General features: G+C 72.4%; 97 protein-coding genes and 3 pseudogenes (1 of these 100 cut by a window edge). 48 read left to right on the forward strand and 52 right to left on the reverse strand.

Annotation, left to right across the window (positions count from 1 at the left end):
* A protein-coding gene (locus IE252_RS05285) for an esterase-like activity of phytase family protein (RefSeq protein ID WP_190088103.1) crosses the window boundary here: on the forward strand, positions 1–875 show its 3' portion. It extends 106 nt beyond the left edge of the window; 875 of the gene's 981 nt are visible here — the last part of the coding sequence; the start codon falls outside the window, past its left edge; it ends in the stop codon at positions 873–875.
* A 182-nt stretch (positions 876–1057) separates the two neighbouring features.
* Here the strand turns inward: IE252_RS05285 and serC are convergent, their stop codons facing one another.
* Positions 1058–2176 (reverse strand): phosphoserine transaminase, encoded by a 1119-nt coding sequence (serC, locus tag IE252_RS05290; RefSeq protein ID WP_190088104.1) that lies wholly within the window; start codon positions 2174–2176, stop codon positions 1058–1060.
* A gap of 110 nt (positions 2177–2286) precedes the next feature.
* On the opposite strand from serC, the gene IE252_RS05295 reads away from it, so the two are divergent.
* Together IE252_RS05295 and IE252_RS05300 are read left to right on the forward strand one after the other, a co-directional pair.
* On the forward strand, positions 2287–5106 hold the full coding sequence (locus tag IE252_RS05295) for an FAD-binding and (Fe-S)-binding domain-containing protein (protein ID WP_190088105.1): 2820 nt from the start codon (positions 2287–2289) through the stop codon (positions 5104–5106).
* A gap of 150 nt (positions 5107–5256) precedes the next feature.
* Entirely contained in the window at positions 5257–6201 is a 945-nt protein-coding gene (locus tag IE252_RS05300; protein ID WP_190088106.1) for an EamA family transporter, read from the forward strand.
* On the opposite strand, the gene IE252_RS05305 is transcribed toward IE252_RS05300, so the two are convergent.
* The 4 genes from IE252_RS05305 to IE252_RS05320 all read right to left on the reverse strand — a co-directional run bounded on the left by IE252_RS05305 (position 6198) and on the right by IE252_RS05320 (position 8186).
* Entirely contained in the window at positions 6198–6503 is a 306-nt protein-coding gene (locus IE252_RS05305) for a hypothetical protein (RefSeq protein ID WP_190088107.1), read from the reverse strand. The two genes, IE252_RS05300 and IE252_RS05305, sit on opposite strands and share 4 nt — an antisense overlap.
* Positions 6504–6565: 62 nt before the next feature.
* On the reverse strand, positions 6566–7414 hold the full coding sequence (locus IE252_RS05310; RefSeq protein ID WP_190088108.1) for a helix-turn-helix domain-containing protein: 849 nt from the start codon (positions 7412–7414) through the stop codon (positions 6566–6568).
* Positions 7415–7441: 27 nt separating this feature from the next.
* Entirely contained in the window at positions 7442–7972 is a 531-nt protein-coding gene (locus tag IE252_RS05315; RefSeq protein WP_190088109.1) for a DUF6879 family protein, read from the reverse strand.
* Positions 7938–8186, reverse strand: coding sequence for a hypothetical protein (locus IE252_RS05320; RefSeq protein WP_190088110.1), 249 nt, complete (start codon positions 8184–8186; stop codon positions 7938–7940). The genes IE252_RS05315 and IE252_RS05320 overlap by 35 nt, the downstream gene beginning before the upstream one ends.
* A 221-nt stretch (positions 8187–8407) precedes the next feature.
* On the opposite strand from IE252_RS05320, the gene IE252_RS05325 reads away from it, so the two are divergent.
* Genes IE252_RS05325 through IE252_RS05360 form a run of 8 tightly spaced genes read left to right on the forward strand, consistent with a single transcriptional unit; the run spans position 8408 to position 18515 of the window.
* On the forward strand, positions 8408–9193 hold the full coding sequence (locus IE252_RS05325) for a TIGR03084 family metal-binding protein (RefSeq protein ID WP_190088111.1): 786 nt from the start codon (positions 8408–8410) through the stop codon (positions 9191–9193).
* Positions 9193–10890 (forward strand): acyclic terpene utilization AtuA family protein, encoded by a 1698-nt coding sequence (locus tag IE252_RS05330; RefSeq protein WP_190088112.1) that lies wholly within the window; start codon positions 9193–9195, stop codon positions 10888–10890. Before IE252_RS05325 ends, IE252_RS05330 begins: the two co-directional genes overlap by 1 nt.
* Positions 10887–12488: an acyl-CoA carboxylase subunit beta gene (locus tag IE252_RS05335; protein ID WP_190088113.1), complete on the forward strand. Its 1602-nt coding sequence runs from the start codon at positions 10887–10889 to the stop codon at positions 12486–12488. Before IE252_RS05330 ends, IE252_RS05335 begins: the two co-directional genes overlap by 4 nt.
* 7 nt (positions 12489–12495) lie before the next feature.
* Complete coding sequence (locus IE252_RS05340) at positions 12496–14406, forward strand: acetyl/propionyl/methylcrotonyl-CoA carboxylase subunit alpha (RefSeq protein ID WP_190088114.1); 1911 nt, start codon at positions 12496–12498, stop codon at positions 14404–14406.
* Entirely contained in the window at positions 14403–15554 is a 1152-nt protein-coding gene (locus IE252_RS05345) for an acyl-CoA dehydrogenase family protein (protein ID WP_190088115.1), read from the forward strand. The genes IE252_RS05340 and IE252_RS05345 overlap by 4 nt, the downstream gene beginning before the upstream one ends.
* 20 nt (positions 15555–15574) lie before the next feature.
* Positions 15575–17185: a 4-coumarate--CoA ligase family protein gene (locus IE252_RS05350; protein ID WP_190088116.1), complete on the forward strand. Its 1611-nt coding sequence runs from the start codon at positions 15575–15577 to the stop codon at positions 17183–17185.
* On the forward strand, positions 17182–17916 hold the full coding sequence (locus IE252_RS05355) for an enoyl-CoA hydratase family protein (protein ID WP_190088117.1): 735 nt from the start codon (positions 17182–17184) through the stop codon (positions 17914–17916). The genes IE252_RS05350 and IE252_RS05355 overlap by 4 nt, the downstream gene beginning before the upstream one ends.
* Complete coding sequence (locus IE252_RS05360) at positions 17904–18515, forward strand: TetR/AcrR family transcriptional regulator (protein ID WP_190088118.1); 612 nt, start codon at positions 17904–17906, stop codon at positions 18513–18515. Before IE252_RS05355 ends, IE252_RS05360 begins: the two co-directional genes overlap by 13 nt.
* Before the next feature lie 45 nt (positions 18516–18560).
* Here IE252_RS05360 and IE252_RS05365 read toward each other — a convergent pair whose 3' ends face one another.
* The gene (locus IE252_RS05365; protein ID WP_190088119.1) at positions 18561–18821 is read right to left on the reverse strand and encodes a hypothetical protein; all 261 of its coding nucleotides are present in this window, start codon (positions 18819–18821) and stop codon (positions 18561–18563) included.
* A gap of 183 nt (positions 18822–19004) precedes the next feature.
* Positions 19005–20105, reverse strand: a complete 1101-nt coding sequence (locus IE252_RS05370) for a citrate synthase 2 (RefSeq protein ID WP_067162695.1) — start codon at positions 20103–20105, stop codon at positions 19005–19007.
* A gap of 326 nt (positions 20106–20431) precedes the next feature.
* On the opposite strand from IE252_RS05370, the gene pdxH reads away from it, so the two are divergent.
* Positions 20432–21058: a pyridoxamine 5'-phosphate oxidase gene (gene pdxH / locus IE252_RS05375; RefSeq protein ID WP_190088406.1), complete on the forward strand. Its 627-nt coding sequence runs from the start codon at positions 20432–20434 to the stop codon at positions 21056–21058.
* A 247-nt stretch (positions 21059–21305) separates the two neighbouring features.
* Here the strand turns inward: pdxH and iscB are convergent, their stop codons facing one another.
* The 3 genes from iscB to IE252_RS05390 all read right to left on the reverse strand — a co-directional run bounded on the left by iscB (position 21306) and on the right by IE252_RS05390 (position 25457).
* Entirely contained in the window at positions 21306–22667 is a 1362-nt protein-coding gene (gene iscB, locus IE252_RS05380) for an RNA-guided endonuclease IscB (protein ID WP_268248390.1), read from the reverse strand.
* A gap of 703 nt (positions 22668–23370) precedes the next feature.
* Positions 23371–24759, reverse strand: coding sequence for a PAS domain-containing protein (locus tag IE252_RS05385; RefSeq protein WP_190088121.1), 1389 nt, complete (start codon positions 24757–24759; stop codon positions 23371–23373).
* A gap of 173 nt (positions 24760–24932) precedes the next feature.
* Positions 24933–25457 (reverse strand): GNAT family N-acetyltransferase, encoded by a 525-nt coding sequence (locus IE252_RS05390; protein ID WP_229848009.1) that lies wholly within the window; start codon positions 25455–25457, stop codon positions 24933–24935.
* Between IE252_RS05390 and IE252_RS05395 the strand changes: the two genes are divergently transcribed.
* Positions 25456–25833 carry a VOC family protein gene (locus tag IE252_RS05395; RefSeq protein ID WP_190088122.1) on the forward strand — a complete coding sequence of 126 codons (378 nt, stop codon included), beginning with the start codon at positions 25456–25458 and terminating at the stop codon, positions 25831–25833. The genes IE252_RS05390 and IE252_RS05395 overlap by 2 nt on opposite strands.
* 363 nt (positions 25834–26196) lie before the next feature.
* On the opposite strand, the gene IE252_RS05400 is transcribed toward IE252_RS05395, so the two are convergent.
* A complete protein-coding gene (locus IE252_RS05400; protein WP_190088123.1) occupies positions 26197–26952 on the reverse strand; it encodes an SIS domain-containing protein in 756 nt (251 codons plus the stop codon).
* Positions 26953–27190: 238 nt separating this feature from the next.
* Between IE252_RS05400 and IE252_RS05405 the strand changes: the two genes are divergently transcribed.
* Complete coding sequence (locus tag IE252_RS05405) at positions 27191–27883, forward strand: iron-dependent transcriptional repressor DtxR (protein WP_190088124.1); 693 nt, start codon at positions 27191–27193, stop codon at positions 27881–27883.
* 582 nt (positions 27884–28465) lie between these two features.
* Positions 28466–29347 (forward strand): alpha/beta fold hydrolase, encoded by an 882-nt coding sequence (locus tag IE252_RS05410; protein ID WP_190088125.1) that lies wholly within the window; start codon positions 28466–28468, stop codon positions 29345–29347.
* 2 nt (positions 29348–29349) lie between these two features.
* Here IE252_RS05410 and IE252_RS05415 read toward each other — a convergent pair whose 3' ends face one another.
* The 4 genes from IE252_RS05415 to IE252_RS05430 all read right to left on the reverse strand — a co-directional run bounded on the left by IE252_RS05415 (position 29350) and on the right by IE252_RS05430 (position 33648).
* The gene (locus tag IE252_RS05415) at positions 29350–30174 is read right to left on the reverse strand and encodes a polysaccharide deacetylase family protein (RefSeq protein ID WP_190088126.1); all 825 of its coding nucleotides are present in this window, start codon (positions 30172–30174) and stop codon (positions 29350–29352) included.
* 243 nt (positions 30175–30417) lie between these two features.
* The gene (locus IE252_RS05420) at positions 30418–32043 is read right to left on the reverse strand and encodes a transporter (protein WP_190088127.1); all 1626 of its coding nucleotides are present in this window, start codon (positions 32041–32043) and stop codon (positions 30418–30420) included.
* Positions 32040–32897 carry an ABC transporter ATP-binding protein gene (locus IE252_RS05425; RefSeq protein ID WP_190088128.1) on the reverse strand — a complete coding sequence of 286 codons (858 nt, stop codon included), beginning with the start codon at positions 32895–32897 and terminating at the stop codon, positions 32040–32042. The genes IE252_RS05420 and IE252_RS05425 overlap by 4 nt, the downstream gene beginning before the upstream one ends.
* A 52-nt stretch (positions 32898–32949) precedes the next feature.
* On the reverse strand, positions 32950–33648 hold the full coding sequence (locus IE252_RS05430) for a bifunctional DNA primase/polymerase (protein ID WP_190088129.1): 699 nt from the start codon (positions 33646–33648) through the stop codon (positions 32950–32952).
* A gap of 329 nt (positions 33649–33977) precedes the next feature.
* Between IE252_RS05430 and IE252_RS05435 the strand changes: the two genes are divergently transcribed.
* Positions 33978–35360, forward strand: coding sequence for an NsdA family TPR-like regulatory protein (locus tag IE252_RS05435; RefSeq protein WP_190088130.1), 1383 nt, complete (start codon positions 33978–33980; stop codon positions 35358–35360).
* A gap of 269 nt (positions 35361–35629) precedes the next feature.
* Here the strand turns inward: IE252_RS05435 and purU are convergent, their stop codons facing one another.
* The 3 genes from purU to IE252_RS43060 form a co-directional block, all read right to left on the reverse strand.
* A complete protein-coding gene (gene purU / locus IE252_RS05440; RefSeq protein WP_190088131.1) occupies positions 35630–36481 on the reverse strand; it encodes a formyltetrahydrofolate deformylase in 852 nt (283 codons plus the stop codon).
* A 57-nt stretch (positions 36482–36538) separates the two neighbouring features.
* Positions 36539–36985, reverse strand: coding sequence for an SCO4402 family protein (locus tag IE252_RS05445; protein ID WP_190088408.1), 447 nt, complete (start codon positions 36983–36985; stop codon positions 36539–36541).
* 148 nt (positions 36986–37133) lie between these two features.
* Complete coding sequence (locus tag IE252_RS43060) at positions 37134–37367, reverse strand: hypothetical protein (RefSeq protein ID WP_229848069.1); 234 nt, start codon at positions 37365–37367, stop codon at positions 37134–37136.
* On the opposite strand from IE252_RS43060, the gene IE252_RS05450 reads away from it, so the two are divergent.
* Complete coding sequence (locus IE252_RS05450; protein ID WP_373298505.1) at positions 37357–38496, forward strand: ABC transporter substrate-binding protein; 1140 nt, start codon at positions 37357–37359, stop codon at positions 38494–38496. The two genes, IE252_RS43060 and IE252_RS05450, sit on opposite strands and share 11 nt — an antisense overlap.
* A 27-nt stretch (positions 38497–38523) precedes the next feature.
* Here the strand turns inward: IE252_RS05450 and IE252_RS05455 are convergent, their stop codons facing one another.
* The 3 genes and pseudogenes from IE252_RS05455 to IE252_RS05465 all read right to left on the reverse strand — a co-directional run bounded on the left by IE252_RS05455 (position 38524) and on the right by IE252_RS05465 (position 41905).
* A complete protein-coding gene (locus IE252_RS05455) occupies positions 38524–39786 on the reverse strand; it encodes a hypothetical protein (protein WP_190088133.1) in 1263 nt (420 codons plus the stop codon).
* Between the two features lie 310 nt (positions 39787–40096).
* Positions 40097–41326, reverse strand: coding sequence for a zf-HC2 domain-containing protein (locus tag IE252_RS05460; RefSeq protein ID WP_190088134.1), 1230 nt, complete (start codon positions 41324–41326; stop codon positions 40097–40099).
* A pseudogene (locus IE252_RS05465) lies at positions 41323–41905 on the reverse strand (sigma-70 family RNA polymerase sigma factor). The gene IE252_RS05460 and the pseudogene IE252_RS05465 overlap by 4 nt, the downstream one beginning before the upstream one ends.
* Positions 41906–42145: 240 nt before the next feature.
* Here IE252_RS05465 and IE252_RS05470 point away from each other — a divergent pair.
* On the forward strand, positions 42146–42520 hold the full coding sequence (locus IE252_RS05470; RefSeq protein ID WP_190088135.1) for an STAS domain-containing protein: 375 nt from the start codon (positions 42146–42148) through the stop codon (positions 42518–42520).
* 157 nt (positions 42521–42677) lie between these two features.
* Here the strand turns inward: IE252_RS05470 and IE252_RS05475 are convergent, their stop codons facing one another.
* Complete coding sequence (locus tag IE252_RS05475; protein ID WP_190088136.1) at positions 42678–44186, reverse strand: class I adenylate-forming enzyme family protein; 1509 nt, start codon at positions 44184–44186, stop codon at positions 42678–42680.
* Positions 44187–44376: 190 nt separating this feature from the next.
* Here IE252_RS05475 and IE252_RS05480 point away from each other — a divergent pair, with 190 nt between their 5' ends.
* The 3 genes from IE252_RS05480 (at position 44377) to IE252_RS05490 (ending at position 47232) form a co-directional block, all read left to right on the forward strand.
* Positions 44377–45510: an acyl-CoA dehydrogenase family protein gene (locus IE252_RS05480; RefSeq protein WP_190088137.1), complete on the forward strand. Its 1134-nt coding sequence runs from the start codon at positions 44377–44379 to the stop codon at positions 45508–45510.
* Positions 45510–46382: an acyl-CoA dehydrogenase family protein gene (locus IE252_RS05485; RefSeq protein ID WP_190088138.1), complete on the forward strand. Its 873-nt coding sequence runs from the start codon at positions 45510–45512 to the stop codon at positions 46380–46382. The genes IE252_RS05480 and IE252_RS05485 overlap by 1 nt, the downstream gene beginning before the upstream one ends.
* Before the next feature lie 358 nt (positions 46383–46740).
* Positions 46741–47232: an ATP-binding protein gene (locus tag IE252_RS05490; protein WP_190088139.1), complete on the forward strand. Its 492-nt coding sequence runs from the start codon at positions 46741–46743 to the stop codon at positions 47230–47232.
* A gap of 288 nt (positions 47233–47520) precedes the next feature.
* On the opposite strand, the gene IE252_RS05495 is transcribed toward IE252_RS05490, so the two are convergent.
* Positions 47521–48459, reverse strand: coding sequence for a cyclase family protein (locus IE252_RS05495; RefSeq protein WP_190088140.1), 939 nt, complete (start codon positions 48457–48459; stop codon positions 47521–47523).
* An 86-nt stretch (positions 48460–48545) separates the two neighbouring features.
* Between IE252_RS05495 and IE252_RS05500 the strand changes: the two genes are divergently transcribed.
* The 4 genes from IE252_RS05500 (at position 48546) to IE252_RS05515 (ending at position 53243) form a co-directional block, all read left to right on the forward strand.
* Positions 48546–49478, forward strand: a complete 933-nt coding sequence (locus IE252_RS05500) for an SDR family oxidoreductase (protein ID WP_190088141.1) — start codon at positions 48546–48548, stop codon at positions 49476–49478.
* Between the two features lie 276 nt (positions 49479–49754).
* Positions 49755–50891: an acyl-CoA dehydrogenase family protein gene (locus IE252_RS05505; RefSeq protein WP_190088142.1), complete on the forward strand. Its 1137-nt coding sequence runs from the start codon at positions 49755–49757 to the stop codon at positions 50889–50891.
* Entirely contained in the window at positions 50888–51937 is a 1050-nt protein-coding gene (locus tag IE252_RS05510; protein ID WP_190088143.1) for a Zn-dependent alcohol dehydrogenase, read from the forward strand. Before IE252_RS05505 ends, IE252_RS05510 begins: the two co-directional genes overlap by 4 nt.
* Before the next feature lie 67 nt (positions 51938–52004).
* Positions 52005–53243 carry an MFS transporter gene (locus IE252_RS05515; RefSeq protein WP_190088144.1) on the forward strand — a complete coding sequence of 413 codons (1239 nt, stop codon included), beginning with the start codon at positions 52005–52007 and terminating at the stop codon, positions 53241–53243.
* Here the strand turns inward: IE252_RS05515 and IE252_RS05520 are convergent.
* On the reverse strand, positions 53163–54155 hold the full coding sequence (locus IE252_RS05520) for a GlxA family transcriptional regulator (protein ID WP_190088409.1): 993 nt from the start codon (positions 54153–54155) through the stop codon (positions 53163–53165). The genes IE252_RS05515 and IE252_RS05520 overlap by 81 nt on opposite strands.
* A 92-nt stretch (positions 54156–54247) precedes the next feature.
* On the opposite strand from IE252_RS05520, the gene IE252_RS05525 reads away from it, so the two are divergent.
* Both IE252_RS05525 and IE252_RS05530 read left to right on the forward strand, forming a co-directional pair.
* Complete coding sequence (locus IE252_RS05525; RefSeq protein ID WP_190088145.1) at positions 54248–55588, forward strand: MFS transporter; 1341 nt, start codon at positions 54248–54250, stop codon at positions 55586–55588.
* A gap of 27 nt (positions 55589–55615) precedes the next feature.
* Positions 55616–56290, forward strand: a complete 675-nt coding sequence (locus tag IE252_RS05530; RefSeq protein WP_190088146.1) for a hypothetical protein — start codon at positions 55616–55618, stop codon at positions 56288–56290.
* A 15-nt stretch (positions 56291–56305) separates the two neighbouring features.
* Here IE252_RS05530 and IE252_RS05535 read toward each other — a convergent pair whose 3' ends face one another.
* The 4 genes from IE252_RS05535 to IE252_RS05550 form a co-directional block, all read right to left on the reverse strand.
* Entirely contained in the window at positions 56306–56902 is a 597-nt protein-coding gene (locus tag IE252_RS05535; RefSeq protein ID WP_190088410.1) for a flavin reductase family protein, read from the reverse strand.
* Between the two features lie 111 nt (positions 56903–57013).
* Complete coding sequence (locus tag IE252_RS05540; RefSeq protein WP_190088147.1) at positions 57014–57835, reverse strand: enoyl-CoA hydratase/isomerase family protein; 822 nt, start codon at positions 57833–57835, stop codon at positions 57014–57016.
* Positions 57832–60057 carry an acetate--CoA ligase family protein gene (locus IE252_RS05545; RefSeq protein WP_190088148.1) on the reverse strand — a complete coding sequence of 742 codons (2226 nt, stop codon included), beginning with the start codon at positions 60055–60057 and terminating at the stop codon, positions 57832–57834. Before IE252_RS05545 ends, IE252_RS05540 begins: the two co-directional genes overlap by 4 nt.
* 340 nt (positions 60058–60397) lie before the next feature.
* Entirely contained in the window at positions 60398–61537 is a 1140-nt protein-coding gene (locus tag IE252_RS05550) for a flavin-containing monooxygenase (protein ID WP_190088149.1), read from the reverse strand.
* A 200-nt stretch (positions 61538–61737) separates the two neighbouring features.
* On the opposite strand from IE252_RS05550, the gene IE252_RS05555 reads away from it, so the two are divergent.
* Both IE252_RS05555 and IE252_RS05560 read left to right on the forward strand, forming a co-directional pair.
* Positions 61738–61881, forward strand: coding sequence for a hypothetical protein (locus IE252_RS05555; protein WP_190088150.1), 144 nt, complete (start codon positions 61738–61740; stop codon positions 61879–61881).
* On the forward strand, positions 61881–62300 hold the full coding sequence (locus IE252_RS05560; RefSeq protein WP_190088151.1) for a Zn-ribbon domain-containing OB-fold protein: 420 nt from the start codon (positions 61881–61883) through the stop codon (positions 62298–62300). The genes IE252_RS05555 and IE252_RS05560 overlap by 1 nt, the downstream gene beginning before the upstream one ends.
* 462 nt (positions 62301–62762) lie before the next feature.
* Here the strand turns inward: IE252_RS05560 and IE252_RS05565 are convergent, their stop codons facing one another.
* The 5 genes and pseudogenes from IE252_RS05565 to IE252_RS05585 all read right to left on the reverse strand — a co-directional run bounded on the left by IE252_RS05565 (position 62763) and on the right by IE252_RS05585 (position 67034).
* Positions 62763–63977 (reverse strand): helix-turn-helix domain-containing protein, encoded by a 1215-nt coding sequence (locus IE252_RS05565; RefSeq protein ID WP_190088152.1) that lies wholly within the window; start codon positions 63975–63977, stop codon positions 62763–62765.
* Between the two features lie 57 nt (positions 63978–64034).
* Positions 64035–64685: a pyridoxine/pyridoxamine 5'-phosphate oxidase gene (locus tag IE252_RS05570; protein ID WP_190088153.1), complete on the reverse strand. Its 651-nt coding sequence runs from the start codon at positions 64683–64685 to the stop codon at positions 64035–64037.
* 23 nt (positions 64686–64708) lie between these two features.
* On the reverse strand, positions 64709–65272 hold the full coding sequence (locus tag IE252_RS05575) for a GNAT family N-acetyltransferase (protein ID WP_190088154.1): 564 nt from the start codon (positions 65270–65272) through the stop codon (positions 64709–64711).
* Between the two features lie 76 nt (positions 65273–65348).
* The gene (locus IE252_RS05580) at positions 65349–66539 is read right to left on the reverse strand and encodes a thiolase C-terminal domain-containing protein (RefSeq protein WP_190088155.1); all 1191 of its coding nucleotides are present in this window, start codon (positions 66537–66539) and stop codon (positions 65349–65351) included.
* Between the two features lie 136 nt (positions 66540–66675).
* Positions 66676–67034 (reverse strand): annotated as a pseudogene (locus IE252_RS05585) (NUDIX domain-containing protein).
* Positions 67035–67218: 184 nt separating this feature from the next.
* Here IE252_RS05585 and IE252_RS05590 point away from each other — a divergent pair.
* Positions 67219–68382, forward strand: coding sequence for an acyl-CoA dehydrogenase family protein (locus tag IE252_RS05590; RefSeq protein WP_190088156.1), 1164 nt, complete (start codon positions 67219–67221; stop codon positions 68380–68382).
* Complete coding sequence (locus IE252_RS05595) at positions 68379–68921, forward strand: nitroreductase family deazaflavin-dependent oxidoreductase (protein ID WP_190088157.1); 543 nt, start codon at positions 68379–68381, stop codon at positions 68919–68921. Before IE252_RS05590 ends, IE252_RS05595 begins: the two co-directional genes overlap by 4 nt.
* Positions 68922–68998: 77 nt before the next feature.
* Here IE252_RS05595 and IE252_RS05600 read toward each other — a convergent pair whose 3' ends face one another.
* Complete coding sequence (locus IE252_RS05600; RefSeq protein WP_101388803.1) at positions 68999–69646, reverse strand: TetR family transcriptional regulator; 648 nt, start codon at positions 69644–69646, stop codon at positions 68999–69001.
* A 361-nt stretch (positions 69647–70007) separates the two neighbouring features.
* Here IE252_RS05600 and kbpA point away from each other — a divergent pair, with 361 nt between their 5' ends.
* From kbpA to IE252_RS05615, 3 genes are all read left to right on the forward strand, one after another.
* Complete coding sequence (kbpA, locus tag IE252_RS05605; protein WP_190088158.1) at positions 70008–70784, forward strand: AfsK-binding protein KbpA; 777 nt, start codon at positions 70008–70010, stop codon at positions 70782–70784.
* 180 nt (positions 70785–70964) lie between these two features.
* Entirely contained in the window at positions 70965–73298 is a 2334-nt protein-coding gene (locus tag IE252_RS05610) for an outer membrane protein assembly factor BamB family protein (protein ID WP_190088159.1), read from the forward strand.
* A 574-nt stretch (positions 73299–73872) separates the two neighbouring features.
* The gene (locus tag IE252_RS05615; protein WP_190088160.1) at positions 73873–74244 is read left to right on the forward strand and encodes a hypothetical protein; all 372 of its coding nucleotides are present in this window, start codon (positions 73873–73875) and stop codon (positions 74242–74244) included.
* A 16-nt stretch (positions 74245–74260) separates the two neighbouring features.
* Here the strand turns inward: IE252_RS05615 and IE252_RS05620 are convergent, their stop codons facing one another.
* On the reverse strand, positions 74261–74839 hold the full coding sequence (locus IE252_RS05620; protein WP_190088161.1) for an NADPH-dependent FMN reductase: 579 nt from the start codon (positions 74837–74839) through the stop codon (positions 74261–74263).
* Between the two features lie 179 nt (positions 74840–75018).
* Between IE252_RS05620 and IE252_RS05625 the strand changes: the two genes are divergently transcribed.
* On the forward strand, positions 75019–75684 hold the full coding sequence (locus IE252_RS05625) for a TetR/AcrR family transcriptional regulator (RefSeq protein WP_229848011.1): 666 nt from the start codon (positions 75019–75021) through the stop codon (positions 75682–75684).
* Between the two features lie 187 nt (positions 75685–75871).
* Here IE252_RS05625 and IE252_RS05630 read toward each other — a convergent pair whose 3' ends face one another.
* From IE252_RS05630 to IE252_RS05640, 3 genes are read right to left on the reverse strand one after another with little or no spacing between them, the layout of a single operon-like run.
* Positions 75872–76642, reverse strand: a complete 771-nt coding sequence (locus tag IE252_RS05630) for an enoyl-CoA hydratase/isomerase family protein (protein ID WP_190088163.1) — start codon at positions 76640–76642, stop codon at positions 75872–75874.
* Complete coding sequence (locus IE252_RS05635; RefSeq protein ID WP_190088164.1) at positions 76639–77070, reverse strand: Zn-ribbon domain-containing OB-fold protein; 432 nt, start codon at positions 77068–77070, stop codon at positions 76639–76641. The genes IE252_RS05630 and IE252_RS05635 overlap by 4 nt, the downstream gene beginning before the upstream one ends.
* 9 nt (positions 77071–77079) lie before the next feature.
* Positions 77080–78228 (reverse strand): lipid-transfer protein, encoded by a 1149-nt coding sequence (locus IE252_RS05640; RefSeq protein ID WP_190088165.1) that lies wholly within the window; start codon positions 78226–78228, stop codon positions 77080–77082.
* A 126-nt stretch (positions 78229–78354) separates the two neighbouring features.
* Here IE252_RS05640 and IE252_RS05645 point away from each other — a divergent pair, with 126 nt between their 5' ends.
* Entirely contained in the window at positions 78355–79968 is a 1614-nt protein-coding gene (locus IE252_RS05645; protein ID WP_190088166.1) for a FadD3 family acyl-CoA ligase, read from the forward strand.
* Between the two features lie 218 nt (positions 79969–80186).
* Here the strand turns inward: IE252_RS05645 and IE252_RS05650 are convergent, their stop codons facing one another.
* The 3 genes from IE252_RS05650 to IE252_RS05660 are packed head-to-tail and all read right to left on the reverse strand — an operon-like array spanning position 80187 to position 82626.
* A complete protein-coding gene (locus IE252_RS05650; protein WP_190088167.1) occupies positions 80187–80972 on the reverse strand; it encodes an ABC transporter permease in 786 nt (261 codons plus the stop codon).
* Complete coding sequence (locus tag IE252_RS05655) at positions 80969–81925, reverse strand: ATP-binding cassette domain-containing protein (RefSeq protein ID WP_190088168.1); 957 nt, start codon at positions 81923–81925, stop codon at positions 80969–80971. The genes IE252_RS05650 and IE252_RS05655 overlap by 4 nt, the downstream gene beginning before the upstream one ends.
* 35 nt (positions 81926–81960) lie before the next feature.
* Positions 81961–82626 (reverse strand): DUF4097 family beta strand repeat-containing protein, encoded by a 666-nt coding sequence (locus IE252_RS05660; RefSeq protein ID WP_190088169.1) that lies wholly within the window; start codon positions 82624–82626, stop codon positions 81961–81963.
* A 228-nt stretch (positions 82627–82854) separates the two neighbouring features.
* Here IE252_RS05660 and IE252_RS05665 point away from each other — a divergent pair, with 228 nt between their 5' ends.
* Positions 82855–83583: a GbsR/MarR family transcriptional regulator gene (locus IE252_RS05665; protein ID WP_190088170.1), complete on the forward strand. Its 729-nt coding sequence runs from the start codon at positions 82855–82857 to the stop codon at positions 83581–83583.
* Positions 83584–83915: 332 nt separating this feature from the next.
* On the opposite strand, the gene IE252_RS05670 is transcribed toward IE252_RS05665, so the two are convergent.
* Together IE252_RS05670 and afsR are read right to left on the reverse strand one after the other, a co-directional pair.
* Positions 83916–84233 carry a hypothetical protein gene (locus IE252_RS05670; protein WP_190088171.1) on the reverse strand — a complete coding sequence of 106 codons (318 nt, stop codon included), beginning with the start codon at positions 84231–84233 and terminating at the stop codon, positions 83916–83918.
* Positions 84234–84532: 299 nt separating this feature from the next.
* Positions 84533–87499 carry an SARP-family global regulator AfsR gene (afsR, locus tag IE252_RS05675; protein WP_190088172.1) on the reverse strand — a complete coding sequence of 989 codons (2967 nt, stop codon included), beginning with the start codon at positions 87497–87499 and terminating at the stop codon, positions 84533–84535.
* Positions 87500–87867: 368 nt separating this feature from the next.
* Here afsR and IE252_RS05680 point away from each other — a divergent pair, with 368 nt between their 5' ends.
* From IE252_RS05680 to IE252_RS05705, 6 genes are all read left to right on the forward strand, one after another.
* A complete protein-coding gene (locus IE252_RS05680) occupies positions 87868–89085 on the forward strand; it encodes an amidohydrolase family protein (RefSeq protein ID WP_190088411.1) in 1218 nt (405 codons plus the stop codon).
* A gap of 380 nt (positions 89086–89465) precedes the next feature.
* On the forward strand, positions 89466–90371 hold the full coding sequence (locus tag IE252_RS05685; protein WP_190088412.1) for an LLM class F420-dependent oxidoreductase: 906 nt from the start codon (positions 89466–89468) through the stop codon (positions 90369–90371).
* An 11-nt stretch (positions 90372–90382) separates the two neighbouring features.
* Positions 90383–91168, forward strand: coding sequence for an SDR family NAD(P)-dependent oxidoreductase (locus IE252_RS05690; protein WP_190088173.1), 786 nt, complete (start codon positions 90383–90385; stop codon positions 91166–91168).
* A gap of 135 nt (positions 91169–91303) precedes the next feature.
* Positions 91304–92431, forward strand: coding sequence for an LLM class flavin-dependent oxidoreductase (locus tag IE252_RS05695; RefSeq protein ID WP_190088174.1), 1128 nt, complete (start codon positions 91304–91306; stop codon positions 92429–92431).
* A 388-nt stretch (positions 92432–92819) separates the two neighbouring features.
* Entirely contained in the window at positions 92820–94562 is a 1743-nt protein-coding gene (locus IE252_RS05700) for an N-acyl-D-amino-acid deacylase family protein (RefSeq protein WP_190088175.1), read from the forward strand.
* A 2-nt stretch (positions 94563–94564) separates the two neighbouring features.
* Positions 94565–96019 (forward strand): aldehyde dehydrogenase family protein, encoded by a 1455-nt coding sequence (locus tag IE252_RS05705; protein WP_190088413.1) that lies wholly within the window; start codon positions 94565–94567, stop codon positions 96017–96019.
* 70 nt (positions 96020–96089) lie between these two features.
* Here IE252_RS05705 and IE252_RS05710 read toward each other — a convergent pair whose 3' ends face one another.
* Complete coding sequence (locus IE252_RS05710) at positions 96090–97628, reverse strand: CehA/McbA family metallohydrolase (RefSeq protein WP_190088176.1); 1539 nt, start codon at positions 97626–97628, stop codon at positions 96090–96092.
* A 170-nt stretch (positions 97629–97798) separates the two neighbouring features.
* Between IE252_RS05710 and IE252_RS05715 the strand changes: the two genes are divergently transcribed.
* Entirely contained in the window at positions 97799–98629 is an 831-nt protein-coding gene (locus tag IE252_RS05715; protein WP_190088177.1) for an LLM class F420-dependent oxidoreductase, read from the forward strand.
* A 63-nt stretch (positions 98630–98692) separates the two neighbouring features.
* On the opposite strand, the gene IE252_RS05720 is transcribed toward IE252_RS05715, so the two are convergent.
* On the reverse strand, positions 98693–100357 hold the full coding sequence (locus tag IE252_RS05720) for a CocE/NonD family hydrolase (RefSeq protein WP_190088178.1): 1665 nt from the start codon (positions 100355–100357) through the stop codon (positions 98693–98695).
* Positions 100358–100551: 194 nt separating this feature from the next.
* On the opposite strand from IE252_RS05720, the gene IE252_RS05725 reads away from it, so the two are divergent.
* From IE252_RS05725 to IE252_RS05735, 3 genes are all read left to right on the forward strand, one after another.
* Complete coding sequence (locus tag IE252_RS05725) at positions 100552–103146, forward strand: bifunctional FO biosynthesis protein CofGH (protein WP_190088179.1); 2595 nt, start codon at positions 100552–100554, stop codon at positions 103144–103146.
* Between the two features lie 37 nt (positions 103147–103183).
* The gene (locus IE252_RS05730) at positions 103184–106570 is read left to right on the forward strand and encodes an ATP-binding protein (RefSeq protein WP_190088180.1); all 3387 of its coding nucleotides are present in this window, start codon (positions 103184–103186) and stop codon (positions 106568–106570) included.
* A gap of 346 nt (positions 106571–106916) precedes the next feature.
* The gene (locus tag IE252_RS05735) at positions 106917–108065 is read left to right on the forward strand and encodes an ADP-ribosylglycohydrolase family protein (protein ID WP_190088181.1); all 1149 of its coding nucleotides are present in this window, start codon (positions 106917–106919) and stop codon (positions 108063–108065) included.
* Positions 108066–108084: 19 nt separating this feature from the next.
* Here the strand turns inward: IE252_RS05735 and IE252_RS43910 are convergent, their stop codons facing one another.
* The 5 genes and pseudogenes from IE252_RS43910 to IE252_RS05750 all read right to left on the reverse strand — a co-directional run bounded on the left by IE252_RS43910 (position 108085) and on the right by IE252_RS05750 (position 112235).
* A complete protein-coding gene (locus IE252_RS43910; RefSeq protein ID WP_268248391.1) occupies positions 108085–108216 on the reverse strand; it encodes a hypothetical protein in 132 nt (43 codons plus the stop codon).
* Positions 108217–108729: 513 nt separating this feature from the next.
* A pseudogene (locus IE252_RS43070) lies at positions 108730–108798 on the reverse strand (hypothetical protein); the annotation flags it as partial.
* A complete protein-coding gene (locus IE252_RS43075; RefSeq protein WP_229848012.1) occupies positions 108783–109067 on the reverse strand; it encodes an RRXRR domain-containing protein in 285 nt (94 codons plus the stop codon). The pseudogene IE252_RS43070 and the gene IE252_RS43075, both read right to left, overlap by 16 nt.
* 483 nt (positions 109068–109550) lie before the next feature.
* Complete coding sequence (locus IE252_RS05745; RefSeq protein ID WP_190088182.1) at positions 109551–111119, reverse strand: sodium:solute symporter family protein; 1569 nt, start codon at positions 111117–111119, stop codon at positions 109551–109553.
* A gap of 333 nt (positions 111120–111452) precedes the next feature.
* Positions 111453–112235: an SDR family oxidoreductase gene (locus tag IE252_RS05750; protein WP_190088183.1), complete on the reverse strand. Its 783-nt coding sequence runs from the start codon at positions 112233–112235 to the stop codon at positions 111453–111455.
* 81 nt (positions 112236–112316) lie between these two features.
* Between IE252_RS05750 and IE252_RS05755 the strand changes: the two genes are divergently transcribed.
* Positions 112317–113165, forward strand: coding sequence for a hypothetical protein (locus IE252_RS05755; RefSeq protein WP_190088184.1), 849 nt, complete (start codon positions 112317–112319; stop codon positions 113163–113165).
* 99 nt (positions 113166–113264) lie between these two features.
* Here IE252_RS05755 and IE252_RS05760 read toward each other — a convergent pair whose 3' ends face one another.
* Positions 113265–113474 carry a DUF397 domain-containing protein gene (locus tag IE252_RS05760; RefSeq protein WP_101388778.1) on the reverse strand — a complete coding sequence of 70 codons (210 nt, stop codon included), beginning with the start codon at positions 113472–113474 and terminating at the stop codon, positions 113265–113267.
* A gap of 213 nt (positions 113475–113687) precedes the next feature.
* The gene (locus IE252_RS05765; RefSeq protein ID WP_190088185.1) at positions 113688–114545 is read right to left on the reverse strand and encodes a helix-turn-helix domain-containing protein; all 858 of its coding nucleotides are present in this window, start codon (positions 114543–114545) and stop codon (positions 113688–113690) included.
* Positions 114546–114615: the final 70 nt, after the last annotated feature.

Genomic DNA, 114615 nt, shown 5'->3' on the forward strand with positions numbered 1-114615 from the left:
CCCGGATCAAGGAGTCCAGCGGCCTCGCCGCCAGCCGGGCGCACCCCGGGATCTACTGGACGCACAACGACAGCGACGACGGGCCGTACGTGTACGCGGTCGACTCCAAGACCGGTGAGACCGTCGCCACGATCACCCTGACCGGCGTCGGGAAGCCGCGCGACGTCGAGGCGATCTCGGTCGGCCCGGACGGGAACGTGTACGTCGGGGACATCGGGGACAACCTGGGCGGCACCTGGAAGAACGTCTGGATCTACAAGTTCCCCGAGCCCGCGCGGCTCAAGGACGCGACCGTCAAGGCGACGCAGTACGTCGTGAAGTACGCCGACGGGCCGCGCAACGCCGAGGCGCTGATGGTCCACCCCAAGACCGGCCGCCTCTACATCGCGTCGAAGAAGGAGGGCGGCGGGGGGCTGTACGAGGGCCCGTCGCGGCTCTCCACGTCCGGCACGAACGTGTTCCGGCGGGTCGACGACGTGCCGTGGGTCACCGACGGCGCGTTCTCCCCGGACGGGTCGAAGCTGGCGCTGCGGGGGTATTTCTGGGCGGCCGAGTACGACTGGAAGGACGGGAAGCTGGGGGCTCGGCACGGTGTCTCCGCCCCGCTGATGCGGCAGGCGGAGTCCGTCACGTACACGCTGGACGGGAAGGCGCTGCTGTTCGGGAGCGAGGGGGAGGGGAGCCCGGTGGTCCGGGTGCCGGTCGCCTCGGCCTCGAAATCCCCCTCCGACAAGGGGAGTTCGCCGTCGGGCGGGGGAGCGGGCGGTGGGGGCTCGGACTCCGGTGGGAACCGGAACTTTGTGTACGGGGCGATCGCGATCGTGGGCGCGGGGGCGGCCTGGGTGGGGCTTAAGCGGAGGTTCCGGCGGGGGTGAGGGCTAGCGGCGCCGCCGGGTGCCGCTGTGCCCACCCGTGCCGCCCTTAGCGGCACGATTGCCCACAGCGGCGGGGGAGGGGGAGCGGGCGGCCTGGCCCGCGCCCCGGGGATGGGCCCGGAGGGCCCTCCTAGGGGCGCGGGGAACTGCGCGATCAGTGGGGGACGGCCCGCAGGCGAGACTCAGAGCTGTTCGATCACGTAATCGATGCACGCCGTCAGGGCCTCGACGTCCGACGGGTCGATCGCCGGGAACATCGCCACGCGGAGCTGGTTGCGGCCGAGCTTGCGGTACGGTTCCGTGTCCACGATCCCGTTCGCCCGCAGCACCTTCGCGACCGCCGCCGCGTCGACGTCGTCCGCGAAGTCGATCGTGCCGATGACCTGCGAGCGCTTCGCCGGGTCGGCGACGAAGGGCGCGGCGTGCTTGGAGTCCTCGGCCCAGCCGTACAGACGGCTCGACGAGTCCTTCGTGCGGGCCGTCGACCAGGCGAGGCCGCCCTGGCCGTTGATCCACTTCAGCTGCTCGTTGAGGAGGAACAGCGTGGCGAGCGCCGGGGTGTTGTACGTCTGGTTCTTCAGCGAGTTGTCGATCGCCGTCGGGAGGCTGAAGAACTCCGGGATGTGGCGGCCGGACGCGTGGATCCGCGCGGCGCGCTCCAGCGCGGCCGGGGAGAACGCCGCGATCCACAGACCGCCGTCGGAGGCGAAGGACTTCTGCGGGGCGAAGTAGTAGACGTCGCTCTCGGCGATGTCGACCGGCAGACCGCCCGCGCCGGAGGTCGCGTCGACCAGGACGAGCGCGCCCTCGTCGGCGCCCGCGACCCGCTTGACGGGGGCGGCGACACCGGTGGAGGTCTCGTTGTGGGTGAAGGCGTAGACGTCGACGCCCGCCTCGGCGACCGGCTCGGGGTGCGTGCCGGGCTCGGAGGCGATCACCGACGGCTCGGCCAGCCACGGCGCGAGCTTCGCGGCCTTGGCGAACTTGGACGAGAACTCGCCGAAGTTCAGGTGCTGCGACTTGTTCTCGATCAGCCCGTGCGTCGCGACGTCCCAGAACGCGGTCGAGCCGCCGTTGCCCAGGATCACCTCGTACCCCTCGGGCAGCGAGAACAGGTCCCGTACGCCCTGGCGGACCTCGCCGACCAGGTTCTTGACCGGGGCCTGGCGGTGGGAGGTGCCGAGGAGCGAGGTACCGGTGGCGGCCAGGGCGTCCAGCGCCTCCGTACGCACCTTGGAGGGGCCCGCGCCGAAACGGCCGTCGGCGGGCTTCATGTCAGCGGGAATCTGGATCTCAGCCACGAGCGCAGGGTATCGGCACGCCGTGGAGCGCGCGGCTCCGGTCCACCCCGCGAGACGCGCCGGAGGCGGGGCCCGCCGTAGTCCGGCCTACGGCGGGCAGGCTGTTTCCCATGGGCGACACGGGTGATGCGGGTGGACGGGGGCGTACGGGGGCTTCCGGGGCATTGGAGCGGGAACTGCGGGCGGTCGTGCGCGGGGAGGTCGACTTCTCGGCGGGCGCGCGGGCGCTGACGACGATGGACGCGTCCAACTACCGGCGCGTGCCGTACGGAGTGGTCGCGCCCCGGGACGCCGAGGACGTGGCGGCGGCGCTCGCCGTCTGCCGGGAGCAGGGGGTGCCGGTGGTGCCGCGCGGCGGCGGGACCTCGATCGCGGGCCAGGCCACCGGCACCGGCGTCGTCCTGGACTTCACCCGGCACATGCGGGCGCTGCTCTCGGTGGACGTGGAGGCGCGGACTGCGGTGGTCCAGCCGGGCCTCGTCCTCGATGTGCTGCGGGAGGCGGTCCGGCCGTACGGGCTGACGTTCGGGCCCGATCCGTCGACGCACAGCCGGTGCACGCTCGGCGGGATGATCGGCAACAACGCGTGCGGGTCGCACTCGGTGGCGTACGGGACGACCGCCGACAACGTCCACGGGCTGACGGTGGTCAGCGGCGCGGGCGAGGAGCTCCGCCTCGGGCAGGGCTGGACGGGCGCTCCGGCGGGACTGCGCGAGTTCGTCGGACAGCACCTCGCCGCGCTGCGCACCGGCTATCCGCAGGAGCTGCCGCGCCGGATCTCCGGATACGCGATGGACGCGCTGCTGCCCGAGCGCGGGACGGACCTGGCGCGGGCGTTCTGCGGCAGCGAGGGCACGCTCGGCGTGCTGACCGAGGCGACCGTACGGCTGGTGGAGACGCCCGCCGCCCGGGCGCTCGCCGTGCTCGGCTACCCCGACGAGAGCGCGGCGGCCGAGGCGGCGCCCGCCCTGCTGCCGTACGGGCCGCTCACCGTCGAGGGCATGGCCGCCGACCTGGTGCGCGACGGCGCCGGGCTGCCGCGCGGCGGCGCCTGGCTCTTCGTCGAGACGGGCGGCGCCACCCCGGCCGAGGCGCTGGCCCGGGCCCGTGAGCTGGTGCGGACGGCCGTCCCGCTGGACGCGGCCGTGGTCACCGACCCGGCCGGGCAGCGGACGCTGTGGCGCGTACGCGAGGACGCGGCCGGGACGGCGACGCGGATGCCGGACGGGACCGAGGCGTGGCCCGGCTGGGAGGACTGCGCGGTGCCGCCCGCGCGGCTCGGCCCGTATCTGCGGGAGTTCCGGGCCCTGTTGAAGGAGCACGGCCTGCGCGGCACGCCGTACGGCCATTTCGGCGACGGCTGTGTCCACGTCCGCATCGACTTCGACCTCATGAGCGCGGCAGGTGTGGCGCGCTTCCGCCGCTTCTCGGAGGAGCTGGCCGACCTGGTGGCCGCGCACGGCGGCTCGCTCTCGGGCGAGCACGGCGACGGGCAGGCGCGGGCGGAGCTGCTGCCGAAGATGTACGGGGACGAACTGGTGCGGCTGTTCGGGCAGTTCAAGGACGTGTGGGACCCGGCGGGGCTGCTCAACCCGGGGATCCTGGCCCGTCCGGCCCGGCTGGACGAGAACCTGCGCTTCGCGGTGCTGCCGAGGCGGCCGGTGGAGGTGGAGTTCGGCTATCCGCAGGACGGCGGGGACTTCTCGGCGGCGGTACGGCGGTGTGTGGGGGTGGCCAAGTGCCGGACGACGGACGCCGGTTCGGGCGGCGGCGTGATGTGTCCGTCCTTCCGGGCCACCGGCGAGGAGGCGCACTCGACGCGGGGCCGGGCGCGGCTGCTGCACGAGATGCTGGCGGGCGAGGTCGTCACCGGCGGCTGGCGCTCGCCGGAGGTGCGCGACGCGCTGGACCTCTGCCTGTCCTGCAAGGGCTGCCGCAGCGACTGCCCGGTCGGGGTGGACATGGCCACGTACAAGGCGGAGTTCCTGCACCACCACTACCGGGGGCGGCTGCGCCCCGCGTCCCACTACGCGATGGGATGGCTCCCCCGCTGGCTGCGACTGGCGGCGCCCTGGGCGCGCGTCCTGAACGCGCTGGCCCGGGTGCGCCCGCTGGCGGCCCTGGCGAAGCGGCTGGCGGGGATCGCGCCGGAGCGGGGGCTGCCGGTGCTGGCGGGGGAGACGTTTGGGGGGTGGTGGCGGGGGCGTCGCCAGAGAGGCCTTCCCGTATCGGCCGTGCTCTGGCCGGACACGTTCACGAACCACCTCTCCCCGGAGGTCGGCCGGGCGGCGGTGCGGGTCCTGGAGGCGGCGGGGGTGGGGGTGGTGGTGCCCTCGGGCCGTGTCTGCTGCGGTCTGACGTACGTCTCGACCGGCCAGCTGAGCGGCGCCCGCGCGGTCCTGCGTCAAGCGCTCGACGTGATGGAGCCGCTGCTCGACCGCGGTCTCCTGGTCGTCGTCCTGGAGCCGAGCTGCGCGGCGGCGCTGCGCACGGACCTGCCGGAGCTGCTGCCCGACGACCCGAGGGCGGCGCGCCTGGCAGCGTCGGTACGTACGTTCGCGCAGGCGCTGGAGGAGTGCGCGCCGGACTGGACCCCGCCGTACGTGGGACGGGAGGTCGTCGGCCAGACCCACTGCCACCAGCACGCGGTCCTCGGGGACGCGGCCGAACGCCGACTGCGGGAGCGGGCCGGGCTGACGGGTGCGCTGAGCGGCGGCTGCTGCGGTCTGGCCGGGAACTTCGGGTTCGAGCGCGGCCACTGGGAGGTCTCGGTGGCCTGCGCGGAGGACGAGCTGCTGCCGGCGGTACGGGCGGCGGCCCCCGGCACGGAGGTCCTGGCGGACGGCTTCTCGTGCCGTACACAACTGGAGCAGCTGGCGGGGCGACGGGCGAGGCATCTGGCGGAGGTGCTGGCGGAGGGGCTGGGGTAGTAGGCGGCGGGTCTGAGCGCCGCTTACATTGATGGGAGGGCACGATTCCGCTTCGCGGGCAGAAATAGCTGGACCGAGCGGCCGGGCTGGTGCAATATTTTAACGAGACAGTTCAACGTACTGAACTAACGATTAGCTAGGGGAACCCCGGTGACCACTCCGCACGCCGCCGCAGAGCCGACGACCGCCACCGCGGCGGCGACCGTCGCGACCCCGGAGGCGGCGGGCGGGCTCGGCGGGAGCGGGGGCCGAAGGGCGGCGCTGGCGCCGGTCGCGCTGGTGGTGGCGGGCGGGATATCGGTCCAGTTCGGCTCGGCCGTCGCGGTCATGCTGATGCCGAGGGCGGGGGCGGCGGGAGTGGTGACGCTGCGCCTGCTGGCGGCCGCGCTGGTCCTCTTGTTGATCTGCCGTCCGAAGGTACGCGGCTACAAGCGAGCCGACTGGGGAACGGTGGTCGCCTTCGGCGTAGCGATGGCGGGGATGAACGGCCTCTTCTACCAGGCGGTCGACCGCATCCCGCTCGGCACGGCGGTGACCCTGGAGGTCCTGGGCCCGCTCGCCCTCTCGGTCCTGGCCTCCCGCCGCCTGGTCAACTTCGTCTGGGCCGGGCTGGCGCTCGCGGGCGTGGCCCTGCTCGGCAGCGGCGGGGGCGACGGGTTCGGGTCGCTGGACGCTGCCGGGGCGGCGTACGCGGTCGGGGCGGGAGCGTGCTGGGCGGTGTACATCCTGTTCAGCGCCCGTACGGGCCGCCGCTTCCCGCAGGCGGACGGCCTTGCCTTGGCGATGGCGGTGGCGGCGATCCTGTCGCTCCCCCTGGGCGCGATCCAGTCGGGCTCGAAGCTCCTGGTCCCGTCGACGATAGGCCTCGGCGCGGCGGTCGCGATCCTCTCCTCCGTACTCCCGTACACCCTCGAACTCCTCGCCCTCCGCCGCCTCCCCGCGTCCACCTTCGCGGTCCTGATGAGCCTGGAACCGGCCATCGCGGCAACGGCGGGTTTCCTGATCCTCCACCAGGCTCTGTCGGCCACGGACGCACTGGCGATCGCGCTGGTCATCGGGGCGAGCGTGGGGGCGGTGCGGTCGCAGGTGCGTTAGCCCCATGGCGGCCCGCAGTTCCAGACGGGTGGGCCGATGTGGGTCACCCCGGCCCGCCCGTCGAACAGCTTTCGGGTCTTGGCCCGGACCCCGCCGAGGGCTTCGGCGAGTCGCTCACCGAGCAGCTCGGCTTCTGAGGGCAGCAGCACCATCTCGGTGTCGGCCACGTGCCGCCCGTCGCGGGCCAGCCAGATCGGGACGCGGATGTTTCCCTCGCCGTCGCGGTAGGCGGGGCGGCTGGGGATGGGGTCGATGCGCCAGCCTCGGGGGGATGGTTGGGGGGTCTGGTTTTTTGTGGGCATGGGGACATGGTTGGGCTGGCGGGGTGTGCCGGGCCAGGTTGTTGCACCGGATTACATACGACTCACCCGAGTGAGGTAATCGCCTCCGTGATCAGGGCCCTGGCCTTGGTGCCGTAAACGGCCATGTCGGCCAATTCGGCGAACGCCCGGACGTACAGCTTCACTTCGGTCGGTGCGGTGACCGTCACGTCGGCTGACAGCAACTCGATCGCGGCCCGCTCGTCGTCGAACACCATGAACGTTTCGATGGGCCACATACGACGTGCCGCCGTCCGGGGAATGATCCCGAGCGACACCGACGGAAAAGCCATGACGGCCAGCAGATAGCCGAGCTGTCCCGCCATGACATGGGCGTCGCCGAAGCCGTAGTACAGCACGTCCTCTTCGATGATCAGGGCGAACCTGTGGTCACCCTCGCGGATCACATGGGACCGGGCCATACGCGCTTCGACGGCCTCGGCAACGTCGTTGGGGATCTGGCGGAACTCGGTGATGGCGGTCAGCAGCGCCCTCGCGTAGTCGTCGGTCTGAATCAGTCCGGGGACGACGTTCGAGCAGTACACGCGAAAGTGCCGGGTCCGCTCGAAGAGAGGGACGGCGGACTCCTGAAGCCTGCGCAGTCCCGTCCGCTGCTTGCGCCGCCACTCGACATACATCGAGTCGGCGGTACGGTTCGCGGCGATCAGGTCCGCCGCCTGCTCCTCGGCTCCGCAGGTGCGGCACCACGCGCGGACGTCGGCGTCAGACGGAGGCGTCCTGGCGTTCTCGATACGGGACGATTTGGCAACGCTCCAGCCCGCGCGCGCGGCGATATCCCGTCCGGTGAGCCCGGCGTCCAGGCGCAGCTCACGCAGGCGTGCTGCGAGGGCTTCGCGGGCGGCTTGGGCGCTGGATGACGGAGAGGGTGACATGGGCTGGTTACCCGGCGGTGCGCGAGGTCAGATCTTGAACTCCTCGTGCGGAATGGCTCGTTCCCAAACGGCGTCGAAGGCCGTTACGCACAACTTGGCCACTGCCGGCTGATCCGTCCACTCCTCGCCCGTGTACTGGCCATCGCCCGTGAAGTGACCGAACCGCACGATCGTCCCGTCGAAGACCCAGAAGTCGTTGCCTGGTAGCGCCAGATCGGATGCGTTGCGTCTGGGCAGCCAACGCACGAACTCACCGGCCGCCACGTTCATGAACGTGCCGTCGTATTCGAAGCGGATGTACTCGCTGACCGGCTCGGAGACGATACGAGCCCGGCGCACCGCGACGCCACGGCGTACGGTGCTCGCGATCAGGTCATGCCAGGGACGCCACCAAGAGGCCCGATCCGCGGGATCGTACCTGTGGCCCGATTTCCACTGCGCGAAACGGCCGGACTCGTTGTCCACCGCGTAGGAGTCCCGCATCTCCAGATGGACAGCGGAGCGAGTGCAACGGCCCAGAACCTCATCGAAGTCGTACACCGGCCCGCTCTGCTTCATCACACGCCTCCCTGATCGCGGTCACCATACGCATGGGGAGCCGCACCACTGCCTCGCTGTCGGGAATCGGACCCGCCGCCAAGCACTCGGCGCGCATGACTTCGTCGACCTGGAAGCCCTGGAACACGAGCTCCTCAGCCTCCATATCGACCCACACGGTGGGGCAGTTCCGCTCGTCGGTATCGGGGTCCTTCGCGATGATGCGCAGCGCCATGCCAACCTCCCAGGTCGACGGGGTTACATCGACTTGCACGCACGACCATCCCGCCGCCGCCCGCACACCGTCAAGGGCGCACTCCACCAACCGAGTTCACCCATCCCGCGCCCCCACACAACCCCTGGCAAAAAATAATGCAAGCACGCTTGCTTGTTTTGTAAACCGCTGCCATGCTCCGGGGCACACCGCCGTACTCCCCGCCCGAAGGGAAGCGCCCCGTGTCCGATCCGAACGTCGTGCTCGACGATCTGCGCGCCGAAGGGGAGGAGCTCGACCGGCTCGTCGGGGCGTTGGGGCCGGGTGAGTGGGGGCGGGGGACCGCCGCGTCGGGGTGGAGCGTCGCCCATCAGATCGCGCATCTGGCCTGGACCGACCGGGCCGCGCTGCTCGCCGTCACCGACGCGGACGCGTTCGCGGCGGAGGTGGAGAAGGCCGCCGCCTCGCCCGAGACCTTCGTCGACGAGGGGGCCGAGGCCGGGGCCCGGCTCGAACCCGGCGAGCTCCTCACCGCGTGGCGGCGCGGGCGGGAACGGCTCGCCGAGGCGCTGGAGGCCGCGCCCGCCGGGACCCGCTTCCCCTGGTACGGCCCGCCCATGTCCACCGCCTCCATGGCCACCGGCCGGCTGATGGAGACCTGGGCGCACGGCCAGGACGTCTGGGACGCCCTCGGCCGCACCCGCGAGCCCACCGACCGGCTGCGCCACGTCGCCCGGATCGGCGTGCGGGCGCGTGACTTCGCCTTCGCCGTACGGGGGCTGGCCGCGCCCGACGAGGAGTTCCGGGTCGAGTTGACGGGGCCCGGTGGGCTCTGGACGTACGGTCCCGAGGGCGCCGCCCAGCGCGTCACCGGGCCCGCCCTCGACTTCTGCCTCCTCGTCACCCAGCGCATCCACCGCTCCGACACCGCCGTCCGCGCCCACGGCCCCGACGCCGACCGCTGGCTCGACATCGCCCAGGCCTTCGCGGGTCCGGCCGGGCCCGGACGCGCGCCCAAGGGGGCCTGATGCGGCGGCCCCTGCGCATCGCCAACGCCTCCGGGTTCTACGGCGACCGCTTCGACGCCATGCGCGAGATGCTCGCCGGCGGGCCGCTCGACGTGCTCACCGGGGACTACCTCGCCGAGCTGACCATGCTCATCCTCGGCCGCGACCGCCTCAAGGACCCCCGCCTCGGCTACGCCAAGACGTTCCTGCGTCAGTTGGAGGAGTGCCTCGGGATCGCCCATGAACGTGGGGTGCGGATCGTCACCAATGCCGGGGGGCTCAATCCCGCCGGACTCGCCGCGGAGGTAAGGGGGTTGGCCGGCAAGCTCGGGATTCCCCTCCGCGTCGCCCACGTCGAAGGCGACTCTCTTCCCCCGCGCCCCGGCGGCCTCACCGCCCACGCCTACCTCGGCGGCACCGGCATCACCGCCTGCCTCACCGCCGGGGCCGATGTCGTCGTCACCGGGCGCGTGACGGACGCCGCCCTCGTCACCGGGCCCGCCGCCTGGTGGCACGGGTGGGGGCCCGAGGAGTACGACGCCCTCGCCGGAGCCGTCGTCGCCGGGCACGTCCTGGAGTGCGGCACCCAGGCCACCGGCGGCAACTACGCCTTCTTCAGAGACCTCCTCCGCGACCACGACCTCCGCCGCCCCGGCTTCCCCCTCGCCGAGATCCACTCCGACGGCACCAGCGTCATCGGCAAACACCCCGGCACGGGCGGTGTCGTCGACGTCGGCACCGTCACCGCGCAGCTCCTGTACGAGACCGGGGGCGCCCGGTACGCCGGGCCCGACGTCACCGCCCGGCTCGACACCGTACGGCTGGCGGCGGACGGGCCCGACCGGGTGCGGATCACCGGCGTACGCGGCGAGGAGCCCCCGCCGACCCTCAAGGTCGGCCTCTGCCGCATCGGCGGCTGGCGCAACGAGGTCGTCTTCGTGCTCAGCGGGCTCGACATCGAGGCCAAGGCCGAGCTCGTCCGGGCCCAGGTAGCGGAATCGTTCCGGCGCGCCAAGTCCCGGCCCGCCGACATCCGTTGGGAGCTCTCCCGCACCGACCACCCCGACGCCCCCACCGAGGAGACCTCCAGCGCCCTCCTCCGCCTCGTCGTCCGCGACCCCGACCCGGACGCCGTCGGCCGTACGGTGAGCGGTGCCGCCATCGAGCTCGCCCTCGGCAGCTACCCGGGGTTCCATGTGACCGCCCCGCCCGGGAAGGGCGCCCCTTACGGCGTCTTCGAGGCGGAGTACGTCGATGCGGGCGGCATTGAGCATGTCGCCGTGTTGCCCGATGGCGTACGGGAGGTGCTGCCCCATCCCGTACGGACTCGGGTCCTTGAGGATGTCGTCGAGCCCTCGCTCCCCGAACCGCTGTCCGCCGCGACCCCCACCCGCCGCGCCCCCCTCGGCCTCGTCGCCGGAGCCCGTAGTGGTGACAAAGGTGGGGATGCCAATGTCGGTGTGTGGGTGAGGTCCGACGACGCCTGGCGGTGGCTGGTCCGTGAGCTGACAGTTGAGCGTTTTCAGGAACTGATACCTGAAAGCCGTCAGTTGAAAGTCGTCCGGCATCAGCTCCCCCTTCTCCGCGCCCTCAACTTCACCGTCCACGGCCTCCTCGGCGAGGGCGTCGCCTCGCAGGCCCGCTTCGACCCCCAGGCCAAGGCGCTTGGCGAGTGGCTGCGCTCGCGCCACCTGGACATCCCGGAGGTGCTGCTGTGACCGTCCTGCCCACCGCCCTCGACACCGGCGGGGCCGAGTACGCCGCCCACCGCGACGCCATGCTCGCCAAGCTGGCCGAGCTCGACGCCGAGCACGCCAAGGCGCTCGCGGGCGGCGGCCCCAAGTACACCGAGCGCCACCGGGGGCGCGGCAAGCTGCTCGCCCGTGAACGCATCGAGCTGCTGATAGATCCCGACACCCCGTTCCTGGAGCTGTCGCCGCTCGCCGCCTGGGGGAGCGACTACCCCGTGGGCGCCTCGATGGTCACCGGGATCGGCGTCGTCGAGGGCGTGGAGTGCCTGATCACCGCCAACGACCCGACCGTACGCGGCGGCGCCTCCAACCCGTGGACCCTGAAGAAGGCGCTGCGGGCCAACGAGATCGCGTACGCCAACCGGCTGCCCTGTATCAGCCTCGTCGAGTCCGGCGGCGCCGATCTGCCCTCCCAGAAGGAGATCTTCATCCCGGGCGGGGCCCTGTTCCGCGACATCACCCGGCTCTCCGCCGCCGGGATCCCCACCATCGCGGTGGTGTTCGGCAACTCGACCGCCGGCGGCGCGTACGTACCGGGGATGTCCGACCACACCGTCATGATCAAGGAGCGGTCGAAGGTCTTCCTCGGCGGGCCGCCCCTGGTCAAGATGGCCACCGGCGAGGAGAGCGACGACGAGTCGCTCGGCGGCGCCGAGATGCACGCCCGCACCTCCGGCCTCGCCGACCACTACGCCGTGGACGAGCCGGACGCCCTGCGCCAGGCCCGGCGCATCGTCGCCCGCCTCAACCACCGCAAGGCGCACCCGGACCCGGCCGTCCCGTACGAGCCGCCCAAGTACGACGAGGACGAGCTGCTCGGGATCGTGCCGGGGGACCTGAAGACCCCCTTCGACCCGCGCGAGGTCATCGCCCGGCTCGTCGACGGGTCCGACTTCGACGAGTTCAAGCCGCTGTACGGGCCGAGTCTGGTCACCGGCTGGGCCCGGCTGCACGGCTACCCCGTCGGCATCCTCGCCAACGCCCAGGGCGTGCTCTTCTCCGCCGAGTCGCAGAAGGCCGCCCAGTTCATCCAGCTCGCCAACCAGCGCGACATCCCGCTCCTCTTCCTCCACAACACCACCGGCTACATGGTCGGCAAGGAGTACGAGCAGGGCGGCATCATCAAGCACGGCGCGATGATGATCAACGCGGTCAGCAATTCGAAGGTGCCGCACCTGTCGGTGCTGATGGGCGCCTCGTACGGCGCCGGGCACTACGGCATGTGCGGGCGCGCCTACGACCCCCGCTTCCTCTTCGCCTGGCCCAGCGCCAAGTCCGCCGTCATGGGTCCGCAGCAGCTCGCCGGGGTCCTCTCGATCGTCGCCCGCGCCTCCGCGCTCGCCAAGGGCCAGCCGTACGACGACGAGGCGGACGCCGGGCTGCGCGCCATGGTCGAGCAGCAGATCGAGGCCGAGTCGCTGCCGACGTTCCTGTCCGGGCGGCTGTACGACGACGGGGTCATCGACCCCCGCGACACCCGCACGGTCCTCGGCATCTGTCTGTCCGCCGTCCACACGGCCCCGGTCGAAGGCGCGCGCGGCGGCTTCGGCATCTTCAGGATGTGAGGCGCTGATGATCCAGTCCGTACTCGTCGCCAACCGGGCCGAAATAGCCGGCCGGGTCTTTCGCACCTGCCGTGACCTGGGCATCTCCACCGTCGCCGTGCACTCGGACCCGGACGCGTCCCTGCCGTACGTCCACGAGGCCGACGCGGCCGTACGGCTGCCCGGGGCCACGCCCGCCGAGACGTATCTGCGCGGCGACCTCGTCGTGAAGGCGGCCCTCGCTGCGGGTGCCGACGCCGTGCACCCCGGGTACGGCTTCCTCTCCGAGAGCGCCGACTTCGCGCAGGCCGTCGTCGACGCCGGGCTGACCTGGATCGGCCCGCCGCCCGCCGCCATCGAGGCGATGGCCTCCAAGACCCGCGCCAAAGAGCTGATGGCGGCGGCCGGGGTCCCCCTGCTCGCCCCCGTCGACCCGGCGACAGCCACCGCCGCCGACCTGCCGCTGCTCCTGAAGGCGGCGGCGGGCGGGGGCGGGCGCGGGATGCGTGTCGTACGCGAACTAGCGGCGCTGGAAGGTGAGTTGGAGGCCGCTTCCGCCGAGGCCCGGTCCGCCTTCGGGGACGGCGAGGTGTTCGCCGAGCCGTACGTGGAGCGCGGGCGCCACGTCGAGGTGCAGATCATGGCCGACGCGCACGGCACGGTCTGGGCGCTCGGGACCCGCGACTGCTCCCTCCAGCGCCGCCACCAGAAGGTCATCGAGGAGGCCCCGGCGCCCGGCCTGCCGGAGGCCCTGCGCACCCGGCTCCGCACCGCCGCCGTGGCCGCCGCCCGGGCCGTCTCCTACCGGGGCGCGGGCACGGTCGAGTTCCTCGTCGACGCCCAGGGCCGGGCGTACTTCCTGGAGATGAACACCCGCCTCCAGGTCGAACACCCCGTAACGGAAGCCGTGTTCGACGTCGACCTCGTCGCGCTCCAGCTCCAGGTCGCCGAGGGCGCCGCCCTGCCCACCGAGCCGCCCGAGCCGAAGGGGCACGCCGTCGAGGCGCGGCTGTACGCCGAGGACCCGGCGGGCGGCTGGACCCCGCAGACCGGCGTCCTGCACCTCCTCGACGTCCCCGGCGTCCGCCTGGACCGGGGCTACGGCGACGGCGGCACCATCGGCGTCCACTACGACGCCATGCTCGCCAAGGCCGTCGTCCACGCTCCCACCCGCGCCGCCGCCGTCCGCGCCCTCGCCCGCGCGCTCGAACTCGCCCGCGTCCACGGGCCGAAGACCAACCGCGACCTGCTCGTACGCTCCCTGCGCCACCCGGACTTCACCTCCGGCCGCGTCGACACCGGCTTCTACGACCGGCACCTGGCCGCGCTCACCGAGCCGCGCGCGGGCGAGGCGCACGCGGCCCTCGCCGCCGCCCTCGCGGACGCGGCGGCCCGCACCTCCCGCTTCGGCGGCGGCTGGCGCAACCTGCCGTCCCAGCCGCAGACGAAGCGGTACGGCGACCACGAGATCCGCTACCGCCTCACCCGCGACGGCCTCGCCGCCGACGGCTTCCCGGACGTGCGCCTGGAGGCCGCCGAGCCGGGTCGCGTACGCCTCGAAGTCGACGGAGTCGCACGGGACTTCCGGGTCGCGCGCTACGGCGACCAGGTGTACGTCGACACCGCCAGCGGCTCGTACGCGCTGACCGCACACCCCCGCTTCACCGACCCCAGCGACCTCGTCGCCCCCGGATCGCTGCTCGCCCCCATGCCGGGCGTGGTCGTCCGGGTCGCGGACGGGCTCGCCGAAGGGGCCCGGGTCACCGCGGGGCAGCCGCTGATCTGGCTGGAGGCGATGAAGATGACCCACCCCATCACCGCCCCCGCCTCCGGCACGCTCACCGCGCTCCACGCCGCCCCCGGCCGCCAGGTCGAGGTCGGCGCCCTGCTCGCCGTCGTACAGGACGCACCCGAAGCTCAGGAGGACCAGCCGTCATGACCGGAGCACGCAGCAGCGCCATCGAGAGCCAGGAACTCAAGGACCTGCGGGCCGCCGTCGCGGCCCTGGGGCAGCGGCACGGCCGGGGACACGACCGCGAGGTGCTGTGGGCGGAGGCCGCCAAGCTCGGCTACCTCGGGGTGAACCTGCCCGAGGAGTACGGCGGCGGGGGCGGCGGCATGGCCGAACTCTCCATAGTCCTGGAGGAGTTGGGGGCCGCCGGGTGTCCCCTGCTCATGATGGTCGTCTCACCCGCGATCTGCGGCACGGTCATCGCCCGCTTCGGCACCGAGCAGCAGAAGCGCACCTGGCTGCCGGGGCTCGCGGACGGCTCGCGGACCATGGCGTTCGGCATCACCGAGCCCGACGCGGGCTCCAACTCGCACCGCATCACCACCACCGCCCGCCGCGACGAGGAGACCGGCGGCTGGATCCTCACCGGCCGCAAGGTCTTCATCTCCGGCGTCGACATCGCCGACGCCACCCTGATCGTCGGCCGTACGGAAGACGCCCGCACCGGCAGCCTCAAGCCGTGCCTGTTCATCGTCCCCCGCGACGCCCCCGGCTTCCAGCGCTCGCAGATCGACATGGAACTCCAGGCGCAGGAGAAGCAGTTCGAGCTGTTCCTCGACGAGGTGCGGCTGCCCGCCGAAGCGCTCGTCGGCGACGAGGACGCCGGGCTGCTCCAGCTCTTCGCCGGACTCAACCCCGAGCGGATCATGACGGCCGCCTTCGCGATCGGCATGGGCCGCTACGCGCTGGCCAGGGCGCTCACGTACGCCCGCGAGAGGCAGGTGTGGAAGGCGCCCATCGGCGCCCACCAAGCCATCGCCCACCCGCTCGCCCAGGCGCACATCGAGCTGGAGCTGGCCCGGCTGATGATGCAGAAGGCCGCGGCCCTCTACGACCTCGGCGACGACATGGGCGCGGGCGAGGCCGCCAACATGGCCAAGTACGCGGCCGCCGAAGCCTGCGTCAAGGCCGTCGACCAGGCCGTGCACACCCTCGGCGGCAACGGCCTCACCCGTGAGTACGGGCTCGCGGCGCTCGTCACGGCGGCGCGCGTGGCCCGGATCGCGCCGGTCAGCCGCGAGATGATCCTCAACTATGTCTCGCATCAGACGCTGGGGCTTCCCAAGTCGTACTAGCCGTACTAGGACGTGCCCCCATGGTCTTCCACAGCGAGTACGCAGCCGTCCCCGTCGTCGACGAACCCATCCACCAGGCCGTCCTCGGGCACGCGGCGCCCCGCTACGGCGACGCCACCGCGCTCATCGACGGCACGGACCCGACGGGCACCACCTCCGTCTCGTACGCCCTGCTCGACGTGCAGCACCGCCGGGTCGCCGCCGCGCTCGCCGAGTCCGGGCTGCGCAAGGGCGACGTCCTGGCCCTGCACAGCCCCAACTCGGTGCTCTTCCCCGCCGTGTTCTACGGGGCGACCCGCGCCGGGGCCTCGGTGACCACCGTCCACCCGCTCGCCACCGCCGAGGAGTTCGCCAAGCAGATCGCCGACTCCTCGGCCCGCTGGATCGTCACGATCGCGCCACTTCTGGAGACGGCCCGCCGCGCGGCCGAACTCAGCGGCTGCATCGCGGAGATATTCGTCTGCGACCGGGCCGACGGCCACCGCTCGGTCCTCGACATGTTCGCCTCCACCGCCCCCGAACCCGCCGTGGAGATCGACCCCGGCGAGGACGTCGCCGCCCTGCCCTACTCCTCCGGCACCACCGGCGTCCCCAAGGGTGTGATGCTCACCCACCGCTCGATCGCCACCAACCTCGCCCAGATCCACCCCCTCGCCCCCATGGGCCCCGGCGACCGCATCCTCGCCGTGCTGCCCTTCTTCCACATCTACGGCCTCACCGCGCTGCTCAACGCCCCGCTGCGGCACGGCGCCACCGTCGTGGTCCTGCCGCGCTTCGACCTCGACCAGTTCCTCGCCACCATCGAGCGCCACCGCATCACCGGCCTGTACGTGGCCCCGCCGATCGTCCTCGCCCTCGCCAAGCACCCGGCGGTCGCCCAGTACGACCTCTCCTCCCTGGAGTACATCGTCAGCGCCGCAGCCCCGCTCGACGCCCGGCTCGCCGCCGCCTGCTCGGCCCGGCTCGGCCTCCCGCCGGTGCGCCAGGCGTACGGCATGACCGAGCTCTCGCCCGGCACCCACGCCGTGCCCCTCTCGGCCGCCAACCCGCCGCCCGGCACCGTCGGCAAACTCATGCCCGGCACCGAGATGCGCCTCCTCTCCCTGGACGAGCCCGGTCGCGACGTCGCCCCCGGCGAGACCGGCGAAATCGCCATCCGGGGCCCGCAGGTCATGAAGGGCTACCTCGGCCGCCCCGAGGCCACCGCCGAGATGATCGACGCCGACGGCTGGGTGCACACCGGCGACATCGGCCACGTCGACACCGACGGCTGGCTCTTCGTCGTCGACCGCGTCAAGGAACTCATCAAGTACAAGGGTTTCCAGGTCGCCCCCGCCGAACTGGAAGCGCTGCTGCTCACCCACGACGCCGTCGCGGACGCGGCGGTCGTCGGCGTCTACGACGAGGACGGCACCGAAGTGCCCTGCGCCTACGTCGTCCGGGCACCGGGCGCCGACGACCTCACCGCCGAGGACGTCATGGCGTATGTCGCCGAGCGCGTCGCCCCGTACAAGAAGGTCCGCCGCGTGGAGTTCATCGGCGGCGTGCCGCGCGCGGCGACCGGCAAGATCCTCCGCCGCGAACTGCGCGCACGCCACCAGGTCCAGGACAGCCGGAAGGGCACCGCATGACCGTCGTACACCGCTCGCACGACCGGGGCATCACCACGCTGACCCTGGACTCGCCCGCCAACCGCAACGCCCTGTCGGCCGCCCTCGTCGGCGAACTCGGCGCGGCCCTCGCCGACTGCGCCACCGACCCGGGCGTACGGGCCGTCCTGCTCACCCACACCGGCACCACCTTCTGCGCGGGCGCCGACCTCAAGTCACCGCCCGACCCGGCCGCCTTCGTCGCCCTGATGCGGGCCGTCGTCGAGCTGCCCAAACCGGTCGTGGCCCGGGTCACCGGACACGTACGGGCCGGCGGGCTCGGACTGCTCGGCGCCTGCGACGTCGCGGTCGCCGGGCCCGACTCCACGTACGCCTTCACCGAGGCCCTGCTCGGCCTCGCCCCCGCCGTGATCTCCATGCCCCTGCTGCCCCGCATGGACCCGCGCGCCGCCGGGCGCTACTACCTCACCGGGGAGCGGTTCGGGGCGGCCGAGGCCGCACGGGCCGGACTGCTCACGGAGGCCGCCGACGACGTGGACGCGGCCCTCGCACCCGTCCTCGACGGGCTGCGCCGGGCCTCCCCGCAGGGCCTGGCCGCGTCGAAGGCACTGGTCACGGCTACCGTGGTGGAGACCTTCGACCGCTGGACGGAAGACCTGAGCGCGCGTTCGGCGGCCCTGTTCGCCTCCGCCGAGGCGAAGGAGGGCGTGACGGCGTTCCTGGAACGACGGGAGCCCCCATGGGTGTGGTGACCTCGGCGGCCGCTGCCGCGAAAGGCCCCAACGTGCCTAAACAGGACCGCAGCCGGGCCACCCGGCAGCGCCTCCTGGAGGCCGCGGTGGCCTGCCTGGCCGAACACGGCTGGGCGGGCTCCACGGTCTCGGTCGTCGCGGAACGGGCCGGCGTCTCGCGCGGCGCGGCCCAGCACCACTTCCCCACCCGGGAGGACCTGTTCACGGCGGCCGTCGAGTACGTGGCCGAGGAGCGCTCCACGGCCCTGCGCGCCCTGGGCCCCACCGACCGCCACACGGTCGTCGCCAGCCTCGTCGACCTCTACACGGGCCCCCTGTTCCGAGCCGCCCTGCACCTGTGGGTGGCAGCGGCGAACGAACCTCAACTGTACGCACGCGTACGGGAGTTGGAGGCAAGGGTAGGCCGAGAGTCGCACCGCATCGCGGTGGCGCTCCTGGGCGCGGACGAGTCGGTACCGGGCGTACGCGAAACGGTCCAGGGCCTCCTGGACATGGCCCGAGGCCTGGGCCTGGCAAACGTCCTGACGGACGACGGGGCACGACGGCGCCGGGTGGTGGCGCAGTGGGCGGAGCTGGTGGACGGGGCGCTGGGGGCATGAGAACGGGGGGCCGGGCTTCGTGCCCGACCCCCCACCCCTACCCGACTAGGAGGCGCGGCTGTCCGCGTCCTCGCACGCCTTCGCCTTCTTGCGCAGCGCGTCAGCCTGCTGGTGCGCCTTCGCCGCGGCGGCCCGCTCGCCCAGGTGCTTCAGCTCCTCGGCCTTCCGGTCGAGCCGGGCGGCCTCCTGGCGCAGCTCCGCCGGCTTGCAGATGATGACACCGGCCTGCGCGGCGGGCGCGACGGTCACGGCGAGGCCACCGGCGAGCAGCGCGGCGGAGAGGACAGCGGTCACGGTACGACGCATGTGGGTACTCCAAATCCCGGGCCCTGAGAGCCCGTTGTGGGGGGGACTGGTACCCGAAAACCCTATCTAATCCAGCCACGCAATCGATCATGGGGGCTCGGTCGGGGGCGGATACGCGTGTGGCGCCACCCCCGTCCCCGGGGCGGCGCCACACGTAGAACTGAGGCCGAGTCAGCCGGCGACTCAGGCCCGGATGTCCCCGTACCCCTCCACCTCGCGCGGGTCGCGCGGACCCGGGCCGATGTAGCGGGCCGACGGACGCACCAGGCGGCCCGTCCGCTTCTGCTCCAGGATGTGGGCCGACCAGCCCGCCGTACGGGCACACGTGAACATCGACGTGAACATGTGCGCCGGGACCTCCGCGAAGTCCAGCATGATCGCCGCCCAGAACTCGACGTTCGTGGCGAGCACCCGGTCGGGCCGGCGGGCGTGCAGCTCCTCCAGCGCGGCCTTCTCCAGCGCCTCCGCGACCTCGAAGCGCGGCGCGGCCAGCTCCTTGGCGGTGCGGCGCAGCACGCGCGCACGCGGGTCCTCGGCGCGGTAGACGCGGTGGCCGAAGCCCATCAGGCGCTCGCCCTTGTCGAGGGCCTTCTTCACGTACGCGGTGGCGTCACCGGTCCGCTCGATCTCCTCGATCATGCCGAGGACGCGGGAGGGGGCACCGCCGTGCAGCGGACCGGACATCGCACCGACCGCGCCCGACAGCGCGGCCGCGACGTCCGCTCCGGTGGAGGCGATCACGCGGGCGGTGAACGTCGAGGCGTTCATGCCGTGCTCGGCGGCCGATGTCCAGTACGCGTCCACGGCCTTCACATGCCGGGGGTCCGGCTCGCCGCGCCAGCGGATCATGAACCGCTCGACGACGGACTCGGCCTTGTCGATCTCGCGCTGCGGCACCATCGGCAGCCCCTGGCCGCGCGCCGACTGGGCGACGTACGACAGCGCCATGACGGCGGCGCGCGCCAGGTCGTCGCGGGCGGTCCGCTCGTCGATGTCGAGCAGCGGCTTCAGCCCCCAGACCGGCGCGAGCATCGCGAGCGCGGACTGCACGTCGACGCGGATGTCCCCGGAGTGGACGGGGATCGGGAACGGCTCGGCGGGCGGCAGCCCCGGATTGAAGGCGCCGTCGACCAGCAGCCCCCACACGTTCCCGAACGACACATGGCCGACGAGATCCTCGATGTCGACGCCTCGGTACCGAAGGGCACCGCCTTCCTTGTCGGGTTCGGCGATCTCGGTCTCGAACGCGACGACTCCTTCAAGTCCGGGTACGAAGTCGGACATCAGGCGGCTCCTCGTGATGCGTGCGACAGCTGCGGGATTGGGTCGGGCACGGGGGCGCCCCTTCCCCCGTGATGCCCCGTGCGGTGGAAAATTCAACCCACCGGGTCGTAGGGGGGCCACAGTGGCCCAGCGGAGAGTTTGGCGGGTTCAACGGGTGCGGGGAAGCGTGACATCCGGCACACTGCGCCATTTGCCGCGCGGAGGATTGGCGACCCTCCGTGCCGGGAAAACTGACACGCCGTGCCATCCGAGGCGGCCCGGCGGCCGTACGCCGCCGCGCGCTCCTGCGGGAGGATGACGCCGTGACCGACCACGACCCCGCCGCCATGCGCCGCCAGTACCGCACCACCCTCCTGGACGAGGCCGACCTGGCGGCCACCCCCATGGCCCAGTTCGCGCGCTGGTTCAAGGAGGCCGTCACCGGCGGCCTGCACGAGCCGAACGCCATGGTCGTCGCCACGGCGACCCCCGACGGCCGCCCCTCGACGCGCACGGTCCTGCTGAAGGCCTACGACGACCGGGGCTTCGTCTTCTACACGAACTACGCCTCCCGCAAGGCGACCGAACTCGCGGCCAACCCCCACGTCTCCCTGCTCTTCCCCTGGCACCAGCTCTCCCGCCAGGTCATCGTGACGGGCCAGGCGGCGCAGGTCCCGCGCGAGGAGACCGAGGCGTACTTCCGCACCCGCCCCCACGGCTCCCGGCTCGGCGCCTGGGCGAGCCCCCAGTCCCGCCCGATCACCTCCCGCACCGAGCTGACGACCCGCTACGAGGAGCTGGCGACCCGCTACCCCGAGGGCACCGAGGTCCCGGTCCCGCCGGAGTGGGGCGGCTTCCGGATCGTCCCGGAGACGATGGAGTTCTGGCAGGGCCACGAGAACCGCCTCCACGACCGCCTGCGCTACGTCCCGGCGACCCCGGACACTTGGCGGGTGGAACGCCTCGCGCCCTAGCTCCCTGCCCCTGGACATGCAGAAACCCGCGGGCTCGGGTTCCTCCGAAGAGGAGCCGGCCGGACGTACCGGCGAGCCCGCGGGTCGGTGACTGCTGGGAATTTCGGCCGGCGGTCAGCCGGCACTGCACAGAGTGCGACGACGGGCCGCTAGCCCGCAGTCACCTCACGCGTCCGGTAGGACTTCACTTCCGGATCACCCCCTTTCTGCGGTGTGAACGACACACTAGGCAGGGGGCTGACGGGCCTCAACTGATTTTCGGAGTCTCTCTTTTCGAGGCGTACGAGTAGCCTTCCGCGCGCTGGAGTAGCCGCAGGTTGCGGTGCAGGACATTGAAGCGGCCGGCCGAGGTGGTGAGGCTGTGTTGGCCCCTGCTGCGGACGGAGACGCGTCCGGTCCAGGTGCCCTTCCATCTGCCGCTGGGCATGGTGGCGCGTACGAGATCGCCGGTGATGAAGCCGTGGTGCTGCTTGGCGCGTGGCCGTTGCAGGCGGGGGAAGCCGTAGCGGTCCGGGGTCGTGCGGGCGTACGAGCCGCGCCCGGTGGCTTTCACCAGGCAGACCTGCTGCGGCACGCGGACGATCACGTCGCCGCTTTCGTGATCGAGGAGTCCGACGCATAGAGCGTCGACGGTGTGGGTCTTGGCCAGCCCCATGGCGGTGCGGTTCCTTTTCGTACGGCCGCCTGACCAGGTCAGTACGGGAACGCCGAGTGTGCTCAGGGCGGCGGTGAGCTGCCAGCGGGTCGAGTTCATCGCGGCCGAGTCCCGCAGTGGCGTCTTCGCCTGGCGGAGAATTTGCGCGAGACGGACGGGGTCGTTTGCCAGGAACTTCTCGATGGGGCGGGAACCCTTGGCCTGATTGCAGCCGATGCAGGCGAGGGCGAGGTTCGCAATGCGGTCGGAGCCGCCCCGGCTGCGCGGGTGGATGTGGTCGATGTTGAGCGGTACGCCGGTGATTCCGCAGTACGTGCAGGCGCGGCCCCACAATTCGAGGAGGTATGCGCGGGCCTCGGTTCCTGCGAGGGGGCCTTGTTGGTACTCGGTGCCGGTGAGCGGGCGGCCCGCGCTCATGGCGTGGGTGTCGAAGGTGACGCTCTCGATGTGGATCTCGGTGACGGGCGCGTACCGGCACAGCCGTCGGGCCGTCGAGAGGGTGGTGTCGACGCGGTGCCGCAGGGAGGGCGGCAGCCAGCCGTCGGGGTGGGTCCGGTTGGCGGACCGGGGTGCTCGGTAGCGGCAGTGCGCCGAGCGGCGGCGGTGCCGGTAGCCGGCGCGCTGCCGCATGCTGTGGTGGATCTGGTCGCCCCGGTGCTGTAACTCGATGGAGACGAGTCCTCGGCGGGCGGTGACGGTCGGGCCGTGTGCGGCGGGTTCCTTCTTCTCATCGGTGAGGGCCAGACCGGTTCCCTTCGAGCCCGGGTCGATGCGTAACCGCACTCCGTCGACCTCGGCGTCGGCCAGTGTGCGGTCCTTGAGCCGCATGGTGAACGGGGCCTGCCGTGCCACGACCGCGCGGTCCTTGGCCAGCAGTTCGCGGGCGCGGGCCGGGTGGCAGGGCATGAGCGGCTGTCCGCCCTTGGCGAGGACGAAGACCCTGGCCTGGCCGATGCCCCATGGGGGAACGTCACCGTTCCCGTTCTCTGCCGTCCCCGCCGTGGCGGCGGTTGTGGCGTGACGCCGACGGGGCTCGGTGCGTCCCCTGCCGGTCTCCCCTCGCCCATGTTTCCCGCCGGTGCCCCGCGCATGGGCGGGGTGTCCGTGAGCCGTTTCGTCCCTACCCCCAGGGGTGTCTGCTCTCACGGATTCCAGAGCGAGCTGCTGAGGAAGCACAGCGCGGTGGGTCTGCTCGCCTGCGGGAAACGTAGCCATCGGTGGGCACCTGCCTGTGATCCAGTGATCGTGATGACTGGGGCTGTTCACTCGGGGACCTCGGGGCGAGGGCCCGGGAGCGAGTGATCTCCTTTCGCGTGTGCCGTTGGACGCTAGCTGTCGGGTGGGGATGATCCGGGGCTGGACGAGCGAAGAGCGCACGTATGTGTGAATGTGCCCAAGGGGCGAACGAATGGCCGTAGTTCGTGCTAAACGCCGCTGCAGGGGGGGCGTGTTCGTCTGCGGACCGTGCTGGGTTGCTCGCGCAGTTCCCCGCGCCCCTAAAAATGCCGCTGCGCGGCATCCCCCTGGGCGGCCCGGAGGGCGCTTCTAGGGGCGTGGGGAACTGCGCGACCAGCCACCCACCGGGCCGCAGACGAACGGGGACCGGGGGCGCAGCCCCCGGGAGAGCCACCTTCACCCCCACCCACCCCCGGAGGGTTTAGGGAAGGGGCGGGGAGGGGCTCAATGCCGTTGCCAGGTCCAGCGCCGACCCCACCCGCACCCCCACACTCTCCGCGAACTCCGCGTCGGGCCGCTCGAAGGCCGGGCGGCCGGGGCCGCGGAGGAACGTGAGGACGCCGACCGTACGGCCCCGGCTGCGCAGGACCGTACACAGCGCGTGCCGGGCATCCGCGGGCCACTGACGGTCCGCGGCCCACCCCTCCGCACTCCCGCTCGCCCGCACCGACCCGACCCGGTCCACGGCCTGGAGCGCGGGGTGCCCCGGTGCGTACCGGACCGGGATGCCCCCGCCCGCCACCGGCGCGACCGGCCCCGGCGCACTCTCCGGCGAAGCCGCCGTACGCACCAGACGCTCCCCCACCGCCACATCCACCAGCGCGTGCTCCGCGAACCCGGCGAGCGCGAAGTCGAGGTACGCGAGCGCCGCCTCCGACGGGTCCTCGCACTCCGCCGCCGTACGCGCCGCCCGGTACAGCTGGTTCCAGCGGAACCGCAGCCGGTCCGCCTCCTGCTCGGCCAGCTTCGCGTCGGTCACGTCCTGGAAGAGCCAGGCGACGCCCAGCGGCACCGGCTCCTCCGCCAGCGGCGAGGCCAGCCGCAGGAAGCCGCTGCGCCAGCAGCGCCGCCGCTCGCCCTCGGCGGTGCGCAGCGTCACCCACAGCTCGGCGGGCGAGGTGGGCGCGCCCTCCGCGAGGACGTGGTGCAGCGCGCCCTCCAGCTCCTCCACGCCCTGTGTGATCAGCTCGCCCAGCGGCCGTCCGAGCAGCGTGGCCCGCCCGGTCCCGAGCGCCCGCGCCGCGTACGCGTTGACGACCGTGGGACGCAGGTCCACGTCCACGAGCACCACGCCCCACGACCCGTCCTCGAACAGCGCCTCGCTCAGCGCGATCGACCGCTCCAGGTCGATCTGCGCGTGCACCTCGCTGAACGCGCAGTACACACCCGCCGGTTTGCCGTCCGCGCCCCGCACCCCGGCCGACTGCGTCCGTACGAGAACGCGCCCGCCGTCCTTCTTCAGCAGCGCGAACTCGTGCACCTGGCGGCCCGGCGCGTCCATCGCGGCCATCAGCCGGCCCTCGACCTCGCCCGCGTCGGCGGCCCGTACCGCCCAGCCGGCGAAGCCCTGGCGGCCGACGGCCTCCTCGGCGCTCCAGCCGAGGATCCGCTCGGCCTCGCGGTTCCAGTGCGTGACCGCGCCGCCCGCGTCGAACGCGCAGAGCGCGGCGTCCATCCCGTCGAGCAGCGCGGCGAGCAGATCGCCGCCGTGCTCGGGCTCGGGCGGCGGACCGTCCGGGCCGTCGTCGTGTCCCCGGTCCGGCTCGTCGGGACCGAGGGCGTTGGTGGTCTCACTCCGGGAAGCACTCATCCTGGCACCCCCTGCAGGACGTGTCGCCGCGTCACACCGACGCACCGACCCTCGTCGGATCATTCAACTGGAACGTGACGCATCCCACATCGACTTCCCCGAAATCCCTTCCCCGGAGGGGTCGTTTTGCGACGCGGAAGCGGAGCGTCCCGGCGGAAACGATCCACGCGGGCTCACCCGCCGAGCTCCGCGCGCCAGCGCACCTCGCCGTCCCGCCGCTCACCGGTCGGCGCGAGCCCGGCGGCGCGCGCGACGGCGGCGGACGCGGTGTGATCGGGGTGGATGTGCGCCACGACGACGCGCACCCCGTACGAGGCGAGCCCCGCGACGAGCAGCCGCGCGGCCTCCACGGCGATCCCCCGCCCCTGCCAGGGCGTCCCCACGACCCAGGCGATCTCCGCCGTACCACCCTCCACAGTGGCCTGGACCGTACCCACCGACCGGTGCTCCTCGCGCAGCCGGATGACCCAGTTGAGCCAGTGGACGGCGGGGTCGGGCGACCCGGCCGTCATCCGCGTGTACCGCGCGCGCAGTTGCTCGGCGGTGTCGGGCACGCCTCCGATGAACCTGTGCAGCGCGGGATCCCCGAGCACGCCCGCCATCTCCTCGGCGTGCTCCACCCGCAGGGGTTCCAGATCGATCCGCACCCCCGAAAAGACCTTTCCCGGCCCACTGTTGTCGAACATAGTGACGCTCATGACCTCACTTGTACGTCACGTGACGTTCGACTGCACCGACGCCTTCACCCTGGCCACCTTCTGGGCGGCGGCCCTCGACGGCAAGGTCTCCGACGAGGACTCCCCCGGCGACCCGGAGGCCCTGGTGACCAGCGAGGCGGCCACCCTCCTGTTCGTGTCGGTTCCCGACGCCAAGTCCGTCAAGAACCGCGTCCACCTCGACCTCCAGCCCCAGGACCGCACCCGCGACGAGGAGGTCGATCGCCTCCTGGCCCTCGGCGCCACCCTGGTCGGCGACCACCGCCTCCCCGACGGCAGGGGCTGGGTCACCCTCGCGGACGTGGAGGGCAACGAGTTCTGCGTGGAGCGGAGTGCGGGGGAGCGGGCGGGCCAGTAGCCCCCACCCCGCCCCTTCCCTAAACCCTCCGGGGGTGGGTGGGGGCGGAGGCTCGTTTCCCGGGGGATGCGGCCCCTACACCCCGCTTTCGGGGCTGCGCCCCGGACCCATGCAGGGGTGGGGGGCACCGGGGCTGCGCCCCGGTCCCCGTTCGTCTGCGGACCGTGGTCGGCTGGTCGCGCAGTTCCCCGCGCCCCTTAAGTGCCGCTGCGCGGCATCCCCGCTGGGCGCCCCGGAGGGGCGCTCCTAGGGGCGCGGGGAACTGCGCGCTCAGCCCACCACCGGGTCGCAGACAAAGACCGGGCCGACAAGGGGCGCGACCAGCCACCCACCGGGCCGCAGACGAACCCCGGGCACAAGCGCTCAGCGGCGGAAGAAGATCCGGTCGCCGTACTCCTCCAGCACCCGCCCGTTCCACTCGTGGCCCCCGTCCACGTTCCCCGACCGCAGCAGCGGCGGATCGATGCCCCGCTCCGCCAGGGACTCGGCCGCCGCGGCCATCATGGCCTGCATGAGCGCGCTGGTGACGACCGTCGACGCGGGCGCGAAGGGCGCCTCGATCGCCGGGTGCGTGAGCTCCGCGTCGCCGGTCGCGATCTTGCTGTCGAGGACGATGTCGCAGTGGTCGCGCAGGAACGTGCCGGAGACGTGCCGCGACTTCGTCTCCGAGGTGTACGCGAGCGATGTGACGCCGATGACCTTGAGGCCCAGGGCGCGCGCGTTCATCGCCATCTCGACCGGCAGCGAGTTGCGGCCGGACAGCGAGACGATCACGAGGACGTCGCCGGGCTTGGCGGGGCTGGAGTCCAGGACCGCGCCCGCCAGGCCGTCCACGCGCTCCAGGGCCGAGCCCAGCGTCGCGGGCGTCACGTCGACCCCGACCGTGCCGGGGACGGCGAGGAGGTTCATCAGGGCGAGCCCGCCCGCCCGGTAGACCACGTCCTGCGCGGCCAGCGACGAGTGCCCGGCGCCGAAGGCGAAGAGGCGGCCGCCCGCGGCGACGGCGTCCGCGATCGCGGTCCCGGCGGCGGCGACGTTCCCGGCCTCCTCGTCCCGTACCCGCTGGAGCAGCCCGATGGCGGCGTCGAAGAACTGACCGGCCAGTTTGCTCTCGCTCATCGCCTGGGCCCTTTCCGGAGGGGTGCGTGGGGGAATGCTCGGGGTGGGGAATGTCCGTGCCGCCGCACACGTTGCGGTCTGGACCATTGCCCTGTCAATACGCCCTCCCGTCCGTCCTCCCGAGCGCCCGTTCTCGGGCCGTGCCCCGGCCGGGGCACGGTTGTCAGTGGTATGCGTCAGAATTGAGCCAGGGCCAGCGCACGAGTGCTTTCAACATTCACAGCATCGAGGGGCACGTATGTCCGGACTGATCGACACGACGGAGATGTATCTCCGCACCATCCTCGAACTTGAGGAAGAGGGTGTGGTCCCCATGCGCGCCCGGATCGCGGAGCGACTCGACCAGAGCGGGCCGACCGTGAGCCAGACGGTCGCGCGCATGGAGCGCGACGGCCTGGTCCAGGTCGCCGGCGACCGGCACCTGGAGCTCACCGACGAGGGCCGCCGCCTGGCCACCCGCGTGATGCGCAAGCACCGGCTCGCCGAGTGCCTGCTCGTCGACGTGATCGGCCTGGAGTGGGAGCAGGTGCACGCGGAGGCGTGCCGCTGGGAGCACGTGATGAGCGAGGCGGTGGAGCGGCGCGTGCTCGAGCTGCTGCGCCACCCGACGGAGTCTCCGTACGGGAACCCGATCCCGGGCCTGGAGGAGCTGGGCGAGAAGGCCGAGGCCGACGCCTTCCTGGAGGACGGGATCATCAGCCTCAACGAGCTGGAGGCGACGGACGACGGCATGACGGTCGTCGTGCGCCGCATCGGCGAGCCGATCCAGACGGACGCCCAGCTGATGTACACGCTGCGTCGCGCGGGCGTGCAGCCCGGCGCGGTCGTCAGCGTGACGCAGTCCCCGGGCGGCGTCCTGGTCGGCAGCAGCGGCGAGGCCGCCGAGCTCGGCGCGGACGTGGCCTCCCACGTCTTCGTCGCCAAGCGGTAGCCGGGAGCGGGGAAGCAAGGGGCGGTGTCGCGCTGAGGCGCGGCGCCGCCCCGTTTCCTTTGGGGCGTACGGGAGTTGAGAGGGTGGGCCGTCCGCCGTGCCCGGCCGTTGTTTCCGGTCGGATCGGCAGCGGACGGACGGTTCGCGTGCCACGCTGTCGGGTGAGGCATATGACCTGAAGGAGCGGACGGGTGTACGGCCGAGGAACGGACGGCCGGGGAGGGGAGGGATCGTGCGGAGAGCCCCGCTGCCGATGTCTCCCGCGCCACCGTCTCCCGCTGCTGGCGGGCCCCGCCCAGTCGCAGAGGGCCCCGACGCCCTGCGGCGCCGGGGCCTGCCCTCCCCGGTGCTGACCCGGAGCCCCGAGCTCTCGGGGTCAGCTCCCTCGGGTCGGCCGATCGATCCCACCGTGGCCGCCCGCCTCCCGCAGAAGATCTCCCCTCGGGGCGGCCCGTCAATCCTTGAGTCCGGTCACTCGAACGAGGGGTGTTGCGCGAGAGACGCCAGTTTTCGAATAGAGGTTCGATACCCTGCCGTGAACTGACCTCAGGGCTTCGGGGGCTGAAGGGGGTGCCAGGACACATGGTGCGACGCAGCGACGTGACGGGATCCGATGGCGTACGCCTCGCTGCCTGGGAGTTCGCGGACCCGCCCAAGGACCGCCGGGAGACCGGTCCGGCGCCCGGGGTGTTACTGCTGCACGGACTGATGGGCCGCGCCGCGCACTGGGCGCCCACCGCCCGCTGGCTCGCCGAGCAGCACCGCGCGGTCGCCCTGGACCAGCGCGGCCACGGCCGCAGCGACAAGCCCGCCGAGGGCCCCTTCACCCGCGGGGCCTACGTGGCGGACGCGGAGGCGGCGATCGAGCAGCTGGACCTCGCCCCGGTCACCCTCGTCGGCCACTCCATGGGCGCCCTCACCGCCTGGCAGCTCGCCGCCCACCGCCCCGACCTCGTCCGCGCCCTGGTGATCTGCGACATGCGCGCCTCGGCGCTCGGCGCGGCCTCGCAGCGCGAGTGGGAGGACTGGTTCAAGGCCTGGCCGGTGCCGTTCGCGACGCTCGCGGACGTACGGAAGTGGTTCGGCGAGGACGACCCCTGGGTGGAGCGCCCCAGCCCGGCGCGCGGCGAGTTCTTCGCCGAGGTGATGGCCGAGCGCGCCGACGGCTGGCGCCCGGTCTTCTCCCGCCGCCAGATGCTCAAGGTCCGCGAGACGTGGGTGTACGACGCGCACTGGGAGGAGCTGGCCCAGGTCCGCTGCCCGGCGCTGGTGGTCCGCGGCCTCGACGGGGAGCTCGGCCGCGCCGAGGCGCAGGAGATGGTCCGCGTGCTGCCCCGGGGGCAGTACGCGGAGGTGGCCGACGCCGGCCATCTCGTCCACTACGACCAGCCGGAGGGCTGGCGGGCGGCGGTCGAACCGTTCCTGCGGGAGACGGCGGAGCACCCGGTCCCGTCGTCGCCCTGACCTCAGCCCGGCCCCGGTTTCGCGGGAGTCGGCGCCGGTGTCGCCCACACCGGGTACTGCTCGCCCGGCCGCATGTTCTCGTACAGCTGGGGGACCGTCACCAGCGTGTAGCCCGCGGCGCGCAGCCCGGTGATGATGCCGGGCACGGCGGGCACGGTCCACTTCAGGACGTCGTGCAGCAGGACCACGCCGCCCGGCCTGGCCCGTTCCAGGACCAGTTTGCGTACGAGCTCGGTGGTTGTGTTGTGGTAGTCGGTCGCGGTCACGTTCCACAGGATCTGGGCGAGCCCGAGCGCCTTGGCCGCGCCCGTCACCCGGGCGTCCGTGAGCCCCTTGGGCGGCCGCATCAGCGTCGGCCGGACGCCCGTGAGCTGCTGGAGCGCGGACTGGGTGAGGGTGAGCTGGCGCAGTATCTCCGCCTCCGGCAGCCCGGTCAGGACCGGGTGGGTCCAGGTGTGGTTGCCGATGGCGTGGCCCTGCGCGGCGATCCGCCGTACGAGATCGGGATAGGTGTGCACGGGCTTGTCGCCGACCAGGAAGAACGTCGCCCGTACGCCTTCCCGGCCGAGTATGTCGAGCAGCTGGGCGGTGTACGGGCCCGGGCCGTCGTCGAAGGTGAGCGCGATGCACTTGGTGGTGCGGCACAGGGGGGAGTACGGCAGCGCGGCCCTGCCGTCCCTGGGCGGGCTCTCGTCGCCCTCGTGCACGTGGCGTACGGGGGCGGTCCGGGGGGCGGGGCCGTCGGTCACGCAGCCCACGCAGAGCAGCAGCACGGAGGCCGCCAGTCCGGCGGCCCCGGCCCTGAGGGATATGCGGTACGCGCTCACACAAAAGATCTACCCGCGCCCGCGGCTGCACGCATGCGGGCGTCACCCGCGCGAGTGACGCGTCTGTGGCCGGGCCTTTGTCTGCGGGCCGTCCCCAACTGGTCGCGCAGTTCCCCGCGCCCCTAAAAATGCCGCTCCGCGGCAATCCCCGGGGTGCCCCGAAGGGGCGCTTCTAGGGGCGCGGGGAACTGCGCGAGCAACCCACCACCGGCCCGCAGACGAATAACCGCGCCCCGGCCGCGGCTAGCCCCGGCTGACCGCCGTCAAGATTTCCGGCAGGCGGCGGGCCGTGCGCGGGGCAGCCGCGCGCAGACCGGCGTACGCGACGAGCAGCCCGTACACCGCCCCCACCGGCAGCACCAGCCACAGCGCGCCATGCCGGTCCGAGACGTGCAGCCAGATCGTCAGGGCGATCAGCGGCGCGCTGAGCAGCCCGCTGGTGAGCATCCCGCCGACGATCGCCAGGGACGCGATGCCCCCCTGGCCCGGCGCCACGTTCTTGCGGCTGTCCTGCGGGATCGAGTACGCGAAGTTCGCCGAGGCCACCGCCCCCGTCGCCAGCATCGCGCCGAGCAGCCCGAGCGAGAGCCCCAACGCCTGCGGGAGCGCCGCCCAGTTGCCGACGAGCGAGGCGGTGACCACCGCGACCAGGACGGTGTACGGGGCCGTCACCAGCGCGATCGCGTACGCCCGGGCGCGCAGCTCCAGATAGGCGTCCCGGGGCGTGGAGATCGTCTGGACGACCATCCAGAACGCCGAGGTGTCCTGCCCGAACTGGTTGTACATCTGCGCGCCCAGCATGAACGCGCCGAACGAGGCGAAGTACACCGTGCCGTTGCCCTGGAGCGCGTTGACGACCGGCACGATCAGACCGATGGCGAGCGAAGTGATCCACGCCGCCTTGGTCTTGGGGTCGCGCCAGGCGTACCGCAGGGTGCGCAGCATGACGGTGCCGGTGCGGCCCTCGGGCAGCAGCCCGGAGAGGCCCGGCCGGTCCGCCTGCTTGCGGGCGGTGTCGGCGGGCCGCAGCGTCGAGCCGTCCGGGCTGGTCATCAGGCGGACCAGCGAGCGCTGCCAGGCGTACAGCAGGGCCACCAGCGCCACGGCGGTGAGCAGGAGTTGCAGCGCCGCCCGCCCGTACGCCCCCTCGCTCGCCGCGTCGACCGCGCCGATCGCGGCGGCGGGCGGCAGCCAGCGGACCACGTCCCCGGCCGGGTCGAGCGCGGACAGGCCGCCCGAGTCGCCGAGCTTCTGCACGCCGAAGTTGACGAACTGGAAGCCGATGGCGATCACCAGACCGCTGAGCACGGCGAGGTCGCGGCCCTTGCGGGAGGTCAGCAGCCGGGTGTTGGCCGTCGCCACGGTCCGCGCGAGCGCCACGCACACCAGGATCGTCAGCGGTACGGCGAGCACCGCGACGGCGGCCGACGCCGCGCTGTGGGCCACCGCGAGCGCCGAGCCGAGCACCAGGCAGAGCGTGAACAGGGGCCCGATGCCGACCAGGGAGGCGGCGAGCAGCGCCACGATCAGCGAGCGCGGCCGCAGCGGCAGCATCACGAGCCGGGTCGCGTCCAGGGTCTCGTCGCCGCTCGGGAAGAACAGCGGCATCACCGCCCAGGCGAGCGCGAGGACGCCGGTGACCAGGACGGCCACGGTGGCCGCGTGGGCGTCGCCGCGCAGCGCAAGCAGGCCGAGGAGCTGGAGGGCGGCGAAGAGCAGGGCGAGGACGGCCGAGGTGATGTAGGCGGCCTTGCGCCCGCCGGACTGCAGCAGCCCGTTCCTGAGCAGCGACAGCTTCAGCCGGACGAACAGCGGGGTGAGGGAGGGCGCGCTCGGCGTCGCGGGGGCCTTCGGGGCGGTGGTGCTCATCGGGCCGCACCGCCGCCGAGCCAGTCGAGGGTGTCGCCGGTGTCGCGGCCGTGGGCGCCCACGAGTTCGAGGAAAGCGTTCTGCAGGGAGCTGGCGCTGCCCCGGACCTCGGCGAGCGTGCCCTGCGCGCGGATGCGCCCGGCGGCCATCACCGCGACCCAGTCGCACAGCGACTCGACGAGCTCCATGACGTGGCTGGAGAAGACGACGGTCGCGCCGGAGGCCGTGTAGCGCTCCAGGACGCGTCGGATGGTGGCGGCGGAGACCGGGTCGACGCCCTCGAACGGCTCGTCCAGGAACAGCACTTCGGGGTTGTGCAGCAGGGCCGCGGCCAGCCCGATCTTCTTGCGCATGCCGGTCGAGTAGTCCACGACGAGCTTGTGCTGGGAGCCCGCCAGGTCCAGTACGTCCAGGAGCTGGGCGGCCCGCTTGTCGACCTCGGCGCCGGGCAGCCCGCGCAGCCGGCCGGTGTAGCCGAGCAGTTCGCGCCCCGTCAGGCGCTCGAAGAGCCGCAGCCCCTCGGGCAGCACGCCGATCCGGGACTTCACGGCGACCGGGTCGCGCCACACGTCGTGGCCGCCGACCTCGACGGTGCCGCGGTCGGGGCGGAGCAGGCCGGTCACCATCGACAGGGTGGTGGTCTTGCCCGCCCCGTTCGGCCCGACCAGGCCGATGAACTTGCCCGCCGGGAGCTCCAGATCGATCCCGGCGACGGCGATCTGGTCGCCGAAGCGCTTCCACAGATCGCTGACCCGGACGGCGGGCGGCAGCTCCCGCTCTCCGCCCGCGGTGGTCGGACCGGTGGCCTCCGGTTCCGCCGGGTCGGTACCGCCGTCGAATGTCTGGTCCGGCATGGTGGTGCGCCTTTCGTCCCCGTACGTACGTCTGTACGTCTACAGGGACACCCTACGAGCGGCGCGCCCGGGCGGCTGCGGCCTCGCGTCCGCAGGCGTACGCGAGCGGGCTGATCAGCTCCTCGGCGTCGGGCAGCCAGCGGTTGGCGGGGGTGGGGCGGCGGGCCCACTGCACCGCGCCGTGGCCGCCGATGCGGGTGGGGGGCGCCGCCACGTAGTCCCCCTCGCCCCGGGTGATCAGGTCGATCGAGGCGGCCGTCCAGCCCAGTTTGCGCACCAGGTCGGGGACCTTCGCGCCGGCGCCGGGCAGCACGAAGAACAGCATGCGGCGGTCCGGGGTGCAGGTGACCGGGCCGAGCGTGAGCTCCATGCGCTCCATCCGGGCGAGCGCCAGGAAGCCGGCCGACTCCGGGACGTCGATCGCGTCGAACGTGCGGCCGGTGGGCAGCAGGATCGAGGACTTCGGCTGTTTCGACCACAGGCGGCGGGCCGCGACCGCGCTCCCCGTGGCCTGGGTCGCCCAGTCCGGCCGGGACGGGTGCGCCCCCGGCGACGGGCAGGCGGCGTCGCCGCACGAGCAGTGCTCCACGCCCTCGGCCGCCTCCAGCCAGGTGCCGGGGAACACGTCCCAATGCCGCTCTTCCGCGTACCGCACCGCGCTGTCGAGGAGCTGGTCGCCGCGCTGCTTGGGAATCTGTGCGGCTTCCGTGCCTGTGATGGTCTCTTCCACGCAGAACTCAACTCCCGGCATCACCGCGGGTTACGGGCGCGCGCCGGGCGGGGCAGGAGCATCGATCCTGCATCCGGGGCGCATGGGTGCATGGACGGGGGCGCGCGTGCGGCCGCGCCTCTCGTGGCGGGTAGCCACAAGCGGGGGGTTCCGGGGAGACAGGCACCGCGCCCGTTCGTCCGACGTCACGTCCAGACCGCCGACTTCACCCACGACCGGTATTCATCCGATTTACGGCGCATTCTGTGTTTCCCGCGCTTTCTTTCGGTTCCTTCGCTTCCTTCGCATTCTCTGCCTTTTCGCAGGGCAGTGATCACAGGAGTGATCAACTGCCGCATCAGGGGGTTCACATGGCAGCCAGGCCTCTAGTCGCCCGCCAGCCCAATGAACGGCTGCAGGCGCTCATCCAGGAAGCCGGGTGCTCCAACGCGGGTCTCGCCCGGCGCGTCAACATGGTCGGCGCCGAACGCGGGCTCGACCTTCGGTACGACAAGACATCGGTGGCGCGCTGGCTCCGCGGCCAGCAGCCCAGGGGACGGGCGCCGGGAATCATCGCGGAGGCGCTGGGGCGCAAGCTCGGGCGCACCGTGACGATCGACGAGATCGGCATGGCGAACGGCAAGAACCTGGCGTCGGGGGTGGGGCTGCAGTTCTCGCCCACCGTCCTCGGCGCGATCGAGCAGGTCTGCGAGCTGTGGCGCAGCGACGTGGGCCGCCGCGACTTCCTGACCGGCTCCACGGTGGCCGCCTCGGCGCTGGTCGAGCCGAGCCGCGACTGGCTGATCACCGGCGCGGACGCGCAGGTCGCGCGGAACGCCGGGCAGCGGGTCGGGGTCGCGGACGTCGACGCGGTGCGGGCGATGACCCAGGCGCTGGTGGAGCTCGACCACCGGTTCGGGGCGGGGCACGTGCGGCCCGTCGTCGTGCACTACCTCAACAGCGTGGTGTCCGGGCTGCTGGCGGGCTCGTACCGGGAGACGGTCGGGCGCCAGCTGTTCGCGGCGGTGGCGCGGCTGACGGAGCTGGCGGGCTACATGGCCGTCGACACCGGCCAGCCCGGCCTGGCCCAGCGCTACTACATCCAGGCGCTGCGGCTCGCCCAGGCGGCGGGGGACCGGGGGTACGGGGGGTACGTGCTTGCGGCCTCCATGAGCCACCTCGCGGCGCAGCTGGGCAATCCGCGCGAGATCGCGCAGCTGGCGCGCGCGGCGCAGGAGGGGGCGCGGGGGCGGGTCACGCCGCGCGCGGAGGCGATGTTCTTCGCGGCGGAGGCGCGGGGGCACGCGCTGCTGGGGGACGCGCGTACGTGCCAGACGGTGGCGGGCCGTGCCCTCGCCGCGATGGAGGCGGCGTCCGTGGACTCCGGTGACGACCCGTCCTGGATCGCGCACTTCGACCACGCGTACCTGGCGGACGAACTCGCCCACTGCCACCGGGACCTGGGGCAGCCCGAGGCCGCGGCCCGGCGGGCCGAGGAGTCGCTGGCGGCGCACCCCGAGACGCGGGCGCGGCGCCGGGCGATCGGGCTGATCCTGCTCGCCACGGCGCAGGTGCAGCAGCGGGAGGTGGAGCTGGCGTGCGCGACGGGTACGCGGGCGGTGGACCTGCTGTCCACGCTGCGCACGAATCGCGGCGCGGACTACCTCGACGACCTCCAGCAACGCCTGGAGCCGTACGCGGACGAGCCGTCGGTACGGGAGTTCGGAGCGCGCCTGGAGGTCCAGGCGGCGTAGCCCCCACCCCGCCCCTTCCCTAAACCCTCCGGGGGTGGGTGGGGGTGGAGGTGGCGCTCCCGGGGCTACGCCCCGGACCCCGGGGTCTGTGTTCATCTGCGGTCCGTCCCCAACTGGTCGCGCAGTTCCCCGCGCCCCTAAAAGCGCCCCTCCGGGCCGCCCCGGGGATTGCCGCGCAGCGGCATCTAAGGGGCGCGGGGAACTGCGCGACCAGCCCCCCACCGGGTCGCAGACGAACGGGGTCTGGGGGGCCGGCCCCCCAGATGGGGTTACGCGAAGACCACCGTGCGGCGGCCGTTCAGCAGGATGCGGTGTTCCGCGTGCCACTTCACCGCCCGCGCCAGCGCCTGGCACTCCACGTCGCGGCCGATCGCCACCAGCTGGTCGGGGGTGACCTCGTGGCCCACCCGTTCGACCTCCTGCTCGATGATCGGGCCCTCGTCCAGGTCCGCCGTGACGTAGTGCGCCGTCGCGCCGATCAGCTTCACGCCCCGGGCGTGCGCCTGGTGGTACGGCTTCGCGCCCTTGAAGCTCGGCAGGAACGAGTGGTGGATGTTGATGATCCGGCCGCTGAGCTGCTTGCAGAGGTCGTCGGAGAGGACCTGCATATAGCGGGCGAGCACGACGAGCTCGACGCCCTCGTCCCGTACGAGCGCCAGCAGCTCCGCCTCCGCCGCCGCCTTCGTCTCCTTCGTCACCGGGATGTGGCGGAAGGGGATGTCGTAAGAAGACACCAGCTCGGCGAAGTCCGTGTGGTTGGAGACCACCGCCGCGATCTCCACCGGCAGCGCGCCGATCTTCGAGCGGAAGAGCAGGTCGTTGAGGCAGTGGCCGAACTTGGACACCATCAGCACGATCCGCATGCGCTCGTCCGCGCGGTGGATCTGCCAGTCCATCTGGAAGGAGTCGCCCACGGCGGCGAAGCTGGCGCGCAGCTTGTCCACGGTCACCGGCGCCTCGGCCGAGAAGTGGACCCGCATGAAGAAGAGACCCGAGTCGCGGTCTCCGAACTGCTGACTGTCCTCGATATTGCAGCCGGTGATGAAGAGATAGCTCGACACGGCGTGCACGATGCCCTGTTTGTCCGGGCAGGAGAGCGTGAGGACGTACTGGTCAGTCATTCAGGCAGGATGCCACAAGCGGCACCCCGTACCCGCCCCCGCTCAGGATGCGGACCCCTACGCCGCCCGCGTCAGGATGCGCAGGACCTCCAGGGAGCGCGGCTGCGCGTCCGGGTCGTCCCCGTCGCTCGCCGCCAGCCGTACGTGCGCCTCCCGCGCCGCCCGGACCGCCTCCGGCCACCCGTGGTGGGCCAGGAACGCCGACACCGGGGCGTCCGCGCCGACCTGGTGCATGATCCGCAGCACCCGCAGCACCGCCACGTCGACGAGGGCGGCCTCGCCGGAGTCGCGGAAGACCGTGCCCACGTACTTCTCGGCCGACCAGTTGTCCAGCCAGGTGTCCTCCACCAGCCGGTACACGGCGTCGGTGATGTCCCCGTACCCCTCCTGACCGGCCAGCCACACCTCCTGCTGGAAGGCCTCGTCGGAGAGCATGTGCAGCGCGGACCGCACGTTCGCGCGCCAGCGCCACCACGGCATGTCATTCAACGGCATGCCGCCCATGGTGGAGGAGCGACGGCCGCGACGGGAAGAGCTGGCTGAACCTTGCTGCACACATTCGATCGTACGTTCAAACTCTCCCGGGCCCCAGGCGCCCCCGTAATTCACCCGTGCGTCACCCAGTGTTGGGAAATGCTCACTCTGCCGTTACTCATGAGGCGGAATTGTGCAGGGACATGACCGGATGGCGCAGCTCCTCCTCCCCCCGCCCCTTCCACTCCGTGGCGACCGCGCTGGTCGCCGCGTGTACGGCGGTCGGAGCCTCGCTGGTGACCGGCTGCGGCGTGCTCCCTGGGACCACGGGGGGATCCAGGGAGCCCGTCACCGTGATGACGTGGGCGCCCGACAGCACCCGCGCGACCAATATGCCCGGAATGCCGTCCATGGCGCAGGCGTACGCGCGCTGGGTCAACGCGCACGGCGGCATCGACGGGCACAAGCTCCAGGTCCTCACCTGCAACGAGCACAACACCGCCACCGGCGCCGCCGAGTGCGCCCGCCGGGCGGTCAAGGAGAACGCGGTCGCCGTCGTCGGCTCCTACAGCCAGCACGGCCGCGCCTTCATGGCGCCCCTGGAGGCCGCCGGGATCCCGTACATAGGCGGCTACGGCGTCTCCGACGAGGAGTTCACCAGCGCGCTCTCCTACCCCGTCAACGGCGGCCAGGCCACGCTGCTCGCCGGCACCGGCAAGCAGCTCGCGGTGTGGTGCGAGAAGGTCGCGCTGGTGCGGCCGGACACCGTCTCCGGCGACATCATGCCTTTACTCCTCAACTCCGGCCTGACCACCGGCCACCGCAAGCCGTCCGCCGACATCCGGACGACCGAGGACGCGGGCGACTACACCCCGCAGGCCCAGGAGGCGCTCGTACGGGCCGGGGCGGATCCGGAACTGCCCGGGAGGATCGGCAAGAAGGCGGCGGCCGACCGGGCGCGCAAGGGATGCGTGACGGCGGTCCTCGGGGCCCGCACGGAGACGTTCTTCGACTCGTTCCGGCGCGTCGAGGACGAGGGCCAGAAGGTGCAGATCGCCTCGGTGCTCGGCTCGGTCGGGCAGCCGCTGATCGACCGCACGGGCGGCGCGGACGGCCCCTTCGAGGGCGCGTACATCACCGGCTGGTACCCGGAGGCGGGCGACGCGCGCTGGGAGCCGATGCGGCAGGTCATCCGGGAGCAGGCGTTCCGGGACCAGAACATCGACGCGGCGGACGCGGGCGTGCAGACGACCTGGATCGCGTACACCGTCCTGAAGAAGGTCATCGAGTCGCTGGACAAGAACGACGTGGCCGCGCACGACCTCATCCGCGCGCTCAACAAGGGCGTCAGCGTGGAGACGGGCGGGCTCACCCCGACGCTGCGGTGGAAGTTCGAGGACATGCTGGCGGCGCCGGACTTCCCCCGGATCGTCAACCGCGAGGTGACGTTCCAGGTGGTGAAGGCCGGGCGGCTGACGGCGGCGCAGCGCGGCTTCACGGACGTGAGCGCGACGCTGGAGGACGCGTCGGCACTGGGCTGACGCGCCCCCTTCGACCGCTGTTACGGGTCAGAGCTGGGCGGAGGACCGCTTGGTGAGCCCGTACTTGCCCGCGATGGCGTTCCACAGCCCCGCCGCCTGCTTCTTGGCGAGGGTCGCCTCGCCGCTGGAGCGGTCGCCCTGGTTGGCGTCCGCCGTACGGCGGGCGTGGCCGTGCTTGCAGCCCTTGTCCTTGCCGGACTGGTCGGCCCAGGCCGCGTAGTGGTTGTCGGCGGACGCGGACGCCTGCCACGCCTTGGTGAGCTCGGCGGTGAGCTTCGCGTTGTTCGGCAGCTTGTCGACGGCGACCTTCTGGAGCCGGGTGACCAGCTCGCCGCGCTGGCGGGCCGCGTCGCGCAGGGTCGTGGCGGCGGCGTCCAGCTTGTCGCAGCCGCGGATGTCGGCGACCGCGCCGATCACCGCGTCGCGGCTGTTGTTGCTGTCGGCGAGCAGCTTGTCGAGCTCGACGGCCTGCGCCTTGGCGGGGTCGGCCTCGGTCTTGCCGTCGCCGCCGCCGGTGGTCGGGGTGGTCGCGGCGATGGGCGCGTTGTCGTCCTTCTTCTTCCCGTCGCCGTCCGAGCCGGTGCCGCTGATCAGATACCCGGCGCCGAGCCCGACGACGGCGAGGCCGACGCCGACGGCGGCGATCATGCCGAGGCGGGAGCGGCGCGGGGGCTCGTCGTCGTACGAGTCGTACGCGTACTGCTGGGGCGGGGGCGGCTGTTGGGGCTGCACCTGGACCTGGACCGGCGGGGCCGGGGCGAACCGGGGCAACTGCTGGTTCTCACCGGGGCGTTGGCCCTGCGGCGGTCCGTCGGTGCGGAAGAGGCTGTCGAACTCGGCGGGCGGCTGCCGCTCTTCGGGGGCGGCCGGGACCGGGGGCAGGTACTGGGTGGCTTCGGCGCCGCCGGTGGTCTCCGGGGGGAGGGCGCCGGGGGGTGCCGGGGGGACGGGCGCGATGTACTGGGTGGCGTCGGATGCGCCGGGTACGGGCGCGATGTACTGGGTGGCGTCCGAGGCGTTCGCCGGGGGCGGGGCGCTCAGGTACTGCGTCTCCTCGGCGCCGGTGCCGTGCGCCGGGACGGGGGCGATGTACTGGGTGGCGTCGCCGCTCTCCGGGGGCAGGGGCCGGGCCCAGGCGTCCTGCTGGGGGCCCCAGGGCTGCCCCCAGGGCTGGGCGCCGGGCGGGCCCGGGGGTATGGGGGCGGATCCGTCGGCGGGCAGCACGACGCCCTCGTGTGCGGGCCGTACAGCGGGCAGCTGCGGCTCGTCACCCTGTCGGCTCTGCGTCACCGGGACTCCTACACGTGGGACTACGGAATCATCGAGCCACGCTACCGGGTCCCTGGGGCGGGGTGCCACGCCCACCGGGTTGAGGCCCGGGTCGGCCTGCTGGGGCTGCGCCCCAGACCCCTGTTTGTCTGCGGACCGTGCGTGGCTGGTCGCGCAGTTCCCCGCGCCCCTGAAGATGCCGCTGCGCGGCAATCCCCTGGGCGCCCCGCAGGGGCGCTTCCAGGGGCGCGGGGAACTGCGCGAGCAACCCAGCGCGGTCCGCAGACGAAGAGCTCCCTCGGAGAGTTTCGGGAAGGGGCGAGGTGGGGGCTTACAACCTGCTCAGCGACGCCGTCGCCAGCAGCACATCCCTGATCGCCTCGCGGTCGCCGAGGCGGCCCGCCGCCGCGTCCTCCGGCGGCACATGCCCGGCCGCGAGGCGGCAGAACTCGACGCCGTCCAGGGCGATGTGGGCCACCTCGTGGTCGGGCGACCCGACCGCCGCCGGCGAGTCGAGCGCGATGTGCCAGACACCGCCTCCCGCACCCTCGATTTCGAGGCGCAAGGAGCGGCCGGGCGCACCCGCCGCCACCAGCTGGCGCGGCGGCGGCGCGAGACCCGCCCGGCGCCGAGCCGCCAGCGCATCCGGCAGGATCCGCGCCGCAAGATCGATCATCCGGTGCAGATGCGTCCCGGACGGCGCGTCGTACGGATAGTCCACCGCCTCCGCGATGTCCCCCGCGTGGATCCAGCACTCGAAGGCCCGGTCCAGGAGCGCGTCCTGGAGCGGGAGAGCGAAGTCGCCGTAGGGCACCGCGAGTTCGGCCGCGCCCCGGCCCGCGAACGACACCGTACGGATCAGCGTGTGCGTCTGCTCGCGCCACGGCTCCCGTACCGCCCGCGTCAGCGGAAACCGCGTCGAGGTCCAGAAGGCCTCGGTGCGGGCCGTCGGACCGGACGGCAGGCCGGAGCCCGCCGGGTCGTCCAGGCCCAGCGCCGCCGCCACCAGCCCGTCCACCGCCATCAGATGGCCGATCACGCCCGCCACCGTGGTCTTGCGGTTCACCTGCTGCTCCCGCTCGAACCACTTCAGCCGCACCGGCGCGTGCCACTCCGCGTCGCCGAAGTCGTTGAGCAGCGCGTCCAGCCGGGCGGCCTCCGCGTCGTACGCGGACGCCCAGTCCGGCACCGGGATGCGCGCCGGGCGCCGGCCCAGACAGTTCTCCAGGACCCGGGACCGCAGCAGCGGGTCCAGGTCGAGGCTGCGGTCGGTGTGCAGCAGCCCCACCGCGTCCCGCAGCCGCAGCGCCTCGTCCGCGCAGGGCGCGCACTCGGTGAGGTGTGCCTCCACGGCCTCGGTCTCCTCCGCCGAGCACGCGGTCAGCGCCCACGCCCCGAGCAGTGATTTCAGTACGGCGTGCGAGCGGACCACCGGCTGCGGTACGGGTTCGGGCGACGGCAGCCGCTCGATGTCGTCCGCCGCCCGGCGCGGCGGCGGTATGCGCGGCGTGCCGTTCTCGTCGTCGGGAAGCGGCGGGCCCTGCTCGGCGGGCCCGTTCACAGCGCACGTCCGTAACCGGGCGGCGAGGACCCCTCCGGCGGGCGGGTGTTCGCCGTGGACAGCAGCTGGAGCCCGAGCCGCAGCCGGCGCCGGGCCTCGTCCTCGCTGATGGCGAGGTCTGCGGCGGCCTGCCGGTAGTCGCGGCGCTGGTGGTACGCCAGCTCCAGGGCCTGCCTCAGCGGCGCGGGCATCGACGTCACGATGTAGTCGGCGCGGGCGGCCGCCGTGGCCCGCCGCACCTTCGCCTCCAGCTCCTCGGTGGAGCCGCCGCCGTGCTCCGCGTACTGCGCGGCCTCCGCCTGGCGCAGCCGCAGCACGGCCTGGCGCTGGGTGAGCTTGGCGACCCAGGAGCGCATGGAGCCCTGCTTGGGGTCGTACGCGTCCGGGTTCTCCCACACGTAACCGAACACCTCGCGGGTGATCTGGTCGGCGGCGGAGTCCTCGCCGAGCACGCGGTGGGCCAGGCTGTGCACCAGCGAGGCGAACCCGGTCGTACAGCTCACCGAGTGCTGCCGCCTCGCCGCGCGCCAGGCGCTGCTGCATCTTGCGGTCCCAGCGAGGTGGTGCGTCCTTCGCCATGCGGCTCCCCAACCGTCTACGCGTGTACCGTCGTGCGTGCTTTGTGCCTTTTGTCCGCGCCCCTGTGTACTCGTGTCTCCTCGAATGTAGTGCGCGCGACCGGGAACGAGCGCTCCTTTACGGCAAGTGCGCCCCCGAAAGGGCAGGTCGTGGTAGGGGCGAAGTGGTTTCGCGCGCCACGGTCCGGGAAGGCGCGCCGGGGACGGGCGGGGGCCGACGGCACAGAGAGGTACCGGACGCGTGACGCTGATCGTGAACGAGGCCGAGCAGGGCGGATGGGCCGTGGTGTGCGTCCGCGGGGAACTGGACCTGGTGACGGCGCCGCAGGTCAGGCGTGTGGTCCATGACGCGGTGGCGGCGGGCCGGCGCGATCTGGTGCTCGATCTGTCCGGGGTGCTGTTCTGCGACTCCAGCGGCGTGGGCGTCCTGATCGCCACGCGCCGCCTTCTCCGCTCCTGCCGCGGTCGCCTGCGCCTGATCCTCCCGGCGCGGGGGGCGGTGGATGGCTCGCATGTGAACCGGGTGCTGGCGGCGCTGGGCGTCCGCCGCCTGTTCGATGTGTACGGGGACGTCGACGCGGCGGCGGGGGACCACGCGGAGCCCCTGTCGGCGTGAGCCGATTTTTGGCCCGGTCTTTGTCTGCGGGCCGGTGGCGGGCTGGTCGCGCAGTTCCCCGCGCCCCTAGGGGGTACGGCCGTCGGCGATGGCGAAGCCGAGCCTTTAGGGGCGCGGGGAACTGCGCGACCAGTTGGGGACGGTCCGCACCCGAAACTCAGCCCCCGCCACCCCCGAACCTCTCCCGCAACCGATACTTCAGCACCTTCCGAAGCGTCTCGTTGCGCGGCAACGCATCCACCACCTCCAACCGCTCCGGCAACTTGTGCACGGAAAGCCCCTGCTCCCGCAGGTAGGAGGTGACCGAGGACAAGGTCAACTCATCGGCGCCCACCGGCTGTTCGACCACCGCGCACACCAGCTCCCCCCGCGACACATCCGGCAGCCCCACCACCGCCACATCCCCCACCCCCGGATGCGCCGCCAGCAGATCCTCGATCTCCTTCGCCGAGATGTTCTCGCCCTTGCGGATGATCACGTCCTTGAGCCGCCCGGTCAGCACCAGATGCCCGCTCGGCTTCACGAACCCCAGATCCCCCGTGCGCAGGAACCCCTCCGCGTCGAACGCCTCGGCGGTCTGCGCGGGGTCCAGATACCCCTGGCACACCGCCTCGCCCCGCAGCCGTACCTCGCCGTCGACGATCCGTATCTCCATGCCCTCCGGCGGGCGCCCCTCCGTCGTCGCCAGGTTCTCCTCCGTGTCGTCCGGCGAGCCCATCGTGATCATCGGGACCTCGGTCATCCCGTAGCCGTGGGTGAGCTGGACGCCCATGTCCCGTACGACCGAGCGGTAGACCTCCGGCGGCTTGGGCGCCCCGCCGCCCGCGAGCAGGCGCAGCGAGGGGATGACCTTCTCGCCCGGCCGCTTGCGCTGCTCGGCCAGGAACATCGAGTAGAAGGCGGTCGACCCGCCCGCCACCGTCACCCCGTGCTTGCGGTACGCCTCCAGCGCGTCCGGCAGCGCGAACTGCTCGAACATCACCGCAGGGAAGCCGTAAAGAAGGAGCATCACCGTGTAGTCCGGCCCGGCGATATGGGCGTACGGGAACGCCATCGAGCCCACGTCGTCCGCCGACAGGTGGAGCGCGTGCGCCAGGCACGAGCCGCCCGCGATCAGTGAGCGGTCGGTGTGCAGCACGCCCTTGGGGTCGGAGGTGGTGCCCGAGGTCCAGTAGATCCAGCGGACGGTCGTGCCGTCGGCGGGCGGGGGCGGCAGGACGGCCGGGTCGCCGTCCGGGAGCGTCCCGTACGCCTCGAAGACGCCGCGCGCCCCGAGCCGGGCCGCCATCTCCGTATGGTCGAAGCCGCGCCAGAGCCCGGGCACGGCGAAGAACTCCGCCCCCGACTCCCGCAGCGCGAAGCCCACTTCGCGGTCCCGGTAGAAGGGGATGACGGGCGACTGCACGGCCCCGAGCCGGGCCAGGGCGAACGAGAGGAGCGCGGTCTCGATCCGGGTCGGCAGCTGCCAGGCGACCACCGTGCCGGGCCGTACGCCCATGCCGTACAGACCCGCCGCCACCCGCTCGGCGCGGTCGCGCAGCTCGCCGAAGGTGAGGACGCGGTCGTCCTGGAGCAGGACGGGCCGGTCGGGGGTGAGGGCGGCGCGGCGGGCGACCAGCTCCCAGAGGGTGCGCGAGGCGCCCAGTGCGTGTGCGGTGTCGTTCACTTCGACTCCCGGTGACCGCGTGGCGTGACCGTAACTGACGACTAGTCAGATCGTGCGCAGAGCGTAGGCCGCACCGCCTTGTCGGTCCAGGGGTGCGGGGCTAGCCTGATTTCTGACGAGTCATCAGATATGCAGCCGGGCGGAGGCCTCGTATGACCGAACTGCCGTGCGTCGTCGGGGTCGACCGCTGATGGACCTCTCGTACACACCCGAGGAGGAGGAGTTCCGGGCCGGGCTGAGGAAGTGGCTGGCGGGCGTGCTGCCGACGCTGCCGCCGAAGCCGGACCCGCTGGACTGGCCGGGGCGGCGCGTGTACGACACCGGCTGGCAGCGCAGGCTCTACGACGCCGGGTACGCGCGCGTGCACTGGGGCGCGTCCGCCACCCTGCGGCTGATCTTCCTGGAGGAGACCGAGCGCGCCGGGGCGCCCTATGTCGGCGCGAACTTCGTGGGGCTGCTGCACGCCGGCCCCACCATCGCGGCCGAGGGTACCGAGGAGCAGCGCGCGCGGTGGCTGGAGCCGGTGCTGCGCGGGGACGAGGTGTGGTGCCAGGGGTTCAGCGAGCCCGACGCGGGTTCGGACCTGGCGGCGCTGCGGACCCGGGCGGTGCGCGACGGGGATACGTACGTGGTGAGCGGCGCCAAGATCTGGACCTCGCACGCGGAGGTCGCCGACTGGTGCGAGCTGCTGGTGCGCACCGACCCGGACGCGCCCAAGCACCGGGGCATCACCTGGCTGGCGATGCCCATGGATGCGCCCGGCATCACGGTCCGGCCGCTGCGCACCCTTGCCGGGTCGGACGAGTTCGCCCAGCTCTTCCTCGACGAGGTGCGGATCCCGGTCGGCCACCGGGTCGGCGCCGAGAACGACGGCTGGCGCGTGACCATGGTGACGCTGTCGTACGAGCGCGGCACGGCCTTCGTCGGCGAGGTGGTCGCCTGCCGCCGCGTCCTGGTGGAGATCGCCCGCGCGGCCCACAAGAACGGCACCTGGGACGACCCGGTGATCCGGCACCAACTGGGCGCCCTGAACGCCGAGTTCACGGCACTCTGGCGGCTGATCCAGTGGAACGTGAGCGAGTCCGAGCGCTCCGGCGGCCCGCCCGGCGTCGGCGGCTCGGTCTTCAAGCTCCGCTATTCGCACGCCCGCCAGGAGCTGTACGACGCGGCCGCCGCCGTCCTCGGCCCCGACGCCCTCGACCTCGGCCGCGAGTGGACCGCGGACCGGCTGTCCTCGCTCTCGTACACCATCGCCGCCGGCACCTCCCAGATCCAGCAGAACATCGTCGCCGAGCGGATCCTCGGCCTGCCGAAGGGCCGCTGATGGACTTCCAACTCACCGACGAGCAGCGGGCCTTGAAGACGGGCGTACGGGAGATGCTCGCCCGGCGCTTCGACGCCACGGCGCTGCGGGCCGCCGTCGACGGGGGCGGGCTCGACCGGGGTCTGTGGCGGGCGCTCGGCGACGCCGGGTTCTTCGCGCTGCGGCTGTCGGAGGAGGCGGGCGGGGTGGGCCTCGGGCTCCCCGAGGCGGTGCTGCTGTTCGAGGAGGCCGGGCGGGCGCTGCTCCCCGGCCCGCTGATCGCCACGCAGCTGGCGGCGGGCCTGGTCGAGGGCGCGGCCGAGGGCGCCACGGTGGTGACCGCGCCCGACGGGGGCCTGGTGGAGTGGCTGGCGGAGGCCGACGTCGTACGGGGAGACGCCACCGGCGCCGAGCCGATCCGCTCGGCCGACCCGCTCACCCCGCTGCACCGGCTCCCGGGCGGCGGGGCCGGGGGGTCGCCCGAGCGGGCGCTGCTGACCGCCGCCGAACAGCTGGGCAGCGCGGGCCGCAGCACGGAGCTAGCGGTCCAATACGCCCGCGAACGCGAGCAGTTCGGGCAGCCCATCGGCGCCTTCCAGGCGGTCAAGCACCTGTGCGCGCAGATGCTGGTGCGCACCGAGGTGGCCCGGGCCGCCGTGCACGCGGCGGCCGTGACCGGCGACCCGGTGGAGATCGCGGGCGCCAAGCTGCTGGCCGACGAGGCGGCGGTGCGGTGCGCGCGGGACTGCCTCCAGGTGTACGGCGGGATGGGCTTCACCTGGGAGGCGGAGGTCCATCTGCACCTGAAGCGGGCGTGGCTGCGGCGCGAGCGGTGGCCGACGCCCGCCCGGGGGCGGGAGCTCCAGGCGGCGGCGCTGGAGGAGGCGATGTGAGGCGTACGCGCGGGGGAGGCGCACGGTCCGGCGAGGCGTTGGCCGAAGCATGATGAAACGTCACCGAGCGTCGATACCGGGTTGTGTCCTTAGCCGGACTCGTCACGCGCCGGAGTCGGGGTCGCCCTCGGGTACCCTCCGTGGGGTGCGATCCCCCAGGCATCCTGCGCGCCCCTGTTCGACCCCCCGCAATGTGCGTCGCACAGTATGCACCACGCGTACTCCTTCGCGCTGGAATATGCCTGAAGCGCTTGTTGCGGTGACTGTACGTCAACCATGCTGTCTCGTAAGGAAATCACGTTCCGTGAACTTGTCGAGGCGCGAGGCGATGTGTCCGCCGGTTCGGATGGTGTGAGCGGTGCAGGTGCTTCAGGTTCAGTTGGAGGTCGGAGCCGACCCCGCCGAGGTGGGGCGCGCTCGCAGATGGGCTCGCTCGCGGCTGGCCGGGTCGGGGATACGGCTGGACGAGCCGCTCGCCGAGACGCTGATCCTGCTGATCTCGGAGCTCGTCACCAACGCGGTGGTGCACACCGGCTGCCCCGCCGTGCTGCGGATGCTGTTCGGCCCCGTCGGCGGACCGGCCGACGGCGGCACGGTCCGGGTCGAGGTGGCCGACACCAGCGCGTGCGCCCCCAAGCCGCGCCACGCGGACGGCGACGACACCAACGGCCGTGGTCTTGAGCTGGTCGACGGCCTCGCCGACCGCTGGGGCTGGCAGCCCGAGGGCAAGGGCAAGTCGATCTGGTGCGAGGTGGACCGGTGCTGCGACGGGGGCGCGCCGGAGCGCACCGGCGGGGCGTTCGAGCCGGGCGCGTATGAGCCGTCGTGCGCTGTCACAAATCGGGCGTAAGCGGCATAGCTTTCACTAGGTGTTGACGCGTCGTGTCGGCCTGATCACCCTTGGATGAGCGATTCGTCGCGAGGGGACGTCGAGGGCGCGGACTGGCCCTTGGTCCGTCCTGGGTCGGTCCTGGCTCTCCTCGGCGAGTGCGGGTCGTGGCTCGGCGTGAGCTCAGGGCAAGGCTCCTTCAGGGCATGGGGAGCAGGGCGAGCACGCCGCAGCCGGGTGGCGGCCGCCGTGCCGTGCTCGGGGTGCGCATGACGCGCCGCCACCCGTGGATGTGCCGGGCTGCCCCCTCTAGAGCACGGCGACCGGCGCGACCGGCGTCCCCGTGGCGCCCACGAACGGCTCGGGCATCGCCGACAGCCAGAACGCGTACCGCCGCTCTTCCGCACAGGCTGTGGACAACTCTTCGAGATTCCAGTTCTGGCCCTGGATCATCCCCATCTCCACCAGGTCGAGCGCGTGCACCGGCAGCCACAGGTTCTCGACCTCCGGCGGGAAGATCTCGAAGGTGAGGGTGTCGTTGGCGACGGCCGCGACATCGCGCGCGTGGAACCACTCGGGCGTACGGATCGAGAGGCCCGGCGAGGGGAATCCGTACGCGTGCTTGTCGCCGCCGAGGCACAGCTGGATCTGCCCGGTGCGTACGAGCACGATGTCACCCGCGCGTACGGTGACGCCGCCCAGCTCCTCGGCCGCCGCCAGGTCCTCGGGGGTCACCGCGTGGCCGCCGGGCAGCCGGTCCACGCCGTGGGCGCGGGCCACGTCGAGCAGGACGCCGCGCGAGACGAGGTGGCGGGGCTTGTCGATCCCGCTGAACTCGGCGCCGCCGTGGGCGGTGATGGTGGTGGCGGGGCGGCCGTTGTAGATGCGGCCGGAGTGCGAGACGTGGGTCAGCGCGTCCCAGTGGGTGGCGGCCTGGAGCCCGAACGTCACGGCGTCGTCGCTGGTGGCGACCGTTCCCGGGCCGAAGATCTCCTGGTTGATCTGCACCATCGTGTGCAGCGGGTTGACCCGGCCGGGGATCAGCCCGGTCTGGACGCCGTTCTGCTCCAGGGGGAGCGCGAGGGGGATGCGGCGGCCCGTGCGGACGGTGGCGGCGGCCTCGCGTACGACGTCGTCGGTGATCAGGTTGAGCGTGCCGATCTCGTCGTCCGGGCCCCAACGGCCCCAGTTGTTCACGCGTTTGGCGATGTCGTGGAACTCGGGGGGCAGTGCGGAGGCTGCTGGCATGTGGGCCCTCCCTGGGTCTTGTCTTCCGGTGGCTGCCGGGCTCTAAAATCTAACGGTCCGTCAGAAACCGCGGGAAGGGGCCGGGTGTGGGGAACTTCTTGGCAGGCAAGGTGGTCGCCGTGACCGGGGCGGGGCGCGGCATCGGCCGCGCGGTGGCGATCGCGGTGGCGGCCCAGGGTGCGAAGGTCGTCGTCAACGACTACGGCGTCTCCATCGACGGCGCCTCGCCCAGCAGCGAGATCGCGGACGCGGTCGTCAAGGAGATCGAGGCGGCGGGCGGCGAGGCGGTGGCGGTCGCCGACGACATCTCCACGATGGAGGGCGGCCAACGGATCGTCGACACCGCGCTCACCCGGTGGGGCCGGGTGGACGGGGTGGTGTGCGTGGCGGGGATCCTGCGCGAGCGCATGCTCTTCAACATGACGGAGGAGGAGTGGGACCCGGTGGTCGCCACCCACCTCAAGGGCACGTTCACGGTGTTCCGGGCCGCCTCCGCGGTGATGCGGAAGCAGGGCACGGGCACGCTGATCGGGTTCACCAGCGGGAACCACCAGGGGAGTGTGGCGCAGGCCAACTACAGCGCGGCGAAGGGGGGTGTGATCTCGCTGGTACGCAGTGCGGCGCTGGGGCTGCACAAGTACGGGGTGACGGCGAACGCGGTGGCGCCCGTCGCCCGTACCCGGATGTCCGCCAACGTCCCCCTCGAACTCAAGGAGATCGGTGAGCCGGAGGATGTGGCGGCGTTCGTGGTCTATCTGCTGAGCGAGCGGGCCCGTGCGGCCGGGATCACCGGGCAGGTGTACACCGTGGCCGGGCCCAAGATCGCGGTGTGGGCACAGCCGCGGGAGCTTCGGGCGGGGTATGTGGCTGAGGGCGCGTGGACGCCGGAGCGGATCGCGGATTTCCTTCCGGGGGGTGTGGGGGTGGATCCGATGCCGCTGCTGGAGCGGGTGGGGGAGATGGAGCGAGCGGCGACGTCCGGCACCCGCCCGAATGCCCCCACCCCGCCCCTTCCCTAAACCCTCCGGGGGTGGGTGGGGGGTTGAGGTGGTCTGCCGGGGGCTTCGCCCCCGGACCCCAGGGTCTGTGTTCGTCTGCGGACCGTGGATGGCTGGTCGCGCTCCCCGCGCCCCTAACTACCTAGGGGCGCGGGGAACTGCGCGACCAGTTGGGGACGGCCCGCAGCCGACGAACCCGGCCGCCCGCCAGAGGCCACGCGGCGGAGCCGCAAATGTCACAGCCGGGAAGGGGTGGGGTGGGGGATCCCCCGCCCCGCGAACAGAGAGGCAGCCGCAATGGACTTCACCTTCCCCCCAGAAGACGACACCTTCCGCCGCCACGCCCGCGCCTGGCTCGACACCCACCCACCCGACCCGTCGGGAAGGGACTGGGAACGGACCCTCGGCGAGGGCGGGTGGATCGGGCTCGGGTGGGGGGGCACCCCGTACGGGAACCGGACCGCCACCCTCACCCAACAGGTCGTCTGGGCCGAGGAGTACGCCCGGACAGAGAACACCCCACCCCGGCCGGGCCACATAGGGGAGAACCTCCTCGCCCCCACCCTCCTCACCCACGGCACCCCCGCCCAACAATCCCGCTTCCTCCCCGGCATCGCCCGCGGCGAGACGATCTGGTGCCAGGGCTACAGCGAACCCGGCGCCGGATCCGACCTCGCCGCCGTCCGCACCACGGCCACCCGCGACGCCACCGGCCCGTACCGCCTCACCGGGCAGAAGATCTGGACCTCGCACGCCCACGAAGCCGACTGGTGCTTCGTGCTCGCCCGTACCGAACCCGGCTCGCACCGCCACCACGGGCTCTCCCTCCTCCTCGTCCCCATGGACCAGCCGGACGGCAGGGTCGAGGTGCGGCCGATCCGGCAGCTGACGGGGACGAGCGAGTTCAACGAGGTCTTCTTCGACGGGGCCCGCGCCGACCCCGACCATGTCGTCGGCGGCGAGGGCAACGGCTGGCGCGTCGCCATGGACCTCCTCGCCGCCGAGCGTGGAGTCTCCACCTTGGTCCAACAGATCGGGTTCGAGGCGGAGTTGGAGGACGTGATCCGGCGGTCGGGCGAAGCCGACCCCCTCCTCCGCGACCGCCTCGTCCGCCAATGGGCCGAGCTCCGCACCATGCGCTGGAACGCCCTGCGCACCCTGGGCGGCGACGACCCCGCCGCCCCCAGCGTCGCCAAGCTCCTCTGGGGCGGCTGGCACCAGCGGCTCGGTGAGCTCGCCATGGCCGTACGGGGCGCGGCCGGCACGGTGGGCCCGTACGACTGGAGCGAGGAGCGACCGTACGAACTCGACCCGCTCCAGCGGCTGTTCCTCTTCTCGCGGGCCGACACGATCTACGGCGGCTCCGACGAGATCCAGCGCACCATCATCGCCGAGCGGGTGCTCGGCCTGCCAAGGGAGGCACGGGGCCAGTGAGAGGTGTTCTGTTCGACGGTACGCACGCGCAGGTGGTCGACGACCTGGAGGTACGCGACCCGGGGCCCGGCGAGGTCCGGGTGGCGATCGCGGCCGCCGGGCTCTGCCACTCCGACCTGTCCGTCATCGACGGCACGATCCCCTTCCCCGTGCCCGTGGTGCTCGGCCACGAGGGCGCGGGCGTCGTCGAGGCGGTCGGCGCGGGCGTCACCCATGTCGCCTCCGGCGACCACGTGGCGCTCTCCACCCTTGCCAACTGCGGGGCCTGTGCGGACTGCGACCGGGGGCGGCCCACCATGTGCCGCAGGGCGATCGGACGGCCCGGGCGGCCGTTCTCGCGCGGCGGCGACCCCGTCCACCAGTTCGCCTCCAACTCCGCCTTCGCCGAACGTACGGTGGTCAAGGCCGTCCAGGCCGTGAAGATCCCCCCCGACCTGCCCCTCTCCTCCGCCGCTCTCATCGGGTGCGCCGTCCTCACCGGTGTGGGCGCCGTACTGAACCGGGCCCGCGTCGACCGCGGCGACACCGTCGTCGTCATCGGCACCGGCGGCATCGGCCTCAACGTCCTTCAGGGCGCCCGGATCGCGGGCGCGCGGACGGTCGTCGCCGTCGACACCAACCCGGCGAAGCAGGCCGCCGCCCGGCAGTTCGGCGCCACCCACTTCCTGACGTCGGTGGACGGCGTACGGGAGGTCCTGGCGACCGGCGCCGACCACGTCTTCGAGTGCGTGGGCCACGTCGGGCTCGTCCGCCAGGCCGTCGACCTGCTCGACCGGCACGGCCAGGCGATCCTGCTCGGGATGCCCGCGCCGACCGCCGAGGCGACGTTCGCGCCCGCCGCGATGTTCCTGGACAAGTCCATCCTCGGCTGCCGGTACGGGAGTTCGCGGCCGCAGCACGACATCCCCCGGTACGCCGAGCTGTACCGCAGCGGCGTCCTGCTCCTCGACGAGCTGGTGACGGAGACGTACCCCGTGGAGGAATTCGCCAAGGCGGTCGAGGACGCGCGGCAGGGGAGGGTGGCGCGCGGGGTGCTGACCTTCTGAGGGCGGGCCCGCCGAGCGTCGAAATCCGTTTGTGGGCACCCCTTGCCCCCCGGCTATCTTCGGCCCCATGAGCTACCGCGACCTCGCCACGCGCCCCGTCCTGACCTGGGCGCTCGTCGCCGTCGGGGCGCGTGCTCCGGTCGCGATGGCGCCGCTGGCCGTCGTCTTCATGGTCCGCGATCGGCCCGGCGGCTACACCCTCGGCGCGGTGCTCGCCGCCGTCTACGTCCTCGGCGAGATCGTCGGCGCCCCCCTGCTCGGCATGCGGCTGCGCGCCGAGCGGGCCCGGCCGCACCTGGCGCTGGGGCTCGCGGGCGGAGCCGTCGGGTTCGCCGCGCTCGGGCTCGCCCACGACGCGCACCCGGTGGTGCTCGGTGCCGCCGCGTTCGTCGCGGGGGCGGCGCCCGCCGCGACCTCCGGGGGACTGCGCGCGATGCTCGCCTCGCTGGTGCCCGAGAAGGCGGTCCAACAGGCGGTCAGCGCCGAGTCGATGCTGATATTCGGCATCTGGTCGGTGACCCCGGCCGTCACCACCTGGCTGGCGCTGAGCGTGCTCCCATACCTTCCGATGCTGCTCGCGGCCGGGCTGATGGCCGCCGCCGTCGCAGGGCTGTGGGCGCTGCCGCCGGGCTGGCGGTCCGACACCGCCGACCGGGGCGGCGAGCCGATGCGCCGGGTGCTGTGGCGGGCCTGGCCGGTATACGTGACCGGCGCGGCCGGCATCTCCCTGCTCGCCCTGGCCGAACTCGTCCTGCCCGCCCTGCTGGAGCAGCGCGGCCTCGCGCTCGGCTGGGCGGGCCCGCTGCTCGCCGGGTTCTCGGCCGGGTCGGCGGCGGGCGCGTTCGTGTACGGGCTGCGCTCCTGGCCCGGCACCCTGCGCGCGCAGAGCCTGGTGCTGCTGCTCGCGGTCTCGGGGTGCGTGGCGCTCGTCGCGCTGGTGCCGGGCGCGGTGTGGCTGGCGGGCCTCCTGGTACTCGCGGGTGTTCTCCAAGCCGGGGCGATGCTCACCCGCAACCTGCTGCTGCGCGAGGTGCTGCCGCCGAGCGCGCTGGCCGCCGGGTACTCGGTGATGTACGCGGCCGTCGGCGCGGGTTACGCGGTCACCGGCACCCTCTCCGGCGTCCTGCTGCGCTCGGTGGCGCCGTCGACGGCGATCCTGGCCGGGGTGGGGCTCACGCTGCTGCTGACGGTGGTGGGGGTACTGCGCGAACCGGCGCGCGACCGCTCAGCCGGTGACGGAGTTGCTTCCGGCGGCGCGGAAGGTGCGCCGGTAGACGGTCGGCGGGACCCCGAGCGCAGCCTGTAGGTGCTGGCGCAGCGAGGTCGCCGTACCGAATCCGGCGTCGCGGGCGATCCGGTCCACCGACAGGTCGCTCGACTCCAGCAGGTGCCGGGCGCGCTCGACGCGCTGCTGGGTGAGCCACTGCCCGGGGCTGAGCCCCGTCTCCTCGCGGAACCGGCGCGTGAACGTCCGTACGGACATCGCCTCCTGCTCCGCCATGTCCCGCAGCTGGATCGGTTCGTCCAGGCGCCCGAGCGCCCAGGCGCGGGCGGCCGTGGTGGTCGCCACCTGCGGGGCGGGCAGCGGCCGTTCGATGTACTGGGCCTGTCCGCCCTCGCGGTGCGGCGGCACCACGGTCCGCCGCGCCACGTCGTTGGCGACCGCCGCCCCGTGGTCGCGCCGCACCAGGTGCAGGCACAGGTCGATCCCGGCGGCGACCCCGGCCGAGGTCAGCACGTCCCCGTCGTCGACGAACAGCACGTCCGGGTCGACGGCGACGGACGGGAAGAGCCGCTGGAAGTGCTGGGCGTGCCACCAGTGGGTGGTGGCGGGCCGCCCGTCGAGGTACCCGGCGGCGGCCAGCACGAAGCTCCCGGTGCAGATGGACACCATGCGCGTCCCCGGCCGTACGTACGCGAAGGCCCGCGCGAGCTCGTCCGTGAGCACGCCCTCCTCGTACACCGGCCCCAGCTCGTGCGAGGCGGGCACGACGACGGTGTCGGCGAGGGCCAGCGCCTCGGGCCCGTTCTCGACGAGCACAGCGAAGTCGGCATCGGTCTGCACGGCCCCCGGCGCCCGCACCGAACAGGTGATGACGTCGTACAACGCCTCCCGCCCCTCCCCGCCGCTGCGCGCCCGCCCGAAGATCCGCTGCGGAATACCGAGCTCGAAGGGGAGCAGGCCGTCGAGGGCGAGGACGACGACGCGGTGGGGCACGGTCATGGGGCCGAGTGTACGTGGCCCGATCCCTGCGAACCATGGCTATCCAGCCACTCGTACGGACCGGACCGCCCCGTCACGCTGTGGGCATGTCCCAGACAACCGATGCCGTCGCCCCCGACGGGCAGCAGGCCGCCCCCGCCCCGCGGCCCCGGCCCGCCCGCCGCTTCCACCGTGCCTGGTTCGTCGCCGCCGTCACCTTCGTGACGATCATCGGCGCGGCCGCCTTCCGGTCGTTGCCGGGGCTGCTCATCGATCCGCTGCACGAGGAGTTCGGCTGGTCGCGCGGGACGATCGGGGCGGCGGTCTCGGTGAACCTCGCGCTGTACGGGCTCACCGCGCCCTTCGCCGCCGCGCTGATGGACCGGTTCGGCATCCGCCGGGTCGTGGCCGTCGCGCTCACCGTGATCGCGGCCGGGGCCGGGCTCACCGTCTTCATGGACTCGGCCTGGCAGCTGATGCTCTGCTGGGGCGTGCTCGTGGGGCTCGGCAGCGGGTCGATGGCGCTGGCGTTCGCCGCGACCGTCACCAACCGCTGGTTCACCGAGCGGCGCGGCCTGGTCACCGGCATCCTCACCGCCGCGTCCGCCTCCGGCCAGCTGATCTTCCTGCCGGTCCTGTCGTGGCTGGTGGAGCACCACGGCTGGCGCCCGGCCGCCGTGACGGTCGCGCTCGCCGCGCTCGCGGTGGTGCCGTTCGTGTGGCTGCTCCTTCGTGACCACCCGGCGGACGTGGGGCTCGCCCCGTACGGCTCCGACACCTACGTCGAGAAGCCCGCGCCCGTCCCCGGCGCCGCCGCCCGCGCACTGAAGGTGCTGGCCCGGGCCGTGCGCACCGGACCGTTCTGGCTGCTCGCGGGCACCTTCGCGATCTGCGGCGCGTCCACCAACGGCCTCATCCAGACGCACTTCGTGCCCGCCGCGCACGACCACGGCATGCCGGTGACGGCCGCCGCCGGACTGCTCGCCGTCATCGGGATCTTCGACGTGGCGGGGACGATCTTCTCCGGCTGGCTCACCGACCGCTTCGAGTCCCGCCGCCTGCTCGCCACGTACTACGCCCTGCGCGGCATCTCGCTCCTCTTCCTGCCGATGCTGCTCGCGCCCTCGATCCACCCGCCGATGCTGTTCTTCATCGTCTTCTACGGGCTCGACTGGGTCGCCACCGTCCCGCCGACGCTCGCGCTGTGCCGGGAGCACTACGGCGAGGACAGCGCCATCGTCTTCGGCTGGGTGCTCGCCTCCCACCAGGTCGGCGCGGCCGTCGTCGCCTTCCTCGGCGGCCTGGCGCGCGATGCCTTCGGTTCGTACGACATGGTCTGGTACGGGTCGGGCGCGCTCTGCGCGGTGGCCGCGCTGATGGCCCTGGTGATCCGCCGCCCGGGCAGCGGCGCCCGGCCCGCGCCTTTGGCGGAACCCGCGGCGGTGTGATGCCCTCTTCCTGTGGAGGGGGCCGAAATGACGAAGTCGAGGAACGTGGCGGTGGCGGGGCTGCTCTGCGCCGTACTGGCCGGATGCGGGACCGAGAATGCCGGGAGCGCGGCGGGCGAGGGGCGGCCCTCGTCGGCGCCGTCACTGGCCGCCGAGAAGCAGCCGTGCCCGCCGGACGAGACGACGCAGGACGGGTCGTCGGGCGGGGGCGTGGACGAGACGTCCGAGGAGGCGTCGGCGCAGGCGTCGGCCCGGGCCACCGATGAGACGACCGACGAAACGTCGGGCCCGGGCATCGACGAGACCACCGACGACGGTGCCGGTTCCTCCGAGCCGCCCACGGACGAGATCACCGACGACGACGCCGGTGACGCCGGGCCGCCCACCGAGGGCACCGCCCCGCCCTGTCTGCCCGCCGGGTGGTTCGACATGACCCAGGAGTTCACCGACTACTACGCCAAGCACCTCACCAAGGCCGACGACGGCATGTGGCCCTTCCTGGTGGCCGCCAGGCTCAAGCAGGAGGGCGAGTCCGTCAGGGCGCTCGTGACCGTGAACTTCATCCCGTCCGGCGGCAGCGACTACGAAGGCCGCCGCATCGCGGAGGTGTTCGCCGCGTGGCGCCACGAGGCGTACGGCGACAAGGGGAAGCTGCGGATCGAGACCCGCAGCGGCGGCGAGGTCGTCGAGCAGCGCTGGTGAACGCGGGCGGCGCGGTCAGTCCGTGAACCGCCCGAACCGCCCCCGGTGGAACAGCAGCGGATCCCCCTCCGCCGTCCCGCCGAGCGCCTCCACCCGGCCCACCACGATCAGGTGGTCCCCGCCGGTGTGCACGTTCTGGATGCGGCAGTCCACCCAGGCCGGTACGCCGTGCAGGCGCGGGGAGCCGGTCACGGGAGCCGCGTCGAAGGCCACCCCCGCGAACTTGTCGGCGCCGCTCACCGCGAACGCCCGGCACAGCGGCCCCTGTTCGGCCCCCAGGATGTTGACGCAGAAGGTGCCCGCGCGGGCGATGCGCGGCCAGGTCGTCGACGTACGGCCGACCATGAACACGACCAGCGGCGGGTCGAGGGAGAGGGAGGCGAAGGACTGGCAGGCGAAGCCGGTCGGGCCGGCCTCGTCCCGGGCCGTGACGACCGTGACGCCGGTGGCGAAGTGGCCGAGGACACCGCGGAACTCGGCGGGGTCGACGGGCAACCGCTCGTCGTCCCGTACGGCCCGTAAGTCCGGCCTGGGCAGCGCCTCGACGGGCTCGGCGGGGGCGGTGGCCGCCGCGCCGACGGACCGCAGGTATCGGACGACGGTCGCCGCCATCCCTTCGTGTCCCATCATGTTCCCCATTGAAACTGACGGAGCGTCAGATCGGAACCCTCAGGGGACTGGCAAACCCGGCCCGCGAGCCTGCCCTGGCAGCCCTGTGGTCCCCTACAACCCCCGGTACTTCGGCGTCCTGCGCTCCACGAAGCTCGCCACGCCCTCCTGGGCGTCCCGGGTGGTCATGTTGATCTCCTGGGCCGCCGCCTCCGCCGCGAACGCGGTCGTACGGTCGGTGTCCAGGGACGCGTTCACCAGCTGCTTGGCCAGGGCGAGCGAGCGGGTCGGGCCCGCCGCCAGGCGCTCCGCCCACTCCCGGGCCAGGGCGGGCAGTTCGGCGTCCGGCACCACCCGGTTGACCAGGCCCAGGCGCTCGGCGTCCGCCGCCGCCACCGCGTCCCCGAAGAACATCAGCTCCTTGGCGCGCTGCGGCCCCACGAGCCGGGGCAGCAGATACGCGCCCCCGCCGTCCGGGACGAGCCCGCGCCGTACGAACACCTCGATGAACCGGGCCGACTCGGCGGCCAGCACCAGGTCGCAGGCGAACGCCAGATGCGCGCCGATGCCCGCCGCCGTGCCGTTGACGGCCGCGACCACCGGCTTCTCGCAGTCCAGTACGGCCGCGACGAGCCGCTGGGCGCCGAGCCGGATCGTCCGGGCCACGTCACCGGCGACCCGCTCGCCCGCCGCCGCCCCGCCCCGCAGGTCGGCGCCCGCGCAGAAGCCCTTCCCGGTCGCGGTGATCACCACGGCCCGGACGGCCGGGTCGGCGCTCGCCGCGTCCAGGAGCGCGATGATCCGCTCCCGCTGCTCCCAGGTCACCGCGTTCATGGCCTCGGGCCGGTCGAGCGTGATCCAGGAGACCCCGCTGTCAGTGGTGTGGCGTACGGTCTCCTCAAGGGGACGAAGTCCCCCGGAAGCGGTGGCGCTCATGAGCACACCACCAGTGCGTCCAGCGCCACCGCGCCCTGGCCGCGCGGCAGCACCATCAGCGGGTTGATGTCCAGCTCGGCCAGGTCGCCGCCGAGTTCGAGGGCCATCCGCTGCACCCGCAGCACCACTTCCACCAGCGCGTCCACGTCGACCGGCGGCCCGCCCCGTACGCCTTCCAACAGCGCTCGGCCGCGCAGCTCGTCGAGCATGTCGCGGGCCTGCTCCTCGCCGAACGGCGGGACCCGCACGGCCGCGTCGCCCAGGACCTCCACCAGGACCCCGCCCAGGCCCACGGTCACGGTCGGCCCGAAGAGTGCGTCGTGGGTGACGCCGACGACCATCTCCACGCCCCGCGCGACCATCTGGCAGACCAGCACGCCGTCCAGCTCGACGCCCTCGTACCGGGCGATGTCGGTGAGCTCGCGGTAGGCGTCCCGCACCTGGCTCGCCGAGGTCAACCCGACCTTGACCAGGCCGAGTTCGGTCTTGTGGGCGAGGTGGGTGCCCGAGGCCTTCATGACCACCGGGTAGCCGACCTGGCCCGCCGCCCGCACGGCCGCGGCCGCGCTGGTCACCAGCTGCTCGCGCGGCACCCGGATCCCGTACGCCCGCAGCAGCTGCTTCGCCGCGTGCTCGCTCAGCTGGCGGCCCGGCCGCATCAGCGCCTGGGCCTTGCGGAACGACGGCGAGGGCACGCGCGGCGCCTCGTCGAACGGCGAGCGGTAGGAGGAGGTGAACCGGTGGTGGGCGAGGTGGGCGCGGACCGCGCCGATGCAGTTGGCGAAGGTACGGAAGGTGGCGACCCGGGACGAGCCGAGCAGTGTCTCGCGGTAGGCGGCCTCGGTGCCCACCGGCGAGCCCCACACCACGCACACCAGCTTGTCGGTCTGCTCCGCCGCCTCCACCAGATCCCGCGCCAGCCGGTCGCTCATCGGCGGGAACGGCCCGGTGATGGGGCAGATCAGCACGCCCACGGCGGGGTCGGCGAGGATCGCGTCGATGATCTTGCGCCCGCGCCAGTCGCCCACCGGGTGGCCGCCGTTGTCCACGGGGTTGGACACGTTCAGATACGGCGGTATCCACTCGTGCAGCTCGGCCTGCTTGGCGGCGGAGAGCGTGGGCAGGGTGAGCCCGGCCGCCGTCGCCAGGTCGGCGAAGTGGGCGCCGGTGCCGCCCGAGATCGAGTAGACGACGACCCCGTCGGCGACCGGCGGGCGGGCCCGGGCCAGCAGGGCCGAGGTGTCCTGGAGCTCGTCGAGCCCGTCGACGCGGATCACTCCGTACTGCCGCATCGCCGCGTCGACCACCTGGTCCGCGCCGGTCAGCTTGCCGGTGTGGGAGGCGGCGGTGCGCGCCCCGGTCTCGGTGCGGCCGACCTTGACCGCCACCACGGGCACCCGCGCGCGGGCCGCCCGGTCGGCGGCGAGGAGGAAGGACCGCCCGTCCTTGAGCCCTTCGAGATAGCAGGCGACGGCCCCGACCTCGGGGCGCTCGGCGAAGTACGCGATGAAGTCGGCGGCTTCCAGGTCGGCCTCGTTGCCGGTGGGCGCCCAGTGGGAGAGGCGGATGCCCAGCTCCTGGAGCGCGAACAGCGGGCGGCCCTGGTGCCCGGACTGGGTGATCAGGGCGATCGCGGGCCCCTCCAGGTCGTCCCGGAAGCGCTCGAAGGCGTTGAGGTTGGTGTTGGGGCCGAGCAGCCGCATCCCCGAGCGCCGCACGGCGGCGGCCAGCCGCTCCTGCGCGGCGGCGCCGTCCTCGCCGGTCTCGGCGAACCCGGACGCGAAGGCGACCGCGAACTTCACCTTGGCCTCGGCCAGTTCGTCGATCAGCGGCAGCGGGTCGGCGACCAGCAGCACGGCCAGGTCCACCTGCTCGGGCAGGTCCGCGACGGACGCGCAGCAGGGCAGGCCGAAGACGGACGCGCGGGTGGGGTGCACGGGGTGGACGCGCGCGCCCACCCGCTCCGCCCAGCCGATCAGCTGGCGGGTGATCCCCGTGTTGGGGCGGCCCTCGGCGTCGGAGGCGCCGACGACGGCCAGCGACTCGGGCCGGAAGAACCGGTCGAGGTCGGGCACGGGCGCGTGCAGGGGCCGGCCGCTGACGTCCAGATCGCCCTCGGCGGCGGCCGTGCCGTGGACGGCGCCGGGCCGGGGCTGCTCGCCGCAGGCGACCACCCGTGCGCGGAAGTCGGTCGTGAGGGTGCCGTGAGTCGATCCAAGCATCGTTCCGCCCGCTCCTGGTCGATGGCCAACATGGCTCTTGCGCGACTTGCTTGACGCAACTGGCTGGTAACTGACGCATAGTCAGATTACAGACCTGACGACCAGTCAGGAACCGTCGTGCGGGCAAAGGCTCACCGAAGGCTCCGGGACGTGCGGAGGTCCGGCCGAGTACGTTTCCCGTACCCGCCCGCAGGGCGGCTACCCGTCACCATTGCGCCAACTACGGCGTACGCGGGTGGTGCGCAAGAGGCGTACTCGGCCGGACGTCCGAGAGGCGTACCGAGGCCTGTCGGTCGGTCCGCCGGTCGGTCCGTCGGTCCGCCGGTCGGTCCGACCGGCTTCAGGAGCGCGCGACGGCCTTGGCGATCTTCTCGGCGTCGATGGCCAGCTCGCGGAACATGCCGCTGATGGGGTTGGTGAACCCGGTGAAGTAGAGCCCGGGGGCGGTGGGCGCGGTGCGGCCGCCGTGGACGGTGGGACGGCCCCGCCCGTCGAGCACGCCCAACTCGCCGACCAGCCCCTCCAGGGCCCGCCGGTAGCCGGTGGCGGCCACGACGACCTCGGGGGAGATGCGGCTGCCGTCGGCCAGGACGACCTTGGCGCCCTCGAACGACTCGACCGCCGCGACCGGCTCCACCCGCCCCGACTGCACGGCCGCGATCAGCCCCACGTCCTGTACGGGGATGGCGCCTTCCCGCACGCGCGCGTAGAGGCCGGTCTCCGGCCGGGGCAGCCCCTTGTCGGACAGGTCGGGCACGCTGAGCCGCGCCACGGCCCCGGCCGCCCGGTCCACCAGCGGCACCGGCAGCCGCCGCACCAGGATCCCGGAGGCCTGGGCGGGCCAGCCGGCGGTGGAGCGGCGCAGGATGTGCGGCGCGGTGCGCACGGCGAGCCGCACCCGCCCGGCCCCGCCGTCGACCAGGTCGACGGCGATCTCGGCCCCGGTGTTCCCGCTGCCGACGACGAGGACGTCCTTGCCCGCGTACGGGGCGGGGTTCCGGTACTGCCCGGCGTGCAGCAGGGTGCCGGTGTACGAGTCGGCGCCGGGCCACTCGGGCAGGTACGGGGTGTGGTTGTACCCGGTCGCCACCACGACGGCCCGCCCGGTCAGCCGCCGCCCACCGGTGGCGTGCAACAGCCAGCCGCCCGCGTCGGCGCGCTCGATTGCTGACACCTCCACTCCGGTGACGATCTCCAACTCATGCACCTGGGCGTACTTCTCCAGATACCGCACGACGTCGGCCCGGGCGACCCAGCGCCCGAACGAGCGCGGCATCTTGAGCCCCGGCAGCGCGGACAGCCGCCGGGTGGTGTGCAGCCGCAGCCGGTCGTAGTGGTGGCGCCAGGAGTCCCCGACGGCGTCGGCCTTCTCCAGCACGACGGCCCGTACGCCCCGCCCGCGCAGCGCGGCGGCGACGGCGAGCCCGCCGGGGCCGGCGCCGATGACGTAGACAGGGCGGGTGGGGTCGTTGGTGGCCATGGGAACCGAGCGTAACGACGCTGCCACTTGATGGGTCTCGGTCAAGACCTGAATCGGTTACGAATCGATTACGCTCCGGAGTTTGCCTGGGTGGGTGCGGGGGACCCCTTGCGCGGGGGTGGGGGTGTGGGCTGAACTGACGTACCGTCAGATTCGGTGAGGGTGGTCGGGTTGGTGGGGTTGATATGGGGGGCTTGCGGATGATGGATGCGATCTGGCGCGGCGGCGGGGAGCAGGTGTCCGTTCGGTGGACCGGCCTCGGCCCGGTGGCGCTGGTGGGCGGCCCGGTCTTCACGGTCTCGTGGCAGGGGCGGTCGGTGGATCACGCGATCGGGTGGTTCTGATGGCGGATGCCGCAACCCCGGAGATCGACGCTTTCACGCGCCCGTACTGGGACGCGGCCGCCGAGGGCCACCTGCTGATCCGCCGCTGCGGGGCGTGCGGCCGGGCCCACCACTACCCGCGCGAGTTCTGCCCGTACTGCTGGAGCGAGGACGTCACCTGGGAGCGGGCGAGCGGCCGCGCCACGCTCTACACCTGGTCGGTGATCCACCGCAACGACCTGCCCCCGTTCGGCGCGCGGGTCCCGTACACGGCGGCGGTGGTGGACCTGGCGGAGGGGCCGCGGATGATGACGGAGGTGGTGGGGTGCGGGGCTGCGGCGCTGCGGATCGGGATGGAGCTGGTGGTGGGGTTTCGGGGTGGGGGGGTGGCGGTGCCGGTGTTCCGGGCTGCGTTGGCCCCCACCCCGCCCGTTCCCTGAACCCTCCGGGGGTGGGGGTGGGGTGAGGCGGTTTCCCGGGGGCTGTGCCCCCGGACCCCGTTGAGGGGCCTGCGGCCCCTGCACCCCGCTTCATTCGTCTGCGGACCGTGCTGGGTTGCTCGCGCAGTTCCCCCCGCCCCTGAAGGGGCGGGGCCTGCGGCCCCTTTACGTCCAGGGGAAAGTGACGACCGGCCTCGAAAGGGACTGCGCGTCACGTAGCTCCGCCTCGGTGCAGGGGCGTACCTGGTGGGGCGGCGTGCTCCATTCGGCTCCGCCGCCGGGTGGGCGGAGGTATACGGATCCCTCGTACTCGGCCACGATCTCGCCGACGGCATCCGTGCTCTTGTCCACTGCGAATCGTCTGCTGGTCATGTCGCCTCGCCGTCCCCTAGTAGGTCGTGTGGCGATCATTCCGCCGGGCAGCGACGCTCCACAGGGACGCAATGTCCCAGTCTCAGCACGCTAATGGGCGACACCCAGGAACTCGGCGAGCTTGCGCAGGCCAGGCGGTCGAGAAGACGACTCCCACAGATCGCTGACGATGGCCACCGCGAGCGTGTGGTGTCGCATCCACGCCGGCGCCACCCGCCGCAGCGATTCGAGTGCGCGGACGGCACCCGCGGCGTCTCCCACGTCCGTGTGCGCACGCGCCACGTCCAGCAGGAGCCAGGTGCGCCATGACGGCGGGATGTCCTTACTGAGCCGCATCCCCTTGGCCAGGTTGAGCGCCTCCTCCGGGCGTTCGTGCTGAACGGCGAGGCGGACGCGCTCGATGCGTACCGACGACCGGCTGAAGACCGAGACCAGCTTGCCGTCCGGCGGGGGCGGGAGCGTCGCGAGACGATCGGCTGCCCTCTCCGCCGTCTTCATCATCGTGTCGGCGGTGTCGTAGTCGTCGTTCCTGGCGTAACTGGTCGCCGCCGACATCAGCAGACCGCCCCACACGCGGACCCCTTCAGCGGTGTGGACGTGTTCCCTCTCGACTCCGTCCGCCGCGTACACGGCGAGGTGCTGCGCGTCATCCAGTCGGTTCTGGCGTTGGTAAGCCCATGCGACGGAGTTGGACACCATGGCGGGTAGGAGGGGATCGGCGGACTGCCCGGCGGCTTCCATGGCCCGTTCCAGAGCTGACAGCGCGAGGTCCGACTTGCCCAAACGGATCGCCAGATGTCCACCGAGCTGGAGCGCCTTGCCCAACGCCGCCTGTCCGGCTGCCCTTTGCTCCGGAGTGCCCACAGCAGCTGCGAGACGGGCATCAGCGAGGATCCCCGGCAGTATCTCCATGAGCGGCCCGAACTCGGCATCGTGGTAGAGCGTCCACCCCTCGGTCAGCTCCGACCGCAGAAGGGACGGGGACAGCCGCTCGGCTCCGGCCGGCTCCGGAGGTGGAGCGAAGAGTGGCGGCATGATCGCGCGACGTACGGCGACCAAGGCCGGAGGGTCCGCTTCACCGGTGGAAGGTACGCCGGGTGGATCGCCCAACAGACTGGTGAGTTCGACCCCGAGCCCCTTGGACAGTGCGTGGAGCGTGGGCAGACGGGCGCTGTGCTTGCGCTTCTGTTCCAGCTTGCGCACGACGTCGACGGACACACCGGACCGCTCCGCCAAGCCTTCCTGAGTCAGATCGGCGAGGCGACGCAGACGACTCAGCCGGTCGCCCAAGTGCTCGGAAGCCATGGTCTTACGCTACGCCCGCGCTTCGACCGGAAACACGGGAAGAGCGTCACGACCCCCCTACGGCCACAACAACTCCCGTACCCACCCCGCCCCCTCACGGCGATACCGAAGCCGGACGTGTCGCCGCCGGGCATCCCCTTGGAAGAACTCGACCTCCACGGGGTCCAGGACGTACAGCGTCCAGCTGGGCACGGGAGTGTCCGGCGAGGCCGCCGCCTGTGCCCAAGCGGTTTCCGACGCCGCCGCGAGCTCGTCCAGGGACCCCAGCACCTCGCTCTGGTGCCCGACCAGCGCGGCGGCCAGCGCGCCCGTCGACCGTGCGTGCAGATCGGCTTGGCCGGCGTCGGCGTCCGCCGGTCGCACGGCCCCCCGCACCCGCACCTGGCGCCCCACCGCAGGCCAGTAGAACCCGAGCGCCGCGGCGGGACGGGCCGCCAGCTGACGTCCCTTCGCGCTGCCGGAGTGCGACCCGAACGTAAACCCGGCCGTGTCGGCGCCATGGAGCATCAACGTCCGTACGTCCGGCTGCCCTTCACCGTCCACCGTCGCGAGCGACATCGTGTGCGGCTCGGTCTGCCCGGCGCGGCCCGCATGCATCAGCCACTCCTGGAAGAGCGGCAGGGGCTCGTCGGGCGCGGCCTCCACATCGAACTGCGGCAGCTCGACGTCCCAGACGCGCAGGGTGTGCAGGTACTCCTGGAATTCCATGCGCCGATTGTCACCCGTGGGCCTCAGTCGCCCCGCGCGAGCCACTCCTCCCGCGTCAGCGCGTACTCGACGTCCCCGTGCTCGTCGCCCTCGACGGAGTAGGGCCACTCCTCGAAGTACGTACGGACGTACGTGAGCCCGCACCGCTCCATGACGCGCCGGGAGCGGTCGTTCACGTACATCGTGTTCGCGGTGATGCGGGTGTAGCCCAGCTCGCCGAACCCCTTCTCGATGAGCGCGAGCGCTCCCTCGCGCGCGTACCCCTTGCCCCAGGCCGGTTTCCGCAGCCGGTACCCGAGGTCCGCGTGGTCCGGCGGGGCGTTGAGCCCGGGGCGCAGGCAGTGCCACCCGATGAACTCGCCCGTGTCGCGCAGATGCGTCGCCCAGAACCCCGCGCCCTCCGGCAGCATCCGCCCGAACGACCCGGCCCGGATCTCGTCCCGGGTCATGGGGCGGCCGCCGGTGAGGTACCGCATGACCTCCGGGTCGCTGTCGAGCTCGACGACGAGGTCGAGGTCGGCCTCGGTGTCGGTGAAGGGGCGGAGGGCGAGGCGGTCGGTGGTGAGGAAGGGGGGTGGGGTGGTCATGGGGGCGATTGTGAGGGGGTGGGGGCGCGCAGAGCCACTGGTTAAAACGGGTGTGAGGCGCCCGGGGGCGAGGGGCTCAGCCGCGCCCCAGGACCAGCGTCCCGGACGAGCAGAACCAGCCGCCCGTGCCGGAGGCGACAGCGAGCTCGGGGAGGCTGCCGTCGGCCCTGCGCACCTGACCCGCGCCCGCCTCGCCGCGCAGCTGCCGTACGGCCTCGACGACGAGGAAGAGCCCGCGCATCCCGGGATGGCAGGCGGAGAGCCCGCCCCCGTCGGTGTTGACGGGCAGCGCGCCCTCCCTCAGCAGGCGCCCCTTCTCGACGAACGCGCCCCCCTCCCCCTTCGCGCAGAACCCGAGGTCTTCGAGGGTCACGAGGGTCATGTACGTGAAGGCGTCGTAGATCTCCGCGAGGTCGATGTCCGACGGGCGCACTCCGGCCCGTTCGAAGGCGAGCCGGCCCGAGACGGCGGCCGGGGAGACGGTGAAGTCGTCCCACTCGGACATCGTGGTGTGGGAGACGGCCATGCCCGAACCCAGCACCCGGACGGGATCCTTGGCGGTGTCGCGTACGTACTCCTCCGCCGCGAGCAGCACCGCGCAGCCCCCGTCCGAGCGGATGCAGCAGTGCAGCTTGGTGAACGGGTCCGCGATCATCGGCCCGGACAGGACGTCGTCGACGGTGATCGGGTCGCGGAACATCGCGTCGGGGTTGGTCGCGGCGTTGGCGCGCGCCTGCACGGCGATCTCGGCGAGTTGCTCGACGGTGGTGCCGTACTGGTGCATATGGCGGCGGGCGGCCATCGCGTACTTCGAAATCAAGGTATGGCCATAAGGAACTTCGAATTGCAGGGGTCCACGCCCGCCGAACGATAGATTCGATGTCCTTCGCCCGGCTTTGATGTCGGCGCGTGCGGTCGAGCCGTAGACGAGGAGTACGGCGTTGGCGTGCCCGGCGGCGATGGCGTCCACGGCGTGCGCGGCCATCACCTCCCAGGTGGCGCCACCGACGCCGGTCGAGTCCACCCAGGTCGGCTTCAGCCCCAGATACTCGGCGACTTCGACCGGCGCGAGCGTACCGAGCCCCGCCGACCCGAACCCGTCGACGACGCTCCGGTCGAGCCCGGAGTCGGCGAGTGCCCGGCGGGCGGCTTGGGCGTGCAGGGCGTACGGGGTGGCGTCGTCGACGCGGCCGGTGTCGGAGAGGGCGATGCCGACGATGGCGACGGGGCGGGGGTGTGGGCGGGCGCGCGTGTGGGCTGCTGCCATAGATCTGACGGTACATCAGTTTTGAGCCCCCACCCCGCCCCTTCCCGAAAGTCCTTGGCGTACGGCTTGGTTGGTCGCCTGCGGATCGTGGTGGCTTGCTCGCGCAGTTCCCCGAGCCCCTTGGCGCCTTGGCGGCTCAGCCGAGATACGGCCGGTCCCGGTGCTCCAGATAGTGCGTGAGCCGTAGCCGCTGTGTGTGGTGCATGGGCAGCGCCTCGAAGTCGCTGGGCGATACGTAGCGCAACTCCGTCGACTCGTCCGACACGGCAAGCTCCCCGCCGACCACACGCGCCGTGAAGACGACGGCGAACTGCCGACGAACCTCAGCGACTCCCCCATGTCCATGACCCCACCGGGAAGCGCCCACAAGCCGTTGTCCCGGCGCCGCTGGAGGAGGACGCGCCCCTGGTCGTCCGCGACGACGGCGGAGGCGGCGACGACCAGGCTGTGGGGCTTCGGCGCGTTCGGGTCGTCGTAGTACTCGGTCCGTGCCATGCGGTCACCCTTCCATGGGTCGGCCGGGCTGCCTCCCCGTGCGGCGTCGCGGCTCTCCGTACAGGTGTCGAACTTGACGCAGGCCGGACTGGGCGGCCTCGTAAGGGGAGGGGTGGGTCGACGAAAACTGATGTACCGTCAGATTCGCCGCGTCGACCCCGCCCCCCCGGGAGGAAAGCCGCTCATGGACCCCGACCTCACCCCAGAGCAGCACGAGATCCGCCGCACTCTCCGCACCCTCCTCGCCAAGCGCTGCGGCCCCGACGAGGTCAAGGCCGCCGCCCGGACCGGACCGGGGTACGACCCCGTCCTGTGGCGGCAGCTCGCCAAGGAGCTGGGGCTGCCGGGGCTCGCTATACCCGAGGCGTACGGCGGGGTCGGCTGTGGGCCCGGCGAGCTCGCTCTCGCCTGTGAGGAGACCGGGCGCGCCCTCCTGCCCTCCCCGCTCCTCGCCACCGCCGCCCTCGCCGCCCCCCTCCTCCTCGCCCTCGGCGCCGAGCCGCAGAAGCACGCGTACCTCCCGCCGCTCGCGCGCGGCGAGCTCACCGCGACCCTCGCCGTCCCGGGGCCCGCCCTCCCGCTGGCCCTCGGCCTGACCGGCGACAACGCCGACGGCTCCTGGGCTGGTGGCGGCCGCGCCGGGGGCATCCAGGCCCGGCAGGTGGACAACACCTGGCGGCTGTACGGCGAGGCCGCCCAGGTCCTCGACGCCCATCGCGCCGACCTCCTCCTCGTCCCCGCCCACACCGGCGGCTTCACCCGCAGCCGTGTCCAGCTCTTCCTCGTACGAGGAGACGCCGCCGGGCTGCGCCGAACCCGGCACACCACACTTGATGAGACCCGTGTCCAGGGGACTGTGCAACTCCGGGAGGTGAAGGGTGAGTTGCTGGACGGCGGACTTGCCGAACCCCTCGCCGCCACCGGCCGCACCACCGCCACCACCCTCGCCGCCGAATCCGTCGGCGCCGCCGCGTACGTGCTGGAGCGGACCGTCTCGTACGTGAAGGAGCGCGAGCAGTTCGGGCGGCCCATCGGGTCTTTCCAGGCCGTCAAGCACCGGCTCGCGGACAGGTACGTACAGGTGCAGGCCGCCCGTTCCGCCGCCTACTACGCGGCCTGGGATCCGGACGCCGGGGGGCTCGCGCTCGCGCAGGCGCTGGAGGCGTTGCGGGGGGCCGCCGCCGAGGCGATCCAGTTGCACGGCGGCATCGGGTTCACCTGGGAGCACGAGGCGCACCTGTACTTCAAGCGGGCCGCGGCCGACGAGCTGCTCTTCGGGTCCGTACCGCTGCTGAGGGCCCGTGCCGCCGAGCGGGCCGGTGTGTACGAGCAGGCGGACACCCGATGACCGGCACCCCGCGCGGCGTGCGCCTCGTACAGAAAGTGTCGTCCACGCGCGCGTTCGCGAAAGTGGCGCCCCATGTCGTCCCCGCCTTGGACCGCGCCGTGCACCGGCTCACCCGGGGCCGGGTGCTGCCGAGTGCGCGGATGCTGCCGGGGGTCGTGCTCACCGCGCGCGGGGCCAGGTCGGGGCTCGCGCGGCGGACTCCGCTCGCCTGTATGCCGGAGGGCGCCGGGACCTGGCTGCTCGTCGGGTCCAACTTCGGGCGGCCCGGCCACCCCGCCTGGACCGGCAACCTGCTGGCCCACCCGGACGCCGAGATCAGCTGGAAGGGGCGGGACGTGCCGGTCCGGGCCCGGCTGCTCGCGGGGGAGGAGCGGGCGGCGGCCTGGCGGGCGGCGCTGGCGTTCTGGCCGCCGTACGCCGCGTACCAGGCCCGCGTCGAGCGCGAGATACGGCTCTTCCGGCTGGAGCGGCGGGAAGAGGAGGGGCCGGGGCGCGGGAACGCCGACGGGGCTCACCCGGGTGAACCACCGTCGGCGTGACAGGACTTGAGGGCGCGCGCCCCGGCGGTCACCGCGTCGGCGCTGGACGGCCGACCCGTACGTTCCTCGCGCCGCGCCTACTTCGTCGGCTTCTTGCCCGTGATGCCCAGGTGGACGAGCAGCGCCAGGTTCGGCTTCAGCTCGGCCTGCTTGACGCCCCAGGTCTGGAAGCCCTTCTGGTGCGAGGCGACCGCCGCCAGCATCGCGACGATCGAACCCGCCATCGCCGCCGGACTGACGTCCTTGTCGACCTTGCCCTTGGACTGGAGCTCCTTCACGGCGTCCGTAAGGGAGTTGTTCACGGAGTTGAGGATCTTCATGCGGATCTTGTAGAACCGCTTGTCGCCCTCGGCCGCGCCCAGGTCCACCACCCGGAGGATCGCGTCGTTCTTGCGCCAGAAGTCGAGGAATCCCTCGACCAGTTCCTCCGCCGTCTGCCAGCCGGCCTTGCCGACCCAGGAGCGGCCCTCGACGAGGGCGGTCAACGCGGCGCCCTCCTTGGCCATTTCCTCCGCGATCTCCAGGACGGCGCCCTCGACGTCCGGGAAGTACTGGTAGAAGGTCGCGGGTGAAGTGCCCGCCTTCCGGGCCACGTCGATGACTTTTACGTCCCGGTACGGCGAGGAGCTGAGCATCTCGCTGAGGCAGTCGAGCAGCTTCTGCCGCGTCGCCTGGCCGCGTCGGCCGGCCACGCGGCCGTCGACGGTGCGTACTTGTCCTGTCATGCCGTCAGCTTACCGAGGGGTGATCGGAGCGCGATTCGGCCGACTGCAAATGGGGGCCGGGGGTTGACGGGGGCCGGGAGCACGCACCGGCCCGTTCCCTCGCGCCGCTGTGCGCCCGCGCCGCCCCGGGCCCGGTATCGAGCACCCGTCCGCCACTCGAATGGTGTTATCAACAGCCTGTGGACGCGCTCTGTGGACAACCCGTGCGGGAAAAGGGCGCGGGCGCCTACAGTGGGGGCAAAGAAGAGTATTTGTTCGATTTGCTCCACTGCGGGGTGGGGGCGGGGCCGTTAGCTTCACGGCGTAGAGCTCACCGCGCGGCGGCACCCGCGCGGGGCCACCCCAGGAAGGAACCAGGCGCATGGGCGGATTTCCGGAAGGCGCGCCGTGCTGGGCCGATGTGACGCTGCCCGACCTCGCGGCGGGCAAGCGGTTCTACGGCGCGCTGATGGGCTGGACCTTCGACGACGACGCCGAGGAGAGGTACGGGTACTACACCAACGCCTTCAGCGCCGGAAAGCGCGTCGCCGCCCTCGTCCCCAAGCGGGACGGCCGGATGCCCACCGCCTGGGGCGTCTACTTCGCGACGCCCGACGCCTCGGGCCTCGCCGTGCGGATCAGGGCGGCGGGCGGCCAGCTGGTGAGGGACCCGGTCCAGGTCCCTCCGTACGGGACGATGGCGGTCGCCGCCGACCCCGGTGGCGCGGTCTTCGGCCTCTGGCAGGCCGCCGGGCACACCGGCTTCGAGAAGAGCGGCGAGCCGGGCTCCTTCTGCTGGACCGAGGTGTACGTGCGGGACACGGCCCAGGCCGACCGCTTCTACGAGGCGGTCTTCGGCTTCGGGGGCCGCGACCTGGACGGCACGGACGACGACTTCCGCACCTGGTCGCCCGCGGGCTCCGAGCCGGGACCCGACACCGCCTTCGGCGGCCGCAGCCTGATGGGGGACGCCTTCCCGGCCGAGATGCCCGACCACTTCCTGGTGTACTTCGCGGTGGGGGACTGCGACGCCACGGCCGCGACCTGCGCCGATCTGGGCGGCCGGGTCACCACCAGGCCGTTCGACATGGCCCACGGACGGATGGCGGTCCTCTGTGACGACCAGGGGGCGAGCTTCGCGATCCTCCAGAAGGACTGACCCGGACGCCGGGGAGAAGGGGCGGGGGATGTCCGGATCGGGGTGAGACATCCCGATCCGTGCTCGGGTTGGCCACCGGGCGCCTCCGGCAGGAAGAATCGGGGTGCCGCGTGAGACGCTGCACGGGGCCTTGTTGCGACGCGTTGATACTTAGGGCCCGTACGGGGAGGTGGCAGGCAAGTGGAGCAGCTGACGCAGCACGACCCGAGGCGGATCGGCCCCTTCGAGGTGCTGGGACGGCTCGGTGCCGGCGGCATGGGGCTGGTCTATCTGGCGCGCTCGGCGTCCGGCCGCCGCGTGGCGATCAAGACGGTGCGCACGGAGCTCGCCGAGGACCAGTTGTTCCGGGTCCGCTTCACCCGCGAGGTGGAGGCGGCCCGGGCCGTCAGCGGCTTCTACACGGCGGCCGTGGTCGACGCCGACCCGCGCGCGGCCGTGCCGTGGCTGGCCACCGCGTACGTACCGGCGCCCTCGCTGGAAGAAATAGTGAACGAGTGCGGGCCGCTCCCGGCCCAGGCGGTGCGCTGGCTCGCGGCCGGCATCGCCGAGGCGCTGCAGTCCATCCACGGGGCGGGCCTGGTCCACCGCGACCTCAAGCCGTCCAACGTCCTGGTGGTCGAGGACGGCCCCCGGGTCATCGACTTCGGCATCGCCTCCGGCGTCTCCAACACGCGTCTGACCATGACGAACGTGGCCGTGGGCACGCCCGCGTACATGTCGCCCGAGCAGGCGAAGGACTCGCGCAGCGTGACCGGCGCGAGCGATGTGTTCTCGCTCGGCTCGACGCTGGTCTTCGCGGCGACCGGCCACGCGCCCTTCCACGGCGCCAACCCGGTCGAGACGGTCTTCATGCTGCTGCGCGAGGGCCCGGACGTGACCGGGCTGCCGGACGAGCTGCGGCCGCTCATCGAGTCCTGCATGCAGATGGAGGCCGGGCTCCGGCCCTCGCCCGAGGACCTCCAGGCGCAGCTCGCCCCGCACCTCTTCGGCGGCTCCGACGACAGCGGCACCGCCTCGGCGTGGCTGCCGGACCGCTCGGTGGCGATGATCGAGCAGCGCCGGGGCGGTGGCCGGGCCAAGCCGGTCGCGCAGCCCGTGGACCCCTCGCCGCCGCCGCGCCCGCCCTACCAGCCGCCGCACCCCTCGCTGCCCGAGGCCGTGCCGGACGGGCCCGTCCGGCTGGCCGGGGCGAAGGTGCCGATCGGCCCCGGGCCCCGGGTGATGGACGGGGCGCGCGCGGTGGCCGAGGCCAGCCCCGCCACGGGGTGGGTCCGGTTCCCGGCCGGCGCCCCCCTGGGCAGACCGGACCGGCCCCCGGCGAACGGGGCGCAGACGGCGGCCCCGCCCGTCCCGGCCCCGGCCCCCTCGCCCGAGCCGCCCGGCCGCTGGCGGCCCTGGCGCTTCCGCATGTCGAACGACGTGTGGGGCACCCCGGCCGTCGCGGGCGACCTGCTGTACGTCACCTCCTTCGAGGTGCACGCGCTGGACGTGGGGTCCGGCCGGCGCCAGTTCAAGACGCGGGACGTGGCGTGGGCGATGGCCGTGGAGGCGGGCCGGATCCACGCCTCCGACGGCCCCACGCTGTACGCGCTGGACGCGACGGACGGCCGTGAGCTGTGGCGCCTGCCGACCGACGCCTGGGTCTACGCCCTCAAGGCGGACCGGGGCACCATCGTCACCGCGACCCGGGGCGGCGGGGTGCAGGCCTGGGAGGCCGCGAACGGCGCGAAGCTGTGGGAGATCACCGGCGCCCAGAGCGACTTCGAGACCCCCGAGGCCGGGCCGGTGATCCACGAGGGCACGGTGTACGTGTGGCAGGACGCGCGGCTGCGCGCCCTCGACGCGCGCACCGGCGCCGAGCGCTGGTCGTACCCGGTGGGCGACGCGGCGTCCTGCGGCGGCGTCCCGGTCCGCCTGGCTCCGGCGCCGGACGGGTACGTGTATGTCTCGGCGGGCACCCGGGTCCTCTCCGTCGACATCGCCAGCGGCCATGTCCGCTGGCACTTCGAGGCCCCGGCGGTCTTCCTCTGCCCGCCGACCTTCGCGCCGGGCCCTGCGGTCGCGGGCGGCGGGGTGTACCTGGCGGACTACCTCGGCACGGTGTACGCGCTGGACGCGGCCACCGGCAAGGACCGCTGGCGCATCGCGACCGAGTCCCGCCAGTCCATCGAGCCGGTCCTGGTGGCGGACGGCAACATCCACGTGGGCAGCGGCAACGCGCTGTACACGCTGGACGCGGTCACCTCCACGCCCAAGTGGCGGTTCGCGGCGGGCGCGGAGGTGGTGGGCACGCCGGTGGTGGCCGACGGCCGCATCCACTTCGGCTCGGCCGACCACTGTCTGTACACGCTGGACGCGGCGGGCGGCCAACTCCGCTGGAAGCTGGCCACGGGCGGCGAGATCACGGGCTCGCCCGTGGCCCGCAACGGGGTGGTGTACGCGTGCAGCAAGGACCGGTGCGTGTACGCGCTGGACGCGGTGAAGGGGACGGCGACGTCGGGGGCGCATCGGTAACCCTGGGTGCGGGCCGTGTGTGGCTGGCCCCGTCTCATTCCCCACCCCGCCCCTTCCCGAAAGCCCTGGGCGGGCGGCCGGGTGCTTCGTCTGCAGGCCGAATGGGGCTGGTCGCGCAGTTCCCCGCGCCCCTGAGATCGCCCCTTCGGGGCGCCCCAGGGGATTGCCGCGGAGCGGCATCTTTAGGGGCGCGGGGAACTGCGCGACCAGCCATCCACGGTCTGCAGACGAACGGGGGCCGGGGCGAAGCCCCGGGGAAAACCGCCCCGGGACGGCCGTCGTAGCCGGCACGGAAGGGGCTGGAACGGCGGCCGCCGTTCGCGAGCGCGGGAGGCGGGTCCGGGCTGAGGCGCGGCGGACCAGAACCACCCCGGCTCTCGCTCAAGACGCTACCCCCCACCCCGCCCCCCTGCCAGTGGACGGCAGCGGCGGCTGTGGGAGTACGACGCGGACCCCGAGGAGATCATGTGGCCGCCACCGGACACCCCCAACCCCCACCCACCCCTCCTGTTACGGTGTCGGCGAATTCGCCAGGCTTCGTTACGGGGGGTAGCGCGCGGTGTTCCGTCGACGCATGACGTTCACGGCCGTACTGGCCGGAGTGGTGCTCGCACTGACCGGCTTCTCCGGCCACGGCCACGGCAAGAGCGGCGGCGGCGGCGGTGGCGGCTGCTCCAACTCCCACAAGAGCAACGGCGGTTCCGGCTACCACCACGACGACGACAACTACGGAAGTAGCAGCGGCGGCTCCGGCTCCAACTCCGGCTCGTACACCCCGACCCCGACCCCGTCCCCCTCGGCCACCGCCACGGGGACCGTCGTCACCTGCGTCTCGCCCGCCAAGGGCAAGCGCCCGGCCGTCACCTCCGCGACCGTACGGGTCACCGGCGACCCGCTGGCGACCGGCAGTCACCGCTACCGCCTGGAGGTCGCCTTCTGGAGCTGAGGCAGCAGGCCTCGGCCTACCGGTTCTGCTCGGCCTTCTCCACCTTGCCCTTGAGCGCGGTCAGCAGGCCGCGCAGCAGGTCCACGGTCATGTCGTCGACCAGGTTCGCGTCCGCGTCGAACCGCTCGTGCGCACGGAAGACCTGGACCTCCGGCTTCACCACGACGTCGCTCTCGGTCCACACGAATACCTGACGCAGCGCCAACTGGGCGCGCACGGTGCCGAAGTTGGTCGGCGCCGCACCCATGATCGCGATCGGCTTGTGCCGCAGCGGCAGCCCCTCCTGCTTGGTCCAGTCGGTGCTGACCCAGTCGATCGCGTTCTTCAGCGTGCCCGGGATCGAGTAGTTGAACTCGGGCGTCGCGATCAGTACGCCATCCGCCTCATTGATACGGCGGCGCAGGTCGGCGACGACCGCCGGGCGGTTCTCGGGGGTGTCCAGGTCCATGTCGTACGGGGGGAGGTCGCGCAGGCCTTCGTAGATCTCGATGTCCAGGCCGCCGGGCTGGAACTTCTGGGCGGCCCGCAGCAGGGCGCTGTTGTGCGAGTCGGCGCGCAGGCTGCCCGAGATTCCGAGGATCTTGAAGTCGCTCATTGGTTTCCCTCCCAAGTGTGCGCCCCGGGGCGGGTGTTGCCCCTGCGGCGATGTCGATGACACTAAACCGTTCAGTTCATTCATGCAACTACACCGTGTGGTTTAGTCATCTGAACGGTTCAGTAAGGCATACTGGGCGGGACAGGTGGATGACGGCGGGGGCGGCGGAGGGCGAGGCGATGAGCGAGGACGTGGACGCGTACGGAATCCCGGTGATCCCGGAGGCCGTGAGCGTCTCCCAGGTGAAGCGGCGGGCCATCGAGGAGGCGGCCCTGGCCGAGTTCCTGGCCGGGGGGTACAGCGCGGTGTCGGTCGACACGATCGCCTCGCGCGCGGGGGTGTCCAAGCCGACGGTGTACAAGCACTTCGGCAACAAGGAGCGGCTGTTCCTCGCGGTCATCGGGTCGGTCCTGAACGGGGCGTACGAGGAGCTGGAGCCGCACGGGACCGCGCTCACGCGGGCGGTCGACCTGCGCTCGGCGCTGATCGAGGTGCAGCTCGAGTGGACCTTGATCCAGCTTGATGAGCGGATCGTGCGGTTGCGGCGGCTGGTGATCGGGGAGGTCGACCGGTTTCCGCAGTTGGGGCGGTTGTGGTTTCGGCGTAGCTATGCGGCGATGAATGCGCCGCTGGTGGAGGCGTTTGCCGAGCTTGCTCGGCGGGGGGTGTTGGTGGTGCCGGATGTTGAGCTGGCGGTGAAGCAGCTCGTGGGGACGACGATTTCGATTCCGCAGCTGGCGAAGACGTTCGATCCGGGGTACTCGCCGTCTCGGGACGAGGTGGAGGCGCTCGTGGTGGCGGGGGTGGATGTGTTTCTGGCGCGGTATGGGGTGGGCGGCGGGTGACGCCTCCGGCGGGGATCCCCCACCCCGCCCCTTCCCGAAAGCCCTCTGGCGGGCGGCCGGTTCTTTGGCCGCGGGTCGTCCCCAACTGGTCGCGCAGTTCCCCGCGCCCCTATAGGGGCGCCCCGCAGGGGCGCATTTAGGGGCGCGGGGAACTGCGCGAGCAACCCACCACTCAGCCGCAGACGAATCACCGCACCCTGAACCCCCCACCCCTCCCCCCGAACAACTCCTCCTGCCTCCCCGGCGGCAGATTCCCCAGCGCGATCAGGTGGGGGGCCTGCGCGAAGGACTGGGTCAGGGTGGGGGAGCGGGTCGTCCACAGGGCGCGGACCGTTCCCTGGACCGCGTCCGTGGGGTAGGAGGACAGGATCTCCGCGCAGCGTCTTGCCGCCGCCACCTCGTCCCCCGGCCGCGTGACCTCGCTGACCAGGCCCGTCTCGTACGCCCGGCGTGCCGAGACCCGTTCCGCCGTGCCCATCAGGGCGAGTCGGGCCGCCTCGCCGGGGGGCATCCGGGTGGCCAGGTAGGCGGACTCGTACGCGCTGACCATGCCGTACGTCGTGTGCGGGTCGAAGAACGTCGCGTCCTCGGCGGCGATCACGAACTCCACCTCGCCCAGCAGGTAGAACGCCCCGCCGCACGCCATCCCCCGCACCGCCGCGACCACCGGCTTCCACAGGTCGTTCGCCTTCGGGCCGATGGTGAGGAGGGGGTCGTCCAGGGAGTAGGGAGAGGAGGGTTGCGGCACCTCCGTCGCTCTGTCTATGCCCGTGCAGAATGCCTTTTCGCCCGAGCCCGTCAGCACCACCGCCCGTATCGTCTCGTCGTAGCGGAACTGCCGCCAGACAGCGGACAGTTCCGCCGCCGTCTCCTCGTCTATCGCGTTCAGCTTGTGCGGGCGGTTCAGGCTCACCACCGCCACGCCCGTCTTCTCGTCCCGTACGACCTCCAGCGTCACGGGCGCTCCAGGAGCCAGCGGGGGACCGTCACGCCGTCCGTCTCCGTGAACGCCACCTGCACGCGCGCCCCGATCCGCAGCCGCTCCGGTGCCACCGAGTCCAGGGGCGCGTCCGGGTCGGCGACCACGTTGCCGACCAGGCGGATCAGGGGGTCCTCGGCGAGTTCGACGACGACCGCGTTGTACGGGGCCTGGGCCGCGTACTCGGGCAGGAGCGGGGGGTGGGGGAACACGTACGACCAGATGCGGCCGCGGCCGGACATCCGGCGCCACTCGCTGTCGAAGGATTGGCAGTGCGGGCAGCACGGGCGGGGCGGGAAACGCAGCCGGCCGCAGTCGGGGGCCGCGCAGGCCTGGACGCGCAGTTCGCCCCGCGCGGCGTACTCCCAGAACGGGGCGCCGTCGTCGTCGGTCACCGGGGTCAGCATCTGGACTCCTCAACTCCTCAGCAGAACGGCCGATGTGGGGACTCCCTCGCCCGCCGTCACCAGGCACGTCGCCGCGTCCGGCACCTGTGCCGTGGACGTGCCGCGCAGCTGCTTCACGCCCTCGTTGATGAGGTTGAAGCCGTGGACGTACGCCTCGCTGAGGCCGCCGCCGCCCGTGTTGAGCGGCAGCCGGCCGCCGATCTCCAGGGCGCCGCCCTCGGTGAACGCGGCGCCCTCGCCCCGGCCGCAGAAGCCGTAGCCCTCCAGGGAGAGCGGGACGAGCGGGGTGAACGCGTCGTAGATCTGGGCGACGTCGACGTCCTGGGGGCCGAAGTCGGCCTGTTTCCACAGGTGGCGGGCGGCGGTCCAGGCGGGTCCGGTCAGCGGGTCGTCGTTCCAGTAGTTGACCATGCCGTGGTGCTGGGCGGGCAGGCCCTGGGCGGCGGAGTGCACGTACACCGGCTTGTGGCGGCAGTCGCGGGCGCGCTCGGCGGAGACGATCACGCAGGCCAGCGCGCCGTCCGTCTCCAGGCAGTTGTCGAAGAGGCAGAGCGGCTCGCTGATCCAGCGCGAGGTCATATACATGTCGCGGGTCAGTGGCCGCTCGTACATGATCGCGGCCGGGTTCTGGTTGGCGCGGTTGCGGCAGGCCAGGGCGACGTTGAAGAGGTGATCGCGGGTGGCGCCGTACTCGTGCATATAGCGCCGCGCCAGCATGCCGATCTCGTCGGCGGGCCGCAGCAGCCCGAAGGGGCGCGTCCACTGGGCTGGGGTGGGGAGTTGGACCGTGGTGTTCGTCCAGGGGCGGGGGCCGCTGCCGCGTTTTCTGGAGCGCCAGGCCACTCCCACGTTCGCCTGGCCGGTGGCCACGGCGGCCGCGAGATGGGCGATGGTCGCGCACGAACCGCCGCCGCCGAAGCCGACCTTGCCGAAGAAGGTGACGTCGCCGGCGCCGATGGACTTGGCGACCTCCACCTCGTCGGTCTCCTCCATCGTGTACGAGGCGAAGCCGTCCACCTCGGAGGGGGAGATCCCGGCGTCGTCGAGCGCGGCGAGAATGGCCCGGCAGGCCAGCTTCTTCTCGGAGTCGCCCAGTCGGCGGGCGAACTCCGTCTGTCCTATGCCCGCGATCGCCGTCGCGTCCTTGAGCGTCGACACCCGCCACCTCCGCGATCCCCGTACGCCATTGGCGCTGGATTGCTGCTGACAGCGAGGAAGGGTACAGCTAATCTGACGGGTAGTCAGCTACTGTGCCAACGGCTACTGCGGGTGGGAGGGTTTGCCATGCGGGACGACCTTCGCGGGGACCTGGAGTGGGGCTCCGTCCCCGCGCTCGTACGGAGCGCGGCCGAGCGGTTCGGACAGCGGGAGGCCGTCGTCGAGGGCCGCACCCGCGTCTCGTACGCGGAGCTCGGCGAGCGGGTGGAGCGGGCGGCGGCGGCCTGTATGGCGGCCGGGGTCGAGAGCGGCGACCGGGTCGCGGTGTGGGCGCCCAACACCCTGGACTGGATCGTCTCCGCGCTGGGCGCGGTCACGGCCGGGGCGGTGCTGGTCCCGCTGAACACGCGGTTCAAGGGCGCGGAGGCGGCGTACGTGCTCCAACGCAGCCGGGCGAAGCTGCTGTTCGTGACGGGAACGTTCCTGGGGACGTCGTACGTTGCCACCTTGCGGCGTGCCGCCGCCGAGGGCGAGGGCGCGGGGCCGCTGCCCGGGCTGCCGCATCTGGAGCAGGTGGTGGTCCTGGCGGAGGACGCGCCGGACGACTTCTGGACCTGGAAGGACTTCCTGGCGGGCGGGGAAGGCGTTCCGGCGGCGGATGTACGGTCGCGGGCGGACTCGGTGGCCTCCTCGGCCCCCTCGGACATCGTCTTCACCTCCGGGACGACGGGCCGCCCCAAGGGCGTGGTGATCACGCACGCGCAGACGCTGCGGGGCTACGACATCTGGAGCGAGCTGGCGGGGTTGCGCGAGGGCGACCGCTATCTGATCGTGAACCCCTTCTTCCACACCTTCGGGTACAAGGCGGGGATCATCGCCTGTCTGATGCGGGGCGCGACGATGGTGCCGCAGCCGGTGTTCGACGTCGAGACGGTCCTGGCGAACATCGCCGCCGAGCGCATCTCCGTCCTGCCCGGCCCGCCCACGCTCCACCAGTCCCTCCTCGACCACCCGGCGCGCGCGGCCCACGACCTGTCCGCGCTGCGGCTCGTGGTGACCGGCGCGGCCGTCGTCCCGCTGCGGCTCGTCGAGCGGCTGCGGACGGAGCTGGGGATCGGCACGGTGCTCACGGCGTACGGGTTGTCGGAGGCCAGCGGCATCGTCACGATGTGCCGCCGTGGGGACCCGGCCGAGGTGATCGCGTACACGTCCGGGCGGGCGATACCCGGTACGGAGGTACGGGTCCTGGCGGAGCCGGGTGAGCCGGGGGAGGTGCTGGTGCGCGGGTTCAACGTGATGCGCGGGTACTTCGAGGACGAGGCGGAGACGAGGCGGGTGATCACGGGGGACGGGTGGTTGCGGACGGGGGACGTGGGGGTGCTGGACGCGGCGGGGAACCTGCGGATCACCGACCGGATCAAGGACATGTTCATCGTCGGGGGCTTCAACGCGTACCCCGCCGAGATCGAGCAGGTGTTGGGGCTGCATCCGGAGGTTGCGGAGGTGGCGGTGGTGGGGGTGCCGGATGGGCGGCTGGGGGAGGTGGGGCGGGCGTTCGTGGTGCGGCGGGAGGGGGCCGGGCTTACGGGGGATGAGCTGATTGCTTGGGCGCGGCGGGAGATGGCGAATTTCAAGGTGCCGCGGGAGGTGTGGTTCTTGGGGGAGTTGCCGCGGAATGCGGGGGGGAAGGTGGTGAAGGGTGTGTTGCGGGAGTTTTCCCCCACCCCGCCCCTTCCCTAGACCCTCCGGGGGTGGGTGGGGTGTGGAGGCTCGCTTCCCGGGGGCTGCGCCCCCGGACCCCCTTGCGGGGCCTGCGGCCCCTGCACCCCGCTGTCTTTCGTCTGCGGGTCGTGGCCGGTTGCTCGCGCAGTTCCCCGCGCCCCTGAAATGCTCGGCTTCGCTATCGCCCGTACCCCCTAGGGGCGCGGGGAACTGCGCGACCAGCCACCCACGGCCTGTCACTTTGACTCGTCGTTGAACCTCGCCGTCGACCACACATAACCCAGCACCGCGAGCCCCACACACCACCCCACCGCGATCCACCCGTTGTTGCCGATCTCCGTGCCCAGCAGCAAACCTCGCAGGGTTTCGATCGCGGGGGTGAAGGGCTGGTACTCGGCGATCGGCTGGAACCAGCCCGGCATCGTGTCCGCCGGGATGAACGCGCTGGAGATCAGCGGGAGGATGATCAGCGGCTGGGCGCTGTTCGCGGCGGCCTCCGCGTTCGGGCTGGCCAGGCCCATGCCGACCGCTATCCAGGTGAGGGCGAGGGAGAAGAGCACCAGCAGGCCGAACGCGGCCAGCCATTCCAGGGGCGTCGCGTCCGTGGAGCGGAAGCCGATGGCGACCGCGACCGCGCCGACCAGGACCACGCTCATCACGCACTGCAGCACACTGCCGACGACGTGCCCGATCAGCACGGAACCCCGGTGGATCGCCATCGTACGGAAGCGGGCGATGATGCCCTCGTTCATGTCGGTGGCCACCGACACCGCGGCCCCGATCACCGTGCCACCGATGGTCATCATCAGGATGCCGGGGACGATGTAGGCGATGTAGTCGGAGCGGTCCGTGCCGCCGATGCCCGTGCTCATCACGTCGCCGAAGATGTAGACGAAGAGCAGGAGCAGCATCACCGGGGTGAGCAGCAGGTTCAGCGTGAGGGACGGGTAGCGGCGGGCGTGCAGCAGGTTGCGGCGCAGCATCGTCCGCGAGTCGCGTACGGCGAGGGAGAAGGTGCTCATCGGGCAGACTCCTTGGGCTGGCTGGGGAGGGTGGTGCCGCCGGTCAGGGCGAAGAACACGTCGTCCAGGTCGGGGGTGTGCACGGTCAGTTCGTCCGCCTCGATGCCCAGCGAGTCCAGCCGGTCGAGCAGGGAGCGCAGCTCCCGCTGGCTGCCGTCGCTGGGGATCTGCAACGAGAGCGCCTCGTCGTCCCGGGTGACCTCGCCCAGCGCGAACGTGGCGTCGCGGTACAGCGCCGGGTTCGTGAAGCGGAGCCGTACGTGCCCGCCGGGGATCAGCCGCTTCAGCTCCTCCGCGGTGCCCTCGGCGGCGATCCTGCCGTCGTTCAGCACCGCGATGCGGTCGGCGAGTTCGTCGGCCTCCTCCAGGTACTGCGTGGTGAGGAAGACGGTCACCCCGTCGGCGACCAGCTCGCGGATGATGCCCCACATATTGTGCCGGGAGCGCGGGTCGAGGCCGGTGGTCGGCTCGTCGAGGAAGATGATCCGCGGGGCGCCGACCAGCGTCATGGCGATGTCCAGGCGGCGCTTCATGCCGCCCGAGTAGGTGGAGGCGGGCTTCTTCGCCGCCGCCACCAGGTCGAAGCGCTCCAGGAGTTCGGCGGTGACCCGGCGGGCCTCCCGCCGGGACAGGTGGTGCAGGTCCGCCATGAGGAGCATGTTCTCCTCGCCGGTGATCAGGCCGTCGACGGCGGAGAACTGTCCGGTGACGCCGATCGAGGCGCGCACCGCCTGCGCGGCGGCGGCCAGGTCGTGGCCGCCGACGCGCAGGTCCCCGGCGTCCGCCGGGACGAGGGTGGAGAGGATCTTCACGGCGGTGGTCTTGCCCGCGCCGTTCGGGCCGAGCAGGGAGAAGACCGTTCCTTCGGGGACGGCCAGGTCGATGCCGTCGAGCACGACCTTGTCGCCGTACGACTTGCGCAGCCCGTTCGCCGCGATGGCCAAGCTGGTCATGAGGGGTGCTCCTTCGGAGGCTGCGGGGTCGGGGGTCAGAGGCTGCGGGCGGCGATGTCGCCGTAGGACGTGGTCGCCTGGATCTCCAGGCCGGCGGCTCCGGTGTTCATGAGCGCGTTCTGGATCCGGCCGTACGCGGTGTGCGCGTCCAGCGACGCGGAGACTCCGCGGGCGGCGCCGACCGCGATGTCCCCGGCCTCGGTGCGCAGTTCGACCGTGCCGCCCACGGCCTCGGTGATACGGAGATCGCCCTTCTGGGTGCTGATCCGGGCGGGGCCGCCCAGGCGGCCGACGGTGACGTCACCGGCCTGGAGGGTGAGCTGGGCGCCCGCGGTCTCGTCGAGCTTGACGGTGCCCCGCGCGCCCTCGATGACGACGTCGCCGAGCCGCCCGACACCCCGGAACTCGCCGTCGGCGGCCTTCGCCTCGACGCGGGAGCCGGTGGGCAGCTGGACCGTCACCTCGACGTAGCCGGAGCTGCCGAGGATCCGGTTCTTGGCCGGAGCGGCCTCGATCCGCAGGACGCCGTCGGCGTACGCGACCGTGGTCTGCTCGGCCGCCTTCACGTCGCGGCTGTTCGAGGCGTTCACGGGGAGGACCTCGACCGTGGCGTCGGCCCGGTCGGCGGCGATGAAGCGGATGCGTCCGGCGGGGATGTCGAGGACGGCGGAGATCGGGGCGGTGGTGGCGAACTTCTGCACGGTGTGTTCCTTCGCTTCGTTGTCGTTTCCGATGAGGGAAAAGCTACGTTGCGTTCGAAGAGTCGGCAACAAGTTCGTTGCGTGGAATGTGTATCCGTGCAGGTCGTAGCCGAGAAATCGTTGCAATGGTTTGCGCTCTAATGCAACAACCGCCCTCTTGTTCGTTGCAATGGAATGAGTGTGAACGCTATGCTGGGGACATCACGGACACGCACGAAGGAGATCTTGATGCCGGGCGGCAGGCTCACTCAGCAGGAACGCCAGCAGATCGCGCTGGGACTGGCCGACGGCCTCGCGTACGCGGAGATCGCCCGACGGCTCGACCGCCCCACCTCGACGGTCACGCGCGAGGTGATGCGCAACGGCGGTCCCACCGCCTACCGCGCCGACCTGGCCCACCGCGCCACCGAACGCCGCGCCCACCGGCGTACGCAGACCGCGCCCCGGGACGCGGAGACGCCCGCGCAGGCGTACGGGCGCGATGCCGAGGCGGTGCGCGAGTACGAGGAGGCGCTCACCACCGTCATGATGGCGTCGGGCCTGCCCAAGATGATGTCCCGGGTGATGGCCTGCCTCACCCTCACCGACGCGGGCAGCCTCACCGCGGCCGAGCTCGTCCAGCGCCTCCAGGTCAGCCCGGCGTCCGTCTCCAAGGCGGTCGCGTTCCTCGACAGCCAGGGCATGGTCCGCCGTGAGCGCGACGAGCGCCGCCGCGAGCGCTACTTCATCGACGACGACATCTGGTACCAGTCGATGATGGCCAGCGTCCGGGCCAACGCCCAGATCGTCGAGATCGCCCGACAGGGCGTGGGCGTCCTCGGCCCCGGCACCCCGGCCGCCGCCCGGCTCGAGAACATCGCCCGCTTCCTCGACTTCGTCGGCGAGAGCCTGATACGCGCCGCCGAGCAGGCCCGGGAGGTCCTGCACACGAAGGCGGAGACGCCGCCCGCGTCCTGAGCCCGGGCCCGTCCCCTCGCACAACACCGAGCGCCCCGCGGCACGTCCGGCCGCGGGGCGCTCGGTTTCCCCCGATGGTTCCCCCGTTCTCCCCCCCGATTCCCCCGTTCCCCCGTAGTCCCCCGTACTTCCCCCGTACTTCCCCCGTTGCTCCCCCGTCGGGGACGCGCACCCCCAAGTACGCGTCCCCGGCGATCCCCCGTGGCCCCCGTTCCCCCGTTGGCCCGGTGGTTCCCCCCGTGCTCCCCCGTGTGTCGCCGGCCGCGACGGCCCCCCCTCCGCGTCGCCGCGGCCGGCCCCCGCCCAGCAGTGGTCCTCAGGTGCTCAGGTGCTCAGGCCTCTTCGGAACCGGCGTGGTTCTCCTGGGGCTTGAGGATGTCCGCGCCGACCAGGCCCGCGTGGTTCTCCATGGGCTTGACCGGGCCGCCCGTGCCGATGACGCCGGCGTGGTTCTCCAGCGGCTTCACCACGTCGCCGCCGACCAGGCCCGCGTGGTTCTCCAGCGGGCGGATCTTGCCGTCGCCGCCGATCAGGCCGGCGTGGTTCTCCATCGGGCGGATCGTGCCGGTGCCCGTGCCGGAACCCGGGCTCCCCGCGTGGTTCTCCTGCGTCGTGGTGTCGCCGGTCTCGGGCTTGTTTCCGTCACTCATCGTGTTCAGCTCCCCTGAGTTTGCTGCATGTCGTGCTGTGAACGGTGCCCGCCCGGCGGCTCCCCCGAGGGTCGCCGGACGGGCACTTCAAGGGCCGTCCACACTAGCGGGGAGGCCCACCGTCGACCCGCCTGCCCCCCGACGCGGCGGATCGTTGAGTAAGAGAGTGCCGAGGGGCGATAAACGATGGCTAAACGGCGTCGGCAACGGCTTGGACAGCTGCGCACACGGCCGCGGCGAAATCCCCGCACCCCGGCGAAAGGCCTCGTCAAAGGCCCGGCCCCAGTGAACCGTACCCGCTACGCCGCCGCCATCGGGCTCAGCAACTGCCGTACGTCCTTGGCTTCCGCCGCGCCCGTCGACTCGTAGATGGCCAGCGCCTCGCGCCAGCACGCGCGGGCCCGGTCGGCCTGGCCGAGCTGGTCCAGGGCGCGGCCCAGCGTCGTCAGGACGTTGCCGCGCATCCACTCGCCGCCGATGCAGCGCAGCGCCAGTGCCTGCTCCGCGTGCTGGGCGGCCCGCGCCGGGCGCCGCGCCGCGAAGTGGGCCTCGGCGATGCGGAAGTGCGTGGTGCCCTCCCACAGCCGCTGGCGGTTGTCCTGGAAGACCTGGAGGGCCTGGCCCAGTTGGGACAGCGCGTCGTCCAGGCGGCCCGCCCGGGTCAGCGCGATGCCCAGCGCGAAGCGGCCGTTGGCGACCCGCAGGGCCAAGCCCATCTCGTTGAAGATGTCGAGCCCGCGCTGGGCGAGGTCGACCGCGCTCGCGGTGCGGCCCATGTTCACGTGGATCCGCGCCAGGTTGCACAGCGCGCTCGCCTCGCCCGGCCGGTTGCCGTCGGCGCGGTAGTTGTCGATAGCCTCCTTCAGGAAGCGCTCGCCGTCGGCGTGCCGGTTCTGGTAGAACGCGATGATCCCGCGGTCGTTGGGCGCGGCCCCGGCCGGCATCGGGTCGGCGGCCTCCTTGGCGAGCAGCGAGGAGAGCCGCGCCTCCTCGTCGGCCTGCTCGAAGCGGCCGGAGACCAGCAGCACGGTGGAGAGCGCGAGCCGGGCCCGCCCCTCGGCGCTGGCGTCGCCCCGCTCGTGCCCGGCGTCGCGCACGGCCACCGCGGTCGTCTCGTACTGCCGCGAGTTGGCCCCCGACTCGGCGAGGTCCTTCGCCGCCCACAGCAGGTCCACCGCGCGCCGCAGCAGCGCCGGGTCGCCCGCGCACTGGTGGACGCACGACAGCAGGCAGTTGGCCTCCGCGTACAGCCAGTCCACCGCCGCGTGCCCGTCGGCGAACGGCAGTCCCGGGTACTGGGTCGGCGCCAGGTGCTCCACCAGCCGGTCGCCGGGCCGCTCGATCGCGTACACCTTGGCGGCCGTGGCCAGATAGAAGTCCAGCAGTCGCGACATGGCCGCGGCCCGGCCGGACGGCGGGTCCTCGTCGCGCTCGGCGCACGCACGCGCGTAGAGCCGTACGAGATCGTGGTAGCGGTAGCGGCCGGGGGCCGCCGACTCCACCAGGCTGGTGTCGACGAGGGATTCGAGCAGGTCCTCGGTCTCCTGGAGCGGCAGGTCCAGTACGGCGGCGGCCGCGGCCAGCGAGATGTCCGAGCCGTCGGGCAGGCCGAGCAGCCGGAAGGCGCGGGCCTGGGCGGGCTCCAGCTGGCCGTAGCCGAGCTCGAAGGTGGCCTTGACCGCGAGGTCGCCCGCCTGGAGCTCGTCCAGGCGGCGCCGCTCGTCGGCGAGCTTGGCGGCGAGGAACGAGACGGTCCAGGTGGGACGCGAGGCCAGCCGGGAGGCGGCGATGCGGATCGCCAGCGGCAGGAAGCCGCAGGCGGCCACGACGTCGAGCGCCGACTGGCGCTCGGCGCTCACCCGCTCCTTGCCGACGATCTTCGTGAAGAGCTGGAGGGCCTCCTCCGGCGACATCACGTCCAGGTCGACCAGATACGCCCCGGCCAGGTCCAGCATCCGGATCCGGCTGGTGACCAGGGCGGCGCAGCCCGCCGTGCCGGGCAGCAGGGGGCGCACCTGGGCGGCATCGCGCGCGTTGTCGAGCAGGACCAGGACCCGGCGGCCGTCGAGCGTGGAGCGGAACAGGGCCGCGCGCTCCTCCAGCGAGTCGGGGATGGACGCGTCGGGCGTGCCGAGCGCCCGCAGGAAGGCGCCGAGCACCGCCTCCGGCTCGCAGGCGCGCGGTCCGGTGCCCTGGAGGTCCACGTACAGCTGGCCGTCGGGGAAGTGCGGGCGGGCCGCGTGGGCCACGTGCACGGCGAGCGTCGTCTTGCCCACGCCGCCGATCCCGGCGAGCGCGGAGACCGCCATGACGGTGGTGTCGGCGGCCGCGAGCCGCGCCGACAGTTCCTGGACGAAAGAGACGCGGCCGGTGAAATCGGGCACCGAGGCGGGAAGTTGGGCCGCCCGGACGGGGGCCGGGGCGGCGGGCGCCTCGGCGGGCCGGGCCAGGTCCTCGTCGGCCTGCAGGATCCGCTGCTGGAGGCGGGAGAGCTCGGGGCGCGGGTCGACGCCGAGCTCGTCGGCGAGCAGCCGACGGGTGTCCGCGTACACCGCGAGGGCCTCGGCCTGGCGGCCGCTGCGGTAGAGCGCGAGCATCAGCAGCTCCCGCAGCCGCTCGCGCAGCGGGTACGCGGCGGTGAGCGCGGTCAGTTCGGAGACGGCCTCGGCGTGGCACCCGGCGTCCAGCTCCATGTCGAGCCGCGCCTCGGTGAGCTGGAGGCGCCACTCGCTGAGCCGGGTCCGCTCGGTGTCGGCGTGCGGGCCGGGCACGTTGGCGAGCGGCTCGCCGGTCCACAGCGCGAGCGAGGCCTTCAGCAGCTCGCGCGCCCTGGCCTGGTCGCCGCCCGCGCGCGCCTTCTCGGCCTCGGCGGCCAGCTCCTGGGCGGTGGCGAGGTCGAGGACGCCCGCGGAGAGCCGGATCGCGTAGCCGCCCGCGTCGCTCACCAGGACGCCGGGACCCAGCGCCTTGCGCAGCCGCGAGGCGTACGTCCGTACCGCCGCCAGGGCCTGCGAGGGCGGTTCGTCGCCCCAGATGGCGTCGATCAGCTCGGCGGCGGTGGCCGTGCGGCCGTCGCGCAGCAGCAGCGCGGCGAGCAGGGCGCGCTGCTGCGGCGAGCCGGACGGCAGGACGTCGGCCCCGCGCCACGCGCGTACGCTTCCGAGCACGCCGAAGCGCAGGTCCGCGGTGTCCGCGGCCTGCCCGGCGTCCGCTGCCGGGACCGGAGCCCGCTGCTCCGGAATGCGCGGCTCGCCGTTTCGGTCCATAGCGACCCCCTGTGCCCCCGTAGCGCTGGTAATGCCCGTGCCAGTCTGCCCTGTCCATGGCATGCGCGTCAGCTACGGGTGACGCTCCGCACAGGCCCTCTGCACACTTTCGTTACAGGTCACCGGCGCGTGTCCACGGCCCTGTCCGGCGGGCGGACAGGCGTCACGGGGTGGGGAAGGAGGGGCGAATGGCCGAGGAGTGACCGGTGGGTGGCCGAGGTGTGACCGGTGTACGGGTGGCGGGACGGCGAGGTTTGTCCGAGGCCGACCGGTGAAGTGGCCGAAGAGCGCCCCGCACGACTAGCTGACGGATCGTCAGTTCAGGTCTACCGTGAAGAGCCATGGAGACCATGAAGACTGTGGAGACCGTGGAGAGCTTCCCGAGGATCATCTCGGTGGACGACCACACGGTGGAGCCGCCGCACGTCTGGCAGGACCGGCTCCCGTCGAAGTACCGGGACTCGGGCCCGCGCATCGTCCGCGCCCCCCTCAAGGAGATGACCTTCCTCGGCGGCAAGTTCGCGCCGGTCATGGGTGCGCCGGGGGACGAGGGGCCGATCGGCGACTGGTGGGTGTACGAGGACCTGCACCGCCCGCTGACGCGCCTGGACACGGCGGTCGGGTACGCGCGGGACGAGATCCGCCTGGAAGTGATCACGTACGAGCAGATGCGGCCGGGTTCGTACAGCGTCCCGGAGCGGCTCGCGGACATGGACGTCAACCACGTCCAGTCGGCGCTGTGCTTCCCGACCTTCCCGCGCTTCTGCGGCCAGACGTTCACGGAGGCGGCGGACCGGGAGCTGGGGCTGCTGTCCGTGCGGGCGTACAACGACTGGATGGTGGAGGAGTGGTGCGGCCCGGAGGCCGGGGGCCGCCTGATCCCCCTCACCCTGATCCCCCTCTGGGACGCGGAGCTCGCGGCGGCGGAGGTGCGTCGGAACGCGGCGCGGGGGGTGCGGGCGGTGGCCTTCTCCGAGATACCTCCGCACCTCGGTCTGCCGTCCATCCACACCGACTACTGGGATCCGTTCCTGGCGGCGTGCGACGAGACGGGGACGGTGATCGCGATGCACATCGGGTCGTCGTCGAAGATGCCCTCCACCTCGGCGGACGCGCCGCCGGCCGTCGGCTCCACCATCACCTTCGCCAACTGCTGCTTCTCGATGGTCGACTGGCTGATGAGCGGCAAGTTCGAGCGGTTCCCTGGGGTGCGGGTGATGTACGCGGAGGGGCAGATCGGGTGGATCCCCTACATCCTGGAGCGGGCGGACGTGGTGTGGGAGGAGAACCGGGCCTGGGGCGGCGTCGCGGACAAGGTCCACCGACCGCCGTCCGAGCTCTTCGCTGAGCACGTGTTCGGGTGCTTCTTCGATGACGCGTTCGGGTTGCGGAATCTGGGGGCGATTGGGGTGGGGAACGTCTTGTACGAGACGGACTATCCGCATTCGGACTCTACGTGGCCGAAGTCCAAGGAGGTGGGGGAGGGGCAGATGGCGCATCTTCGGGGGGATGTGGTGGAGAGGATTGTGCGGGGCAATGCGATTGAGCTCCTGTCGCTGGGACCGGATGGCTTGTGGCGGGGCTGATTTCCCCCCACCCCGCCCCTTCCCTAAAGCCCTCTGGCGGGCGGCCGGGTGCTTCGTCTGCGGGCCGTCCCCAACTGGTCGCGCAGTTCCCCGCGCCCCTAAGGATGCCGCTCCGCGGCAATCCCCGCTTTTAGGGGCGCGGGGAACTGCGCGAGCAACCGGCCGCCGGGCCGCAGACGAACGCCTGGGCCGCCCGGGCCGGCACCGTCTACGCGCTGCTGGGGTGAGTCCAGGGCCTTGTCTGATGGGGCGTCAGATATCACGATGGGGCGGAGCCGTCCGGGAGTGACGAGGCGTCAGGTCGGCGCCGAAGGCCCGGCGGCCAAGGAGGCCTCGTGGAGCCGTACACGGACATACCCGGGGGGCCGCTCTCGTACGGGATGCAGCTCCCCATCCAGTCCCAGAGCACCCTCTACGCCGAACCCTGGGAAGCCGGCGCCACCCCGGACGACCTCGCCGAGATCGCGCGGGTCGCCGACCGCGCCGGCTTCCACTACCTCGCCACCTGCGACCACGTCGCCATCCCCCGAAGGCTCGCGGGCGCGATGGGCACCACGTGGTACGACCCCGTCGCCACCCTCGCCTACCTCGCCGCCATCACCACCCGCACCCTCCTCCTCAGCCACGTCGCCGTCGTCGGCCTGCGCCACCCCCTCCTCACCGCCAAGCAGTACGCGACCCTCGACCACCTCAGCGGCGGCCGGCTGGTCCTCGGGGTGGGGGCCGGTCACGTACAGGAGGAGTTCGAGGTCCTCGGGGCGGACTTCGAGGGCCGGGGGGCCGTGCTCGACGAGACGATGGATGCGCTGCGGGCCGCGCTGGGGCCGGAGGAGTTCCCCGAGTTCCACGGGGAGCGGTTCCGCTTCAGCGGCCTCGGGCAGCGGCCGCGGCCCGCCCAGGAGCGCGTGCCCATCTGGGTCGGTGGGTCCTCGCCCGCCGCCGTCCGGCGCGCCGCCCTGCGCGGCGACGGCTGGCTGCCACAGGGCGATCCCCGCGACAAACTGCCCCACCAGATCGCCCGGATCAGGGAGTTGAGGGAGAGGAACGGCATCCAGGCGCCCTTCTGTGTCGGCGCCATCGCGGAGCCGCTGTACGTGGGCGAGGCCCGCTGGGACCTCGGGCGCCGCACCCTCAGCGGCAAGCCGGACGCCCTCGCCGACTCCCTGCGCGAGTACGCCGCGCTCGGCGTCCACCAGGTCCAGTTGCGCTTTCGCTCGCGCGGCCGCGCCGAACTCATCGACCAGATCGCGGCGTTCGCCGCCGACGTGGCGCCCCACCTCACCTAGGGAGTACGGACATGGGCAAGCTGGACGGACGGGTCGTCCTCGTCACGGGCGCGGCGCGCGGGCAGGGCGAGCAGGAGGCGCGGCTCTTCGCGGCCGAGGGCGCCAAGGTGGTCCTCGCGGACGTGCTGGACGACCAGGGGGAGGCGGTGGCCAAGGAGCTGGGGGAGGAGTCGGCCCGGTTCGTGCACCTCGACGTCAGTAGGGAGGAGGAGTGGGTCGCCGCCGTCCGCCTCGCCAAACAGGCCTTCGGGCACCTCGACGGGCTCGTCAACAACGCGGGCATCCTCCGCTTCAACGAACTCGTCGCCACCCCGCTGGCGGAGTTCCAGCAGATCATCCAGGTCAACCAGGTGGGCGCCTTCCTCGGCATCAAGCACGCGGCCCCCGAGATCGAGGCGGCCGGCGGCGGCACCATCGTCAACACCGCCTCGTACACCGCGCTCACGGGCATGGCGTACGTCGGCGCGTACGCCGCCACCAAGCACGCCATCCTCGGTCTCACCCGCGTCGCGGCGGTGGAGCTCGCGGCGAAGGGGATCCGGGTCAACGCGGTCTGCCCCGGCGCCGTGGACACCCCGATGACCAACCCGGCGGCCCTCGACCCGACGGCCGACCCCGAGGAGGCCAAGGAGGCGGTGGCCGAGCTGTACAAGCGGCTGGTGCCGCTGGGCCGGATCGGGCGGCCGGAGGAGGTCGCGGCGCTCGCGCTCTTCCTGACCAGCGAGGACTCCGCGTACATCACCGGCCAGCCGTTCGTGATCGACGGGGGCTGGCTGGCCGGGGTGAGCCTTTTCTGAGTCATTCCTGAGCCGTTTCCGCGCTTCTTCTGACTCGGTGTCAGGTATTGACGACATCGGACGCCGGTGGAACAGTCGCCGTATCGCAGAGATCTGACGATGTGTCAGAAACGTTGACAGGGACGGTGAACCTCCTTGGAATTCGGACTGTTTGTACAGGGATACGTGCCCGTGGCACGCTCGTCGGTCGACCCCCAGGCGGAGCACAAGGCGCTCATGGAGGAGACCGAATACGTCATCCAGGCGGACAAGTCCGGCTTCAAGTACGCCTGGGCCTCCGAGCACCACTTCCTGGAGGAGTACTCGCACCTGTCGGCGAACGAGGTCTTCCTCGGCTACCTCGCCCACGCGACCGAGCGGATCCACCTCGGCTCGGGCATCTTCAACCCGCTCGCGCCGGTCAACCACCCGGTCAAGGTCGCGGAGAAGGTCGCGATGCTCGACCACCTCAGCGAGGGGCGGTTCGAGTTCGGCTCCGGGCGGGGCGCGGGCTCCCACGAGATCCTCGGGTTCATGCCGGGCGTCACCGACATGAACCACACCAAGGAGATCTGGGAGGAGACCATCGCGGAGTTCCCCAAGATGTGGCTCCAGGACGAGTACGTGGGGTTCCAGGGCAAGCACTGGTCGCTGCCGCCGCGCAAGGTCTTCCCCAAGCCGTACGGGAAGTCGCACCCGGCGATGTGGTACGCCGCCGGGTCCCCGTCGTCGTACGCCATGGCCGCGAAGAAGGGCCTGGGCGTCCTCGGATTCTCCGTCCAGAAGGTCTCGGACATGGAGTGGGTCCTGGAGCAGTACAAGACGGCGATACGGGAGGCGGAGCCGATCTCCGACTTCGTCAACGACAACGTGATGGTGACGTCGACGGCGATCTGCGCGGAGACCCATGAGAAGGCGGTGGCCATCGCGGCGGCGGGCGGCCTGAACCGGCTCCAGTCGCTGGTGTTCCGCTACCACGACACGTTCCCGCGGCCCGAGGGCGTGCCGGAGTGGCCCGAGCTGCTGCCCGAATACACCACGGAGATCATCGAACTCCTCATCGCCGAGGAGCTGATGATCTGCGGTGATCCTGACGAGGTCACGCGGCAGTGCAAGCGGTGGGAGCAGGCGGGGGCGGACCAGCTGTCCTTCGGCCTGCCGATCGGTGTGCCCTACGAGGACACGATGACGACGATCCGGCTGATCGGGGAGCATGTGATCCCGAAGATCGACACGGATCCGGTACACCGGACGACCCGTTTCCGCGAGGCCGCGGGCGGCTGAGCGGAGTGTTCGGCTGCGGGTGAGTGGGTGGCTGGTCGCGCAGTTCCCCGCGCCCCTAAAAGCGCCCCTCCGGGCCGCCCCGGGGATTGCCGCGCAGCGGCATCTTAAGGGGCGCGGGGAACTGCGCGACCAGTTGGGGACAGCCCGCAGACGAACACGAACCCGGGGGTCCGGGGGCGCAGCCCCCGGGAACGCCACCTCCACCCCCACCCACCCCCGGAGGGTTTAGGTGAAGGGGCGGGGTGGGGCCAAACCAAGACGCGGGGCCGCGGCTTCCCGGGCCGTATACCCCGCCCACCCCGGCCGGAGGCCACCCGGCGGCGGCCCGCCGCGGGGCCTCCGGCCGGGGCACACCCACGCTCCGGAGGAACCGGAAGAGAGGGACACCATGCTCGACCACCTGATCCGGCGCGCCACCGTCGTCGACGGTACCGGCGCCCCCTCCTACACCGCGGACGTCGCCCTGAAAGACGGCCGCATAGCCCAGATCGCCGAGCCCGACACCCTCGCACCCCAAACCGCCCGCACCAGCGAGGACGCCCACGGCCTGGTCCTCGCCCCCGGCTTCGTGGACCCCCACACCCACTACGACGCCCAGCTGTTCTGGGACCCGTACGCCACCCCGTCCATGAACCACGGCGTCACCACCGTCGCCGGAGGAAACTGCGGCTTCACCCTCGCCCCCCTCCACCCCGACCGCCCGGAGGACGCCGACTACACCCGCCGGATGATGGCCCGGGTGGAGGGCATGGCGCTCAAGGCCCTGGAGGACGGCGTCGACTGGGGCTGGTCGACGTTCGGGGAGTACCTGGACGCGCTGGACGGCCGCATCGCCGTCAACGCCGGGTTCATGGTGGGCCACTGCGCGCTGCGCAGGTACGTCATGGGGCCGGACGCCGTGGGCGGGCAGCCCACCCCCGACCAGCTCGACGCCATGCTGCGCCTCCTCCACGAGGCCATGGACGCGGGCGCCTGGGGCCTCTCCACCACCCAGTCCTCCACCCACTCCGACGGCGACGGCCACCCCGTCGCCTCCCGGCACGCCCGCCCCGCCGAGCTCCTCGCCCTCTCCAAGGCGGTCGGCCAGCACGAGGGCACCCAGATCGAGGCGATCGTGGCCGGGTGCCTGGACCAGTTCTCGGACGAGGAGATCGACCTCTTCGTGGAGATGTCCGCCGTCGCCGGGCGGCCCCTCAACTGGAACGTCCTCACCATCGACGCCGCCGTCCCCGAACGCGTACCCCGCCAGCTCGCCGCCAGCGAGCGCGCCCGCCGGGCCGGCGGCCGGATCGTCGCGCTGACCATGCCGATCCTCACCCCGATGAACATGTCCCTCGGCACCTTCTGCGCCCTCAACCTCATCCCGGGCTGGGGGGACGTCCTCAACCTCCCCGTCCCCGAGCGCATCGAGCGGCTGCGCGACCCGGGCGTACGCGCCGAGATGCTGCGCCGCGCCGACAGCAAGGAGGCCGGGGTCTTCCGGCGGCTCGCCGACTTCGGGCGGTACGTCATCGGGGACACCTACTCCGAGGCCAACGCCGGGCTCACCGGGCGCGTGGTGCGCGACATCGCCGCCGAGCGCGGCCAGGACCCCTTCCACTGCCTGGTCGAGATCTGCGCCAACGACCGGCTGCGGACCGTCCTGTGGCCCATGCCGACCGACAACGACCCGGCCAGCTGGGCGCTGCGCCAGGAGACCTGGCAGCACGAGGACGTCCTGCTCGGCGGCTCCGACGCGGGTGCCCACCTGGACCGGATGTGCGGCGCCCCGTACACCACGCGCTTCCTCGGGGACTGTCTGCGCGGGCGCAAGCTGGTGTCCCTGGAGCAGGCGGTGAAGATGCTCAGCGACGACCCGGCGCGCCTCTTCGGGCTGCGCGAGCGGGGCCGGATCGAGGAGGGGTACCACGCCGACCTCGTCCTCTTCGACCCCGAGCGCATCGAGGCGGGCCCCGCCACCCTCGTCCACGACCTGCCCGGCGACAGCCCGCGCCTGGACTCCAAGGCGATCGGCGTCGTCTCGGTCCGCGTCAACGGCGTCGAGACGATCCGCGACGACGCGGTGACCGGCGCGGTGCCCGGCACGGTCCTGCGCTCCGGCCGCGACACGAGGACGGTGTCCGTCAAGTGATCCTGTACGAGCCGAAGTTGTTCATCGGGGGCGAGTGGGTCGAGCCCGACGGCGGGCGGTACGAGATCCTGGACCCCGCCACCGAGGAGGTCGTCGGGCTCGCCCCCGAGGCGAGCCGCGCGCAGGTGTACGCGGCGGCCGCCGCCGCCCGGGACGCCTTCGACGGCTGGTCCCGCACCGCCCCCGAGGAGCGCGCCGCGATCCTCGACCGGGCGGCGGACGTCATCCAGCGCGAGTTCACCCCGTACGCCGAACTCGCCCGCGCCGAGACCGGCGCCACCACCGCGACCGCGCGCGGCATGCAGGTCGCGGTGGGCGCGGCGCGCTTGCGGCGGTACGCGAAGGGCGCGCTGGAACCGGTCGAGACCGCGATCCCGCCGCAGATCAACGAGGCCGGGCCGATGGGGCGCGCGGGCGTCTTCGGGGCCGTCGCGGTACGGCAGCCGGTGGGGGTGGTCACCTGCATCACCTCGTACAACAACCCCTGGGCCAACCCGGCGGGCAAGGTCGCGCCCGCACTGGCCATGGGCAACACGGTGGTGGTCAAACCCGCTCCCCAGGACCCCCTCTCCGTCTTCCGCATGGCCGAGGCGCTTGCGGAGGCGGGCGTGCCGAGGGGGGTGGTCAACGTGGTCACCGGCTCGGCCCCGGCCGTCGGGGAGGCGGCCGTGGACTCCCCGGACGTCGACATGGTCAGCTTCACCGGCTCCACGGCGGTGGGGCAGCGCATCGCGGAGGTGTGCGGCCGGGGCATGAAACGCCAGCTCATGGAGCTCGGGGGGAAGGGGGCGGCGGTCGTCTTCGACGACGCGGACGTGGGGGCGGCGGTGCTGGGGATCGGCACGACGTTCTCGTTCTACAGCGGGCAGATCTGTACGGCGCCGACGCGGGTGCTGGTGCAGCGGGCGGTGCATGACCAATTGGTCGAGCAACTCGCCGCCTACATCCGCTACTTGAAGGTGGGGGATCCCGCTGCTGCGGGGACGGTGGTGGGGCCGGTGATCTCGGCGGCGCACCGGGATCGGGTGGAGTCGTATGTGGAGCTCGGGCGGAAGGAGGGGGCGCGGGTGGTGGCGGGCGGCGAACGTCCGCCGTTGGAGCGGGGGTTCTACGTCGCCCCCACCCTCCTCGCCGACTGCACCAACGACATGCGCGTCGTCCGCGAGGAGATCTTCGGGCCGGTGGTGGCCGTGGTCCCCTTCGACGACGAGGAGGAGGCGGTGGCGCTGGCCAACGACAGCGACTACGGGCTCCTGGACTACGTGTGGTCCGGCGACGTGGCCCGCGCGTTCCGCGTCGCGCGGCGGTTGCGGGCGGGGGGTGTGGGCGTGAACACGATCGGCCGGAACATGGAGGCGCCGTTCGGGGGCTTCAAGCGGAGCGGGGTGGGCCGTGACGTGGGCTCGTACGCCCTGCACGCGTACGGCGAGTTGCAGGCGATCGTCTGGCCCGGCTAGTCGGGTTCTCCGTCTGCGACCAGCCACCCACCGGCCCGCAGTCGAACGGTCAACGCAGCCACCCAGCTGCTTAGTCGCCCAGGAACACCGGGTTCGTGAACGCAGCCAACGGACCCGGCAGACCCGCCACCACCGGCGCGTGGCGCACCTCCGCCCGTACGTACGTCGCGTACGACGCCGTGGTCCGCCACTCCACCACCCCCGCCCCGGAACCCGGCACCGCGGAACTGAACAGCGTCCCCTGGTCCGTCACGAACGCCGCCGTGCAGCCCGGCGCGCCCGTCACGTCGAGCCGCACCGCGACCGGCTCGTCGCGAGAAACCCGCAACCGCTCGCCGATCCCCGCGTGGCCGCCACGGCCGCCCGAGACCGTGAAGGCGAGGGAGACGGACGAGGACTCCGCCACGTACGAGTGGCCCGCCTTCAGGCCCGCCTGGATCGCCTCGCGGGACAGCTCGTCGGCGAGCACCACCGTCTGGGGGCCGCCGACGCGGTCGGGATCGCGGTGGGCGTCGCTGTTGCCCATCGCAGGCACCCAGCGGCCCCCCGAACGCGCCGCCACCGCCAGCGTGTTGTCCCACTCCTGGAGGGTCACCTCGTCGTCCGGCGTGTACGCCCCGTTCCACACCTCCACCGCGTCCGCCTCGCCGAACCCGAACTTCCAGTTGCAGCCGACGCAGGTGGCGTGCGGATGGGCGGGGACGACCAGGCCCCCGGCGCGCCGGATCTCGCGGGCGAAGTGGCCGAACCGGTTGTCGCGGGCGCGGTAGCGCCAGTCGACGAAGGTGCCGGGGTCCACGCCGAGCGCCAGCACGTGTCCGTTGCGCGTGGTGATCTCCTCGCCGGTGAGGATCAGCAGGTCGTCGCCCCACAGGCCCTCCCACGCGGGGTGCGAGGAGTGGGTGTTGTGCTCGGAGGTGTTGATGAAGTCCAGGCCCGCCGCCCGGGCCAGCGCCGCGATCTCGGCCGGGGTGCGCCTGCCGTCCGAGTGCCAGGAGTGCAGGTGGCAGTCCCCCCGGTACCAGGCCCGGCCCCGCCCCTTGGCACGGCTCGGCGGGTACACCGGCGCCGGCGTGCTGCCCCGCTCGCCGGACTTCAGGGTGATCGTCACCGTGTACGGCAGGCCCTGCGGCGCGACCGTGTACGGGCCGAGCGCGATGTGCCAGGTCCCGGCGCGCACCGGGCCGGGGATGTAGCCGGGGGTCGCCGCGTCCGCGCGGAGGAAGAACTCGGTGCGGGCGCCGCCCGACCAGCCCCGGAAGCCCTTCCCGCCCAGCTCCGTGCCGCGCTCGTCGAAGATGCCGATGTCCAGGGCGTTGTTCTGGGTGCCCGCCGGGACCGTCGCCTTCTCGTACGCGTACGACACCGCGATCTCGCGCACCCCGCGCGGGACCTCCACCGGCAGATACACGAAGTCGGGCGTGCCGGGCGGCAGCGTGCCGGTGACGACCCGGGTCCGCTCGGCGGGGCCGCCGCCGCTGTCGCCGCCGGGGGCCGCGTTCGCGAAGCTCACGGTTCCCAACGTAAGCGCGGTGGCCGCGCCCGTCGCGAACAGCGCGCGGCGGCCGATGGTCCTGTCCTCGGAGGTGCTGTCCTCGGGTCCGGTCATGGCCAGTGCTCCCAGGGGGGTGGAAGAGGCGGCTGGGTGGGTTTCCACAGTCGTACGCTCCCGTGAACTCCACGGCAAGGGGCGGCGGTTGGTGTATGGCTGGTCCATGACAGGCCGATGGCCCGCATCGCTCTCTTGCACCCTCGATCCGCCGGGGCTAAGAAGTGGGAATGCGTATCGCCACCACGATCTTCCTCACCGACGAGACGATCACCCCCGTCCGGCTCGCCCGCGAGCTGGAGGAGCGCGGATTCGCCGGGCTGTATCTGCCGGAGCACACGCACATCCCCGTCGAACGGCTCTCGCCGTACCCGCCGGGCGGCGAGCTGCCGCGCCAGTACGGCCGCACCCTGGACCCGTTCGTCGCGCTCGGGCAGATGGCCGCCGTCACCGAGTCCCTCGGCCTGGGCACCGGCATCACCCTGGTCGCCCAGCACGACCCGATCGACCTGGCCAAGCAGTCCGCCACCCTGGACCACCTCTCCGGCGGCCGGTTCACGCTCGGCGTCGGCTACGGCTGGAACCGCGAGGAGGCCGCCGACCACGGTGTGGAGTGGTCCACGCGCCGCGAGCTGGTGCGCGACCGCATGGCGCTGATGCGGGCGCTGTGGGCCGACAGGCCCACCGCGTACGAGGGCCCCTTCGGGTCGGTGCGGGCCAGCGAGGCGCACCCCAAGCCGGTGCGGAACGGGGCGCCGCGCGTCCTGCTCGGCGGCGCGGCCGGGCCCAAGCTGTTCGCGGCGGTCGCCGAGTACGCGGACGGCTGGCTGCCGATCGGCGGCGGCGGGCTCACCGACTCCCTGCCGCAGCTGCGCCGGGCCTGGGAGGAGGCGGGCCGCGCCCCGGACGACCTGGAGATCGTTCCGTACGCGGTGCTCCCCTCGCCCGGCAAGCTCACCCACTACGCGGACCTGGGCATCGAGGAGATCGTCCTCCAGCTGCCGTCCGCCGACGAGGCGGCGGTGCTGAAGGCGCTGGACGAGTTCGCGCCGTTCGTGTGAGGACGTGTGCGTGACGTGTGAGCCGGCGGCGGCCCGGCACCGGCCGGGCCGCCGCCGGACAGGTCAGCCGAGCGGGATGTCCAGGTACGACGGGTCGTCCTCGTCGGCCGCGATGTCGATGGTGGCGCGCGGCTGGTTGGCGTCGCCGTAGAACGGGTCGCGGGCATCGACCACCAGCAGTAACCGGTGCCCGGCCGGCACGTCGTAGCCGGTGGCCTGGAGCGGGATCTCGGCCCTGACCGGCTGCCCGGGCTCCCCGCCGAGGCGGGTGAAGGGCGCGTGCGTGACGATGTGCGCCGAGCCGTCGGGGGAGATGTCGAAGAGGTGCGCGATCAGCGTCGATTCGTGGGCGCTCGGGGTGTACGCCAGGTGGAGGCGCGGGATGCCGCGCAGCTTGGTGGCGACGGCCATGGGCGCACTCGCCCACACGCCCGCGTCGGCCCGGTTGATGTCCTGCACCGGGTAGACCTTCGGGTTGCCCGCGATCTCGGCGTACCCGGCGGTGACGACCGCGTCGGCGACCGTCGCCGGGGTGTCCGCGCCGGTCTGGAAGCGCACGTTCCAGCCGCTGTCCGGCTTGTCGGCGAGGCCGCCGTCGGTCTTGGCCTTGCCCCAGCCGTCGCCGTTGACGGCCGCGCCGGTCAGATACAGGCGCTCGGTGCTGCCGGTGACCGCGTCCCAGGTGGGCCGCTCCTCCAGCGCCTTGTTCCACATGACCTGGCTGACCACCTGGCCCTCGGTGTCGATGCCGTTGTCCACCCCCTTGAGGTGGTGGGCGAAGAACCGGTGGGCGTCCTCCCAGATCCGGTTGGGCAGCCCGAGCATCCCGGTCATCTCCGGGCCGGAGTGGTCGCCGATGGACAGGTCGATCCGCTTGGGCCCGGTCAGCGCCTGGAACATCCGCAGGGTCTGGTTGGCCGGGAACAGCGTCTCGTGCCAGGCGTGCGCGAAGAACACCGGCACCCCGCGCCCGTTGAGGCCGTCGACGTGGGTGAGCGGGGAGCGCTCGGCCGCCCACTCCAGCGTCTCCTCGATGTTCCGGTTGGCCAGCAGGTCGTCGAAGGCGCGCTGGGTGCGCTCGCTGAGCCGCGCGTCGGCGGCCACGGCCAGCAGGGTGGCGACCGCCGCGACATGGCGGGTGTCGTTCTCGTAGAACGCCTCGCCCACGTCGCCCCAGGTGGACAGGGCCGCGACCGCGTGGACGCGCTCGTCCTGGGCGGCGATCAGCTGGCTGATGCCCGAGCCGTACGAGTCGCCCAGGAAGCCGAGTTTGGTCGGGGCGGCGCCCACCTGGGCGGTCAGGAAGTCGATCGCCTTGCCCGCGTCCTCGACGTCGAGCGGCCCCGCGACCTCCACCTCGCCCTCGGACGCGCCGAAGCCGCGCGCCGTATAGGCCAGGACGTTGTACCCGGCGGCCGCGAACCGGGTCGCCTGCGCCACGTAGACCAGCCAGCCGTACGAGGTCCACGGCGACGGCATGATCACCGCGGGCCGCTCGCGAGTACCGACGAGGTGCTTCCACAGCACCCCGTCGAGCTTGTCCCCGCGCGCCCCGGCGAACTTCACCCGGACCGGCACCGCCACGGCCCGGGCCTCCTCGATCTCGGCGGCTCGCGCGGGCGCCACATGCGAGGTGTCGCCGCTGGTCAGCGCCTCGAAGTAGCGCTTGAGCGCATCCTCGTCCAGCTCCGGGTACAGGGTCGTCGGCTGCGTACGCTCTGATGTCACGTCAGTACCGTCCCGTTCGTCGTGGTGCGGATCGGAAGGCTGAGCAGTCGCACCCGGGCCCGGAGCGACTCTCAGTATCGGCGCGGACACGGGGCGAGTTGCCCGCCGTCGGAGGAGATTGGCCGGAAAAGTTCGCGTACGCGACGATCCCGGGCGGCACTCCGTCGCGCGGGAGCCGCTCGTATGCTCGGGGGATGACTTCCAGCGCGCAGCGACCGCAGGCAGACGCACCGACCGCCAACGCGATGCGGCGCGCGCTGAAACGCGCCCGGGACGGCGTCGCGCTCGACACCACCGAGGCGGCCGTGCTGCTCCAGGCGCGCGGCGAGGACCTGGTGGACCTGGCGGCCTCGGCCGCGCGGGTGCGCGACGCGGGCCTTGAGGCGGCGGGCCGCCCCGGGGTCATCACGTACTCGAAGAGCGTCTTCATCCCGCTCACCCGGCTGTGCCGGGACAAGTGCCACTACTGCACCTTCGTCACCGTCCCCGGCAAGCTGCGCCGGGCCGGGCACGGGATGTTCATGTCCCCCGACGAGGTCCTCGACATCGCCCGCCGGGGTGCCGAACTCGGCTGCAAGGAAGCCCTGATCACCCTCGGCGACAAGCCGGAGGACCGCTGGCCCGAGGCCCGCGAGTGGCTGGACGCGCACGGCTACGACGACACGATCGCGTACGTACGGGCCATCTCCATCCGCATCCTGGAGGAGACGGGTCTGCTGCCGCACCTCAACCCGGGGGTGATGTCGTGGACCGACTTCCAGCGGCTCAAGCCGGTGGCCCCCTCCATGGGCATGATGCTGGAGACCACCGCCACCCGTCTGTGGTCCGAGCCGGGCGGTCCGCACCACGGCTCGCCCGACAAGGAACCGGCCGTGCGGCTGCGGGTACTGGAGGACGCGGGCCGCTCGTCCGTGCCGTTCACCAGCGGGCTGCTCATCGGGATCGGCGAGACGTACGAGGAGCGCGCCGAGTCGCTGTTCGCGCTGCGCCGCGTGGCCCGCTCGTACCACGGCATCCAGGAACTGATCATCCAGAACTTCCGCGCCAAGCCGGACACCGCGATGCGCGGCATGCCGGACGCGGAGCTGGACGAGCTGGTCGCCACGGTCGCCGTCGCCCGGCACATCATGGGCCCCTCCGGCTGCCTCCAGGCGCCGCCCAACCTCGTCGACAGCGAGTACGGACGGCTGATCGGCGCGGGCATCGACGACTGGGGCGGGGTCTCCCCGCTCACCATCGACCATGTGAACCCCGAGCGGCCGTGGCCGCAGATCGAGCAGCTCACCGCCGAGTCGGCCGCCGCCGGGTTCGAGCTGCGCGAACGCCTCTGCGTCTACCCCGAGTTCGTCCAGCGCGGCGAGCCCTGGCTCGACCCCCGGCTGCTGCCGCACGTCCGGGCGCTCGCCGACCCGGAGACCGGCCTCGCCCGCGAGGACGCGGTCGTCGAGGGCCACCCGTGGCAGGAGCCCGAGGAGGCCTTCACCGCCACCGGCCGCACCGATCTGCACCGCACCATCGACACCGACGGCCGCACCGCCGACCGCCGCGACGACTTCGACGAGGTGTACGGCGACTGGGAGGCGCTGCGCGAGGCGGCCGCGCCCGGCATGGTGCCCTCCCGCATCGACACCGACGTACGGGCGGCGCTCGCGACGGCCGCCGACGACCCGACGAAGCTCACCGACGACGAGGCGCTGGCGCTGCTGCACGCCGACGGCCCCGCTCTGGACGCGCTGTGCCGCATCGCCGACGAGCTGCGCCGGGACGTGGTGGGCGACGACGTCACGTACATCGTCACGCGGAACATCAACTTCACCAACGTCTGCTACACCGGCTGCCGCTTCTGCGCCTTCGCCCAGCGCCGCACCGACGCCGACGCGTACACCCTCTCCCTCTCCCAGGTGGCCGACCGCGCCGAACAGGCCTGGGACGTGGGCGCGGTCGAGGTGTGCATGCAGGGCGGCATCCACCCGGACCTGCCGGGCACGGCCTACTTCGACATCGCACGGGCCGTGAAGGAGCGCGTGCCGGGCATGCACGTGCACGCCTTCTCGCCGATGGAGGTCGTCAACGGCGCCACCCGCACCGGCCTTTCGATACGGGAGTGGCTCACCGCCGCCAAGGAGGCGGGCCTCGACTCGATCCCCGGGACGGCCGCCGAGATCCTCGACGACGAGGTCCGCTGGGTCCTCACCAAGGGCAAACTGCCCACCGCCACCTGGATCGAGGTCGTCAGGACCGCCCACGAACTGGGCATCCGCTCCTCCTCCACCATGATGTACGGGCACGTGGACCAGCCCCGCCACTGGCTCGGCCACTTCCGTACGCTCTCCCGCATCCAGCAGGAGACCGGCGGTTTCACCGAGTTCGTGACGCTGCCGTTCATCCACACCAACGCGCCGGTCTACCTCGCCGGGATCGCCCGCCCCGGCCCCACCACCCGCGACAACCGCGCGGTGATGGCGATGGCCCGCCTCCTGCTGCACCCGCACATCACCAACATCCAGACCAGCTGGGTGAAGCTGGGCACCGAGGGCGCCGCCGAGATGCTGCGCTCGGGCGCCAACGACCTGGGCGGCACGCTCATGGAGGAGACCATCTCCCGGATGGCGGGATCGAGTTACGGCTCGTACCGCTCCATCAAGGACCTCGTCGCCATCGCCGAGGCGGCCGGCCGCCCCGCCAAGCCGCGCACCACGCTGTACGGCGAGGTCCCCCAGGAGCGGCAGGACGCGGCCCACGCCTCGGACGGCCACCTGCCCGAGCTGCTGCCGGTGTTGGGGGACTGACGGGTTCGGGTGTGCCGGAGGATCGCATACTGATCCCATGGCAGCGGGCAAACCGTCGATGCAGGAACTCATCCGGCGGCGCAGACGGGCGGGGTTCGTCGGACGACGGGGCGAACTCGCCCTGTTCCGGGAGAACTTCGACACCCCGGTCGACGACGAGGGGCACCGGTTCGTCTTCCACGTCCACGGCGCCGCCGGGGTCGGCAAGACGTCGCTCGTGCGCGAGCTGGAGCACACCGCGCGCGAGCGCGGCGCGCTGACGGCCTCCGCGGACGAGGCCGTCAACAGCGTCCCCGAGACGCTCGCCGCGCTCTGCACGCACTTCGCCCGCCAGGGCCACCCGCTCAAGGCCCTGGAACGCCTCCTGGCCACCTATCGCCAGCGGCGGTACGAGGCGGAGTCCACCACCGCGCCCGCCGACCCTGCGGCGCCCTCGCCCGGCTCCACCGCACTCGCCCAGGCGTCCCTGGCCGGCCTCGGCCTGGTGCCCGGCGTGGGCGTGCTCGCGGGCGGCATGGACGCCCAGCAACTGGCCCTGGGCGCGGACCGGATGCGGGCGGCCCTGAGCGCCCGGTTCGGCAAACAGGAGGACGTCCAGCTGGTCCTGGACCCGGTGAAGGTCCTCACCCCGGTCCTGGTCGCGGAGCTGGCGCGGATCGCCGACGACGTGCCGTGGACCGTGCTCTTCTTCGACACGTACGAGCGCACCTCGCCGTTCCTCGACACCTGGCTGCGCGACCTGCTCACCACCGAGCGGTACGGGGCGCTGCCCGCCCAGGTCGTCGTGGTCCTCGCGGGCCAGCGCCGCCTGGACCCCGGGTGCTGGGCGGACTACGCGGACCTGGTGACGGAACTGCCCCTGGACCTGTTCACCGAGACCGAGGCCCGCCAACTGCTCGCCGCCAAGGGCGTGGTGGACGAGGAGGTCGTCCGCGACGTTTTGCGGCTCTCCGGCCGGCTGCCCGTCCTGGTGTCCACGCTCGCGGAGAACCCCGGCGACGCGCGCGCCCCCGGCGCCACCGCCGTGGACCGCTTCCTGAAGTGGGAGGGCGACCCCGTGCGGCGGGCGGCCGCGCTCGCCTGCGCGCTGCCCCGGCACATCGACGAGGACGTGTTCCGGGCGGCCGTCGACGAGGACGCGGCGGACCTGTACGGCTGGCTGTGGTCGCTGCCGTTCGTCAGCGACCACGGCGGGCGCGCCCAGTACCACGGCGTCGTCCGCGCCGCCATGCTCGGCGTCCAGCGCACCGGCTCGCCGCAGCGCTGGACCGACTGCCACCAGCGGCTCGCCGAAGCGATCGGGGCGCGCCGCGAGGCCGCCGCCGAGGCGGTCCCGGCGCACCGGCTGTGGAGCGGGGAGCGGTGGCGCGAGCTGCGCCTGGAGGAGTCCTACCACCTGCTGTGCGCCCGACCCGGGGCCGCGCTCGCCCGGATGCTGCGCGACGGCGTCGACGCCTGCGACGCCGGGCCCGCCGTCGCCCGCCGCTGGGCCACCACCCTGGCCGAGGCGGGCGAGGACGCCGACGACGAGCCGCTGCGCCGCTGGGGCGCGGACGGCCTGGCCGCGCTCGCCGACGAACAGGCGGGCGTGGAAAGGGTGCTGGCCCTGCTCCTTTCCCGGGGCGCGCTGAGCGCCGAGGGCCGGGCGGGCGCCCATGTCGTACGGGCCCGGGAGCTGCGCCACGAGGGCAGGCACGCGCAGGCGCTGGCCGAGCTGGACCAGGCGATCGCGCTCGACCCGGGGCGGGTGCGGGCGTACTACAGCCGCAGCGTGGTGCGCAACGCGCTCGACGGCCCCGCGGCGGCGCTCCCCGACCTCGACCGGGCCTGCGAACTGGCCCCGGACGACGCGTACTACCTCGGCTACCGGGGCGACATCTACCGCCGCCTCGGCCGCTTCGAGGAGGCGCTGGCCGATCTGGACCGCGCGATCCTCCTCGACCCGGGCGACGCCTGGGCCCCCGCCAGCCGCGGCCGGATCCGCCACCAGCTGGGCCTGTTCGAAGGCGCCCTGGCCGACCTGGACCGGGCCCTGGAGCTGAACCCGGACTACGAGTGGGCGCTGGTGCGCCGCGCCCAGGTGCGGCGCGGCCTCGCCGACACGGCGGGCGCGCTGGCCGACCTGGAGCGCGCGGAGCGGCTGGCGGCGGACCCGGCGTGGGTGGTCGGCGAGCGCGGCGACGCGCTGCGCTCGGCGGGCCGCCACGAGGAGGCGGTGGCGGAGTACGGCCGCGCCTTCGCCCTCGACGGCGGGTACGCCTGGGCCCTGGGCAGCCGCGCCCTGTCCCTGGAGGCGCTGGGCCGCCACGAGGAGGCCCTCGCGGACTACGGCAGGGCGCTGGACGTGGAGCCCGCGTACACCTGGGCCCTGATCATGCGGGCCCGTCTGCGCTCGGAGTTGGACGACCCCGAGGGGGCCTTGGCGGATCTGGACCGGGCGCTGGAGACGGCTCCCGACGATGTGTACGCGCTCACCTGGCGGGGCCGGGTGCGGCGGCGGCTGTGGCGGGTGGCGGGGGCGCGGGCGGACCTGGACCGCGCGGTGAGCCTGCCCGGCTCCGGCCCGTCGCCGCTGGTGGAACGGGCGTTCCTGCTGGCGGACCTGGGGGAGACGGAGGCGGAGATCGCCGACCTGGACCGGGCGGTGGCCCTGTCCGGCCCTGACGACGGGGGTGTGCGGGCGCTGCGGGGGGAGGCGTACCGGCGGGCCGGGCGGTACGAGGAGGCCCTCGCGGACTACGCGGCGGCGGCCGGGGACGACCCCCGGGACGCGGTGCCGGTGGCGGGCCGGGGGTATGTGCTGCGGGCGCTCGGCCACCACGAGGAGGCGTACGCGTGCCTGGCGCGGGCGGTCGCGCTCGACCCCGGCCAGGGCGCGCTGCACGCGGCGCTGGCGGCGACGCTGCTGTCGCTGTCGCGCCCGGAGGAGGCGCTGTCCGCGCTGGACCGGGCGCTTGAGCTGAACCCGGAGATCGCCTGGGCGTACGGCCGCCGGGCGAGGGCCTGCCTGGTCGGTGGCGGCGATGCTCTCCCGTTGCTGGACCACTGCCTGTCCCTGCTGGACGGCCGGACCACGTCGGCCGAGGCCCTGGCGGCCTCGCACCGGGCCCGGGGGAACTTCGGCCCGGCGGCGGACGCGGCGGTGTCGCTGCGGGGGGAGGCGGGCGCGTTCCATCGGGCGATGGCGGCGAGTCGGCGGGGGTGCGGGTGGGATGCGTGGCAGGGGGACGGCTTGGTCGCGGCCTGCGCGCGGGGGGACTGGGTGCGGGCGGACGAGCTCCTGCCGGGCGTCACCTGGGAGGAGGCGGAGGGCTTGGAGGAGCTGGGCCTGTGCGGGGGCCTGAACGGTCCGGAGCTGACGACCCGCAGGACCCAAGCATGGACGCTCCTACAGACAAGACCCCCCACCCCGCCCCTTCCCTAAACCCTCCGGGGGTCCGAGTCCGTCTGCGGGCCGGTGGTGGGCTGGTCGCGCAGTTACCCGCGCCCCTGAGATGCGCCCCTTCGGGCCGCCCCAGGGGATTGCCGCGGAGCGGCATCTTTAGGGGCGCGGGGAACTGCGCGACCAGTTGGGGACGGCCCGCAGACGAACGAATTCCCCGGGGTCCGGGGCGAAGCCCTCGGGAAGCCCACCTCCACCCCCACCCACCCCCGGAGGGTTTAGGGAAGGGGCGGGGTGGGGGCCCGGACAAAAAGCGTTCAAAGGGCGTCCCTCCCCATACCCCTCGCGCTCTTATTCGCCCGCACCCAATCAATTACAGTGCTGCGCCATGAGCGCAGCAGCCACCGGACCCATCACGTCCATATGGGGCCGCACCGAGCAGCAGGACTTCCGCAGCCGAGTCCGCGGCAGCCTCCTCGGCGGCGCGATCGGCGACGCGCTCGGCACCCCCGCCACCCACCTCACCCTCGACGCGATCCGCGCGAGATACGGCCCGGAGGGCATCACCGGCCCGACCGGCGCCGAGCCGGACAACGGGGCAGGCGCCCCCACTCCCGCCCGCATCACCGCCTCCACCCAGCTCACCCTCTTCACCGTCGACGGCCTCATCCGCGCCCAGGTCCGCCGCGACACCGGCGCCTGGCACCCCCCGACCGACGTCCACCGCGCCTACCTCCGCTGGGCCGCCACCCAGCGCGACTGGGGACCGGACGAGCGGCGCAAGGACAACGGGTGGCTCGCCAGGGAGGAGTGGCTGTACAGCAGACGCGACCCCGCCCGCGCCTGCCTCCTCGGGCTCGCCGACGACGTCATGGGCACCCTCGACCGCCCCAAGAACCCCGACGCCCGCGACCCCGCCGCCCTCACCCGCTCCGGCCCCTTCGGCCTGCTCGTCGGCTGGGAGCCGCAGCTCGTGCTCCAGCTCGCCGTGGAGTGCGCGGCCCACACGCACGGCGACCCCGCCGCGTACCTCTCGGCCGGCGCCCACGCCGTGATCGTCCACGGCCTGGCCCGGGGCGAGTCGCTGGACGCGGCCGTCCAGCGCACCCTCGCCCTGCTCGCCCAGCGCCCCGGCCACCAGCCCGTCACGGACGCCCTCCAGCACGCCCTCGGCGCCGTACGCCAGGGCATGCCCAGCCCCGGCCTGGTCGCCTCCCTCGGCGAGGGCCACCTCGCCCAGGAGGCGCTCGCCATCGCCGTGTACTGCGCCCTGGTGGGCGAGGACATCCGCCACGGCCTCCTCCTCGCCGTCAACCACGACGGCCCCTCCGCCGCCACCGGCACCCTCTGCGGCACACTCCTGGGCGCCCTCCACGGCGAAACAGCCCTCCCACCCGGCTGGCTCGCCGAACTGGAGGGCCGTGCCACGCTCCTGGAACTGGCCGACGACTTCGCCATGGAAATGACCCAGGGCCCGGCCCTCCACGGCCCGGCCGTCAACAGCCCTGGTTGGCTGGCCCGTTACCCCCGGAGCTGAGGCCGACGGGAACGCCTGCTCAGCCGCCTGCCGGGTCCCGCCCCCAGTCGTATCGATATCCGTCCCCGCGCTGGAGCAGCACCAGTTGGCTGTGATGGACGTCGATGCGCCCGGACGCATGCGCCAGCGCGAACGTCCCCTTGCTGCGCACGGAGACCCGCCCCACGTACCGTCCACGGTGCTTGCCACGCGGCACGGTCGCCCGTACCAGATCCCCTGTCGCGTACCCGTGGAACTGCTTCCGTCGGGGCCGCGTCGGACGGGGAAACCCGAACCTGTCCGGCGTGGTCCGGCGGTACGAACCACGACCCGTGCACCCCACGAGAAGGACCACTGCCGCGCGTCTGACGATCCGGTCCCCCGGCGGCGACTCGCCGACGCACAGAGCATCCGAGACGTGGCTCTTCCGCAGCCCGAAGCGCGCCCGATTGGCACTCGTACGACCGCCGGACCAGCCACTCACCGGCACACCCGACTGCCCGAGGCGTGCGCACAGGGCATAGCGAGTGGAGTTCATGACGGCCGCGTCCCTCAGCGGGGCCTTCGCGAGGGCCAGAAGCCGCGCGGCCAGTTCCGGGCGCCCCACAAGGAACTCCGCGACAGGCCGCCCGCCCTTGGAGCTGTTGCACGGCGCACAGGCCAGTACGAGGTTGCTGAGACGATCCGTTCCACCGCGCGATCGGGCCCGCAGGTGATCGATCTGCAGGGGCACTCCCTTCACACCGCAGTACACACACGCCCGCCCCCAACGGACGAGCAGATACTCCCGAAGCTCGAAACCGAACAGCGGGCCTTCCCGCCATCCGGTCCCCACTCGGGCTCCTCATCCGTGAGTACGAGCCCCGTGCCCTTCGAACCGGGGTCGATCCGCACCGCGACTCCCGCCACTTCCGAGGCCTCAGCGCCACGGTCCTTCAGCCGGATCACGAAAGGAGTGTGCCCGACCACGACGGCCCGCCCCTTACCGAGCAACTCACGGGCCCGCGCCGGGTGCGTCGGCATCTAGGGACACCCGCGCCGGTCGAGGACGAACACCCGCGCCGCCCCCGCTCCGACCGCTTGTATACGGGCGTCACCGCCCGCCTTCTCTCCCCCCGCCCCGGCCGCGGCCGGAACATCGGGGTGACGCTCCCGGTCGCGGGTGCCGCAACCGGGAGTCTCCCCTCGCCCATGTCCCACACCAGTGACCCGGCCGCCGGCCGAGCGCCGATGCCCCGTTTCGTCCTCGCCCCCGAGGTTGTCTGCGGACACCGGTTCCAGGGCCTGCCGCTGAGGAAGCACGACAGGGTGGGTCTGCTCGCTCATGTGGAACGTAGTCATCGAATGCACCCCCTCTGCGATCAGCTCGCACGATGACTGGGGCTGGCCGACCAGGCGCGAGGCCGAGGGCGGTCGGCATGCCGCCGTTGTATTCGAAAGGGATAACGACGACCCGGCGAGAAGGTCACCCGTACGGCCCAAGAACGGCCGTACGGACACCCGGCCTCAATCCTTGGCGGGCTCGCGGAACAGTTCGTCGCCCGGCTCCCGTGGAGCCGGAACCGCGGCTGCGGCCGCCCCGTCGTCGTCCGAGTTGATCCGTGCCAGCAGCGCGTCCCGCTCGGGCGTGTCCTCCGGCTTGATGTAGCCGATCAGGATGTACAGCACCAGCGAGACGGCGAGCGGCACCGACACCTGGTACTGCAGCGGAACGCCGTCCTCGACGGCCCAGTTGATCGGGTAGTTCACCAGCCAGAACGTCACAAGCCCCATCGCCCAGCTGGTCAGCGCCGCCGTGGGACCCGACTTACGGAACCGCGGCAGCAGACCGAGCATGAACGGGATCGCGATCGGACCCATCAGCCCGGCCACCCACTTGATGACCACCGTGATGATGTCCTTGAACGCGGGCGAGTTGATCTGCGTGGCGAGTGCCATCGACAGTGCCAGGAAGGAAACCGTGGACAGGCGCGCGGCGAGCAGCCCGGCTCGTGAACTCCAGGAGCGGGCGGCCTTCGAGAGGACCGGCGCGATGTCCCGGGTGAAGACCGCCGAGATGGCGTTGGCGTCCGAGGAACACATCGCCATCGTGTGGGAGAAGAAGCCGACGATGACCAGGCCGAGCAGACCGTGCGGCAGCAGGCTCTCGGTCATCAGGGCGTACGAGTCCGAGGCGTCCGGCTTCTTCGCGTGCACCAGGAGCGGCGCGCACCACATCGGAAAGAACAGGACCAGCGGCCAGATCAGCCACAGGATGGCCGAGAGCCGGGCCGAACGGGTCGCGGAGCGGGCCGAGTCGGTGGCCATGTACCGCTGGGCCTGGTTCCACATGCCGCCTGAGTACTCGAACGTCTTGATGAACAGGTAGGCGAGCAGGAACGTCACCGTGTACGGGCCCGCCGTCGGGTGCGTGTGTGCGTGCGGGAGCTTGTCCCAGACGGTCCACAGGGTGCTGAAGCCGCCGAGCTTCGACATCACGGCGATCAGCATCGCGACGCCCGCGCAGAGCTGGATGACGAACTGGCCGAGTTCCGTGAGGGCGTCGGCCCACAGGCCGCCGACCGTGCAGTAGACGCCGGTGATGACGCCCGTGATGAGGATGCCCTGGTTGATGGACATGCCCGTGAAGACGGAGAGCAGGGTCGCGATGGCCGCCCACTTGGCGCCGACGTCGACGATCTTCAGGAGCATCCCTGACCAGGCGAGGGCCTGTTGGGTCGGGATGTTGTAGCGGTTCTTGAGGTATTCGAGCGGGGAGGCGACGTGCAGTCGTGAGCGCAGCCGGTTGAGCCGGGGTGCGAACAGGGAGGACCCGGTGGCGATGCCTACGGCGATGGGGAAGGACCAGGTCACGTAGGAGGTGACTCCGTAGGTGTACGCGATCCCCGCATACCCCGTGAACATCACCGCGCTGTACCCGGACATGTGGTGCGAGATGCCCGAGAGCCACCACGGCATCTTGCCGCCGGCCGTGAAGAAGTCGGCGACGTCGTCGACCCGCTTGTGGGACCAGACGCCGATCGCGACCATCACGCCGAAGTAGCCGATGAGCACGGCCCAGTCGAGACTGTTCATTGTCCCCTCCGAGGGGTCCGCCTTGTGAACATCGAGGTGTCTGCCGGTGCTCTTCGTCAGTGCGTCCGGCGCAGCGGGCCCCGTGCGGGAGCGGGGACTTCCGGGGATTGAACCGCCTGTTCGGAGGGCTGGTCAAGGCTTTCGGTGGTCATGGATATGAACTCAGATCATAAAGTGGAACGATTTTGCCTCTGCTTTACGGAACGGGCCATTGCCGCACCCGTGACCCGGGCCACACCATGAACGAGCACTTCGTCAGACGCGTACATACGTGAACGGCCGCACGGGATGCGGGTCCCGTGCGGCCGAGAGAGTGGGGTGACAGTCAAGCGCCTAGCGCATGATCTCCCCCGCGTTCACCAGCAGCGACTGCCCCGTGATCGCCCTCGCCCGGTCGGAGGCCAGGAACGCCACCGCCTCCGCCACGTCCGCGTCCGTCGCCAGCTCCGGCAGCGCCATCCGCTCGGTGAGGCGCCCGAGCACCTCGGCCTCGGGGACCTTCTCGGTGTGCGCGGTGAACCGGACGTACGCCTGGACCGGCGGGCCCCACATCCAGCCCGGCAGGACCGTGTTCACCCGGATCCGGTGCGGGCCGAACTCCCGGGCCATGGAGTACATCGCCGAGGTCAGCGCCCCCTTCGACGCCGCGTACGCGGCCTGGCTCACCTGGGACGGCGCGGCGATGGCCGACTGGGTGCCGATGACGACCACCGAGCCGCCGCGCTCCTTGAGGGCGGGCAGGCACGCCCGGGTCATCCGCAGCGTGCCGAGCAGGTTGACGTCGAGGACGCCCTGCCAGGTGGCGAGGTCCGCGTCCTCGACCCCGCCGAAGTAGCTGTCCCAGGCGGCGACGTGGACCACCGCGTCGATCCGCCCGAACCGTTCCACGGCGAGGGAGGCCAGCGCCTCGCAGGAGGTCTCGGACGTGATGTCGGTCGGTCGGTACGCGGTGTGCGCGCCCTCCGGGTCGATCTCGTGGGCCGCCTTGGCGAGGTTCTCCTCGGTGCGCGCCCCGAGCACCGCGTTGCCCCCGTCGCGGACGACGGCCGCGGCCACCTGGTGCCCGAGTCCGGCGCCGACGCCGGACACGACGACCGTCTTCCCGTTCAGCAACATCTGGGCGACTCCCGGCTCTGGCAGTTCTTCTGACGGGGCGTCAGAGTAGGGCGGACCGCAGCAGGAGGGAAGGGGAGCGTCGTGGGTGAGGAGACCAGGAGTCAGGAGTACGCGGAGCTGGCGGCGGTCGGGCCGTACGGGGTGCACCCCGGCCACGCCCTGATCACCATGGTGGAGCCGCACCCGGGCCACGAGTACGCCTACAACCGCTGGTACGAGGACGACCACTACTACGCCGGGGCGATGGCCATGCCCTGGATGTTCGCGGGGCGGCGCTGGGTGGCCACCCGCGCGCTCCAGGAGCTGCGCTACCCGGAGAAGTCCGCGATCGCCCAGCCGGTGACCGCCGGGTGCTACCTCTCCACGTACTGGATCACCGAGGGCCGCTACGACGACCACATGAAGTGGACCGTCGGCATCAACCGGCGGCTCAACCGGGACGGCCGCGTCTACCAGGACCGCACGCACGTCTTCACCGCCTTCCAGGACCACGAGGCGACCGTCTACCGCGACGGGGCGGCGGGCCCGCGCGACTTCCACGCGCTCGACCATCCGTACGCGGGTCTGGTGCTCCAGGTGATCGACGCCGAAGGGGCGGATCAGCGCGGTGAGTTGGTGGAGTGGCTGCGGTCGAGGCATCTGCCGCGCCGACTCGCGGGCGGTCCGGCCGCGCTGGTGACGGTGTTCCGGCCGACCCCGCTGCCCGGCGACCGGATGACGTACGTGAAGCAGGTCGAGGGGGTCGACACCCGGCTGACGCTGCTGTGGTTCCTGGAGCGGGACCCGGCCGAGGTGTGGGAGGAGCACTTCGCGGGGCTGGATGCGGCGGTGGCCGAATCGGGGCTCGGGCGCGTCGAGTTGGTGGCCCCGTTCATTCCGACGGTGCCGGGCACGGACCGCTATGTGGACCTGCTGCGCCGGACGGAGTGAGGAGGAAGGGGTCCGGACAGCGACCAGCCCCCTCGGCTAGGACGGCGGACCAGTCGAGAGGGCCTTGCTCACTTTGCGGTGGAGCGGTGCCGGCGAAGATCAGACTCCACGCGGCGCGGTGCGGTTGACGTCCTGGATGAAGGCCGACCACGTCGTGGGGGCGAAGTCGATCATCCCGTTGAGCGGGTTCTTGGAGTCGCGGACCGACACGGTCGAGTGATCTGCCGCCTTGACTTCCACACAGTCGCCGTTCACGGCGGAGTATGAGGACTTGGTCCACTCCGTCAGTGCATGCTGCTGAACGCGCATAATGACTCCGATGGTTGATCCGGTTGCCCGGGTGATGTGCCCGGCCGCTGAAGCCCAGCGGCTCTGCGTGCGACGCTACGCCGCAACATCACTGATGACAGGGGCCCTTCACCCATCCGGATGGCATATTCCGTCGGGTCCTTCTCAGTTGAGGCCGCAGAGGTGTAGGGTGCGCGCCCCACGGCGTCCGCAGTCGCCTCTCCCGTCACTCGCTCACGACGCGTACCCGTCGACCACGCGGTGGATGAACTCCCGGGACTGCTCGGCGCTGAGCGCCTTGGCCCTCAGGTGCTCGTACATCACGGTGTAGCTCTGCACGTCGTTGGCCTTCTCCAGATAGAGGTCGCTGGTGACGCCCTCCAGATAGACCACGCTCGCGTCCATGGCGTCGTGGAACTCCAGGATGGCGAACTTGCCGTACATCCCCGGATGCGCGCCCGCGTCGTACGGCAGCACCTGCAGCGTCACGTGCGGCTGCTCGCTCAGCTGGGCCAGGTGCAGCAGCTGGTCGCGCATGATCTGCTCGTTGCCGACCACCCGGCGCAGCAGCGCCTCGTCGATCACCGCCCAGAAGCGCAGCGGGTTGGTCGGGTCGGTGAGCCGGTCCTGGCGTTTGAGCCGGATCTGGATCCGTTTGTCGATGTCGCTGGAGGTGGCCTCGGGCCACATGCCCTCGATCACCGCCTGCGCGTACTCGCGCGTCTGCAGCAGTCCGGGCACGATCAGCGACTCGTAGACGCGCAGGCTCGCCGCGTCGGTCTCCAGACCGATGTAGACGCTGTACGGGATGTCGCCGAAGGCGTGCCACCAGCCCTGCTGCCGGGAGTCCTTGGCCATTTGCATCAGCGAGTCGACGATCCGGTGGTCCTCGACCTCGTACACCCCGCACAGGTCGCGGACATCGCGCTGGCTGATGGAGCGGCGGCCGTTCTCCAGGCGGCTGATCTTCGACTGGGAGACCAGCAGGCGCTCGGCGACCTCCTCGGCCGTCATGCCCTTCAGCTCGCGGAGTCGACGGAGCTCCTGGCCCAGTCGGCGTCGCCTGACGGTGGGATTGACGTTGGACGCCACGGGAACTGCACCTCCGGCTGCGGCACTTCTGTTGTTCTCTGCTCTTGTGCTCAGCAGACTGCCACCAATG

The sequence above is a fragment of the Streptomyces melanogenes genome, from assembly GCF_014649795.1.
In the GTDB taxonomy this organism is placed as follows: Bacteria; Actinomycetota; Actinomycetes; order Streptomycetales; family Streptomycetaceae; genus Streptomyces; species Streptomyces noboritoensis.

What these genes read in the sequence shown, in the direction of transcription:
- IE252_RS05295 (WP_190088105.1), top strand. Translation starts at nt 2,287, where the DNA reads ATGGGCGACACGGGTGATGCGGGTGGACGGGGGCGTACGGGGGCTTCC.
- IE252_RS05305 (WP_190088107.1), bottom strand. Translation starts at nt 6,503, where the DNA reads ATGCCCACAAAAAACCAGACCCCCCAACCATCCCCCCGAGGCTGGCGC.
- IE252_RS05310 (WP_190088108.1), bottom strand. Translation starts at nt 7,414, where the DNA reads ATGTCACCCTCTCCGTCATCCAGCGCCCAAGCCGCCCGCGAAGCCCTC.
- IE252_RS05315 (WP_190088109.1), bottom strand. Translation starts at nt 7,972, where the DNA reads ATGAAGCAGAGCGGGCCGGTGTACGACTTCGATGAGGTTCTGGGCCGT.
- IE252_RS05320 (WP_190088110.1), bottom strand. Translation starts at nt 8,186, where the DNA reads ATGGCGCTGCGCATCATCGCGAAGGACCCCGATACCGACGAGCGGAAC.
- IE252_RS05330 (WP_190088112.1), top strand. Translation starts at nt 9,193, where the DNA reads ATGCGGCGGCCCCTGCGCATCGCCAACGCCTCCGGGTTCTACGGCGAC.
- IE252_RS05340 (WP_190088114.1), top strand. Translation starts at nt 12,496, where the DNA reads ATGATCCAGTCCGTACTCGTCGCCAACCGGGCCGAAATAGCCGGCCGG.
- IE252_RS05345 (WP_190088115.1), top strand. Translation starts at nt 14,403, where the DNA reads ATGACCGGAGCACGCAGCAGCGCCATCGAGAGCCAGGAACTCAAGGAC.
- IE252_RS05350 (WP_190088116.1), top strand. Translation starts at nt 15,575, where the DNA reads ATGGTCTTCCACAGCGAGTACGCAGCCGTCCCCGTCGTCGACGAACCC.
- IE252_RS05355 (WP_190088117.1), top strand. Translation starts at nt 17,182, where the DNA reads ATGACCGTCGTACACCGCTCGCACGACCGGGGCATCACCACGCTGACC.
- IE252_RS05360 (WP_190088118.1), top strand. Translation starts at nt 17,904, where the DNA reads ATGGGTGTGGTGACCTCGGCGGCCGCTGCCGCGAAAGGCCCCAACGTG.
- IE252_RS05365 (WP_190088119.1), bottom strand. Translation starts at nt 18,821, where the DNA reads ATGCGTCGTACCGTGACCGCTGTCCTCTCCGCCGCGCTGCTCGCCGGT.
- IE252_RS05370 (WP_067162695.1), bottom strand. Translation starts at nt 20,105, where the DNA reads ATGTCCGACTTCGTACCCGGACTTGAAGGAGTCGTCGCGTTCGAGACC.
- pdxH (WP_190088406.1), top strand. Translation starts at nt 20,432, where the DNA reads ATGCGCCGCCAGTACCGCACCACCCTCCTGGACGAGGCCGACCTGGCG.
- IE252_RS05385 (WP_190088121.1), bottom strand. Translation starts at nt 24,759, where the DNA reads ATGAGTGCTTCCCGGAGTGAGACCACCAACGCCCTCGGTCCCGACGAG.
- IE252_RS05395 (WP_190088122.1), top strand. Translation starts at nt 25,456, where the DNA reads ATGACCTCACTTGTACGTCACGTGACGTTCGACTGCACCGACGCCTTC.
- IE252_RS05390 (WP_229848009.1), bottom strand. Translation starts at nt 25,457, where the DNA reads ATGAGCGTCACTATGTTCGACAACAGTGGGCCGGGAAAGGTCTTTTCG.
- IE252_RS05400 (WP_190088123.1), bottom strand. Translation starts at nt 26,952, where the DNA reads ATGAGCGAGAGCAAACTGGCCGGTCAGTTCTTCGACGCCGCCATCGGG.
- IE252_RS05405 (WP_190088124.1), top strand. Translation starts at nt 27,191, where the DNA reads ATGTCCGGACTGATCGACACGACGGAGATGTATCTCCGCACCATCCTC.
- IE252_RS05410 (WP_190088125.1), top strand. Translation starts at nt 28,466, where the DNA reads ATGGTGCGACGCAGCGACGTGACGGGATCCGATGGCGTACGCCTCGCT.
- IE252_RS05420 (WP_190088127.1), bottom strand. Translation starts at nt 32,043, where the DNA reads ATGAGCACCACCGCCCCGAAGGCCCCCGCGACGCCGAGCGCGCCCTCC.
- IE252_RS05425 (WP_190088128.1), bottom strand. Translation starts at nt 32,897, where the DNA reads ATGCCGGACCAGACATTCGACGGCGGTACCGACCCGGCGGAACCGGAG.
- IE252_RS05430 (WP_190088129.1), bottom strand. Translation starts at nt 33,648, where the DNA reads ATGCCGGGAGTTGAGTTCTGCGTGGAAGAGACCATCACAGGCACGGAA.
- IE252_RS05435 (WP_190088130.1), top strand. Translation starts at nt 33,978, where the DNA reads ATGGCAGCCAGGCCTCTAGTCGCCCGCCAGCCCAATGAACGGCTGCAG.
- purU (WP_190088131.1), bottom strand. Translation starts at nt 36,481, where the DNA reads ATGACTGACCAGTACGTCCTCACGCTCTCCTGCCCGGACAAACAGGGC.
- IE252_RS05445 (WP_190088408.1), bottom strand. Translation starts at nt 36,985, where the DNA reads ATGGGCGGCATGCCGTTGAATGACATGCCGTGGTGGCGCTGGCGCGCG.
- IE252_RS05450 (WP_373298505.1), top strand. Translation starts at nt 37,357, where the DNA reads ATGCCGTCCATGGCGCAGGCGTACGCGCGCTGGGTCAACGCGCACGGC.
- IE252_RS43060 (WP_229848069.1), bottom strand. Translation starts at nt 37,367, where the DNA reads ATGGACGGCATTCCGGGCATATTGGTCGCGCGGGTGCTGTCGGGCGCC.
- IE252_RS05480 (WP_190088137.1), top strand. Translation starts at nt 44,377, where the DNA reads ATGGACCTCTCGTACACACCCGAGGAGGAGGAGTTCCGGGCCGGGCTG.
- IE252_RS05485 (WP_190088138.1), top strand. Translation starts at nt 45,510, where the DNA reads ATGGACTTCCAACTCACCGACGAGCAGCGGGCCTTGAAGACGGGCGTA.
- IE252_RS05495 (WP_190088140.1), bottom strand. Translation starts at nt 48,459, where the DNA reads ATGCCAGCAGCCTCCGCACTGCCCCCCGAGTTCCACGACATCGCCAAA.
- IE252_RS05505 (WP_190088142.1), top strand. Translation starts at nt 49,755, where the DNA reads ATGGACTTCACCTTCCCCCCAGAAGACGACACCTTCCGCCGCCACGCC.
- IE252_RS05515 (WP_190088144.1), top strand. Translation starts at nt 52,005, where the DNA reads ATGAGCTACCGCGACCTCGCCACGCGCCCCGTCCTGACCTGGGCGCTC.
- IE252_RS05525 (WP_190088145.1), top strand. Translation starts at nt 54,248, where the DNA reads ATGTCCCAGACAACCGATGCCGTCGCCCCCGACGGGCAGCAGGCCGCC.
- IE252_RS05530 (WP_190088146.1), top strand. Translation starts at nt 55,616, where the DNA reads ATGACGAAGTCGAGGAACGTGGCGGTGGCGGGGCTGCTCTGCGCCGTA.
- IE252_RS05535 (WP_190088410.1), bottom strand. Translation starts at nt 56,902, where the DNA reads ATGGCGGCGACCGTCGTCCGATACCTGCGGTCCGTCGGCGCGGCGGCC.
- IE252_RS05540 (WP_190088147.1), bottom strand. Translation starts at nt 57,835, where the DNA reads ATGAGCGCCACCGCTTCCGGGGGACTTCGTCCCCTTGAGGAGACCGTA.
- IE252_RS05545 (WP_190088148.1), bottom strand. Translation starts at nt 60,057, where the DNA reads ATGCTTGGATCGACTCACGGCACCCTCACGACCGACTTCCGCGCACGG.
- IE252_RS05550 (WP_190088149.1), bottom strand. Translation starts at nt 61,537, where the DNA reads ATGGCCACCAACGACCCCACCCGCCCTGTCTACGTCATCGGCGCCGGC.
- IE252_RS05555 (WP_190088150.1), top strand. Translation starts at nt 61,738, where the DNA reads ATGATGGATGCGATCTGGCGCGGCGGCGGGGAGCAGGTGTCCGTTCGG.
- IE252_RS05560 (WP_190088151.1), top strand. Translation starts at nt 61,881, where the DNA reads ATGGCGGATGCCGCAACCCCGGAGATCGACGCTTTCACGCGCCCGTAC.
- IE252_RS05565 (WP_190088152.1), bottom strand. Translation starts at nt 63,977, where the DNA reads ATGGCTTCCGAGCACTTGGGCGACCGGCTGAGTCGTCTGCGTCGCCTC.
- IE252_RS05570 (WP_190088153.1), bottom strand. Translation starts at nt 64,685, where the DNA reads ATGGAATTCCAGGAGTACCTGCACACCCTGCGCGTCTGGGACGTCGAG.
- IE252_RS05575 (WP_190088154.1), bottom strand. Translation starts at nt 65,272, where the DNA reads ATGACCACCCCACCCCCCTTCCTCACCACCGACCGCCTCGCCCTCCGC.
- IE252_RS05580 (WP_190088155.1), bottom strand. Translation starts at nt 66,539, where the DNA reads ATGGCAGCAGCCCACACGCGCGCCCGCCCACACCCCCGCCCCGTCGCC.
- IE252_RS05590 (WP_190088156.1), top strand. Translation starts at nt 67,219, where the DNA reads ATGGACCCCGACCTCACCCCAGAGCAGCACGAGATCCGCCGCACTCTC.
- IE252_RS05595 (WP_190088157.1), top strand. Translation starts at nt 68,379, where the DNA reads ATGACCGGCACCCCGCGCGGCGTGCGCCTCGTACAGAAAGTGTCGTCC.
- IE252_RS05600 (WP_101388803.1), bottom strand. Translation starts at nt 69,646, where the DNA reads ATGACAGGACAAGTACGCACCGTCGACGGCCGCGTGGCCGGCCGACGC.
- kbpA (WP_190088158.1), top strand. Translation starts at nt 70,008, where the DNA reads ATGGGCGGATTTCCGGAAGGCGCGCCGTGCTGGGCCGATGTGACGCTG.
- IE252_RS05615 (WP_190088160.1), top strand. Translation starts at nt 73,873, where the DNA reads ATGACGTTCACGGCCGTACTGGCCGGAGTGGTGCTCGCACTGACCGGC.
- IE252_RS05620 (WP_190088161.1), bottom strand. Translation starts at nt 74,839, where the DNA reads ATGAGCGACTTCAAGATCCTCGGAATCTCGGGCAGCCTGCGCGCCGAC.
- IE252_RS05625 (WP_229848011.1), top strand. Translation starts at nt 75,019, where the DNA reads ATGAGCGAGGACGTGGACGCGTACGGAATCCCGGTGATCCCGGAGGCC.
- IE252_RS05635 (WP_190088164.1), bottom strand. Translation starts at nt 77,070, where the DNA reads ATGCTGACCCCGGTGACCGACGACGACGGCGCCCCGTTCTGGGAGTAC.
- IE252_RS05645 (WP_190088166.1), top strand. Translation starts at nt 78,355, where the DNA reads ATGCGGGACGACCTTCGCGGGGACCTGGAGTGGGGCTCCGTCCCCGCG.
- IE252_RS05650 (WP_190088167.1), bottom strand. Translation starts at nt 80,972, where the DNA reads ATGAGCACCTTCTCCCTCGCCGTACGCGACTCGCGGACGATGCTGCGC.
- IE252_RS05655 (WP_190088168.1), bottom strand. Translation starts at nt 81,925, where the DNA reads ATGACCAGCTTGGCCATCGCGGCGAACGGGCTGCGCAAGTCGTACGGC.
- IE252_RS05665 (WP_190088170.1), top strand. Translation starts at nt 82,855, where the DNA reads ATGCCGGGCGGCAGGCTCACTCAGCAGGAACGCCAGCAGATCGCGCTG.
- IE252_RS05670 (WP_190088171.1), bottom strand. Translation starts at nt 84,233, where the DNA reads ATGAGTGACGGAAACAAGCCCGAGACCGGCGACACCACGACGCAGGAG.
- afsR (WP_190088172.1), bottom strand. Translation starts at nt 87,499, where the DNA reads ATGGACCGAAACGGCGAGCCGCGCATTCCGGAGCAGCGGGCTCCGGTC.
- IE252_RS05685 (WP_190088412.1), top strand. Translation starts at nt 89,466, where the DNA reads ATGCAGCTCCCCATCCAGTCCCAGAGCACCCTCTACGCCGAACCCTGG.
- IE252_RS05690 (WP_190088173.1), top strand. Translation starts at nt 90,383, where the DNA reads ATGGGCAAGCTGGACGGACGGGTCGTCCTCGTCACGGGCGCGGCGCGC.
- IE252_RS05700 (WP_190088175.1), top strand. Translation starts at nt 92,820, where the DNA reads ATGCTCGACCACCTGATCCGGCGCGCCACCGTCGTCGACGGTACCGGC.
- IE252_RS05710 (WP_190088176.1), bottom strand. Translation starts at nt 97,628, where the DNA reads ATGACCGGACCCGAGGACAGCACCTCCGAGGACAGGACCATCGGCCGC.
- IE252_RS05715 (WP_190088177.1), top strand. Translation starts at nt 97,799, where the DNA reads ATGCGTATCGCCACCACGATCTTCCTCACCGACGAGACGATCACCCCC.
- IE252_RS05725 (WP_190088179.1), top strand. Translation starts at nt 100,552, where the DNA reads ATGACTTCCAGCGCGCAGCGACCGCAGGCAGACGCACCGACCGCCAAC.
- IE252_RS05730 (WP_190088180.1), top strand. Translation starts at nt 103,184, where the DNA reads ATGGCAGCGGGCAAACCGTCGATGCAGGAACTCATCCGGCGGCGCAGA.
- IE252_RS05735 (WP_190088181.1), top strand. Translation starts at nt 106,917, where the DNA reads ATGAGCGCAGCAGCCACCGGACCCATCACGTCCATATGGGGCCGCACC.
- IE252_RS43075 (WP_229848012.1), bottom strand. Translation starts at nt 109,067, where the DNA reads ATGCCGACGCACCCGGCGCGGGCCCGTGAGTTGCTCGGTAAGGGGCGG.
- IE252_RS05745 (WP_190088182.1), bottom strand. Translation starts at nt 111,119, where the DNA reads ATGAACAGTCTCGACTGGGCCGTGCTCATCGGCTACTTCGGCGTGATG.
- IE252_RS05750 (WP_190088183.1), bottom strand. Translation starts at nt 112,235, where the DNA reads ATGTTGCTGAACGGGAAGACGGTCGTCGTGTCCGGCGTCGGCGCCGGA.
- IE252_RS05760 (WP_101388778.1), bottom strand. Translation starts at nt 113,474, where the DNA reads ATGCGCGTTCAGCAGCATGCACTGACGGAGTGGACCAAGTCCTCATAC.